96 protein-coding genes, 1 tRNA gene and 3 pseudogenes (2 of these 100 running past the window's edge) are annotated in these 115,343 nt (G+C 60.4%); 52 read left to right on the top strand and 48 right to left on the bottom strand.

Annotation, left to right across the window (positions count from 1 at the left end):
* The 5 genes from CRO59_RS01045 to CRO59_RS01025 form a co-directional block, all read right to left on the bottom strand.
* Positions 1 to 1,124 carry the 5' portion of an RHS repeat-associated core domain-containing protein gene (locus CRO59_RS01045; protein ID WP_097085991.1) on the bottom strand. It extends 1,558 nt beyond the left edge of the window, so the window shows 1,124 of its 2,682 coding nt (coding positions 1-1,124); its start codon is at positions 1,122 to 1,124; the stop codon falls past the left edge of the window.
* A gap of 23 nt (positions 1,125 to 1,147) precedes the next feature.
* Positions 1,148 to 3,871: an RHS repeat domain-containing protein gene (locus CRO59_RS01040; protein ID WP_097085989.1), complete on the bottom strand. Its 2,724-nt coding sequence runs from the start codon at positions 3,869 to 3,871 to the stop codon at positions 1,148 to 1,150.
* A 26-nt stretch (positions 3,872 to 3,897) separates the two neighbouring features.
* Complete coding sequence (locus CRO59_RS01035) at positions 3,898 to 6,675, bottom strand: RHS repeat domain-containing protein (RefSeq protein ID WP_097086282.1); 2,778 nt, start codon at positions 6,673 to 6,675, stop codon at positions 3,898 to 3,900.
* Positions 6,675 to 11,201 carry a SpvB/TcaC N-terminal domain-containing protein gene (locus tag CRO59_RS01030; protein ID WP_097085987.1) on the bottom strand — a complete coding sequence of 1,509 codons (4,527 nt, stop codon included), beginning with the start codon at positions 11,199 to 11,201 and terminating at the stop codon, positions 6,675 to 6,677. The genes CRO59_RS01035 and CRO59_RS01030 overlap by 1 nt, the downstream gene beginning before the upstream one ends.
* Before the next feature lie 191 nt (positions 11,202 to 11,392).
* Positions 11,393 to 12,916: a fumarate hydratase gene (locus CRO59_RS01025; protein ID WP_027612504.1), complete on the bottom strand. Its 1,524-nt coding sequence runs from the start codon at positions 12,914 to 12,916 to the stop codon at positions 11,393 to 11,395.
* A 522-nt stretch (positions 12,917 to 13,438) separates the two neighbouring features.
* On the opposite strand from CRO59_RS01025, the gene CRO59_RS01020 reads away from it, so the two are divergent.
* The 3 genes from CRO59_RS01020 to CRO59_RS01010 all read left to right on the top strand — a co-directional run bounded on the left by CRO59_RS01020 (position 13,439) and on the right by CRO59_RS01010 (position 16,403).
* On the top strand, positions 13,439 to 14,545 hold the full coding sequence (locus tag CRO59_RS01020; protein ID WP_027612505.1) for a GGDEF domain-containing protein: 1,107 nt from the start codon (positions 13,439 to 13,441) through the stop codon (positions 14,543 to 14,545).
* Entirely contained in the window at positions 14,538 to 15,473 is a 936-nt protein-coding gene (locus CRO59_RS01015) for an iron-sulfur-binding ferredoxin reductase (RefSeq protein WP_097085986.1), read from the top strand. Before CRO59_RS01020 ends, CRO59_RS01015 begins: the two co-directional genes overlap by 8 nt.
* Before the next feature lie 180 nt (positions 15,474 to 15,653).
* Positions 15,654 to 16,403, top strand: a complete 750-nt coding sequence (locus CRO59_RS01010) for an enoyl-CoA hydratase-related protein (protein ID WP_097085983.1) — start codon at positions 15,654 to 15,656, stop codon at positions 16,401 to 16,403.
* Positions 16,404 to 16,582: 179 nt separating this feature from the next.
* Here CRO59_RS01010 and pyk read toward each other — a convergent pair whose 3' ends face one another.
* Complete coding sequence (pyk, locus tag CRO59_RS01005) at positions 16,583 to 18,034, bottom strand: pyruvate kinase (RefSeq protein ID WP_003227610.1); 1,452 nt, start codon at positions 18,032 to 18,034, stop codon at positions 16,583 to 16,585.
* Between the two features lie 174 nt (positions 18,035 to 18,208).
* On the opposite strand from pyk, the gene CRO59_RS01000 reads away from it, so the two are divergent.
* Together CRO59_RS01000 and CRO59_RS00995 are read left to right on the top strand one after the other, a co-directional pair.
* Entirely contained in the window at positions 18,209 to 18,595 is a 387-nt protein-coding gene (locus CRO59_RS01000; protein WP_007965893.1) for a tol-pal system YbgF family protein, read from the top strand.
* 230 nt (positions 18,596 to 18,825) lie between these two features.
* Positions 18,826 to 19,185, top strand: coding sequence for a PilZ domain-containing protein (locus tag CRO59_RS00995; protein ID WP_027612508.1), 360 nt, complete (start codon positions 18,826 to 18,828; stop codon positions 19,183 to 19,185).
* Positions 19,186 to 19,280: 95 nt separating this feature from the next.
* On the opposite strand, the gene CRO59_RS00990 is transcribed toward CRO59_RS00995, so the two are convergent.
* The 8 genes from CRO59_RS00990 to CRO59_RS00955 all read right to left on the bottom strand — a co-directional run bounded on the left by CRO59_RS00990 (position 19,281) and on the right by CRO59_RS00955 (position 27,301).
* Positions 19,281 to 19,652: a DUF6124 family protein gene (locus CRO59_RS00990; protein ID WP_007965896.1), complete on the bottom strand. Its 372-nt coding sequence runs from the start codon at positions 19,650 to 19,652 to the stop codon at positions 19,281 to 19,283.
* A 486-nt stretch (positions 19,653 to 20,138) separates the two neighbouring features.
* Positions 20,139 to 20,354, bottom strand: a complete 216-nt coding sequence (locus CRO59_RS00985; RefSeq protein WP_007965898.1) for a hypothetical protein — start codon at positions 20,352 to 20,354, stop codon at positions 20,139 to 20,141.
* Positions 20,355 to 20,581: 227 nt separating this feature from the next.
* Positions 20,582 to 21,913 carry a DUF58 domain-containing protein gene (locus CRO59_RS00980; protein WP_097085982.1) on the bottom strand — a complete coding sequence of 444 codons (1,332 nt, stop codon included), beginning with the start codon at positions 21,911 to 21,913 and terminating at the stop codon, positions 20,582 to 20,584.
* Entirely contained in the window at positions 21,910 to 22,911 is a 1,002-nt protein-coding gene (locus CRO59_RS00975) for a MoxR family ATPase (RefSeq protein ID WP_097085980.1), read from the bottom strand. Before CRO59_RS00975 ends, CRO59_RS00980 begins: the two co-directional genes overlap by 4 nt.
* A complete protein-coding gene (locus CRO59_RS00970; RefSeq protein ID WP_097085978.1) occupies positions 22,908 to 24,071 on the bottom strand; it encodes a DUF4350 domain-containing protein in 1,164 nt (387 codons plus the stop codon). Before CRO59_RS00970 ends, CRO59_RS00975 begins: the two co-directional genes overlap by 4 nt.
* Positions 24,068 to 25,615, bottom strand: a complete 1,548-nt coding sequence (locus CRO59_RS28710; protein ID WP_097085976.1) for a DUF4129 domain-containing protein — start codon at positions 25,613 to 25,615, stop codon at positions 24,068 to 24,070. Before CRO59_RS28710 ends, CRO59_RS00970 begins: the two co-directional genes overlap by 4 nt.
* Positions 25,602 to 26,579, bottom strand: coding sequence for a stage II sporulation protein M (locus CRO59_RS00960; protein ID WP_027612513.1), 978 nt, complete (start codon positions 26,577 to 26,579; stop codon positions 25,602 to 25,604). The genes CRO59_RS28710 and CRO59_RS00960 overlap by 14 nt, the downstream gene beginning before the upstream one ends.
* Positions 26,576 to 27,301 carry an RDD family protein gene (locus CRO59_RS00955; protein ID WP_097085974.1) on the bottom strand — a complete coding sequence of 242 codons (726 nt, stop codon included), beginning with the start codon at positions 27,299 to 27,301 and terminating at the stop codon, positions 26,576 to 26,578. The genes CRO59_RS00960 and CRO59_RS00955 overlap by 4 nt, the downstream gene beginning before the upstream one ends.
* Before the next feature lie 181 nt (positions 27,302 to 27,482).
* Here CRO59_RS00955 and sbcB point away from each other — a divergent pair, with 181 nt between their 5' ends.
* Positions 27,483 to 28,913: an exodeoxyribonuclease I gene (gene sbcB, locus CRO59_RS00950; protein ID WP_097085972.1), complete on the top strand. Its 1,431-nt coding sequence runs from the start codon at positions 27,483 to 27,485 to the stop codon at positions 28,911 to 28,913.
* Between the two features lie 103 nt (positions 28,914 to 29,016).
* Here sbcB and mvaT read toward each other — a convergent pair whose 3' ends face one another.
* Positions 29,017 to 29,394: a histone-like nucleoid-structuring protein MvaT gene (gene mvaT, locus CRO59_RS00945; RefSeq protein WP_003227581.1), complete on the bottom strand. Its 378-nt coding sequence runs from the start codon at positions 29,392 to 29,394 to the stop codon at positions 29,017 to 29,019.
* 338 nt (positions 29,395 to 29,732) lie between these two features.
* Here mvaT and purU point away from each other — a divergent pair, with 338 nt between their 5' ends.
* Positions 29,733 to 30,581 (top strand): formyltetrahydrofolate deformylase, encoded by an 849-nt coding sequence (gene purU / locus CRO59_RS00940; RefSeq protein WP_003227580.1) that lies wholly within the window; start codon positions 29,733 to 29,735, stop codon positions 30,579 to 30,581.
* An 88-nt stretch (positions 30,582 to 30,669) separates the two neighbouring features.
* Positions 30,670 to 30,846 carry a hypothetical protein gene (locus CRO59_RS28705; protein ID WP_167797083.1) on the top strand — a complete coding sequence of 59 codons (177 nt, stop codon included), beginning with the start codon at positions 30,670 to 30,672 and terminating at the stop codon, positions 30,844 to 30,846.
* Here the strand turns inward: CRO59_RS28705 and CRO59_RS00935 are convergent.
* The 5 genes and pseudogenes from CRO59_RS00935 to CRO59_RS29150 form a co-directional block, all read right to left on the bottom strand.
* Positions 30,809 to 31,828: a lysylphosphatidylglycerol synthase transmembrane domain-containing protein gene (locus tag CRO59_RS00935; RefSeq protein WP_027612516.1), complete on the bottom strand. Its 1,020-nt coding sequence runs from the start codon at positions 31,826 to 31,828 to the stop codon at positions 30,809 to 30,811. The genes CRO59_RS28705 and CRO59_RS00935 overlap by 38 nt on opposite strands.
* The gene (locus tag CRO59_RS00930) at positions 31,825 to 32,601 is read right to left on the bottom strand and encodes a DUF2334 domain-containing protein (RefSeq protein ID WP_097085970.1); all 777 of its coding nucleotides are present in this window, start codon (positions 32,599 to 32,601) and stop codon (positions 31,825 to 31,827) included. The genes CRO59_RS00935 and CRO59_RS00930 overlap by 4 nt, the downstream gene beginning before the upstream one ends.
* Positions 32,594 to 33,685 (bottom strand): glycosyltransferase family 1 protein, encoded by a 1,092-nt coding sequence (locus CRO59_RS00925; RefSeq protein WP_177408930.1) that lies wholly within the window; start codon positions 33,683 to 33,685, stop codon positions 32,594 to 32,596. The genes CRO59_RS00930 and CRO59_RS00925 overlap by 8 nt, the downstream gene beginning before the upstream one ends.
* 360 nt (positions 33,686 to 34,045) lie before the next feature.
* Complete coding sequence (locus CRO59_RS29155) at positions 34,046 to 34,810, bottom strand: methyl-accepting chemotaxis protein (protein ID WP_371917795.1); 765 nt, start codon at positions 34,808 to 34,810, stop codon at positions 34,046 to 34,048.
* A gap of 93 nt (positions 34,811 to 34,903) precedes the next feature.
* Positions 34,904 to 35,935, bottom strand: a pseudogene (locus CRO59_RS29150) (cache domain-containing protein); the annotation flags it as partial.
* Between the two features lie 186 nt (positions 35,936 to 36,121).
* On the opposite strand from CRO59_RS29150, the gene CRO59_RS00915 reads away from it, so the two are divergent.
* Entirely contained in the window at positions 36,122 to 37,609 is a 1,488-nt protein-coding gene (locus CRO59_RS00915) for a helicase HerA-like domain-containing protein (RefSeq protein WP_097085966.1), read from the top strand.
* Positions 37,610 to 37,736: 127 nt separating this feature from the next.
* Here CRO59_RS00915 and CRO59_RS00910 read toward each other — a convergent pair whose 3' ends face one another.
* Positions 37,737 to 38,192, bottom strand: a complete 456-nt coding sequence (locus CRO59_RS00910; RefSeq protein WP_096795098.1) for a DUF721 domain-containing protein — start codon at positions 38,190 to 38,192, stop codon at positions 37,737 to 37,739.
* A gap of 307 nt (positions 38,193 to 38,499) precedes the next feature.
* Here CRO59_RS00910 and secA point away from each other — a divergent pair, with 307 nt between their 5' ends.
* The 4 genes from secA to CRO59_RS00890 all read left to right on the top strand — a co-directional run bounded on the left by secA (position 38,500) and on the right by CRO59_RS00890 (position 44,329).
* Entirely contained in the window at positions 38,500 to 41,235 is a 2,736-nt protein-coding gene (gene secA / locus CRO59_RS00905) for a preprotein translocase subunit SecA (RefSeq protein ID WP_027612522.1), read from the top strand.
* Between the two features lie 122 nt (positions 41,236 to 41,357).
* Positions 41,358 to 42,575: a bifunctional glutamate N-acetyltransferase/amino-acid acetyltransferase ArgJ gene (gene argJ / locus CRO59_RS00900; protein WP_097085964.1), complete on the top strand. Its 1,218-nt coding sequence runs from the start codon at positions 41,358 to 41,360 to the stop codon at positions 42,573 to 42,575.
* Positions 42,576 to 42,755: 180 nt separating this feature from the next.
* Positions 42,756 to 43,388, top strand: a complete 633-nt coding sequence (locus tag CRO59_RS00895) for a glutathione S-transferase family protein (RefSeq protein ID WP_097085962.1) — start codon at positions 42,756 to 42,758, stop codon at positions 43,386 to 43,388.
* Positions 43,385 to 44,329 (top strand): Nudix family hydrolase, encoded by a 945-nt coding sequence (locus CRO59_RS00890; protein ID WP_097085960.1) that lies wholly within the window; start codon positions 43,385 to 43,387, stop codon positions 44,327 to 44,329. The genes CRO59_RS00895 and CRO59_RS00890 overlap by 4 nt, the downstream gene beginning before the upstream one ends.
* Before the next feature lie 123 nt (positions 44,330 to 44,452).
* Here CRO59_RS00890 and CRO59_RS00885 read toward each other — a convergent pair whose 3' ends face one another.
* The 3 genes from CRO59_RS00885 to CRO59_RS00875 are packed head-to-tail and all read right to left on the bottom strand — an operon-like array spanning position 44,453 to position 48,040.
* Positions 44,453 to 45,037, bottom strand: coding sequence for a cob(I)yrinic acid a,c-diamide adenosyltransferase (locus tag CRO59_RS00885; protein WP_027612526.1), 585 nt, complete (start codon positions 45,035 to 45,037; stop codon positions 44,453 to 44,455).
* Positions 45,038 to 45,040: 3 nt separating this feature from the next.
* The gene (locus CRO59_RS00880) at positions 45,041 to 47,077 is read right to left on the bottom strand and encodes a HAMP domain-containing sensor histidine kinase (protein ID WP_007962086.1); all 2,037 of its coding nucleotides are present in this window, start codon (positions 47,075 to 47,077) and stop codon (positions 45,041 to 45,043) included.
* A gap of 45 nt (positions 47,078 to 47,122) precedes the next feature.
* Positions 47,123 to 48,040, bottom strand: coding sequence for a putative 2-dehydropantoate 2-reductase (locus CRO59_RS00875; RefSeq protein WP_097085958.1), 918 nt, complete (start codon positions 48,038 to 48,040; stop codon positions 47,123 to 47,125).
* A gap of 140 nt (positions 48,041 to 48,180) precedes the next feature.
* Here CRO59_RS00875 and CRO59_RS00870 point away from each other — a divergent pair, with 140 nt between their 5' ends.
* Entirely contained in the window at positions 48,181 to 48,666 is a 486-nt protein-coding gene (locus CRO59_RS00870; RefSeq protein ID WP_003227548.1) for a YajQ family cyclic di-GMP-binding protein, read from the top strand.
* Between the two features lie 184 nt (positions 48,667 to 48,850).
* Positions 48,851 to 49,693: a mechanosensitive ion channel family protein gene (locus CRO59_RS00865; RefSeq protein WP_027612528.1), complete on the top strand. Its 843-nt coding sequence runs from the start codon at positions 48,851 to 48,853 to the stop codon at positions 49,691 to 49,693.
* Between the two features lie 244 nt (positions 49,694 to 49,937).
* On the opposite strand, the gene CRO59_RS00860 is transcribed toward CRO59_RS00865, so the two are convergent.
* A complete protein-coding gene (locus CRO59_RS00860; protein WP_027612529.1) occupies positions 49,938 to 51,296 on the bottom strand; it encodes an OprD family porin in 1,359 nt (452 codons plus the stop codon).
* A gap of 897 nt (positions 51,297 to 52,193) precedes the next feature.
* Between CRO59_RS00860 and CRO59_RS00855 the strand changes: the two genes are divergently transcribed.
* The gene (locus tag CRO59_RS00855; RefSeq protein WP_027612530.1) at positions 52,194 to 52,619 is read left to right on the top strand and encodes an HIT domain-containing protein; all 426 of its coding nucleotides are present in this window, start codon (positions 52,194 to 52,196) and stop codon (positions 52,617 to 52,619) included.
* A gap of 3 nt (positions 52,620 to 52,622) precedes the next feature.
* Positions 52,623 to 52,829 (top strand): SlyX family protein, encoded by a 207-nt coding sequence (locus CRO59_RS00850; protein WP_007962092.1) that lies wholly within the window; start codon positions 52,623 to 52,625, stop codon positions 52,827 to 52,829.
* Between the two features lie 72 nt (positions 52,830 to 52,901).
* On the opposite strand, the gene CRO59_RS29105 is transcribed toward CRO59_RS00850, so the two are convergent.
* Positions 52,902 to 53,504 (bottom strand): cold-shock protein, encoded by a 603-nt coding sequence (locus CRO59_RS29105; RefSeq protein ID WP_097085957.1) that lies wholly within the window; start codon positions 53,502 to 53,504, stop codon positions 52,902 to 52,904.
* Positions 53,505 to 53,814: 310 nt separating this feature from the next.
* On the opposite strand from CRO59_RS29105, the gene CRO59_RS00840 reads away from it, so the two are divergent.
* From CRO59_RS00840 to nadA, 19 genes are all read left to right on the top strand, one after another.
* Entirely contained in the window at positions 53,815 to 54,285 is a 471-nt protein-coding gene (locus CRO59_RS00840; RefSeq protein ID WP_007912745.1) for a Dps family protein, read from the top strand.
* 187 nt (positions 54,286 to 54,472) lie between these two features.
* On the top strand, positions 54,473 to 54,808 hold the full coding sequence (locus CRO59_RS00835) for a ribbon-helix-helix domain-containing protein (RefSeq protein ID WP_027612532.1): 336 nt from the start codon (positions 54,473 to 54,475) through the stop codon (positions 54,806 to 54,808).
* A gap of 133 nt (positions 54,809 to 54,941) precedes the next feature.
* Complete coding sequence (locus tag CRO59_RS00830; protein ID WP_003227532.1) at positions 54,942 to 55,163, top strand: FmdB family zinc ribbon protein; 222 nt, start codon at positions 54,942 to 54,944, stop codon at positions 55,161 to 55,163.
* A gap of 100 nt (positions 55,164 to 55,263) precedes the next feature.
* On the top strand, positions 55,264 to 57,039 hold the full coding sequence (gene aspS, locus CRO59_RS00825; RefSeq protein ID WP_003227530.1) for an aspartate--tRNA ligase: 1,776 nt from the start codon (positions 55,264 to 55,266) through the stop codon (positions 57,037 to 57,039).
* 127 nt (positions 57,040 to 57,166) lie between these two features.
* The gene (locus CRO59_RS00820) at positions 57,167 to 57,913 is read left to right on the top strand and encodes a YebC/PmpR family DNA-binding transcriptional regulator (protein WP_003227527.1); all 747 of its coding nucleotides are present in this window, start codon (positions 57,167 to 57,169) and stop codon (positions 57,911 to 57,913) included.
* A 158-nt stretch (positions 57,914 to 58,071) separates the two neighbouring features.
* Positions 58,072 to 58,599, top strand: a complete 528-nt coding sequence (gene ruvC / locus CRO59_RS00815) for a crossover junction endodeoxyribonuclease RuvC (RefSeq protein ID WP_007962095.1) — start codon at positions 58,072 to 58,074, stop codon at positions 58,597 to 58,599.
* A gap of 114 nt (positions 58,600 to 58,713) precedes the next feature.
* A complete protein-coding gene (gene ruvA / locus CRO59_RS00810) occupies positions 58,714 to 59,322 on the top strand; it encodes a Holliday junction branch migration protein RuvA (protein ID WP_003227522.1) in 609 nt (202 codons plus the stop codon).
* Positions 59,323 to 60,384 carry a Holliday junction branch migration DNA helicase RuvB gene (ruvB, locus tag CRO59_RS00805; RefSeq protein ID WP_007962024.1) on the top strand — a complete coding sequence of 354 codons (1,062 nt, stop codon included), beginning with the start codon at positions 59,323 to 59,325 and terminating at the stop codon, positions 60,382 to 60,384.
* 127 nt (positions 60,385 to 60,511) lie between these two features.
* Positions 60,512 to 60,979 carry a tol-pal system-associated acyl-CoA thioesterase gene (gene ybgC, locus CRO59_RS00800; RefSeq protein ID WP_027612533.1) on the top strand — a complete coding sequence of 156 codons (468 nt, stop codon included), beginning with the start codon at positions 60,512 to 60,514 and terminating at the stop codon, positions 60,977 to 60,979.
* Complete coding sequence (tolQ, locus tag CRO59_RS00795) at positions 60,969 to 61,664, top strand: protein TolQ (protein WP_007912733.1); 696 nt, start codon at positions 60,969 to 60,971, stop codon at positions 61,662 to 61,664. Before ybgC ends, tolQ begins: the two co-directional genes overlap by 11 nt.
* 23 nt (positions 61,665 to 61,687) lie before the next feature.
* The gene (gene tolR / locus CRO59_RS00790; protein ID WP_161794900.1) at positions 61,688 to 62,140 is read left to right on the top strand and encodes a protein TolR; all 453 of its coding nucleotides are present in this window, start codon (positions 61,688 to 61,690) and stop codon (positions 62,138 to 62,140) included.
* Positions 62,140 to 63,216: a cell envelope integrity protein TolA gene (gene tolA, locus CRO59_RS00785; protein WP_097085954.1), complete on the top strand. Its 1,077-nt coding sequence runs from the start codon at positions 62,140 to 62,142 to the stop codon at positions 63,214 to 63,216. Before tolR ends, tolA begins: the two co-directional genes overlap by 1 nt.
* 17 nt (positions 63,217 to 63,233) lie before the next feature.
* Positions 63,234 to 64,514, top strand: coding sequence for a Tol-Pal system beta propeller repeat protein TolB (gene tolB, locus CRO59_RS00780; RefSeq protein ID WP_164747834.1), 1,281 nt, complete (start codon positions 63,234 to 63,236; stop codon positions 64,512 to 64,514).
* 52 nt (positions 64,515 to 64,566) lie between these two features.
* A complete protein-coding gene (gene pal, locus CRO59_RS00775; protein WP_003178634.1) occupies positions 64,567 to 65,064 on the top strand; it encodes a peptidoglycan-associated lipoprotein Pal in 498 nt (165 codons plus the stop codon).
* A 6-nt stretch (positions 65,065 to 65,070) separates the two neighbouring features.
* Complete coding sequence (gene ybgF / locus CRO59_RS00770) at positions 65,071 to 65,904, top strand: tol-pal system protein YbgF (RefSeq protein ID WP_097085952.1); 834 nt, start codon at positions 65,071 to 65,073, stop codon at positions 65,902 to 65,904.
* Between the two features lie 166 nt (positions 65,905 to 66,070).
* Positions 66,071 to 66,718, top strand: a complete 648-nt coding sequence (gene queE, locus CRO59_RS00765) for a 7-carboxy-7-deazaguanine synthase QueE (RefSeq protein WP_097085950.1) — start codon at positions 66,071 to 66,073, stop codon at positions 66,716 to 66,718.
* A 1-nt stretch (position 66,719) separates the two neighbouring features.
* The gene (queC, locus tag CRO59_RS00760) at positions 66,720 to 67,412 is read left to right on the top strand and encodes a 7-cyano-7-deazaguanine synthase QueC (protein ID WP_097085949.1); all 693 of its coding nucleotides are present in this window, start codon (positions 66,720 to 66,722) and stop codon (positions 67,410 to 67,412) included.
* Positions 67,413 to 67,474: 62 nt separating this feature from the next.
* Positions 67,475 to 67,550, top strand: a tRNA-Lys gene (locus CRO59_RS00755).
* A gap of 271 nt (positions 67,551 to 67,821) precedes the next feature.
* Positions 67,822 to 68,880 (top strand): quinolinate synthase NadA, encoded by a 1,059-nt coding sequence (nadA, locus tag CRO59_RS00750; protein WP_097085947.1) that lies wholly within the window; start codon positions 67,822 to 67,824, stop codon positions 68,878 to 68,880.
* A gap of 136 nt (positions 68,881 to 69,016) precedes the next feature.
* Here the strand turns inward: nadA and CRO59_RS00745 are convergent, their stop codons facing one another.
* The 12 genes from CRO59_RS00745 to arcD (CRO59_RS00690) all read right to left on the bottom strand — a co-directional run bounded on the left by CRO59_RS00745 (position 69,017) and on the right by arcD (CRO59_RS00690) (position 83,810).
* Entirely contained in the window at positions 69,017 to 69,505 is a 489-nt protein-coding gene (locus CRO59_RS00745; protein ID WP_097085944.1) for an RDD family protein, read from the bottom strand.
* A gap of 97 nt (positions 69,506 to 69,602) precedes the next feature.
* Positions 69,603 to 69,815 carry a cold-shock protein gene (locus CRO59_RS00740; RefSeq protein WP_007934683.1) on the bottom strand — a complete coding sequence of 71 codons (213 nt, stop codon included), beginning with the start codon at positions 69,813 to 69,815 and terminating at the stop codon, positions 69,603 to 69,605.
* Positions 69,816 to 70,218: 403 nt separating this feature from the next.
* Positions 70,219 to 71,343, bottom strand: coding sequence for a glycine cleavage system aminomethyltransferase GcvT (gcvT, locus tag CRO59_RS00735; protein WP_097085942.1), 1,125 nt, complete (start codon positions 71,341 to 71,343; stop codon positions 70,219 to 70,221).
* A 135-nt stretch (positions 71,344 to 71,478) separates the two neighbouring features.
* Entirely contained in the window at positions 71,479 to 72,855 is a 1,377-nt protein-coding gene (locus CRO59_RS00730) for an L-serine ammonia-lyase (protein WP_027612541.1), read from the bottom strand.
* A 207-nt stretch (positions 72,856 to 73,062) separates the two neighbouring features.
* A complete protein-coding gene (gene gcvP / locus CRO59_RS00725; protein WP_097085940.1) occupies positions 73,063 to 75,915 on the bottom strand; it encodes an aminomethyl-transferring glycine dehydrogenase in 2,853 nt (950 codons plus the stop codon).
* A gap of 11 nt (positions 75,916 to 75,926) precedes the next feature.
* Positions 75,927 to 76,310 carry a glycine cleavage system protein GcvH gene (gcvH, locus tag CRO59_RS00720; RefSeq protein ID WP_096795081.1) on the bottom strand — a complete coding sequence of 128 codons (384 nt, stop codon included), beginning with the start codon at positions 76,308 to 76,310 and terminating at the stop codon, positions 75,927 to 75,929.
* Between the two features lie 438 nt (positions 76,311 to 76,748).
* Positions 76,749 to 78,257 (bottom strand): sigma-54-dependent transcriptional regulator, encoded by a 1,509-nt coding sequence (locus CRO59_RS00715; protein ID WP_027612544.1) that lies wholly within the window; start codon positions 78,255 to 78,257, stop codon positions 76,749 to 76,751.
* A gap of 212 nt (positions 78,258 to 78,469) precedes the next feature.
* On the bottom strand, positions 78,470 to 78,832 hold the full coding sequence (locus tag CRO59_RS00710; RefSeq protein WP_027612545.1) for a DUF5064 family protein: 363 nt from the start codon (positions 78,830 to 78,832) through the stop codon (positions 78,470 to 78,472).
* Between the two features lie 63 nt (positions 78,833 to 78,895).
* A complete protein-coding gene (gene arcC, locus CRO59_RS00705) occupies positions 78,896 to 79,825 on the bottom strand; it encodes a carbamate kinase (RefSeq protein WP_097085938.1) in 930 nt (309 codons plus the stop codon).
* A 189-nt stretch (positions 79,826 to 80,014) separates the two neighbouring features.
* Positions 80,015 to 81,025, bottom strand: a complete 1,011-nt coding sequence (locus tag CRO59_RS00700) for an ornithine carbamoyltransferase (RefSeq protein WP_003227481.1) — start codon at positions 81,023 to 81,025, stop codon at positions 80,015 to 80,017.
* Between the two features lie 69 nt (positions 81,026 to 81,094).
* Complete coding sequence (gene arcA, locus CRO59_RS00695; protein ID WP_027612548.1) at positions 81,095 to 82,351, bottom strand: arginine deiminase; 1,257 nt, start codon at positions 82,349 to 82,351, stop codon at positions 81,095 to 81,097.
* Positions 82,352 to 82,382: 31 nt separating this feature from the next.
* Positions 82,383 to 83,810: an arginine-ornithine antiporter gene (gene arcD / locus CRO59_RS00690; protein ID WP_097085936.1), complete on the bottom strand. Its 1,428-nt coding sequence runs from the start codon at positions 83,808 to 83,810 to the stop codon at positions 82,383 to 82,385.
* 423 nt (positions 83,811 to 84,233) lie between these two features.
* Here arcD (CRO59_RS00690) and arcD (CRO59_RS00685) point away from each other — a divergent pair, with 423 nt between their 5' ends.
* Positions 84,234 to 85,661, top strand: coding sequence for an arginine-ornithine antiporter (arcD, locus tag CRO59_RS00685; RefSeq protein ID WP_027612550.1), 1,428 nt, complete (start codon positions 84,234 to 84,236; stop codon positions 85,659 to 85,661).
* A 117-nt stretch (positions 85,662 to 85,778) separates the two neighbouring features.
* Here arcD (CRO59_RS00685) and CRO59_RS00680 read toward each other — a convergent pair whose 3' ends face one another.
* The 9 genes and pseudogenes from CRO59_RS00680 to gap all read right to left on the bottom strand — a co-directional run bounded on the left by CRO59_RS00680 (position 85,779) and on the right by gap (position 96,627).
* Entirely contained in the window at positions 85,779 to 87,125 is a 1,347-nt protein-coding gene (locus CRO59_RS00680; protein WP_097085934.1) for a CoA transferase, read from the bottom strand.
* 189 nt (positions 87,126 to 87,314) lie between these two features.
* Positions 87,315 to 87,842 (bottom strand): annotated as a pseudogene (locus CRO59_RS29145) (methyl-accepting chemotaxis protein); the annotation flags it as partial.
* A 378-nt stretch (positions 87,843 to 88,220) separates the two neighbouring features.
* Positions 88,221 to 89,189 (bottom strand): annotated as a pseudogene (locus CRO59_RS29140) (chemotaxis protein); the annotation flags it as partial.
* A gap of 657 nt (positions 89,190 to 89,846) precedes the next feature.
* The gene (locus CRO59_RS00670; RefSeq protein WP_097085930.1) at positions 89,847 to 90,242 is read right to left on the bottom strand and encodes a YbaN family protein; all 396 of its coding nucleotides are present in this window, start codon (positions 90,240 to 90,242) and stop codon (positions 89,847 to 89,849) included.
* A gap of 166 nt (positions 90,243 to 90,408) precedes the next feature.
* On the bottom strand, positions 90,409 to 91,005 hold the full coding sequence (locus CRO59_RS00665) for a biliverdin-producing heme oxygenase (protein ID WP_097085929.1): 597 nt from the start codon (positions 91,003 to 91,005) through the stop codon (positions 90,409 to 90,411).
* A 112-nt stretch (positions 91,006 to 91,117) separates the two neighbouring features.
* Positions 91,118 to 93,703, bottom strand: coding sequence for a TonB-dependent receptor (locus CRO59_RS00660; RefSeq protein WP_097085927.1), 2,586 nt, complete (start codon positions 93,701 to 93,703; stop codon positions 91,118 to 91,120).
* A 122-nt stretch (positions 93,704 to 93,825) separates the two neighbouring features.
* On the bottom strand, positions 93,826 to 94,791 hold the full coding sequence (locus CRO59_RS00655) for a FecR domain-containing protein (protein ID WP_097085925.1): 966 nt from the start codon (positions 94,789 to 94,791) through the stop codon (positions 93,826 to 93,828).
* 124 nt (positions 94,792 to 94,915) lie between these two features.
* A complete protein-coding gene (locus CRO59_RS00650) occupies positions 94,916 to 95,434 on the bottom strand; it encodes an RNA polymerase sigma factor (protein WP_047599555.1) in 519 nt (172 codons plus the stop codon).
* 191 nt (positions 95,435 to 95,625) lie between these two features.
* Positions 95,626 to 96,627, bottom strand: coding sequence for a type I glyceraldehyde-3-phosphate dehydrogenase (gene gap, locus CRO59_RS00645; protein WP_027612558.1), 1,002 nt, complete (start codon positions 96,625 to 96,627; stop codon positions 95,626 to 95,628).
* Positions 96,628 to 96,847: 220 nt separating this feature from the next.
* On the opposite strand from gap, the gene edd reads away from it, so the two are divergent.
* From edd to CRO59_RS00590, 11 genes are all read left to right on the top strand, one after another.
* Positions 96,848 to 98,674, top strand: a complete 1,827-nt coding sequence (gene edd, locus CRO59_RS00640) for a phosphogluconate dehydratase (protein ID WP_097085923.1) — start codon at positions 96,848 to 96,850, stop codon at positions 98,672 to 98,674.
* Entirely contained in the window at positions 98,671 to 99,630 is a 960-nt protein-coding gene (locus CRO59_RS00635) for a glucokinase (protein ID WP_097085921.1), read from the top strand. Before edd ends, CRO59_RS00635 begins: the two co-directional genes overlap by 4 nt.
* Before the next feature lie 178 nt (positions 99,631 to 99,808).
* Positions 99,809 to 100,540, top strand: a complete 732-nt coding sequence (locus CRO59_RS00630; protein WP_007917879.1) for a response regulator — start codon at positions 99,809 to 99,811, stop codon at positions 100,538 to 100,540.
* Positions 100,530 to 101,999: an ATP-binding protein gene (locus CRO59_RS00625; RefSeq protein ID WP_097085919.1), complete on the top strand. Its 1,470-nt coding sequence runs from the start codon at positions 100,530 to 100,532 to the stop codon at positions 101,997 to 101,999. The genes CRO59_RS00630 and CRO59_RS00625 overlap by 11 nt, the downstream gene beginning before the upstream one ends.
* 225 nt (positions 102,000 to 102,224) lie before the next feature.
* Positions 102,225 to 103,484 (top strand): AGE family epimerase/isomerase, encoded by a 1,260-nt coding sequence (locus CRO59_RS00620; protein WP_097085917.1) that lies wholly within the window; start codon positions 102,225 to 102,227, stop codon positions 103,482 to 103,484.
* A gap of 118 nt (positions 103,485 to 103,602) precedes the next feature.
* The gene (locus tag CRO59_RS00615) at positions 103,603 to 104,904 is read left to right on the top strand and encodes an ABC transporter substrate-binding protein (RefSeq protein WP_027612563.1); all 1,302 of its coding nucleotides are present in this window, start codon (positions 103,603 to 103,605) and stop codon (positions 104,902 to 104,904) included.
* A 231-nt stretch (positions 104,905 to 105,135) separates the two neighbouring features.
* A complete protein-coding gene (locus CRO59_RS00610) occupies positions 105,136 to 106,044 on the top strand; it encodes a carbohydrate ABC transporter permease (protein WP_003227452.1) in 909 nt (302 codons plus the stop codon).
* On the top strand, positions 106,037 to 106,882 hold the full coding sequence (locus CRO59_RS00605; RefSeq protein WP_007969317.1) for a carbohydrate ABC transporter permease: 846 nt from the start codon (positions 106,037 to 106,039) through the stop codon (positions 106,880 to 106,882). Before CRO59_RS00610 ends, CRO59_RS00605 begins: the two co-directional genes overlap by 8 nt.
* 2 nt (positions 106,883 to 106,884) lie before the next feature.
* Complete coding sequence (locus tag CRO59_RS00600; RefSeq protein WP_097085915.1) at positions 106,885 to 108,045, top strand: ABC transporter ATP-binding protein; 1,161 nt, start codon at positions 106,885 to 106,887, stop codon at positions 108,043 to 108,045.
* 194 nt (positions 108,046 to 108,239) lie between these two features.
* On the top strand, positions 108,240 to 109,589 hold the full coding sequence (locus CRO59_RS00595) for a carbohydrate porin (protein ID WP_096795066.1): 1,350 nt from the start codon (positions 108,240 to 108,242) through the stop codon (positions 109,587 to 109,589).
* Between the two features lie 284 nt (positions 109,590 to 109,873).
* The gene (locus CRO59_RS00590; protein WP_007969321.1) at positions 109,874 to 110,728 is read left to right on the top strand and encodes a D-hexose-6-phosphate mutarotase; all 855 of its coding nucleotides are present in this window, start codon (positions 109,874 to 109,876) and stop codon (positions 110,726 to 110,728) included.
* A 141-nt stretch (positions 110,729 to 110,869) separates the two neighbouring features.
* Here CRO59_RS00590 and CRO59_RS00585 read toward each other — a convergent pair whose 3' ends face one another.
* Positions 110,870 to 111,730 (bottom strand): MurR/RpiR family transcriptional regulator, encoded by an 861-nt coding sequence (locus tag CRO59_RS00585; RefSeq protein WP_169842436.1) that lies wholly within the window; start codon positions 111,728 to 111,730, stop codon positions 110,870 to 110,872.
* Positions 111,731 to 111,956: 226 nt separating this feature from the next.
* On the opposite strand from CRO59_RS00585, the gene zwf reads away from it, so the two are divergent.
* The 4 genes from zwf to CRO59_RS00565 all read left to right on the top strand — a co-directional run.
* A complete protein-coding gene (gene zwf, locus CRO59_RS00580; protein ID WP_097085913.1) occupies positions 111,957 to 113,423 on the top strand; it encodes a glucose-6-phosphate dehydrogenase in 1,467 nt (488 codons plus the stop codon).
* Complete coding sequence (gene pgl, locus CRO59_RS00575; protein WP_097085911.1) at positions 113,410 to 114,123, top strand: 6-phosphogluconolactonase; 714 nt, start codon at positions 113,410 to 113,412, stop codon at positions 114,121 to 114,123. Before zwf ends, pgl begins: the two co-directional genes overlap by 14 nt.
* A gap of 17 nt (positions 114,124 to 114,140) precedes the next feature.
* Positions 114,141 to 114,806 carry a bifunctional 4-hydroxy-2-oxoglutarate aldolase/2-dehydro-3-deoxy-phosphogluconate aldolase gene (locus tag CRO59_RS00570; RefSeq protein ID WP_003227433.1) on the top strand — a complete coding sequence of 222 codons (666 nt, stop codon included), beginning with the start codon at positions 114,141 to 114,143 and terminating at the stop codon, positions 114,804 to 114,806.
* A gap of 175 nt (positions 114,807 to 114,981) precedes the next feature.
* On the top strand, positions 114,982 to 115,343 hold the 5' portion of the coding sequence (locus CRO59_RS00565) for an intradiol ring-cleavage dioxygenase (RefSeq protein ID WP_027612569.1). It continues 364 nt past the right edge of the window; 362 of the gene's 726 nt are visible here — the first part of the coding sequence; it begins with the start codon at positions 114,982 to 114,984; the stop codon falls past the right edge of the window.

Genomic DNA, 115,343 nt, shown 5'->3' with positions numbered 1-115,343 from the left:
ACCAGTTCAACGAGGTTATTTCCCGCGTCGTAGTGATATTGCTCGCTGTAGTTGAAGCGCCGCCCCGGGTCGATGGGTTCGATCAGTTGCGGCAAACCTGGCGACTGTTGCGGGATCTGGCCTTCGAAGCCGCGACTTTCGCTCAGCCGATACAGCGAGTCGTAGACAAAATGACGATCACCATCGACGCGCTGATTGGCGAAATACACCGTGGCCAGGGTGCGATCCTCGATACGCAGGACATTGCCGACCGGGTCATAGGTGTAGTGCAAGTCCTGCAGCGGTTTTTCCTGATCCTTGCAGGCCAACTGATTCAGCAGGCGACCGTCAGCGGGATCGTACACGCGGCGGCTGCGCACACCATTGCCGGCCCGTTGTTCGAGCAGTTGGCCGGAGGCGTTGTACGTGGCAGCGTCGACCACCGGTTGTGCCGCGTCAGCCCCGGCTATCCACAGCGATACCTGATGTAACTGGCCGGCGACATCGTAGCTCGAGCGTCGCCGGTGACCACCGGCGTCGGTGACTTGCACCACATTGCCGTGCGCGTCGAAATCCGTACGAGTGATGAAAGCCGCCGTCTCGCCAGACAGCGTACGGGTTTCACTCACTGCCTTGCCCTGCAGGCTGTAGCCGTCGACCACCACCGTGGCGCCCGGGTCGGCGCTTTCGCTCAGTTCACCGCGCAGGTTATGCCCGGGGTCGGCATTGTGGTCGGCATAGACATAGCGCTCGACATCAACTTGCGCATTTTCAGTGACGGCGATCACTCGCAGCGACAGGTCGTGTTCATACTGCCAGTGGTTGCCGCGCTGGTCCCAGCGCTGCTGTTCCTCACCCGCGAGACCGGGCAACATCAGTCGCCAGCCAGCGTCCACGCTGTCGATGCGTAGCGGTTGAGTATCCAGCCTGTAGATCGTTTGCAGATTGGGCTGCGATGCATTGTCGAGAAGGCGCGGGTCGCGCTGCGTCACCACCCGCCCAGCAGGATCATACTGATGCTGGCTGATGAGGGCCTGTGCCGGTTCACCTGCGATCTGGCGCAAGTATTCCACCTGGCGCACCAGCAAGAGCCGAGGGTCATGGCTGCGCAGGCTTGGGGTGTGGTGAAACAGCGACGCTGCCATTGTTTACTCCCAGTAGTCCAGCGCTATGCCGCCTGCTGTTTCTGCACCAGATAGGCTGATACCCGGCCCAACAGATTTCTGGCGTGCTTGATGGTGCCGCGAGCAACGGTTATTTGCTGTTGCAGGTGAGCCAGATCGTTGTTGGTGCGCTCCGGCATCTGGGCGATACCGATCAGTTTCACCGGCGTGGGCACTGCATCGGTCAGCGTATCGAAGTGTTCCTGAAGGCTGGCTTGCTGGCTGTCGAGGTAACCGGTCAACTCATCCAGCCGCGCGTTGAGAAGGTCCAGATCTCCCTGCCCCCATGAGCCGTTGAGCGCTTCCGTGAGTTGGGCCATCTGGCGGGCGATGTTCAGGGACTGTTTCAGGTAGGGAATCTTGAGGTGTTTGCCCAGAACCCGAGCGGTGGTTTCCAGACCGATCTTCACCAGACCCCCGGAGGTCTGTGGGTTGAAACTTTCGAGGGTACCTCTGAGCGAGTTCGGTGAAGCTTTGGCTTTGCTTTGCAGGCTTTTCACCGAGAGCGCGGCCTGATCCGGCATGATCGAATAGCCGAGCGTGGTTTCTTCGCCGATCTTGTCCATGATCTTGCCGGACGCCTCTGCGGCAAAAATGGCCCCTACCGCTGACGCTACGGGCACCACAACGGGCGCGGCGGGGCCGCTCAGGCTGCCGATGCCGGCACCGACGGTGCTCCCCAGTGCCCCGGCCTTGATCGCCACGGCAAACGTTGCCACGCTGAACGCGAGTTTTTTTGCGGCGGTCTTGTAGATGTCGCGAGTACGCGTGAGGTTGTAGAGCTGATAGTTGACTTTCTGCAATTCACTGGTCATGTGGGTCAGCACGTTGGAAAACTCGCTGATTTTCTGCAGCGCTTCACTGGGCGTCTGTTCCGTGCCGCCGTTATCGGCGTAGCGCAACGGGTTGTTGCTGACCATCGCGTACAGGTTCAGCCCGTCGACATCGCCTGCCGGATCGGCGCTGATCCAGCGCTGCAGCCACGCGGCGAAGTAACGGGCGCCGTAGTAGTAAAGGCCGCTGACATCCATTTCCTTGCCTGAATAGCGGATGAACCGGTAACTCACTTCGATTTCCGAGCGCGTGGCCATCCATGCCGTGGCGCCAAACGGGTAATAACCTTCGTGGCTGATCACTTGCGCCTGTTGATCAAGCTCCAGCGTGCAGGAACCCAGATGATCGTTGAGGCTGTAGCGGATTTCGTCAGGTTTTTGCTGTGCCCAATGCAGGCACCGGACGTGGCCGATACCGATATCCAGTTGAATGACGTGCAACACTTCACCGTTGTCCTTAGAACGGATTTCCAGCCCGGGCAAGTAGCGGGTCTGCTGGAAATGCTCGCCACGAGGGGTGAAGGTATCGTGGCGCTTGAACACCCGCTCGCCCCGGCTGTAACGGTAGTGCTCGGCATCGTGCCGGCCGTCCTCGCGGTGAATCAGGATAACGCTGGCCAGCTCGTCACGAGCATTCCAGTGCAAGGTTTGCCCCGGTTGCAATGCTTGCAGGTTGCCGTGACGGTCGAACAATTGGTCGAATACCGGATCGGGATCGCCAGGCGTCCAGCGCACGCCACGGTTGCTCTTAGGGTCGATCAGCATCTGGCGCGTCTGGCAGGCACCCGCTCGCATATGTTGCAGTTTGATCAGGCTGCCGCCAGCGTTGTACGCGTAGGTCTGGGTGTAGTTGAGGCGGTTGTTCGGGTCGCTCGGCTGTGGCAGTCCCGGAATGTCGGAGAGGGGCGCGTCGTCATGACCGGTCGCGCGGGTCAAGCGGTATAAGGAGTCATAACCAAAGGTGCGCTGGCCGTCGATCAACTGGTTGGCGAAGTAAACCGGCTGAAAACAATGGTCGTCGATGCGTACGATATTGCCGACGCGGTCGTGGAAATATTCGAAGCTTTGCAGCATCGCACCGGCGTCCTTGCGGCAGATATGGGTGCGTAACCGACCGTCGGCCGGGTCATACGTCCAGAGGCTGCGCACGTGATTGCCGAGTACCTGTTCGATGATCTGACTGGCCGCGTTGTATTGCGCCTCGATCAATACCGATTGCCACTCGGTGTGACCCTTGAGTTGCAGGCGAACCTGCTGGAGTTGTCCGGCCAGACCGTACTGTGACTGCTGTCGATGCTGACCGGCATTCGTCTGCTCCAGCACTGCACCCAGCGGACTGAAAACGCGTTGGCTGGTGAACACCTCGCCGTCGTGAAAGGTGCGTGTTTCAGTCTGTGACTGGCCGGGCAGGGCGTAGCTGTCAGTACGTAGCGTGCCGGCGTGATCCTTGTGTCCGAGCAACTGGCCGCGCAAATTGTGCCCGGCATCGGCCGTGGCGTCGGCGTAGGTCAGTACCTCGATATCGGCCGCGTTTTCCTCGACCGACATCAAGCGTAATTGCGGGTCATAGCTCATGTGCCAGTGGCTGCCTCGGGCGTCCCAGCGCTGCAGAGTTTGACTGCCAGGTCCTGGCAGGCTCAGGCGCCAGCCGGCGTCGACGCTGTCGATTTTCAATGCCTCGCCATTCAGCCGGTAAACAGTGGTCAGACAAGGCACGGGGAGGCGCGGGTCCCATTGTTCGATCAGGCGGCCGTTGGAATCGTGGCGTTGACAGTTGATCTGGCATTCGACTTCGGCGCCCACCACCGCCCGCAGATAAGCAATGTTTCTGACCGGCAGCCCTCTGGGATCGTGAGCCGACAGAGCAGGCGTACGCCAATGCACTGAAGGATTCATGCCCGCACCTCCGTGAAGCGGATCATTCAGGCTGCCTTTTTCCGGGTTCGGCGCTGCGCCAGCAAGAACTGATTGTCGGTAGTCCCCATCTCTTTGTACGACGTCATCATGTCTTGAGAGCGCTTGATGTTGGAAAGAGTAAAATTGGTCAACCGGCGCAAGTCTGAGCGAGAGATGGGGGTCAGGGTCTCTGCCGATGTCATATGGTTGATATTTGGCAGCGAGTCGGCCGGGTACACAATGTCCGTGCCCAGTGCATCGAATGCATTTTCAGCCCAGCCGGCACGTTGTTCTACCGCCGATTTCCAGTCCTCGAGCATTTTGTCTATTTTCTGGATCTTTACCGGATCAAGGCGGTTTTTGATGTCTTCTGCCTCTATTGCCCGGGCAAACATATTCAGTGCTGCGGGAATGATCGATATCCACGAAGCCATGAGCCGGCCCATCATGAAGGAGGGGTTGAGTACCGCATCAAGGCCCGGATGAATCAGCTCATCCTTCATGTCTCGCCAGGAGCTGATTTCCTTGACGGCATCTCTGATGCCCAGCCCATGATCAATCGCGTTGACCGAGATCTGCGAGGTCTGCGGAATCAGTGGACCCATTCCGATGCCGGCGCTGTTGGCTATCGGGTCTATCATGGCCGTGGCGGAGTCGCCGCCAATATTGCCGCCGATCACCCCTCCGGTCGTGGTGTAGGGTGTGGTGTCAGGCATATTGGGAATGACCAGGTCAACCAGATTGCCGCCGGCGGCACCGCCCTCATAGCCGACGACCCCTCTCACGACTTCGCCTACCATGTTCAGTGCCAGATTCATTGCCACACCTTCCTCATGGAGAATGTTGTGAATTTGCCCCACAACCTGCGTGGAGTGGCCCTGGACGCTCGAAAGAAATGCTGAATACAGCATGATCACACTTTCCGCTCTGTTGTTTCCGTCAGGATCCACATAGCGCAGCGGATTGTTGCCGACATACGCATACCGGTTCAGCCCATCGACATCTCCCGCCGGATCCGCACTGACCCAGCGTTGCAACCACGGCGCGTAATACCGCGCACCGTAGTAATACAAACCGCTGACATCCATTTCCTTGCCTGAATAACGCAGTGTCTTGTAGTCAACCTCGACAGCCGAGTCGGCGCTCATCCACGCGGTCGCTCCGAACGGGTAATAGCCTTCGTGACTGATCAGGCGTGCCTGCTGATCCAGTTCCATCACGCATGAACCCAGGTGATCATCGAGGGTGTAACGCAACTGGTTGTCGGCAATGCCCGGCGGTTTGCCGCTCAGCCAATGCAGGCAACTGACATGGCCTGCGCCGGCGGCGAGGCTGATGACGTGCAGCTCCTCACCGTTGTCCTTGCTGCGGATCTCCAGTCCGGGCAGGTAGCGCACCTCGTGGAAATGCCGGTTGGAACCGCTGTAGGTTTCATGGCGTTTGTAGACGCGCGCGCCCTGGCTGTAGTGATAGAACTCGGCGTCATCCAGGCCGTTTTCGCGATGAACCAGGATCACCGAGGCCAGTTGATCGCGGGCGTCCCAGCGCAGTGCCTGTCCCGGTTGCAGGGACATCAGATTGCCGTGGCGGTCGAATAGCTGATCGAAATCCGGTGCGGGATCACCTTGTTTCCAGCGCACACCGCGATTGCTTGCAGGGTCGATACACATCTGACGGGTCTGACAGGCGCCGTCGCGCACATGGCACAGTTGCGTCAGGTTGCCGCCGTGATCGTAGCGGTAGGTCTGCAGGTAATTGCGCCGGTCGTTGGGGTCGCTCGGTTGCGGTCGGCCGGGGAGGTCGCTGGGGGCCGCGTCGTCGTAACCGCTGGCGCTGGTCAGCCGATACAGCGAGTCGTAACGGAACGCACGTTCGCCGTCGACCCGCTGGTTGGCGAAGTGGCTGGGCGTGAACACGTGGTCGAGGATGCGTGTCGGGTTGCCGACCGGATCGTACTCATAGCTCATGTCCTGCAGGGGCGGCTGCGCACCCTTTTGCGCCCATTGCCGCTGCAGGCGCCCAGTGGTTGGTTCGTAGTCCCAGTAGCTGGCAATGCCATTGCCGGTCTGTTGTTCGATGATTTGTCCGACGGCGTTGAAGTGCGAGTCGAGCAACACGTCCTGCCAGTCGTGGTCGCCGGCCAGCTGCAGTTGCAACTGCTTGAGCTGACCGGCGACGTCGTAGCGCGATTGCTGGCGGTGGCCGCCGGCGTCGGTCTGCTCCAGCATCGCGCCCAACGGGTTGAAAATGCGCTGGCTGACAAACACCCGGGCGTCGGCAAAGGTGCGGCTTTCGCGCAGTGGCTGTCCGGCCAGGCTGTAGCTGTCCAGGTGCAGGCTGCCGGACGGGTCGACCTGTTCCAGCAATTGTCCGCGCTGATTGTGATCGGCCGGGGCACTGGCATCGGCATAGGTGAAGGTGTCGCTGAGCGGGTCGACGCTGTTGCTGATCGCCAGCAGGCGCAGCAACTCATCGTAGCGGCTGCTCCAGTGCACACCGCGCGCATCCCAGCGTTGCAAGGTTTGCCCGGCCAGCCCGGGCAGGTTCAGGCGCCAGCCGGCATCGACGCTGCTGACCTTGAGTGGCTGGCCGTTGAGATCATGAATGCTGGTAACGCTCGGAGCGCTCAGGCGTGGATCGAACTGCGCCACCAGACGCCCGGCAATGTCGTGCTGTTGGCGAGTCACCAAGGCTTCGGCAGGGTCTTCGGCCAGTACGCGCAGATAGACAATCTGACGCAGTGGCAAGCCGCGACTGTCGATCACGACGAGCGACGGTGTACGCCGATGGAGGTTGGCGCTCATCAGTGCAGCGTCCATGGTGATGTCGATTCCGGCTCAGCAGATTCATCGGTGTCGTTGAAGTCTTCGCTGGCCTGATACCACGGATGATAGGTCTCGCGGGAAAAATAGCCCTTGGCGTTGATCAGCTTGACCAGGCGCCCGAGCGGGTCATAGAACAGTTGATCGAAGTAGCCGTACCGCCGCAGGGATTGATCATTGACGTAGCCATGGGTGTCGGCAAAAAACGGCCGGAACTGCCGCACCGCCAGACCTTTGTTGTTGTACTCGACCCGTGCACTGACCCGCCAGCGCGACTCGGCATGTTCCTCGCGCAGCTGTCCGCGATCGACGATCAGCGACCCATCGGCAGCCACCGCATAGGCGATTCCTGGCTCGACCCGTTGCAGGGTTTGCAACGCGCGGCCAAAGCCGTCCACGTAGCTGATGATAATCTGCACCAATGCCGCAATCGGATCATTCGGGTAACGGTCGGCACTCAGCGCCACGCTGTGTACCGGTTTGCGTGCAACCGTGCTGATGAGTTCGCGCAGGGCCTGTTCGGCGGGAGTCGGCGACGTCAATTGCGCCAGCCGCCGTCGCGCGCTGGCGCGAATGTGCAGGCTCGGCAACACATCGCCGCTGGCCAGCCATTGCTCAAGCAGCTGCGGTGTTGCGTTGACCGCCGCAGGCAGCTGTCCCATCCAGCTGAACAAATCCTTGCGCAAGGTGCTGGCGGCTTTTTGCACGGCCGCTTGCGGGTCGGCAATGGCCGCGTCCGGGCGTGGATCTGCCGGGCGAAGGTATTCGCTGAGTGGGCGGAAGCCGGCGGCAATGCCATTTTCGGTACCGTGGAAACTGGTCGCCAACGGTTGGCCCGAGGGTTCGTAAAGCGCTTCCTGTATGTTTTCGTTGGCATCGATGATGCACCACGGCGCAAGGGCGCAGTAGTCGTATTCGCAGCGGGTGATGCAGCCATCCGGCAGTTCGACGCTGATGATCAGCAGGTGGTACTCGTCGTACTGCGCCTTGGTCCAGCCGTGGCTCAGGGTTTCGCGGTATTCAAGTACCCGGAAGAAACCCTTGGCATCGGCGTACTTCGCGTAGTTGTAATGCGCGGACCACAGGCTTTCTGCGTCCGCGTTTACTGCCGTGTCTTCGAATAGCAGCGCCATCAGTGTGTAACCGATGTTCGCCAGCTCCTGCAGGATATCGAACGGCGGCGGCAGAATGTCGTAGGCGGCGAGGGCCGTCTTGTCGAAGCTTGCCATTTCCAGCGGCCCTTTCAGTGCTTCGAATTGCGCCGAGCCGTCGGGCAGCAGACTGCCGTCCTCTTTGTTGATATAGCGCTGCACGGTTTGCCCGGTCAGCACCCGCAGGGCATTCCACTCGGTCGAGCGAACATGCTCCTTGAGTAAATCCCATGTCATCTGTTGCGGATTGAGGCCCGACGGCAGATCACCTTTGGGCAGCATCAGGGCATTGCTGCGCTGTTGTGAGGGCAGGCCCAGCCGCCATTGTTGGCAGTCCTTCAGATCAATTGCACGTGCGCGGGTTTCGTTGAGATAAAAAAAACGCTGCGCCATGTCATGCGCGTCCCGCCACCACTGTTGTTCGTCGGGGTCGCTGAACGGCGGAGGATCGCCGGGCAGGCGCCGTCGCGCGTAACTGATGGTCAGGCTGTGAGTGGCGTGGCCGTATTCGCTGCTGGCGAGCAAGACTTCATGGCGGCATAACGGGTCGTCAATGAAACCATCGTACTGATAGCTGATTTTTTCCAGGGTCTGTACCAGCAGCACGCTCGCCGGCTCTCGCAAGTTGGCGGGCCGGACATCACGCACCAGGTAACGAAATTCTTCTACGGCGTAGAGCCGTGCATTGGCTGGCTCGTCAGTGCCGGTCCAGGTTTCGATGCGGGCGACGGCACCGACCAGCGCGCGAGCGATTTTATAGCGTACGTCTTCGTCGTCTGGCGTGACCGGTTCATCGCATTCATCACCGTCGTGATAGCGGCTGAAGACGGTTGGTCGCAAGTCAACGGCCTCACTGTCACCGTTGAAGTAGCCGTGTCTTGGCCGATCCATCGCCTGCCCGGTCAGGTACCAGGTACAGACGCGCACCGGTGCTGTAAAGCCGAGCTCGTCATCGCCCGTGGCACTTTCGCTGTCGGTCTGTTCCCGGTAACCGAAACCCCGAAACTCACGCTCGATGCTGTCGTAGACCCCTTCGCGATAGAAGCATGATTGCGTCAGGCAATTGCCGGTTATTTCATCCAGCTGGCGTTGCCGGGCGACGACTTGAACCGCGAACGGTAGATGGCACACCGGCGTTTCGTCGGGATGATCGGTAAGCCATTGCTGTTTTTCATCCAGCCATTCCTGTGCAGAGCTGCGATAGACCACCTGCGTGGCGCAGCCCATGTTGTTGTTGGTAGCGGTCAGCAAGTAAGGCTTGGCCGCGACAAAGTCGTAGCGCCAGTGCTCGGGGGTCATGTGCGGTACCGTCAGGATCAGGCTGGCACAACCCAGGCCTTGAAGGTCGGCGAAACTGACCTGACACAGGCGGTCGTAGCTCACGCCTTCCGGCCACGGCACGAAGACAGGCGTCTGTTCCAGGCCGTTTCCCCCACGATTGAGGTAGATCTCGAAGCCTGAAGGTTTCAGGCACAGCAAGGCCGGCGCGCCGGAGCCGTCGATATCGGCGATCCGGATGTGCTCTGCGTTGAATTGGTCATACCGGAAGGGCAGGGCACTGATGACCCGACCTTTGCCGAATTTGCCATGCCCCAGATTGGGCCAGCATTTGATTTCGTTGTACCGGATCCGGCACAGCTCGCTCATGTCACTGCCGAGCATGTTGCCCAGAAACACCAGCTCTGTGGGGGCGTTGCCGAACAGCGGCAAACTGTCCTCATCGTCTTTGCGAGGCACGTCTTCGGCGCCGGAAAAACCCTGTTCCCGTTGGTTGGCATACAAGCGCACCGCGCGCGGACCGATCATTGCCAGCGAGTTGAGGCCGTCACCCATCAGGTCGCCGAGCTGCGAAAGAGTGTTGAAAAATTCCAGCGGCATGCCGGTAAACGCGATGAACGGCGCCCAGCTGCGGTCAGCATTCAACGTGCGATACCCGCTGCTGCCCGGTAGGGCCGCGATCCAGTCCAGCCGCCCGTTACCGGTCAGGTCGAGCAAGAACTGCTGGGCGGCGTCGTGCCTGGCCACCGGGATCTGCTCAAGCTCGGTCCAGGAAGCGTAGGTGATGGCGTCTGACCCCGACGTTGCACGCAGCGGTTCGCGGTAATACCAGCATTGATCGTAGCGGCAGAGAAATCCCGGTACACCTTCGCCGTACAGATCGACGCACTGGTAAAACTGTCCGTCCTCAAGGCCCGGCATGGTGTCTTCGGCGAACATCCGTGACGGGGTTTTATTGATCTCGAAGGGTGAGTAATCAAACTCCACCGGCGGTGTCGTCTCCAGCGCGCCGCTGGCATCGAAGGCCTGATAGTGGGCGGCGGTGATCCGGTTGTAAGTCCACGGATCAGAGGGCGACGGGTATTCCAGCAGCAGCCGCCGCACTAACAGCGGATCCTCACCGACAGGCCGCGAGAAGTTGTGGAACATCAGGATTTGCCGGCACAGACGAAGTGTGCCCAGCTCGAAACCCTGACCGAAGGTGGAGAACGGATCCCGGCGTTTATCCCAGTCTTCCAGACTGTCGCCACCGTACACCGGGGCCTCTGTCAGTGAACGGGTGCGCTCGCCGTAATCGAACAGCAGATGGAAATGCCAATCCAGTTCGGCTGGATCATCCACGGTCCAGCTGTACAAATGCTGGCTGGCTGTGACGTTGCCATAGAAAATCGCGCGCAAGTAGCGCTGAGCGCGGTAATCGTGAATCGGGTCGGGGTTCTGATCATCGGTCAGGTAATCGAAGCCGATGTGTTCGCCCTGGGGGTTCATGCTTTCGCACAGCAACCAGCTGCCGACACGCAGTGGATCGTCCGGATCGGCGCGGCGCGAGGCGCTGGTCTTGCCGTATACCTGCAAGGAGCCGTCTGCGCCGTGGATCAGCCAGAAGGGTGGCTCGGCCGCCGTTTTTGTCGCACGTTGCCAGCGCTCGCGGAGCGCAAAGTCACGTTCGACCCGCGACCAGTAACGCACCACGTTGTGATAGCCGATTTCAATTCCGTTGTAGGAATTTTCAAGGCGCGACTTTAGTGTGCCGTCATCGTTGAGTTCCGGCAGCCACACCTCACCATCGTCACCGATGATTTCATCGAGATCGCTATAACGCGGTACCCCTTTTGCGGTACGACGGCTGATCTGAGCAATGCCCAGGCTCCAGCCGATGCCAAACGGCCCGTTGCCGGCCTGATTGCTGTAACTCAGTGACAGCCGTGGATCCCAGCCACGACCGGCGGACAGCGGCAGTGGCAGTTCAAATGAAGCCGCGCCAGTGGCGCCAACCGCCCCCCAGCTTTTGCCGATCGTGGTGATCGAGGCGCTGCTGGCGATGGACGGGGTGATGATGCTCAGCTCTTGATCAGCCATGGTCGGATCCATTTCACACGCGAAGCACGTGCGTGGACAGACGCTACCAACAAGTGGAGATCTCGTAACCTGTCAGATCTGACAGGTGCCAAAGAGCCATTAATGTGCAGGGTGCCCCGCACGGACAGGCGGGCACAAAAAAAGGCCGGCCTGTCGTATGACGGGCCGGCCTTTTTACAGCTGCGAAACGCTTACTGCACTTCTACCGCCAGGCTTTCGGCGATCTTCTGTTGCCAGATCGCCGGGCCGGTGATGTGTACCGACTCACCGTTGCTGTCCACCGCGACGGTGACCGGCATGTCCTTGACCTCGAACTCGTAGATCGCTTCCATGCCCAGCTCGGCGAAGGCCAGCACCTTGGACTTCTTGATGGCCTGGGCCACCAGATAAGCGGCGCCGCCCACGGCCATCAGGTACACGGCCTTGTTGTCCTTGATCGCTTCGATCGCGGTCGGGCCACGCTCGGATTTGCCGATCATGCCCAGCAGGCCGGTCTGCTCAAGGATCTGACGGGTGAACTTGTCCATCCGCGTCGCGGTGGTCGGGCCAGCCGGGCCAACCACTTCGTCACCGACCGGATCAACCGGGCCGACGTAGTAGATGAAGCGGCCTTTCAGATCCACCGGCAGGGTTTCACCCTTGTTCAGCATCTCGACCATGCGCTTGTGCGCCGCGTCGCGACCGGTGAGCATCTTGCCGTTGAGCAGGACGGTTTCGCCCGGCTTCCAGCTCTGCACTTCTTCCGGGGTCAGGGTGTCGAGGTTGACGCGACGGGCCGACGGGCCGGCTTCCCAGACGATTTCCGGGTAGGCATCCAGCGATGGCGCTTCCAGCGATGCCGGGCCAGAACCGTCGAGCACGAAGTGCGCGTGACGGGTGGCGGCGCAGTTCGGGATCATGCACACCGGCAACGAAGCGGCGTGGGTCGGGTAGTCCATGATCTTCACGTCGAGCACGGTGGTCAGGCCACCGAGGCCCTGGGCGCCGATGCCCAGCTGGTTGACCTTCTCGAACAGCTCCAGACGGATCTCTTCGATACGGTTCTGCGGGCCACGGGCTTTCAGTTCGTGGATGTCGATGGATTCCATCAACACTTCCTTGGCCATCACTGCGGCTTTCTCGGCGGTACCGCCGATACCGATGCCCAGCATGCCCGGTGGGCACCAGCCGGCGCCCATGGTCGGAACGGTCTTGAGCACCCAGTCAACGATCGAGTCGGACGGGTTGAGCATGGCCATTTTCGACTTGTTCTCGGAACCGCCGCCCTTGGCCGCCACGTCCACTTCCACGGTGTTGCCCGGGACGATGGAGTAGTGGATGACTGCCGGGGTGTTGTCCTTGGTGTTTTTGCGAGCGCCCGCCGGGTCGGCGAGGATCGAGGCACGCAGGACGTTTTCCGGCAGGTTGTAGGCGCGGCGCACGCCTTCGTTGATCATGTCGTCCAGGCTCATGGTCGCGCCATCCCAACGCACGTCCATGCCCACCCGCACGAACACGGTGACGATGCCGGTGTCCTGGCAGATCGGCCGGTGGCCGGTGGCGCACATGCGCGAGTTGATCAGGATCTGCGCGATCGAGTCACGGGCCGCTGGCGATTCTTCGCGCAGGTAGGCTTCGTGCATCGCCTGGATGAAATCCACGGGGTGGTAGTAGGAAATGAATTGCAGGGCGTCGGCAACGCTCTGAATCAGGTCGTCTTGCTTGATCACGGTCATGAGTCGCGCTCCTCTAAAAGACGGGAACATTCAATAAGGTGCCTGCGGCTTGGGTACATCGGTCGGTCGCAAGCACCTTTCAAGGCACGCCGGGGCTGCTGGCGCGACGCTAAAAAGGCGCGGCAGTATACCGCGCCTCTTCGGGGCATACACGCGTCGGCAGTCATTCGTTGGTCGCATGGTTGGGCGAATATCGAACATCGGATTTGCACTTCAATACCCACCCCCCTCACCCCAGCCCTCTCCCCCAAGGGGGCGAGGGGGGAAGGGAGCCGATTTGTGGCGAATTCAAAACCTGAGTTCGGCATGATGTATCAGGTCGGCGTATCTCAAATAAACAATGCGGTCAGTTCCCTCTCCCTCGGGGAGAGGGCTAGGGTGAGGGGCTTTTGAGGCCACACTTTTGACGTCAATTTTCGAGCCCGAAAATCGGTGGTCATTTATCGACCGCCCCTCTAAAGTGGCACCCGGTCTGTAGAGTAGGACACTCGGTCAGCCTCCTATCGCACGGTGAGTCAACGATTGACCCATAACGCCATTCAACGTCTTTTGCTCAAGCGCTTTGCCCTCGCCGCAGCCACCTATGGATTGGCTTTGCTGCTGCTGTGGCTGGCGTTTTTCACCGGGCATTACCCGCAATCATTGAACAGCGTGGCGATCGGCAGCGCGCTGGTGGTGATCTGCCAGGCGACGTTGTTTACGCTGTTCTGGTCCGGGCGCAACCAGCGCTTTGCCGACCCCAGCCTGACCGAAGCGCAAGTGCTGCTCGGGCTCGGCTGGCAGACCTGGCTGATCGCTCATCTGGACGAAGCACGTGGCGCGTTTCTGGTGTTCTACGTACTGATCCTGCTGTTCGGCCTGTTTCATTTAACCCGGCGCGCGTTCATTCGTTGCGCGCTGCTGGTGTTCTTCAGTTTCTGTGCGATCACCCTCTGGGATGGCTACCACTTCCGTCTGCCGGATCCGGCACTGGCGGCGTTGCAGGTGTGCATTCTGGCGATGGTGCTGGCGTGGCTGGTGATTTACGCACGCTTTGTCCAGGTTTCACGGCAGCGCATGCGCCAGCGCCGGTTTGCCTTGCAGGCGCATCAGGACACCCTGCGCGGGATGATGCGCCAGCTCGAAGATCTGGTGGCCACCGATGAGCTGACCGGCCTGTTCAATCGTCGGCATTTTCTGCGCCTGGCCTCACGGGAGCTGGCGGAGATGGAACCGGGCGTGGTGCATGGTCTGGCGCTGATCGACCTCGACCACTTCAAACGCATCAACGATCTGCACGGCCATGCCGCCGGCGATCAGGTGTTGCAGGCGTTCGCCGGCGTGGCGGGTGCCTGCCTGCGTGACGGCGACGTGCTGGCGCGTTACGGTGGCGAGGAATTCGTGGTGTTGCTGCCCGACTGCGATGCCGAACGCCTGACCGCCTGTTGTGAACGCCTGCGCATTGCTTTCACCGACGTCGAACTGGTGGGCCTGAATGTGCGCAGCCTGAGCCTGTCGGCAGGCATGACCCTGCTGGAACTGGGTGATGATCTGGACGACGCCTTGCAGCGTGCCGATCAGGCGCTGTACCGGGCCAAGCGCGACGGGCGCAATCGTTGTGCAGCGGCATGGGAGAATGTGGATGCCTGAACTTCGCGTCGGTGACCGGCAATGGCCGGTGGCGGCGGGCAGCAATTTGCTCGACGCGCTGAATCAGCACGGCGTCGCGGTGCCTTACAGCTGCCGCGCCGGCAGTTGCCATGCCTGTCTGGTGCAGTGTGTTCAGGGTTCGCCCGTCGACAGTCGCCCGGAGGCCTTGAGCGCCGAACAACGCCAGCAAGGCTGGCGGCTGGCTTGTCAGTGTCAGGTCACGGAAGATTTGCAGGTACACACCTTCGACCCCGTCACCGACGGGCGCCCGGCGGTGGTCGAGGCGCTGGACTGGCTCAGTGATAACGTCCTGCGTTTGCGCCTCGCTCCGCAGCGACCGCTGCGCTACAGCGCGGGGCAGCATCTGGTGTTGTGGATCAATCACATCGCCCGGCCGTATTCGCTGGCGAGCCTGCCGCAGGAAGACCGTTTTCTCGAATTCCACCTCGACTGCCGCCAGCCCGGCGAATTCAGCGATGCGGCGCGGCACCTGCAGATCGGCGACCCGATCCGCCTCGGCGAACTGCGCGGCGGCGCGTTGCATTACGACCCGGACTGGCACTCGCGCCCGCTGTGGCTGCTGGCGGCCGGCACCGGGCTGGGCCCGTTGTTCGGTGTGCTGCGCGAAGCCTTGCGCCAGGATCATCAGGGCGCCATCCGCGTCATTCACCAGGCCCATGACGCGCGCGAGCACTATCTGGCCAAACCCCTGGCGGCGCTTGCCGCGCAGCGCGAAAACCTCAGCGTCGAGCTGTGGACGGCGGCCGAGTCAGCCGCCGCTTTGGCGCAACTGCGCCTTGTTTCCCGGCAAACCCTGGCCTTAGTCTGCGGCTCAAGCGCCAGCGTCGATGCTTTTGCCAAGCGTCTGTACCTGGCCGGACTGCCGCGCAATCAACTGCTGGCCGATGTGTTTTTGTCCCGCGGTTAAGCGCTGAATCTCGTGTGAAGGTGAACTCCTGTGGCGAGGGGATTTATCCCCGATGGGCTGCGCAGCGGCCCCGGGATTTTGTGAGTGCTGCGCACTCAATCGGGGATAAATCCCCTCACCACAGAAGTTTTGCCTCACCAAAAGAACTTTGTCAGCCCTTTTAAATGTTGAGTAACGCTGATGACCGAAGCCATCCTGCTCGAACGCGAACGCGGTTTGCTCACCCTGCGCCTCAATCGCCCGGACAAGAAAAACGCCCTGACCCGTGCGATGTACAGCCGCCTCGCCGAGGCCTTGAGGCTGGCCGACAACGATCCTGACATCAACGCCGTGCTGATCACCGGCAGCGCCGAGTGTTTCACCGCCGGCAACGACATCGCCGACTTCATCCAGCAACCGCCGAGCGACCTCGATAGCCCGGTGTTCCACTTCATGCTCAACCTGCTCGAATGCCGCAAACCGGTGATCGCCGCTGTGGCCGGCGCAGCGGTGGGCATCGGTACCACGTTGTTGCTGCATTGCGATCTGGTCTACGTCAGCCGCGATGCCCGGTTGCGCATGCCGTTCGTCAACCTCGGGCTGTGCCCGGAGTTCGGTTCCAGCCTGATCCTGCCGCGTTTGCTTGGCCAAGCCAAAGCGGCGGAGTTGTTGCTGCTCGGCGAAGGTTTTACCGGTGAACAGGCGGCGCAGTGGGGCATTGCCAGCGAGGCGTTGGGCAGTGGCGAAGCGGCGCTGAACAAGGCGCGGGAGATGGCGTTGCGTTTCGATGAACTGCCAGTAGATGCAGTGCGCATCAGCAAGCAATTGATGAAGGCGCCGGATCGCGAGCTGATCCGTAAAGTAATCGAGGAGGAGGGCGCGTTGTTCACTCAGCGACTGCGCTCGCCGGAGGCGTTGACGGCGTTGACCGGGTTTATCAAACGGCATTGAGTCTTCGGGTGGCTGTACTGCCCTCATCGCGAGCAGGCTCACTCCTACAGGGGAACGCACTTCAAATGTAGGAGTGAGCCTGCTCGCGATAGCATTGGATCAGCCAACACATCTTCAGGATCAGAATACAAAAAGCCCCGGCACTCACATGCCGGGGCTTTGTTTTTTCAGCGAATCACTCAGACCTGCGGGTCACCCACGTGCAGGATCTTCATGCCGTTGGTGCCACCGGTGGTGTGGTAGCTGTCGCCCTTGGTCAGGATGACCCAGTCGCCTTTTTCCACAACGCCACGCTTGACCAGTTCGTCGATCGCCTTCTGGCTGACTTCGTTCGGGGCCAGCGAGGCCGGGTCGAACGGCACGGTGTACACGCCACGGAACATCGCTGCGCGAGCCTGGGCTTCGCGGTGCGGGGTGAACGCGTAGATCGGCACCGAGGAGCGGATGCGCGACATGATCAGCGGGGTGTAACCGCTTTCGGTCAGGGCGATGATCGCTTTCACGCCCGGGAAGTGGTTGGCGGTGTACATGGTCGCCAGGGCGATGCTTTCGTCGCAACGCTCGAATTCCTTGCCGATACGGTGGCTGGACGTCTTGCTGGTCGGGTGCTTTTCAGCGCCGACGCAGATGCGCGCCATCGCCTGCACGGCTTCCAGCGGGTACAGACCGGCAGCGGATTCGGCCGAGAGCATCACGGCGTCGGTGTAGTCGAGCACGGCGTTGGCCACGTCGGACACTTCGGCGCGGGTTGGCATCGGGTTCTGGATCATCGACTCCATCATCTGGGTCGCGACTATCACCGCCTTGTTGTGGCGGCGTGCGTGCAGAATGATCTTCTTCTGAATGCCCACCAGCTCGGCGTCGCCGATTTCCACACCGAGGTCGCCACGGGCAACCATCACTGCGTCGGAAGCCTTGATCAGACCGTCGAGGGTTTCGTCGTCGGCCACGGCTTCGGCGCGTTCGATTTTCGCCACCAGCCAGGCAGTGCCGCCGGCTTCGTCGCGCAGTTGACGGGCGTAGTTCATGTCAGCCGCGTCACGCGGGAAGGACACGGCGAGGTAGTCGACTTCCATTTCGGCGGCGAGCTTGATGTCGGCCTTGTCTTTTTCGGTCAGAGCTGGTGCGGTCAGGCCGCCACCGCGACGGTTGATGCCTTTGTGGTCGGACAGCGGGCCGCCGATGGTCACCACGCAGTGCAGCTCGGTAGCAGTGGCGGTTTCGACGCGCATCACTACGCGGCCGTCGTCGAGCAGCAGCTCGTCGCCCACGCCGCAGTCTTTCACCAGATCCGGGTAGTCGATGCCGACCACTTGCTGGTTGCCTTCGGTCAGCGGATGGCTGGTGGAGAAGGTGAACTTGTCACCGATCTTCAGCTCGATGCGCTTGTTGGCGAATTTGGCGATACGGATTTTCGGGCCTTGCAGGTCACCCAGCAGGGCGACGAAACGGCCGTGCTTGGCCGCCAGGTCACGCACCAGCTTCGCGCGAGCCTTGTGCTCGTCGGGGGTGCCGTGGGAGAAGTTCAGACGGGCAACGTCCAGACCAGCCAGAATCAGCTGTTCGAGAACTTCCGGCGAGTTACTGGCCGGGCCAAGGGTAGCGACGATTTTGGTACGACGGACGGACATGCAAAGACTCCTGAGTTCAAGCGCTAGCAGAGGCTACTATGCTCTTGGGGTGTAGTCATTGTTCGTTTGCACTACTTATTGTTTTCTTTATTGAACGTGGCAACTTTGGGACAAACGCGCCTGAAGATTTACGACCAGGGGTCGATACAGAGCTCAAGACAGGAGAACCTCCCCATGCGATTGTTGCCCATTGCCGCCCTTGCCCTCAGCGTCCTCGCCGTCACGGGCTGCACCCGTTGGTCGATGAACCATCATTTGAACAACGCCTACAGCGCCTACGACCGGGGCAATTGCGAGCAGGTGATGCTCGAACTGTCCAAGGTCGAACGCGCCAGCCGGGCCCGTCCGTATGTGTGGCCGGAAGTGTCGATGATGCGCGGCCAGTGCCTGGAACGGCAAAAAATGTACATCGACGCTGCGCAGACCTACCAGTTCATCATCGCCTCGTACCCCAACAGCGAATACGCCTTCCGCGCCCGCGCCCGCCTGGAAACCCTGCAGAGCCTGGGACATTACCCGACTCGCAGTGCGGCGGCGGTGCCGAGTGCGCAACGCTTCTGATGCCGGATGTCATACAAACGCTGGCTGACTGTACAGGTTGAGCTATAGTCCAGTGATCCGGTTTAGAGTCTGGCCTCTAAACATGGGGCAACACCTGCGACTGGTCGATGTTGAGGCGATGGCGTATTGGCGACCATGCCACCGGAAGCGGGGAGAGCGTGTCTGTGACACAGGCGTGTTCCGAAGCAAAGGTGCGGCTCTGTGATGGGGCCTTGCGTGGCGTACCTCGCATGTTTACCGACCGACGAATCGAACGGCACCAGTTGCCGTACTTCCTCAGGGTGTTCAACAGCGTCACCGACAAACCCATCGGTTTTCTGGGCAATGTGTCCGAAGACGGGCTGATGCTCATCAGCCAGTTACCGATGATGACCGGTGTCGATTTCAGTCTGCGTCTCAAAATTCCGCTCGGCGATGGCTGCCAGCAGGTCATCGACCTGACGGCGTGCTGCCTGTGGTGCCATGAAGACGCGACCCCGATGCACTACGACGCCGGCTTCAGCCTGCAACGCCCGCCGCCGGAATATGCGCAACTGGTGCAGGCGTTGAAGCAGTACTTCAGTTTTCAGCCCCTGCCGGCGTCTGCCTGATACAGCCAAAACCAAAGATCGCCGCCTGCGGCAGCTCCTACAGTGGAAATGCAATTTTCCTGCAGGAGCTGCCGCAGGCGGCGATCTTTTGATCTTCAAGCCTTCAAGGCAATCGCCCGCTCACTGTCCAGTGTCTTCTCCGCCAGCAACAAACCCATCTCGCTCAACTGATAGATCGCCATCGCCAGATGCCGTGGTTTGTCTTCCAGGCTGTCCGCCAGATCCAGCAGCAGAATGCTCACCGACGAGAAGGTTTCGTAGGTCTGGATGGCGATGGCTTCGGGGTTGAGGTCGGGGGCGACAACGAACATCTGCATGCCGCGATCCACGGAATTGCGTGAGGGCGATTTTGGTTTGAGGTAGTGGTCGAGGGCGCGTTCTGCGGCTTCCTGAAACCTCTCTGAATCAGGGGGGAGACAGCTGGAAGTCGCGTCAGATTCTGGAGGATTTGATGTTGCACTGTTCATGGCTTTATATCCTTTTTGCTTGGCTTCCAGTTCGGGTGAACGTGAACGGAAACTGCTATGAAGAGGTTATTCGGCCGGGGGGAGGTGAGCTGTTCGGCTCACCTAGAGACGTCCTGCTAACAGCTAAAATGTTACTAGCCTGACTGAAGCTACTGCCTCGACATTGCCCCGGACAATTAATTTCGACCGCTGATTCAGCGGCCAAGATCAAGTTACGGAGCCTCACCAATGCGTACAAGACAGAGCATTCTGGTGTGTTCGTAGGCAAAGGCGCCACGTCGTGTAGCCTAAATTCCTAGGTTTGGGGAAAGACTTCATTCGGATGACGGATATGTGTACCCGAACGCATCAATCTGTTTCATTTCGATATGAGACGGGGGGATTTTAGGTGGGGTGTTGGAAGGTTTTTGAATCGTCAAATCGCTTCGATAATCACCCTGTGGATAACACCAAAGCGGTCGACAAAATTCATTGAGTTTTTGAGGCCTAGTCCGTTTCCTTTGCTCTGAGTTTCGCCAAGCCCTGCTTGATATAGCCGGCATTTTCTCCAATGACAAAAAGCGCAGAGCGGACGTTTTCTCCGATCTCGGTAAACCCCCTCTCTTCGACCTGGAGTGTTAGCTCCATTAGGGCTGCCTCCAGCCCAAGCTGATTCTGATAAATCCTTTCCAACACATCAGATAATGAATATTTAGTGGGCATTCTTCGACTCCGTTCGAGAGGCTTCGAGCATGGCTGCATGGGAAAATTTAGCGGGCAATCCGATAGCGCGGGATGGGCCGCCTCAAGGAGCGGACTGGCACTCCTTTAAATAAGTGGAGTGAGATACCGATCAATGGAAAAGCCCTTTTAGCAGCGGTATTTCTTATTAAGAAATCTACACCCGCTTGCCAATTTGAAACACCCCGCCGGCGTGAAATCTACAATGTCTATAGGGCTCCAGCTTTCTTCCAGCTTAAGTAAATTGACACTAGTTCAGTGTTTAGCTTACTGGTAGGGACATCCAGCACAGGTGTGCCATGAGCCATCAGGCGCTCATTCAGTTCGGCCCTAGCGTTTAGGTAATCCACTGCGCCGCAATAGGCCAATGCTTCAGGAAGGGTTTGTACCGAGTCTTGGCGCATTTGGTCGAGCGTTTCTTCGCGCAGGCTGACCACTAACACTTGATGCTGGCGGCTCAGGTGTTGGACTGCGTTGGTCAGTTCGCCATGGTCCTCATCCTGCAGGTTGGTCATAAGGATGACCAGTGCCCGTCGTTTCTGACGTGTTAGTAGTTGCCGAATGGCTGCCTGATAGTCTGCCGGACGTTGGCTACTCGCCAGATCGTAGACCGTGTTGAGCAGGACGTTGAGTTGCCCGCTGCCTTTTACCGGAGCTAGATATCGCGGTTGATCGTCTGCAAATGTACTCAATCCCACCGCATCGCCCTGACGCAGCGCGACATGGCTCAGCAGCAGACACGCATTCAGCGCATGGTCGAAATGCGACAGCTCGCCATCCTGGCTGCGCATTTGCCGCCCGCAATCGAGCATGAACATGATCTGTTGATCACGCTCGTCTTCATACTCGCGGGCAATCGGCGTGCGCTGGCGGGCGGTGGCTTTCCAGTCGATCTGGCGCAGGCTGTCGCCTTCGCGAAATTCGCGCAACTGATGAAACTCCTGACCCTGCCCGCGACGCTGGCGCTGGCGCACGCCGAGCTGGCTGAGCCAGTTGTCCACCGCCAGCAACTGCCCACCGTAGAGCTTTGCGAAGTCCGGGTAGACGCGGATCTCGCCGCTCACGGCGAGCAGGCGTTTGCCTGTCCACAGACCGAACGGGCTGGGCAGGTTGATTTCGCAATGCTCGAAGCTGAAGTGCCCGCGCTTGAGCGGGCGCAGGCGATAGCCGACCGCGCTGAATTGCCCGGGTTGCAGTTCAATCGCCAGCGGCAGGTTTTCGAAGCTCAGGCCCTGTGGCACGTGGTCGAAAAGCTCCACCGCGACCGGCGCGATGAAGTCATGGCTGAGCTGCAGCCGCACCTCGCTCCAACGGCCGAGTGCCAGGCTGCCGGGCATCTGCCGCTGGATGCGCGGCGAGGGCAGGTTGTTCAGGCGCAGCGCATCGATGATCGCCAGCACCAGCAGGGCCAGGAGCAAGCCCCAGTTGATCGACAACAGCGTGGCGGGCACGGCGATGTCGAGGGCTTGCAGCGTGCCCAGCAGCGTGCCGACGGCCAGCAGAATCGCGAGCCAGATCAGCAGCAGGCGTGACGGTTTCACAAGCGCGGCGCCGGCACTTGGTCGAGCAATTGTTGCAGCACCTGATCGACCTGCAGACCTTCGATGTCCAGCTCCGGCGCCACTCGCACCCGATGGCGCAGCACCGAGAGCGCGCAACCCTTGATGTCATCGGGAATCACGAACTCGCCGCCGCGCAGCAACGCGCGGGCGCGGGCGCATCGCACCAGCGCAATCGAGGCTCGCGGCCCGGCGCCGAGGGTCAGGCCGGGCCAGGAGCGGGTGCTGCGCGCCAGCCGCACGGCGTAATCGAGCACCTGATCGTCGATCGGCAGGTCACTGGCGATGCGTTGCAAGGCCTGCACGTCCTTGGCTTGCAGGACCGTACGCAACGGCTGCACGTCGAGCATGTCGGCGCGGGTCGAGCGGCTGACCTGACGCACCATGTTCAGCTCTTGCTCGGCCTCCGGGTAGTCCATGCGCACTTTGAGCATGAAGCGGTCAAGTTCGGCCTCCGGCAGTGGATAAGTGCCTTCCTGCTCGATCGGATTCTGGGTGGCGAGCACCATGAACGGCTGGGCGATCGGCAGCGCCCGACCTTCGAGGGTGACCTGGCGCTCCTGCATCGCTTCGAGCAACGCCGCCTGGGTTTTCGCCGGTGCGCGGTTGATCTCGTCGGCCAGCAGCAGGTTGGTGAACAGCGGCCCCTTGCGCAGCTTGAACTGCTCGGTGTGCAGGTCGTACACCGCGTGGCCGGTGACGTCGCTGGGCATCAGGTCCGGGGTGAACTGGATGCGCGCGAACTCGCCGCCGAAGCAGCGCGCCAGCGCCCGCACCAGCAAGGTCTTGCCCAGCCCCGGAACACCCTCAAGCAGCACGTGACCGCCGGCGATCAGCGCGGTCAGCACATCGTCGATCACGCTGTTCTGGCCGATCAGGGCCTTCTGCAATTCTCCGCGCAGCGCTTGCGCCAACTGGCTGGCACGCTGGCGTTGCTGGGCGGTGTGGCTGGCGCTACCGGGCTCGATCTGTTCACTCATAGCGTGTTCCTCAAGGTTTGCAGGTGGGCCACCTGGCGACTGAAATCGGCGCTGCTCATGCGCTGTTTCGGCACCGGGCTGAGGGCCTGACTGATGGCGCGGGTCGGCTGGCGGGTCAGGCGCGACAGCACCAGCCATTGCTCGGCCACGTTCAATTGGTCGAAGCCGGGATAGCGGCGGCGGGCGCGGCGCAGCACGTCCTGTTGCAAAGCTTGCAACAGCGTGTGCTGACCGTTTTGGCGCAGGATGAAGTCGGCACTGGCGCGCAGGTGTTCCTGCAACTGCCGGCGGCCACTCGGGGCGGGTGCCTGCAGTGGTCCATGGCGCGCAGCAACGTGCCACAGGCCGAGGCCGATCAGCGCCAGCAGGGCGACGATGGCTTGCGGGAAGTAACGCCAGAGCAAGGTCAGCAGACCATCGTGCGCCGTGTTGAAAATCAGCGTGACGTCGGTGTCGGCGCTCAGGTACCAGAGCAGCCAGGCGTTGTCGTGCTTGCTGATGGCCGGGGTTTTCCACAGTTCGGCATCGGTGACCACGGTGATCGAACCGAGGCCGTACGGCACTTGCATCATGTGCGTGGCCGTGGCGCTGTTGGCCCAGGCCTGGGCGAGATTGTTCGGATCGTCCAGATGGAACGCGGTGTCGAAACCGGCGTACGCGGGAGCGTCCTCGTCTTCCAGGTAGAGCTTGGTCAGATTCGGGTACGGATCATCCGCCAGCTCCGCCGGCGGCTCCTTGAGGTCCTTGCTCAGGGACTGGTGCAACTGCACCCGATCCAGCAACAGATCATCGCTTTGTCTGGCCTGCTTGTCCCACAGCGCTTCGGCCACGAACACCAGGCGCCCACCGGCGCGGGCCCAGTTCAACACCTGATCGACCTGCCGCGGGGTCATGCGCGAACGTTCGCCGAACAACAGCAGGGTGTGCCGACGCGGATCGATGTCGGGCAGCACCGCCAGCGTTTCGGCGTGGCTGACGTTGAGGCCGCGCTCGCGCAAAAACAGTTCTGCCGCCAGATAAGGATTGGCCTGCGCCTGGGGCGAGGGGCCGTGATCGATCACTTCCTGATAGGGCCGGGCCTTGAGGTACAGATAAACGCTCAACGCCGCGAGCAGGGCGATGATCAGCCCGCCGAGCAGCCACGCGCTGCGCCGGTTCAAGCGCGCGCTCCCGAGCCGAACAGGGCACGCCAGCCGTCACACAGTTCCTGTTGCAGATGTGCCGCCGGCACGCGGTGCCCGTAGGCCATGTTCTGCCAGTGCTGTGTCAGGCTGCGACTGAACGCCAGCAGTTCAGGGCGCTGCAATTGCTCGACCCGCAGCAGCACCTGATGCTCGGTGTCGGCAGGTTTCAAGGTCAGGGCAAAATCGTGCAGCAAACGGCTGAGCAACCCGCTATAGAGCAAGCCCAGCGCCGCGCGCGGCTGGGTCTGCCAGAGTTGTTCGGCACTGGCGGCGATGTCGTCGGGCAAGGATTGCGGGGTCAGGTCCAGGCCAAACGCTTGCTGCGGTGCAGGTGGCCTGATGCGGGCGGGCAGCTTCGGCCGACGGCTGACGAAGGTGCGCAGGAACTCGCGATAGCGCCAGATCAGCCAGCCCACAGCGGCGATCAACGCTCCCCACAGCAACACTTCAATCAGGCCGGCCAGCGCATTGAAGCGCTGACTGTCCAGCCAGCCGAGCAGGGTTTTCAGCCATTGCGGCGCCTCACCGGGTTTGGCTTCGGCCGGGGCTGCCGGATCGTCGCCAAAGCGATAGCGGGTCACGCTTTCCTTGTTCTTGAACGGTGGTTGTTCGAGCAGCGCCTTGATGCTGTCGTGCGCAGCCTGACTGGTCAGCGGTTGGTGCAACAGGCGGGGTGCCTCCGGTGCGCTGGCGGGATCGGCTGCAGCCCATACGGGTGGCACCGCCGGCAGCAAAAGACAGACCGCCAACAGCAAACCCAGAGCGCTGCTGTTCAGGCGTTGGCGCAAACGGCGGAACACCAACTCGATGTCCCACGCTTCCAGTGCGGTGCGCCGGTTCAGATACAGGCTGAAACCGCAGGCGACATAAATCGGTTCCCAGACCACCAGCACCAGCGCGTAGAAGGCGTTGGTCAGGTGCTCCAGCCAACGCCAGTGGTGATCGGCATCGAGGATCAGTGATTGCCAGTCCCAGTCGGTTTCAATCTGTTGTGGCAGCAACATGTAGAACAGCACCATCAGGCCGATCCACAGTGCGGTCTCCAGATGCATGCCGATGATCGTCAGCCATTGCGCGCCGCCGGCATTGCGTTGCAGCAACACCTGCAAGCGTTGCTGACGGGCCGTGCCGTCGAGACCTTCGAGTTGCACCACCGGCAGCAAGAAGCTGCGACTCAGGCTCAACCGGCGCCAGGTCAGGCTGGCCAGCAGTTGCGGCTTGAGCAACCGTGGAAATTCGCGCAGGGCCTGTTTCAGTGTCGGTGTTTCGCCGAACAGGGCTTTGGACAGGATGTACAGCGGCAGGCGTTCGTACGCCGGTTTCAGCCACCAGAAAATGAATACCGCCAGCGACGGCGAATCCCATAGCAACAACGTCAGCACCGCGAACAGCGGCAGGGTGACGATGGCCCAACTAGTCATCAGCAGGCGTCGATGCTGCTGGCTCATGAGCACGCCAAGGTCCATGGCTTCCCAGGTGCTGCGCGGACGGATCGCCACGGTGGCATCACTCAGGCGCATGGCGTGTCCTTCCGGCGAACAGCAGATAGGCCGCTACTGCGAGCCACAATGCGGCACCGACCGCATATTTGATCGGCGGTGTGACCCCGGTCTTCGACGACCAATACGCTTCGATGAATGCTGCGATCAGCAGGAACAGCATGACCCCACACACCAGCAGCACGCTTTTGCGCGCCGCCCGCACCAGCGCTTCACCACGGGTCAGCCGCCCCGGTGCAATCACTGCCCAGCCGAGCTTTAGCCCCGCCGCGCCCGCCAGGGCAATGGCGCTCAGCTCGAAGGCGCCGTGGCCGATCACGAACGACCAGAACGTCTGGCCAAAACCGATTTCGGTCAGGTGCCCGGCCACCGCGCCGATGATCAAGCCGTTATAGAACAGGAAGAACGCGCTACCGACGCCCAGCAGCAAACCGCTGGCGAAAGTCTGAAAGGCGATGCCAATGTTGTGCATCACGTAATAGCCGAACATCACCCAGTCTTCGCTGGCCGCCCGTTCGGCCGAGCGCCCGAGGTGCCCGGCCACCGGGTCGTACATGCTCTGCATGTCGCGCACCTGTTCGGCGGGGATCAGGTTGTAGATCAGTTCGGGAAAGGCATACACCAGCAAGGCAAAGCCGATCAGGCTGCCGAAAAACACCAGACCAGCGGCCAGCACAAACGGCCATTCGGCACGCACCAGTCGAGGAAAGTCAGCGAGGATGAAACCCAGGAGGTTGGCGCCGAATCGACTGCGGTGCCGATACAGCTGCTGGTGGCCGCGCAACACCAGTTGTTGCAGCGAGTCGATCAGAAAACTGCTGTAGCCACGCGCCTGTGCCAGCGCCAGATGCTGGCAGAGGCGTCGATAAGCCTTGGGGAAACTGGCTGCCTGCGAGGTGTCCTTGCCATGTTCGAGGCGTTCGAGGGCCAGGGTGAAGCGCTCCCATTCGGCCTTGTGACGAGCTTCGAAAAGACTCTGCTTCATGTCGGACCCAACAAGCCGCGGGCGATGCCATTGAGTTCGCTGACCGCTTTGGGCGCCGAGATGTGCAGCGGTTGGGCGAGCAGCGCGGCCAGCTCATTGACCCGCGCCGGCGACAGTTCAGCCTGACGTTCGGCGAAGGCGAGCAAGGCGCGTTGTTCGCCGAGGTTGAGCGGCACGGGCGAGCTGCGTGGCTGGGCGTCAGGTAACTGCGGGCGGAGCAGGGCGCGTTCGCTGTAGACCACCAGCGTGCCGGCTGCGATGTCGCCCAGGCGTTTGAAGGTCGGGTGTTGCAGGCAACTGATGGCGCCGAGGAAATAGCCGAACGGCAGCAGATCGACAAAACGCAGCAGGTTACGCAGCAGCGAGGCCGACCAGCCGATCGGTGTGCCGTCATCGTGGATCACCCGCAGGCCCATCCATTGCTTGCCCGGCGAACGGCCCTGACGCAACACTTCGAACAGCACCATGTACCACCAGCTGACGGCAAACAGCAGCAGCGAACCCAGGCCCATGCCGAGCTGGCCGAGAAACGCCAGCAGCAGAAACAGCACGCCGAGGATGGCCCCGCGAATGCCCAGGTCGATGCCGAAAGCGAGGCTGCGCACCATCAGACCGGCCGGGCGCAGCGGCAGGTCGATGCCCTCCGGGGTTTCCACTTGATAGCGGGTATCGAGTGGCGGGTTCAGCGGTGCTTTCCGTGGCAGTGCTGTGTTCTCGAGCATGGGCTACCTGATGGGGCCGGATCGGGATGCGAAGTCCGTCCGATGCTAGCAGCCTCTTGGGGGAAAACGACATAACTATGTATTGCACCGCGTGTGGCGCACGCTGGTTGAATGACACAGCGCTGGCCGCGACCGCGGTTCAACGCCTAGACTTTGCCGATCTTCAGTTCAGGAACCGCCCGTGACTTCAATCTTCTGGTACGACTACGAGACCACCGGCATCAATCCGCGCAACGACCGTCCGCTGCAGGTCGCCGGGATTCGCACCGACCATGACCTCAATGAAATCGACGAACCGGTCAACCTCTACTGCCAGCCCAGCGAAGACATCCTGCCGCACCCGGCGGCGTGCGCCATTACCGGGATCACCCCGAGCTGTCTCGCCGAACAGGGTTTGAGCGAAGCCGACTTCATGACCCGCGTACATGCGCAACTGGCGGCGCCCGGCACTTGCGGTGCGGGTTACAACACCTTGCGTTTCGACGACGAGATGACCCGCTACAGCCTGTACCGCAACTTCTTCGACCCGTATGCCCGCGAGTGGCAGGGCGGCAACAGTCGCTGGGACCTGATCGATGTGGTGCGCGCCGCGTATGCGTTGCGCCCGGATGGCCTGGTCTGGCCGACCGACGACGAAGGCAAGGTCACCCTCAAGCTCGAACGCCTGACGGCGGCCAACCACATCGACCATGGGCATGCGCACGAAGCGCTCTCGGACGTGCGCGCCACCATTGCGCTGGCGCGGTTGATCCGCGAGAAACAGCCGAAGTTGTATGACTGGCTGTTTCAACTGCGCAGCAAACAGAAGGTCATGGATCAGATTCGCCTGCTGCAACCGCTGGTGCATATCTCCGGACGCTTCTCGGCGGCGCGGCACTATGTCGGTGTGGTGCTGCCATTGGCCTGGCATCCGCGTAATCGCAATGCGCTGATCGTCTGTGACCTGCACCTTGATCCGCAAAGCTTGCTGGACCTGGACGCCGAAACCCTGCGCCGGCGCCTGTACACCCGCCGCGACGACCTCGCCGAGGGTGAACTGCCGGTGCCGCTGAAACTGATTCACATCAATCGCTGCCCGGTGGTGGCGCCGTTGTCGGTGTTGCGTGCCGACGATCAGCAGCGTCTGGGCTTGGACATGGCGCTGTATCAGGCACGTGCACTGCGGCTAAGTGACGCACAACAAGTTTGGAAAGATAAAGTCGCGGCGATTTACGCCAGCGAAGACTTCACGCCCAGCGAAGATCCGGAACAGCAGTTGTACGATGGATTTATCGGTGATCGCGATCGGCGTCTATGCGAGCAAGTGAGAACGGCGGATCCGGCGCAATTAGCGCAAGAGCACTGGCCGTTCGATGATGAACGTCTGCCGGAATTACTCTTTCGATATCGCGCACGCAACTTTCCCGACACGTTGAATTTCGAGGAGCAAGAACGCTGGAGAATATTCTGTCAGCAGCGTTTGTCCGAGCCGCAAATGGGCGCGCCTAATACCCTGCAATCTTTTGCCGAGGCCGCGCAGCAATGGGCGCTTAGTGCTGCGCCGATACAGAATCAAGTGCTCAATGAGTGGCAGAATTATGTCCAGGCATTGCGCAAACGTTTGAATCTTTGAAATCGAACATAGTGTGCCCATGAAATGCCGGGCATAAAAAAACGCCAGCGTATGCTGGCGTTTTTCATGGGCCGCAGAATCAGTCTGCGACAGGCGTTGCGGCTTAGCCCAGCAGGGTAGCCCAGCCTTCAACCACGTCACCGCCCCACTTGGCTTTCCACTCTTTCAGAGTCTTGTGGTTGCCACCTTTGGTTTCGATGACTTCGCCGTTATGCGGGTTTTTGTATTGTTTAACTTTGCGCGCGCGCTTGGTGCCGGTAGTTTTTACTGCGGCGCCACGGGTGCCTTTGGTTTTCGATTCCGGATCCAGCAGGGCGATGATGTCGCGCAGGGACTTGGAGTATTCGCCCATCAGGGTGCGCAGTTTGCCTTCGAATTCCAGCTCGGCTTGCAGTTTGTCGTCTTGCGACAGGTTCTTCAAACGCGCTTGCAGCTCTTTGATTGCTTCTTCGGTGGCGCGATATTCGTTGATCAAGGACATGGTAACTACCTTATGCAGATGTGTTGAATGGCAGGGGACAGTGCCGCAATAATAGTCAGGCTGTTTCATCAAGTAAACATTTAACCGGTTTTTTTATTTGAATTAGTTGCAAGGAATAACCGGTAAATTGAATGGTCATTTAAATAATGTGATGCAGTCATCACGAATATTCACAATTATCTGGCCGAACAGCTTCACTGCAGGACTATCGTTTCGCCGCGCGTGGCGTCAGGCGTCGCTAATCGGGCCTGCCTGCGGACATGTGGTCATCAATACTGCAGTTTCCGCGCACAGTCGCTAGAATGGCCGCCTTTGCGAAGTTCTGGAGTTTTCCCCCCATGCGCACCTTTCGGTTGGTGATTTCCTGCCCTGACCGCGTTGGCATCGTTGCCAAAGTCAGTAACTTTCTGGCATCCCACAACGGCTGGATCACCGAAGCGAGCCACCACTCGGATAATCAGAACGGCTGGTTCTTCATGCGTCACGAGATCCGCGCCGATTCGCTGCCGTTCGGTATTGAAGTGCTGCGCGAGAAGTTTGCGCCGATCGCCGAAGAGTTCTCGATGGACTGGCGCATCACCGACACCGAGCAGAAGAAACGCGTGGTGCTGATGGCCAGCCGCGAATCCCACTGCCTGGCCGACTTGCTGCACCGCTGGCACAGCGACGAGCTCGATTGCGAAATCTCCTGCGTGATTTCCAACCACAATGACCTGCGCAGCATGGTCGAGTGGCACGGCATTCCTTATTACCATGTCCCGGTCAATCCGCAGGACAAGGAGCCGGCGTTCGCCGAAGTCTCGCGTCTGGTCAAACAGCACGATGCCGAAGTGGTGGTGCTGGCGCGCTACATGCAGATCCTGCCGCCGGCCCTGTGCCGCGAATACGCGCACAAGGTGATCAACATTCACCACAGCTTCCTGCCGTCGTTCGTCGGCGCCAAGCCGTACCATCAGGCGTCGCTGCGCGGCGTGAAGCTGATCGGCGCGACCTGCCACTATGTCACCGAAGAGCTGGACGCCGGCCCGATCATCGAGCAGGACGTGGTGCGTGTCAGCCACAGCGACAGTATCGAAGACATGGTGCGTTTCGGCCGTGACGTCGAGAAGATGGTGTTGGCCCGAGGCTTGCGTTATCACCTCGAAGACCGTGTGCTGGTGCACGGCAACAAGACCGTGGTGTTCTGATCGAACCTGCGCGTACTTGAATAAAGAAGGGCCTGGGCGTTCAATCGTCCCAGGCCCTTTTTTCGTTTCAGCCCTTGAGGAACTGCCCGTGAGCGACCCATTGGACAAAGCCACTTCGAAAGCGCCTGCCACCCTGGGGGAGGGCTGTTTGAGCCGCTACGACCCGGATGACCTGAGCCCGGAGGACGGCACCGAGTTTCCCGGCGCCGCCGAGCTGTGGGAGCAGCTCAAGGAGCAGGCGGACGAACCTGAGAAGCCTGCCTGATCTTCAACAGCTTCTTGAGCAGCGGCCGCCCGAGCATCAATAGAAACACCGGGCCGCCCACCACCAGATAGAAATAGAACGTCACCACCCGCCAGATCAGAATCGCTGCCGCCGCAGTGGATTTGCCGACCATCGGCGCCAGCAGCGCCGCCGAGGTCAGCTCTGCGGCGCCCGCACCACCGGGCAACAGGCTCATTTGACCAGCCCCCAGCGATAGCATCTGCACCAGAAAACTCCAGGCCCACTGCAGATCCGCGCCCAGTCCGCGCAGGGCCAGATACAACACGCTGTAGCGTAGCAGCCAGTGCATGCAGGTCAGGGCGAACACCTTGACCAGGGTTTGCCACGGCAACTTGAGGGTGTCGATAAACGCGTCGAGAAAATGCAGCAGCTTGCGCGCCCAGCGCCGACGCGTGGCCGGTTGCACGTTGAGGCGGGCAAGCAGGCGTCCGCTCAGAAGGATCAGGCGGCGGTGGTAGCGCGCCAGCAGCACGCAACTGAACAGCCCACCGAACAGTGACACGGCGCTGACCATCAGCAACCACTCCAGGCGGTCACTGAGATGCTGAAACAACGCGTAAATCAGGATGCCGCTCAGGGCGCAGAGAAAGAACAGCAGATCGCTCAACTGATCCATGGCAAACACTGCGCTGCCACGGGCCGGGCGTACGCCGCAGCGCGCCAGCAACGCCATGATCGTCAGCGGTCCGCCACTGCCGCCGGGAGTGGCGCAGTAGGCGAACTCGGCGGCCATGACCACGCCGAGACTTTTCAGCGGCGTTACCTGATCGCGCTGATCACCCAGCAGCAGGCGCAGACGCAGGGTGTTGATGCCCCAGCAGAGCAGAATCATGCCGAACATGATCAGCAGCCAGTGCAGGGGGAAATTTTGCAGGCGCGCACCGATCTCGCCGCCGCCGAGCAACACCGGGATCAGTACAGCAGCGAGCAGGCCGATCAACAACACAATGCCGCGACTCATGCAGCGCGCTCCATTCGCCCGCGTTGCCGGGTGAGCCAGTCGATTTTGTTCATGGGCGTGCGTCCTTCTGCCAGCAGCCGTTCAAGGGTTTGCAGCCAGTAATCACGCGCGAAGGCGTGGCGCATGTCTACCGGGTGCAAGCCTAGACGAATCACCGCGGCGTCGCGCCACTGCTGTTCGCGTTGCTCGCTGACGATTTTTGACAGGCCCCGGCGCCAGGCACTGCGCGCACTCCAGACCAGGCCCGGGGCGTTGACGGCGGTGAAATCCGGCAGTTGATAAAGATGTTGCGGGTCGCTGGTGTAGCTCAATGGCGTTTCGCGAAGGGCCTGGCGCGTGCCCTCGCTCATCAGCCATGCCGGGGCGATGAAGCCGTGCAACGGCCAGTCATTGCGCCGGAACAGTTCGATGCCGTCGCGCAGTCGCGCCAGGGCGGCTTCGCGGGACAGGCGATAAAACTCCCCTTCGTGGGTGTAGATTCGGCGCATGAACCAGTCGCGCGGCGTGGTCGGAGCCGGCTCGCGGTCGTCATGGAAAAAACCGTGCAAGGCCAGTTCATCGCCACGGGCCAGCCGCTCGCCGAGCATTCGGCAAAACGCGGGATGATCCTCAAGCGCGTCGTGGCCATGGAAATCCGGAACGACCAGCCAGGTCATCGGCACGCCGCCCATTGCATCGACCGCCTCGACAAATGGTCGATAATCCGCCCAGGTCGACGGTGCCACGTCGTGCAGCACCAGCAGCACTGCGCGGTCATTCAAGGAATCAGCCATTGGCCACCCTGGGCAGAGAGGGACCGAGCACCGCGTGGTAATGGCCGAGCAGGCTGTCGACCACGCTGTCCCAGGAATAACGCCGTTCAACGTGTTGCCGCGCCTGTTGGCCGAGTTTCACGCAGCCGCGACTGAACAGCTCGCGCACGGCATTGGCCATGGCTTGTGGGTTGTTCGGCGCACAGAGCAAGCCGCAGTCGTCGGCGACGATCTCGTCAAACGCCCCGGCCGCCACCGCGACCACCGGAATCCCGCAGGCCATGGCTTCAAGGATCACCAGGCCAAAGGTTTCCTGGTCACCGGCATGCAGCAGGGCATCGGCGCTGGCCATCAACCGGGCCACGGTGGCGGCGGGACAGAACCCGTCGATCACGCTGACATTGTCCGGAACCACGGCCGGCATCGACGAGCCAACCAGCAGCAGGTGATAGCGTGGGCCGAGGCGCTGCATGCATTTGAGCAGTACTGGCAGGTTCTTCTCTTTGGAACCGCGCCCGGCAAAGATCAGCAGACGAGTGTCTTCGGCAATTCCCAGTTCGGCGCGCAGGCCGTTGTCGCGGGCGTCAGGGTGAAAGGTTTGCAGATCCACGCCCAATGGCTGCACGAATACATTGCGCACCCCCAAACCGGTGAGCTTGTCGGCCATCACCTGGCTGGGCGCCAGCACTCGATCGAAGTTGCCATAGAGCTTGGTGACGTACGCCTCGACGTTCGGCGTGACCCAATGGCCCATGCGATTGCCGACCAGTAGCGGCAGGTCCGAGTGATAAAAGCCGATCACCGGCACGTCCAGTTGCCGTCGCGCGTCCAGCGCCGCCCACGCGGTGAGGTACGGGTCGCCGACTTCGATCAGATCCGGCTGCAAACCCTGCAGGACATTGCGCCATGGCGCGAGGCGCAGCGGGAAGCGATAGCCTTTGCCGAAGGGCAGGGCGGGTGCGGGCACGGTGTAGATACCATCGTTTTCACCGAAATGCGCGCCGGGAATCAGCAGGCTATGACGAATGCCCGTTTTGCCCCCCAACCGGCGATGCTTGGCATCCAGATAGGTGCGTACGCCGCCGCTGGCCGGGGCGTAGAACATGGTGATGTCGGCGATATGCACAGTGATCAACCCTCCGCTGCGTTGCACTCCCTTGGTTGACCTTTATCCAGAATAGATGTTCGGTCGGGATTGCGCGGTGGGAGGGTCAGGGAGGTGTTGCGGTGTTTGTCAGGACGCCTTCGCGAGCAAGCCCGCTCCCACAGGGATCTGTGAACGACACAGATCCAATGTGGGAGCACAGGGGGGGGATGTCGGCGATCTGCGCGGTGGGAGTGTCAGGGAGGTGTTTGGTGTTTGACAGGACGCCTTCGCGAGCAAGCCCGCTCCCACAGGGATCTGTGAACGACACAGATCCCACGTGGGAGCGGGCTTGCTCGCGAAGAGGCCAGTGGCTGCGCTTTAAATCCTGAAACTGCCGACCAGCTGCTTCAGACGCGCAGCCTGCTGTTCCAGATCCGAACAGGCGCGCAAGGTCGCTTGCAGGTTCTCGACGCCTTCCTGGTTCAGCGTATTGATCTCGGTGATGTCGACGTTGATCGACTCGACCACCGCCGTCTGCTCCTCGGTCGCGGTCGCCACCGACTGGTTCATCCCGTCGATTTCGCCGATACGCTGGGTCACGCTGTTGAGGCGTTCGCCGGCGAGGTTGGCGATTTCCACGCTGTCCTGGCTGTGGCGCTGGCTGTCGCTCATGGTGCTCACCGATTCACGGGCGCCGACTTGCAGCTCCTCGATCATGGTTTGCACCTGCTGCGCCGATTCCTGAGTGCGGTGCGCCAGGTTGCGCACTTCGTCGGCGACCACGGCAAAACCGCGTCCGGCCTCACCGGCACGCGCCGCTTCGATGGCGGCATTGAGCGCCAGCAGGTTGGTCTGCTGGGAGATGCTGGTGATCACTTCGAGAATCTGCCCGATGTTCACGGTTTTGCTGTTCAGCGACTCGATGTTGCTGCTGGAGGCGCTGAGCATGCTCGACAGTTGATTCATCGCCTTGATGCTGCGATCCACCACTTGCTGGCCGTCTTCGGCGAGGCCGCGGGCATCACTGGCCTGGTTCGAGGCTTGCGCGGCGTTGCGGGCGATTTCCTGGGCGGCGGCGCCCAGTTGATTGATCGCGGCGGCGACGCTGCTGGTGCGCGAGGCCTGCTGGTCGGAGTTGTACATCGACGAGTTGGACGCCGCGACCACGCGCAGCGCAACCTCGTTGACCTGGCCGGTGGCCGACGACACTTCGCGGATCGAGCCGTGAATACGCTCGACGAAACGGTTGAATGCGGTACCCAGCACGCCAAACTCATCGTTATTGACGATGGTCAGGCGCTTGGTCAGGTCGCCTTCACCGTCGGCGATGTCTTCCATGGCGCGGGTCATGACATGCAGTGGCTGGATCAGCAGGCGAATCAGCATGCCCAGCAACGCGATGATGATCACCACCGCAATCACCGTGGCAATCACCGCCGAGGTGCGGAACTCACTGAGCATCGAGAAGGCTTTGTCCTTGTCCACCGACAGCCCGATGTACCAGTTGACCGACGGCAGGCCTTTGATCGGCGCGAAGCTGACGATGCGCGTCTTGCCATCGACGGTGATTTCACTGAAATCGCTGCTGATGCGCGGGGTGTCCTGCGGATAGGCTTCTTTCAGCGACTTCATCACCAGTGCCTTGTCCGGGTGCACGAGGATCTTGCCGTCGGCGCTGACCAGGAACGCATAGCCCATGCCGGAGAAGTCCCGAGCGGTGAGGGTGTCGACCAGGGTTTGCAGGCTCAGGTCACCGCCGACCACGCCAACGCTCTGGCCGGCCTTTTTCGAGGCGGTGGCGATGGAGATGATCAACTGGCCGGTGGCGGCGTCGATGTACGGTTCGGTCAGGGTCGACGCGCTGCTGCTCTCGGCCCCTTTATACCAAGGGCGCACCCGAGGATCGAAACCGTCCGGCATCTTCACGTCCGGACGGATGGTGAAGTGACCGGTGGCATCGCCCAGGTAAGTGGCCATGAACGTCGAGGTCAGGGATTTCTGTTCCAGCAGGCTGGCGACGTTGGCCGGGTCCGGATTGATGGCGATGTTCTGGGCGGCGTTCTCGACCAGCAGAATGCGCCCGTTGAGCCAGGTCTGGATGTTGTCGGCGGTGACTTCGCCCATCTCGTTGAGATAGTTGTTCAGGTCATCGCGGATCGCGTTGCGTTGCAGCCAGTCGTTGTACAGCGTGAACGAGGCGAAAGCGGCGATGACGATGAGGGCGGCGGCAAGCAAAATTTTATGGCTGAAGCGCAGGTTTTTGTTCATGGCTTGGGGTTCCGCTAAGGTCTTAATGTCCTGGGCGTGCTTTTATAAAGACGCGCAAAATGGGCAAGGGTGAAACAAACTGATATTTCCGACTCTCCTTAGGGAAATGTCCGACCGACTTTTCAGTCAGGTTCTCGCCCTTATCTATCGGCCACAGCGGATTAAAGATTAACCATAGGTGACAAAATGCCTGACACATCGCAACTCGTTATCGGCGCCGATCTGGCGGGGCAACCGATTGCTCAGGCCATGCGCCTGGCCAACCGCCACGGGCTGATCGCCGGTGCGACCGGGACCGGCAAGACCGTGACTTTGCAACGCCTTGCCGAAGCATTCAGTGACGCCGGGGTCGCGGTGTTCGCCGCCGACATCAAGGGCGATCTGTGCGGCCTGGGCGCCGCCGGCAATCCGCAGGGCAAGGTCGCCGAGCGCATCGCCGGGATGCCCTGGCTCAACCACAAGCCGCAGGCTTATCCGGTGACGCTGTGGGACATTCACGGTGAATCCGGTCATCCGTTGCGCACTACCTTGAGTGAAATGGGCCCGTTGCTGATCGGCAGCCTGCTGGAACTGACCGACAGCCAGCAGTCGGCGCTGTACGCGGCGTTTAAAGTCGCGGACCGCGAAGGCCTGTTGCTGCTCGACCTGAAAGACCTCAAGGCGCTGCTCAATCACCTCAAGGACAACCCGCAGCTGCTGGGCGAAGACGCGGCGCTGATGACCACCGGTTCCAGCCAGGCACTGTTGCGTCGGCTGGCGACTCTGGAGCAGCAGGGCGCTGAAGCGTTGTTCGGCGAACCGGCGCTGCAACTGGAAGACATTCTGCAACCGGCCGCCGATGGTCGTGGGCGGATTCATTTGCTCGATGCCAGCCGTCTGGTGCATGAGGCACCGAAGGTCTACGCGACGTTCCTGCTGTGGCTGCTGGCCGAGCTGTTCGAGCAATTGCCGGAGCGCGGCGATGCCGACAAACCGCTGCTGGCGCTGTTCTTCGATGAAGCGCATTTGTTGTTCGGCGATACGCCCAAGGCGTTGCAGGAGCGTCTGGAACAGGTGGTGCGGCTGATCCGCTCGAAAGGTGTCGGCGTGTATTTCGTCACCCAGTCGCCGGGCGACCTGCCGGACGACGTGCTCGCGCAACTTGGCCTGCGGATTCAGCACGGCTTGCGTGCGTTCACCGCGAAGGAACAGAAATCCCTGCGAGCGGTAGCTGATGGCTTCCGGCCAAATCCGGCGTTCGACACCTTGTCGGTACTGACCGAGCTGGGCATCGGTGAAGCACTGGTCGGGACGCTGCAGGAAAAAGGCACGCCGGAGATGGTCCAGCGGGTGCTGGTGGCGCCGCCACAGTCGCGGATCGGGCCGTTGAGCGAAACCGAACGCACGATGCTGATCGCCGGGTCGCCGTTCAAGGGGCGTTATGACAAGCCGATTGATCGTGAGTCGGCATATGAAATCCTGATGGGCCGCAAGGATCTGGCGCCGGAGGCGGATGCGCCAGCGGGTAAGCCGGCAGCCGAAGAGCCGAGCCTGGCTGATCGTGCCGGAGAGTTTCTGGGCACGGCGGCGGGGCAGGCGTTGAAGTCAGCCATGCGTCAGGCGGCCAATAATCTGGGTAAACAACTGGTGCGCGGCTTGATGGGGTCGTTGCTCGGTGGCAGCAAACGGCGTTGATTCAAGCTGTGGGAGCGGGCTTGCTCGCGAAAGCGGTCTGCCAGTTAACAATAATGTTGACTGAAAGGACGCCTTCGCGAGCAAGCCCGCTCCCACATTGGATAAGTGGCAGTTTTCTGGATTGAGATCAGGATTTGTCTTTGGCGTGTGCCGCCAAGCGCTCAAGTGCCGCACGCAGAGCGGGATCGCTGATCCCGTCCGCCGTGGACTGAATGGTCGCCGCCGCATTGCTCGACAGGTCCATCGTGTGCCCGACAGCCCCAGGCTGGACGATCGGTGGTCGCACGCTGAATTTGATTCGCGTCAGGTTGGCGAACTCTTCGAATAGCTGCAGTTGCCGTTGCAGGCGTTTTTGCTGGTAGCGCAGGCGTGTCGCCCAATGGCCGTCGGTGACCACCAGCGACAGTTCGCCTTCACGCCACTTGGCCACATGACAATGTGCGCGGGCGGCAGGTTGCAGCTGGCTTTCAAGCAGGCGTTGCAGATGAGCGAGGCGTTGGGCATGACCAAGAATGGCTTTGAGCGGCTTGGCTTCGCGTAGCAGAACGGCGGGCGCTCTGGCTGTAAGGGGGCGAAATGCCATGATCGAACACCTGAAGTAACAGAAGCGCCATGTTAGCAGAAAGCAACGGAACCACTCGCCCATTGCTTTTGTCCCTGCTTTACCCATTAAATCAACAACTAACTTCTTGCCTTGATGGGTTGAAGTTGAGCAAAACGCCCTTATTTTAAGTGAGCCCCGTCAAAGCGCAGTGCCAGCATCGTGGAATATCGCCACTTTCCTCACCACCGTTTCCGGGTAGAATGCTCGTTCGCATGCGGCCATGAGGGCTGCACGGGCGACTCACGGGGCCGCCCTCCATCCCTTTAGTGTGGAAGATCCTGCCGATATGTTTGCGCCTTTGTTAAAGAAACTTTTTGGAAGCAAGAACGAGCGTGAAGTCAAACGCATGCTCAAGACGGTGCAGCTCGTCAATGCCTTCGAAGAGCAAATGGTGGCCCTTTCGGACGATCAATTGCGCGCCAAGACCAATGAGTTCAAGGCCCGTATCGCCAAAGGGGAATCCCTCGACAAGCTGTTGCCTGAAGCCTTCGCGGTCGCCCGTGAAGCCGGCAAGCGCGTCATGGGCATGCGCCACTTCGACGTCCAGTTGATCGGCGGCATGACCCTGCATGAAGGCATGATTGCCGAAATGCGTACCGGTGAGGGTAAAACCCTCGTGGCAACCCTGGGCGTTTACCTCAACGCGCTGTCCGGCAAGGGCGTGCACGTTGTGACCGTGAACGACTACCTGGCCCGCCGTGACGCCAACTGGATGCGCCCGCTGTATGAATTCCTCGGCCTGACCGTCGGCGTCGTGACGCCGTTCCAGCCGCCGGAAGAGAAGCGCGCCGCCTACGCTGCCGACATCACCTACGGTACCAACAACGAATTCGGGTTCGACTACCTGCGCGACAACATGGCGTTCAGCATGGAAGAGAAATTCCAGCGCGAACTCAATTTTGCCGTGATCGACGAAGTCGACTCCATCCTCATCGACGAAGCCCGTACCCCGCTGATCATTTCCGGTCAGGCCGAGGACAGTTCCAAGCTGTACATGGAGATCAACAAGCTGATCCCGCAGCTGGAACTGCACGTCGAAGAAGTCGAAGGCCAGGTCACCAAGGCCGGTCACTACACCATCGACGAGAAGACCCGTCAGGTCGAACTCAACGAAGCCGGTCACCAGTACATCGAAGAAATGCTCACCGGCGTCGGCTTGCTGGCCGAAGGTGAGAGCCTTTACTCGGCGCATAACCTGGGCCTGCTGACCCACGTCTACTCGGGTCTGCGTGCGCACAAGCTGTTCCACCGCAACGTCGAATACATCGTGCAGGACGGTCAGGTCGTACTGGTCGACGAACACACCGGTCGTACCATGCCGGGTCGTCGTCTGTCCGAAGGCCTGCACCAGGCCATCGAAGCCAAGGAAGGTCTGAACATTCAGGCCGAGAGCCAGACCCTGGCTTCGACCACGTTCCAGAACTACTTCCGTCTGTACACCAAGCTGTCCGGCATGACCGGTACCGCCGACACCGAAGCGTTCGAATTCCACCAGATCTATGGCTTGCAGGTCATGGTGATTCCGCCGAACAAGCCGTTGGCGCGTAAAGATTTCAACGACCTGGTGTTCCTGACCGCCGAAGAGAAATACGCGGCGATCATCAATGACATCAAGGAAGGCATGGCCCAGGGCCGTCCGATCCTGGTGGGCACCGCGACCATCGAAACTTCCGAGCATGTGTCCAACCTGCTCAACAAGGAAGGCATCGAACACAAGGTGCTGAACGCCAAGTTCCACGAAAAAGAAGCCGAGATCATCGCGCAAGCCGGTCGTCCGGGCGCCCTGACCATCGCCACCAACATGGCCGGTCGTGGTACCGACATCCTGCTGGGCGGTAACTGGGAAGTGGAAGTCGCGGCGCTGGAAAACCCGAGCCCCGAGCAGATCGCCCAGATCAAGGCCGACTGGCAGAAGCGTCATCAGCAGGTGCTGGAGTCCGGCGGTCTGCAGGTGATCGCCTCCGAGCGTCACGAATCCCGTCGTATCGACAACCAGTTGCGTGGCCGTGCCGGGCGTCAGGGTGATGCCGGTTCCAGCCGCTTCTACCTGTCGCTGGAAGACAGCCTGATGCGCATCTTCGCCTCTGACCGGGTGAAGAACTTCATGAAAGCCCTGGGCATGCAGCCGGGCGAAGCGATCGAGCACCGCATGGTGACCAACGCGATCGAGAAGGCGCAGCGCAAGGTGGAAGGTCGCAACTTCGACATCCGTAAACAACTGCTCGAGTTCGACGACGTCAACAACGAACAGCGTAAAGTGATCTATCACATGCGTAACACGTTGCTGGCCGCCGACAACATCGGTGAAACCATCGCCGATTTCCGTCAGGACGTGCTCAACGCCACCGTCAGCGCGCACATTCCACCGCAATCGCTGCCAGAGCAGTGGGACGTGGCCGGTCTGGAAGCGTCGATTGCCAGCGACTTCGGGGTGAAACTGCCGATCCAGCAATGGCTCGACGAAGACGATCACCTGTACGAAGAGACCCTGCGCGAGAAGCTGATGGTCGAGCTGATGGCGGCGTACAACGAGAAAGAAGATCAGGCCGGTGCGGAAGCACTGCGTTCGTTCGAGAAACAAATCGTTCTGCGCGTGCTGGACGACCTGTGGAAAGATCACCTGTCGACCATGGATCACCTGCGTCACGGCATCCACCTGCGTGGCTACGCCCAGAAGAACCCGAAGCAGGAATACAAGCGCGAGTCGTTCACGCTGTTCTCCGAGCTGCTGGATTCGATCAAGCGCGACTCGATTCGTGTGCTGTCGCACGTTCAGGTGCGCCGCGAAGATCCGGAAGCCGAAGAGCAACGCCTGCGTGAGGAAGCCGAAGCACTGGCCGCGCGCATGCAGTTCGAACACGCCGAGGCCCCTGGTCTGGAGCAGCCGGAAGTATTGGGTGAAGAGGTCGATGTCGCCCTCGCCACCGCGCCGGTGCGCAACGAGCAGAAGCTGGGTCGCAACGAACTGTGCTACTGCGGTTCGGGCAAGAAATTCAAGCATTGCCACGGGCAGATCCAGTAACCCCCGTTTCAATCGCTGAAATACCCGCGCCGCGACCGGCTCCTGCCGTCGCGGCGTTTTGCCATTTACACCACCGCCATCGCTGTGAGCGGTGCTGACATCATTGAGTAAGGAGCGCATTCATGGCTGTTGGTCTTGGTCCTTTGCCAACGTTGCACCCGGTTGCCGGTTTTGAACTCGGTATTGCCTCGGCCGGCATCAAGCGCCCGGGGCGCAAGGATGTGGTAGTGATGCGCTGCGCCGAAGGTTCGACCGTGGCCGGTGTGTTCACGTTGAACGCCTTTTGCGCCGCGCCAGTAATCCTGGCGAAAAAACGCGTGCACAACGACGTGCGTTACCTGCTGACCAACACCGGCAATGCCAACGCCGGTACCGGTGAGCCGGGTCTGGCGGCTGCCGAGCGCACCACCGCCAAACTGGCCGAGCTGACAGGTGTCGATGCCAGCCAGATCCTGCCGTACTCCACCGGCGTGATCGGTGAGCCGCTGCCGGTCGAGAAGATCGAAGGCGCGCTGCAGGCCGCACTGGATGATCTGTCGGAAAACAACTGGGAAGCTGCCGCCACTGGCATCATGACCACCGACACCCTGCCCAAGGGTGCCAGCCGCCAGTTCGAGCATGATGGCGTGACCATTACTGTCACCGGCATCAGCAAAGGTGCAGGCATGATTCGCCCGAACATGGCGACCATGCTCGGCTACATCGCCACCGATGCCAAAGTCTCCCGCGACGTACTGCACAACCTGATGCTCGACGGCGCGAACAAGTCGTTCAACCGCATCACCATCGACGGCGACACTTCGACCAACGACTGCTGCATGCTGATTGCCACCGGCAAGGCTGCACTGCCGGAAATCACTCGCGCCGAAGGCGAGCTGTTCAACAAGCTGAAACAGGCTGTGTTCGAAGTGTGCATGGACGTGGCCCAGGCCATCGTGCGTGACGGCGAAGGCGCGACCAAGTTCGTGACTGTTGAAGTCAACGGCGGCGGCAATCATCAGGAATGCCTCGACGTCGGTTATACCGTGGCCCACTCGCCGCTGATCAAGACCGCGCTGTTCGCCTCCGACCCGAACTGGGGCCGTATTCTGGCGGCTGTCGGCCGTGCCGGCGTGCCGGATCTGGATGTGAGCAAGATCGACGTGTTCCTCGGCGACGTGTGCATCGCCAGCCGTGGCGCACGCGCAGCGACCTACACTGAGGCACAGGGTTCGGCGGTGATGCAGCAGGAAGAGATCACCATCCGCATCGAACTGGGTCGCGGCGATTGCAGCGAAACCATCTGGACCACCGACCTGTCGCATGAATACGTGAAGATCAACGCCGAGTACCGCACCTGATCCAAAGGGTGAGGGTGGGCTGCCGGCCTCTTCGCGGGCAAGCCCGCTCCCACAGGGTTCTGTGGTGTACACGAGATTTGTGCACGACCGAAACTACTGTGGGAGCGGGCTTGCCCGCGAAAGCGTCGGTCCAGTCACTCTAAGTCTTGAAGCTTTCCACTGACGAAAAGGCGCCACACCATGTCCCTACACCTGATCATCGGCGACAAACTGCTTTCCTCCTGGTCCCTGCGCGCCGCTCTGTCGCTGGAGCTGACCGGCGCTCCCTACAGCGAAGAACTGATCAGGCTCGGCAAGCCCGACACCCGCGAGAAGCTGCTCAAGCATTCGCCGACCGCCAAGGTGCCATTGCTGCAAACCTCTCGTGGCACCATCGCCGACTCTTTGGCGATCGCCGAATACCTGGCCGAGCAGTTCCCGTCCGAACAGCTCTGGCCGAGCGATGTTTACGCTCGTGCTCAGGCCCGTTCTGCGTGTGCGCAGATGCACAGTGGCTTTTTCGCCATGCGCAATCACATGCCGTTCAACCTGAGCCACGACGCACCGCTCAACCCGGTGCCGCCAGAGGTGAGGGTCGATATCGAACGCATGCTCGCGCTGTGGGCTGAATGCCGTGCTGCCGCCACGGAGCCTGGGCCGTATCTGTTTGGCCGGGTGAGCCTGGCTGACGCGTTCTTCGCCCCGATTGCCGTGCGCCTGCGGACTTACCAGGTGCAGTTGCCGACGGTCGATGAAGCCTATGTTGAAACCGTCTACCAATGGCCCGCCTTCAAGGCGTGGCAAAAGGCTGGACTGGAGGAGTTGAATCCGTGAAACGCGTACATGTCGCGGCTGCCGTCATTCGTGACGACAGCAGCAAAATCCTCATCGCCCGTCGTGCCGACACCCAGCATCAGGGCGGCTTGTGGGAATTTCCCGGCGGCAAGGTCGAGGCTGACGAGTCGGTCGAAAGCGCACTGGCTCGCGAGCTGCAGGAAGAGCTGGGCATTGTCGTTGGCGCCGCTCGTCCACTGATCAAGGTGCGCCACGATTACCCGGACAAGCAGGTGTTGCTGGATGTCTGGGAAGTGTCTCAGTTCACCGGTGAGCCACACGGTGCCGAAGGTCAGCCACTGGCCTGGGTGACCGCCAAGGATCTGCTGAACTACGAGTTCCCGGCGGCCAATCAGTCGATCGTGGCCGCGGCGCGCCTGCCCGGCGAATACCTGATCACGCCGGACGATCTGGAAGCCCCGGCCTTGCTGCGCGGCATTCAGAAGGCGATTGCCGGCGGGATCAAACTGATCCAGTTGCGCGCGCCGAACGGCTATGACCCCAAATACCGCGATCTGGCGGTGGATGCAGCCGGTCTGTGTGCCGGCAAGGCGCAGTTGATGATCAAGGGGCCGTTCGAATGGCTCGGCGATTTCCCGTCGGCCGGTTGGCACATCACCGCCGCGCAACTGCGCAAATACGCCGCAGCAGGGCGGCCGCTGCCAACTGAGCGCTGGTTGGCCGCTTCGTGCCATAACGCCGAAGAGCTGGCGCTGGCTGAGCAGATGGGTGTGGATTTCGTCACCTTGTCGCCGGTTCAACCAACCTTGACCCATCCGGATGCGCAGCCGTTGGGCTGGGAGCAGGCTTCGACGTTGATCGAGGGCTTCAGCAAACCGGTGTTTCTGTTGGGTGGGGTTGGCCCGGCGGAACGTGAGAGGGCCTGGGGTGTTGGCGCGCAGGGTGTGGCGGGGATTCGCGCGTTCTGGCCAGAAGCTTGATTATGTTGTGAGGCTGATGGCCTCTTCGCGAGCAAGCCCGCTCCCACATTTGACTGCATTCCAACTGGATGAATGCAATCAACTGTGGGAGCGGGCTTGCTCGCGAAGGCGTCCTTACAGGCGCTAGATATCTGAAGGTTTCGCCGCCGGTTGCCACAAAATCTCCGCAATCCCCTGCCGCCGCGCAATCAACCTTGCGGCCACGAACAACAGATCCGACAGCCGATTGATATACGCCAAACCAACCCCGGCCAACGGCTCGATCGCGTTCAAGTGCTGACAACGGCGCTCGGCACTGCGCGCCAGACTGCGGCAAACGTGAGCCTGGGCAATCAGCATCGAACCACCCGGCAGAATGAAATTCTCCAGCGGCCCCAATTCCTCGTTCCATACATCAATCGCCGCTTCCAGGCGCTCGATTTCTGCCGTGTTCAGCGCCTGATATTCCGGCATCGCCAGCTCTCCGCCGAGGTCAAACAACCGATGCTGACAGGGGGCGAGCACGTCGATCAGTTCATTCAATCCCGGGAACGCCTCGCGCTCGGCGATCAGCCCGGCCAGCAGCACGCCGACCTGACTGTTCAGCGTATCGACTTCGCCAATCGCTTCGATCCGCGGGTGATCCTTGGGGACGCGGCGGCCATCGCCCAGGCCGGTTTCGCCGGTGTCGCCGGTGCGGGTGTAGATCTTCGACAAGCGAAAGCCCATGGGTTACCTCGGTAGTTGATTGGTTTCGGCGGCGATGGCCGCCGGTTGGGTCAGTGGCAGGCGCAACGTGAAGCAGGTGCCCTGGCCCGGCGCCGATTGCACTTCCATCTGGCCTTTGTGGTTGTTGGTGATGATGAAGTACGACACCGACAGCCCCAGCCCTGTGCCCTGGCCGATTTCCTTGGTGGTGAAGAACGGCTCGAAGGTGCGTTTACGCACGTTTTCGCTCATGCCGATGCCGTTGTCCTCGACCTGGATCTCGGCCCATGGCGGGTTCAGTTTGGTGCGCAAAATGATCCGCCCCGGCTCGCTGTCGTCTTCGCGCTGGTGAATGGCTTGCGCGGCGTTTTTCAGCAGGTTGAGCAGCACTTGTTCCAGTTCGTTGGCGGTGCCCGGAACCGGGCCGAGCGCCGGGTCGAACTGGCGGATGATCGCCTGGCCCTTGAAGTCGAAACCGATCGCCAGATCGAAGTCGTTGCCGGCAATTTCCACCGCCTGATCGATCAACGCCGGCAGATCGCACGGGGCCATTTGCCGGGTGCTGCGGCGGCTGAAACTGAGCATGTGCGTGACGATTTTTGCCGCGCGGGCGCCGGCCTGCTGGATGCCGTCGAGCAATTTCGGTACTTCGCGGCTTTGCAGGTAACGGTTGACCGTGTCCAGCTCGATGCCGAGCTGTTCGGCGGTTTCGAGGTTCTTCGGCAGATCCGCCGACAGCCGCCGGCGAATGTTCTGCACGTTGTGCAGGATCGCGCCCAGCGGGTTGTTGATCTCATGGGCCATGCCGGCGGCGAGGCCACCGACCGAGAGCATCTTCTCCGACTGCACCATCATTTCTTCCAGCGACAGGCGCTGGGTGATGTCGTCGATACGAATCACCACACCGCGCCCGGCGCCGCCCATCAGCGGGTAGAAGGTCAGGGCGTAATGCTTGGGTTCGTCATCCTTGAACCAGGTCACCCGTTCGATTTTCGCAACCGTGTGCTCTTCCACGGTCTGCTTGAGTTGCGGCAGAAACGGCTTGAGCGGTTCGAAGGCGAGGAAGATCGGCTGGTTCAGCGCTTCATCCAGGCGCGTGCCGGAGAGGGCGCTGGCCTCCTGGTTCCACTGGGTCACGTAGAGCTGCTCGTCGAGGGCGATCAGCGCTGAGGGCATGGAGTCGATGATGCTGTTGAGGTAGTTCTGGAAGCCGGTGAGCTTCTTCTCGATCTTGCTGCGCACCTGGACTTCCAGTTCCAGCTTGCGGTTGGTGTGGCGGGTTTCCTCGGCCAGCCCCTGAGCCTGATCGTAAGCGGCCTGCGAGTCATCGCGGGCGCGCTTGAGTTGCTGCTCGCGGGCTTCGATGCGCGAGAGCATGGTGTTGAACGCCTCGGCGAGGCTGCCGATTTCATCGTGGTTGCCGCGTGAGGCGCGCAGGGCATAGTTCTCTTCACGGGTGACCTGACGCGAGAGCTCTTCCAGTTCATGGATCGGCCGAGTGATCAGGCGTTTGATCTGCCGCGCAATCACCAGCCACAGCAGCACACTGAAAATCAGGATGCCGAGACTGGCAGTCAGGGTACCGGTGTAGAACGCCATCGGCAGTTCACTGCTGGCGACCAGCAGCAAGTGCCCGGGCGCGGTGCCGGGGCGGGGCAGGGTGATCAACTGATTGCTGCGAAACTCGGTGAGCTGCCAGGCTTCGACGTGTCGATAGCGTTCCGGCAGATTGAGCTTGTCGCCACGTTGCACCTGGGCGATGCGGTCACCCTTGCCGTCATACAACGCGGCGGCGCGCAGTGGCGAATAGCTGTCGAGTTCCTTGAGCAGGCGTTCGGCGCTCTGGGGCGACTCGAGGGCTTGTGCGACCAGGCTCGGGTTGGAGATCAGCCGGCCGATGGTCTGCAAAGCTTGCGGCGCCATGCTTTCCTGGGAGATGTAATAGGCGGCGCTGATAAAGGTCAGGTTGGCGACCAGCAGGACGGTGGTCAACAACACCAGCAGGGCGGCCAGCAGTTTCTGGCCGACCGGCAGGTTTTCAAGGCGCTGGCGCAATGGCATCAGGTTTATCGCAGCAAAGGAACAAGTGGCCAGCGTAGCCGCTGCTCAGTCGCTGGGCAATCCAAGGCTGTGCAGATGAGCGATCAGACGCTGCTGCAATTGATTGAGGTGTGGCAGGTTCAACTGGTGACGGGTGGCGACTTTGCAGGCGTGGCCCAGCAGGTAACTGATTTCGGTGCGGCGCTGGTTGGCCACGTCCTGATACATCGACGAGTAGTTGGCCGCTGTGGCGTGGATCACTCGCTCGACTTCCTGTTGCAGATTGACTGCGGCTGCCGGTTGACCGCAACGCTCCAGCAATTCGGCCAGCTCGCTGCACAGCGTGGCGACTTCGCATTGATGCTGCTCCAGCCCGCCGTTACGGCAATCATGGAGCACGGTCAGCGGATTGATCGCGCAATTGAGCGCCAGTTTGCGCCACAGCCGGGTGAGGATGTCAGTGCTCCATTCGTGGGGTATTTTTGCTGCGTCCAGATCGTCCAGCCAGATTGGCGCTACCGGATGGCTGGCATCGCCCAGCCAGGTAAAACCATGGCCGGCAAACACCACGCGCCAGTCGCCGTCGCGGAACGCGCCTTCGGTGCTGGAGGCGCTGATGCAGCGTGCCTGCGGTACCTGCGCTGCGACCGCGTCCTGACTGCCGAGACCGTTCTGCAGCAGGATCAGCTCGGCATCTGCGCTCAGGCGCGGGGCGAGGCGGGCGACGGCGCTTTCGGCGTCATAGGCTTTGCAGGCGACCAGCAGGCGGCGGATCGGCTCCGGGTCGTCCGCCGTTTGCGCAGGGACGGCATAGGTCGTGGCTGCGCCGTGTTCGACCAGCGTCAGGCCGCCGGCCGCCTGATAACTGCGCAAACGCTCGGCATCACGCACGATCAGCCGCACCGGCAGCCCGGCCCGCGCCAGACGCGTGGCCCACAGAGTGCCGAGGCTGCCGGCGCCGAGAACGTGCCAGGGGGTGGACATCAGTTTTTCACTCGGTAAGGTAATGGCATGCAAGGCTCGCCGTATCGGTGGGAAAAGACTCGTTATAATGAGCCGGATTTTAACCGCAAGCCAAGCGCGCTCCCTCCTGATCGAGCGCGCCTTTTTATTGGAGAGATTACATGCCGTCGTTCGACGTGGTATCCGAACTGGACAAACACGAGCTGACCAACGCGGTCGAGAACGCCGTGAAGGAACTTGATCGTCGCTATGACCTGAAAGGCAAAGGCAGCTTCGAGTTCAAGGAAAAGGACCTGACCGTCAATCTGACCGCTGAAGCCGGGTTCCAGCTGGAAGCGATGATCGAGATCCTCAAGCTGGCTCTGACCAAGCGCAAGATTGATGTGCAGTGCCTTGAAGTCAAAGATGCTTACGCCTCGGGCAAGCTGATGAAGCAGGACGCCATTCTCAAAGAAGGCATCGACAAGGAGCTGGCGAAGAAAATCGTCGCTCACATCAAGGATGCCAAGCTCAAGGTGCAGGCCGCCATCCAGGGCGAGCAGGTGCGGGTGACCGGCAAGAAGCGCGATGACCTGCAGGAAGCCATCGCGGCTCTGCGCGCCAAGGAATTCGGCATGCCACTGCAGTTCAACAACTTCCGCGACTAAGTCCGGTCAGAAGATTTGTGGGAGCGAGCCTGCTCGCGAAGGCGGCGTGTCAGTCAACCTCCTGGCTGAATGACACACCGCCTTCGCGAGCAGGCTCGCTCCCACATTTGATTTATGTGCACCCCGGCGGGTTTCTGCCGCTTATCTTTCGCGTGCCGAATGGCCGGAAATCAGGAGATGGAAGATGGATTTGAATGCTGAGGTAGACAACCTGGTCAAGGCGTCCCAGGCGTGGATTCCGATGATCATGGAATACGGCAGCCGCGTGCTGCTGGCGGTGATTACCCTGGCCATTGGCTGGTGGCTGATCAACAAGGTCACGCAAAAACTCGGCGGTCTGCTGGCCCTGCGTAATGCCGACCTGGCGCTGCAAGGCTTCATCAGCAGTCTGGCGAACATCATTCTCAAGGTGCTGCTGATCGTCAGCGTGGCCTCGATGATCGGCGTGGAAACCACCTCGTTCGTGGCCGCGATTGGTGCTGCCGGCCTGGCCATCGGTCTGGCGTTGCAGGGCAGCCTGGCGAATTTCGCCGGCGGCGTGTTGATTCTGCTGTTCCGTCCGTTCCGTATCGGTGACTGGATCGAAGCGCAAGGTGTGGCGGGTACGGTCGACAGCATCCAGATTTTCCACACCGTGCTGCGTACCGGTGACAACAAGACCATCATCGTCCCGAACGGCAATCTGTCGAACGGCATCATCACCAACACCAACCGTCAACCAACCCGCAAAGTGGTGTTTGACGTGGGTGTGGATTACGAAGCTGATCTGCAAAAGGCCCGTCAGGTGCTGCTGGATCTGGCCAAGGATGAGCGCGTATTGCAGGACCCTGCGCCACAAGCGGTCATTTCGACGTTGGGTGACAGTTCGATCACTGTTTCCCTGCGTGTGTGGGTTAAAACTGCAGACTATTGGGACGTGATGTTCATGTTTAACGAACAGTCCCGTGACCGTTTGAAAACTGCCGGTATTGATATTCCGTTTCCACAGCGGGTTATTCGAGTAGTTCAGGAATCGGCTGTTCAGTAATACCACTGATACTTGGCCTTGCGGTCAGTTAATGAGTGGACTAACCCAAGAGCTGTCCGCACTCTTGGGTTTTTTATGTCTGATCTAGATGTTCGTTGGCTAATAAGTAGCTAGCTACTATTGTTTGTACGGTCAGAAACAGGAAGGCAGGGCAAACTTGATTCATAAAAAAACCGCTCACCTGAGTCAGGTGAGCGGTTCTTGTTAGAGCAAAGCTCTACAGTACGTCAGCTGCATATCCCGATTAGAGGATGTTCAGTGGGTACTCGACGATCAGACGGGTGTCGTTGTTGTCAGACGCGTAGCCGCTGTACGCGCCGTTCGAACGGTACATGGCGTAACGCAGACGGAACGACAGATCCTTGGCTGGACCTTCCTGGATCACGTACTTGGACTCGGCGTTCCACTCGTTTTCTTTACCTTCACCCAGACCGTTGGTCTTGATGTTGTCACCCTTTACGTAGCGGGTCATGAAGCTCAGGCCAGGAACGCCATAAGTCTTCATGTTCAGGTCGTAACGAGCTTGCCAGGAGCGTTCTTCACGGCCCACGAAGTCGGAGATCTGAATGGAGTTGGCAACGAAGATGGTGCTGTTGCCGTCAACGCCATAGTAGTAGGCATTGTCGCCGCTGGAGCGCTGGTGAGCGATGGTGAACTTGTGCGCGCCGAGGCTGTAGGCTGCTGCCAGGGACCACAGTTTGTTGTCTACGCCACGGGTGTCGTTGTCAGGGGTTTCGTCGCCAATGGCGCTGACCAGGTTGCCACGCTTCTCGCCTTCGGTTTTATAACCGTTGAAGTCGAAGTTCAGCGACTGGTCTTCGGCGATAGGCAGGGTGTAGTTCAGATTGATGTATTGCTTCTTGAAGTACTGGTCGGCATCCGAAGCGGCAAATGCACCGGTGAAGTTGTCGGTGAAAGCATAGCTGGCGCCGAAGATGTTGATGCTGGTCAGGCCCTTGCCACCGTTGCCGTTCTCATCAGGCAGACCGCCGATGCTGTCGCGGCCCATGCCGGTTTGCTTGCTCAGGGCGGTGAAGCGACCTGCGCTCAGTTCCAGGCCTTTGATCTCTTTGGAAGTGATCAAGGTACCGGTAGCCACTTCTGGCAACAGACGGCTGTCGTCAGTGGCGAAGACCGGGCTGGCAACGAATTGCTGACCGTATTTCAGCACAGTGTCGGAAACGCGGAATTTGACAGCGCCGCCGATCTTGCCTTGGGATTTCTCTTCGTTGCCGTCGCTATCAATCGCGAACAGGCCGTTACCACGACGACCCGAGCCACCGTCCAGTTTGACCGAACCCATGGCCATGGCATCGAGACCGAAACCTACGGTGCCTTGAGTGAAGCCCGATTCGTAGGTCAGCAGTTGGCTGACACCGGTGTCCTGGCGATAGCCGCTTTCAAAACCCGGGGTGCCGTCTTTCTTTGCAACGTTACCGGCACCATTTTTGTAATCGCGGTTCATGTATTCCATACGAGTCTTCAGTTTCAGACTCTGGTCTTCCAGGAACCCTTTGGCGTCATCCTGCGAAGATGCCATTGCGAACTGCGAGGTGCCTGCTGCAACAGCCAGGGCGATCATGCTCCACTTCATCACGCGCATCGTGATTTGCTCCTTTGGTTTTTAGAAGAGTACTGCCGTCCCACCTGTTTTATTATCTGGGCGGCTCTTTCTTTTTGTGTCGGCGCAAACTTATATCACGCCGACAATGTTGGCGATACTTGCTAATCCAACCTTTCACCTTCTTTACGACGCTGTCGCAGATGGCTTTGTAGATGTCGCAAATTCACAGTACCGATGCAATCGGATCGACAACTTTCTCGCTGTTTTTCTAGCCTTTTGCATCGCTAAAAAAGAGTCCCTGGCAAAACACTTGAATCTCCATCGGGCAACCCTGCCACTGTTTTTGTTGGGCCTAAGGCTCCCACTTCCCGTGGTGCGCTTATAGTCCATATGGGTACGAATGCAACAAGCGTGCACAAACCGCTTTCTCTATGCGGTTATTTTTCTGAACACTCGTCACTCGCTGTAAAAACCTCATAAATACTGGGCCTCAAGCCCTTCTTTATCAGGGCTTGACGCCATCCCTTGCTTGGTGTTGTCGAGCAGGTTCGTGCGCGGGACAACGAAAAACGTTACCGGTTCACCCCGCCGGTGAGTATTCGGCGGATGCCCGACGCACTGAGCGTAGACGCGCTGTGCGGTTTTGGTGCAAAAATTTTTCCAGTTGTTCCGGATTCATACAGTTTGAGCGGGAGCAGGGGATGAACGCTTTGGGCTTTTCTGGTCATTTCATTGTGCTGCACCGCGCAGTCGGTTCCGTCATGGTGCGTGCCGCCCGAAAATGTCGCATGCAGGAGCGTTGAGCAATGTCTGTCCTGGCACGCTCATCGTGAAGCCCGGCGCATTCGCAGGTATGCTGCCTGCCTGTCGCTTGGCGCCATGCCTGTCTGGAGGGCCGCTAAGCTGAATTGTGTAGATCAGCCGGGAGTGCACGCAGTGTTTGCTTTAGATTCACGACTTCAACAGGACACCCTGACCATCGGCGATTTCCCGCTCTGCCGGCTGCTGCTGTCCAACGACGCCAATTACCCGTGGTTCATCCTGGTGCCTCGTCGCGACGATATCAGCGAGTTGTTTCAGTTGGATGTCGCCGACCAGCAGCAGTTGTGGCAGGAAACCACGGCGCTGGCCGAGTTGCTCAAGGACTTGTTCGATGCCGACAAGCTGAACGTCGCGACGCTGGGCAACGTTGTCAGCCAGTTGCATATGCATGTGATCGTGCGCAAGCGTGACGACGCGGCATGGCCGGCGCCGGTCTGGGGCAAACACCCGGCCAAACCCTACAGCGCCGAGCAGGTCGCGAGCATTCGTGAGCGGCTGCGTCTGGTGCTGACCGAACACTTCACGTTTCTGGAGGGTTGAACCATGAACCTTGAAGAACGCGTCACCGATCTGGAAAGCCGTCTGGCTTTTCAGGATGACACCATTCAGGCGTTGAACGACGAACTGGTGGCGCAGCAGCGGGTGATCGAGCGCCTGCAGTTGCAAATGGCGGCGTTGCTCAAGCGTCAGGAGGAGATGGTCGGGCAGTTCGATTCTTTCGAGGAAGAGGCGCCACCACCGCATTACTGATGCCAACACCTTTATGCAGGCGTAAAAAAACCGCGAGCAGCCTGGCTGTTCGCGGTTTTTTATTGCCTTGGATCAGCGACGCGGCAGGGCGGCGATCACGTCCTCGGCTTGCAGGCCTTTATCCCGGTTCATCACCGAGAACTCAACGCGCTGGCCTTCGACCAGTACGCGGTGGCCTTCGCCACGGATTGCACGAAAGTGCACGAAAATATCATCGCCGGAATCCCGGGAGATAAAGCCGAAGCCTTTGGAGGTGTTGAACCACTTGACGGTACCGGTATCGCGGTTGCTCATGTCATAGGTAGTCGGTGCGGCGGCCGGTGAAGACTTGTAGAAGCTGATGGTCAGATGCAGGACCACGGCAACCAGAGCGATCACCAGGCTGAACAACACCGCCGGTTGACCGGCGATGACAGGCATCGGTGCGATCAGGGTCAGGGTTTGCAGGACGACAGTCAGCACGAGAAGAGCGCTGACCAGATTTTGCAGATGCTGGCGCGGGCCTTTGTTCCAGTAAGGAATCACTGGAGCGATGACCAGATTCAGCAGGCCGAAAAAGGCCAGGTAAAGTGCATCGGGTTGTTGCAGGTAAGGAACGGCTTCGGATTTCAAGCTAGGTATGAACGACAGCAGCAAGGCCGCTGCGCCCATTAGCAGGTGGACGATTTTCAACATTTTGATTGGCTCACGTTATGACGGCTCACAAGGAAGAGCTGAAGGCGCACGGTTCGCTTCGGAACAATAAAGAGGCGTTGGACACGTGCCCGGCATCAGCCTATGCGCGACACCCCCGAAAAATGGGGCGTAGCGACACACTGCCTATTTAACAGCAAAGCCTGCAGCTACTCAAATTACCCCGGCCAGCGGCACGTGCCCGGTCGATTTGTCGCATGGCGAGTGAAGATTGTCGGCTGCGAGGTGGCGGCTGCCTTGCTAGAGTGGGTCTGCACCTGTTGGATGAATTCAATCGCCTTAGGGGGTAAACATGGCAATCGATATCGGTATCAGTGAAGAAGATCGCAAGTCCATCGTCGAGGGGCTGTCGCGGCTGCTGTCGGACACCTACGTGCTGTATCTGAAAACCCATAACTTCCACTGGAACGTCACAGGTCCCATGTTCAGGACCCTGCATCTGATGTTCGAAGAGCAATACAACGAGCTGGCGCTGGCGGTGGATCTGATCGCCGAGCGTATCCGCGCTCTGGGTTTTCCTGCGCCGGGTGCCTACGCGACTTACGCGCGTCTCTCCTCTATTAAAGAAGAAGTCGGGGTGCCAAGTGCCGAGGACATGATCAAGCAGTTGGTCGACGGCCAGGAAGCGGTCACTCGCACCGCTCGCGGCATCTTCCCGCTGTTGGACAAGGTCAGCGACGAGCCGACGGCCGACTTGCTGACCCAGCGCATGCAGGTGCATGAGAAGACCGCGTGGATGTTGCGCGCGTTGCTCGAGGCCTGATAGTCCGGTGCGCGGACGTCCGCAGGGTGTGGATGTCCGCATACTGTTTCAAATCTTACTGAAGATGTCGGCTTATCCTACGCTGCTGGGCAACTAGTCATCTGGCGCTGACTTTGCGTCTGCGTTTTTATGAAGGCACAGGATGTTGTCTTTATAAAAGCAGCGATGACAAAGGAGTGTCAGCGATATGGTAGGTGGAGACAGGCGATGCGAGCACGTCGGTTCGCAACGGGAAATGAAGGTCGATCCGTTTGTCAGCGATTTCGATTTTGAGCTGATCCGGCCGCTGGCCAGATCAGTGCGTTTGAACGGCTTTGCCACTTGCTTGAGGCTCGAGCAGGTTTACTGGAACATTCTTGGTGACATGGCCGGGCACAACGGCTGTTCGGTCAGCACGCTGCTGTCCCATGTGGACCGCGAAGTGCACCTGCGCCACGGCGGGGTGAAAAACTTCAGTGGTCTGGTACGGGTGGTGTGCGTGATGAATGGCCTGCGCGATACTCCGGCGGCCGTCATGCCCTGAACGGGCAATACTTGAAATGACGTGGCGGGCTGTGCAGTCTTACGGCTGCACAGCCCGCATTTAATGGATATAATCCCGCTCTTTCGCCGCAAAGCCCTGCGCGCGGTGGCAATCTGATCGCCGAGACACCCCCATGCCGATGTACGATTATCAATGTGCTTCCTGTGGTCATCAGTTGGAAGCCATTCAAAAGATCAGCGAGGCACCGCTGGTCGACTGCCCTGCCTGTCAGGCGCCAGAGCTCAAGAAACAGCTGTCCATGCCGGGTTTTCGCCTCAGCGGCAGCGGTTGGTACGAAACCGATTTCAAGACCGGAGCCAAGAAGAATCTGGCCGGTGGCGACAAATCTGACTAGGGTTCAGGCCCAGGTCGAACGACACGCGTGAGATTTCGCAGTGCTTGAGTGCGACGGGATCTCCACCGAATTTCGAATTACGAGAAGCGAAACCACTACCATGATGCGCAGCCATTATTGCGGCCAACTGAACGAAAGCCTGGAAGGCCAGGAAATTACCCTTTGCGGATGGGTTCACCGTCGTCGCGACCACGGCGGGGTGATTTTCCTCGATATCCGTGATCGTGATGGTCTGGCTCAGGTGGTGTTCGATCCGGATCGCGCCGAGAGCTTCGCCGCCGCCGATCGCGTGCGCAGCGAATACGTCGTGAAAATCACCGGTAAGGTGCGTCTGCGTCCGGCCGGTGCGACCAACGCCAACATGGCGTCGGGCATGATCGAAGTGTTGGGCTACGAGCTGGAAGTGCTGAACGAGTCGGAAACCCCGCCGTTCCCGCTCAACGAATACTCCGACGTCGGCGAAGAAACCCGCCTGCGCTACCGCTTCCTGGACCTGCGTCGTCCGGAAATGGCCGAGAAGCTGCGTCTGCGTTCGCGCATGACCACCAGCATCCGTCGCTTCCTCGACGAGAACGGTTTCCTCGACGTGGAAACGCCGATTCTGACCCGTGCTACCCCGGAAGGCGCCCGCGACTACCTGGTGCCGAGCCGTACTCACGCCGGTTCGTTCTTCGCGCTGCCGCAATCGCCTCAGCTGTTCAAGCAACTGCTGATGGTTGCCGGTTTCGACCGTTACTACCAGATCGCCAAATGCTTCCGCGACGAAGACCTGCGTGCCGACCGTCAGCCTGAGTTCACTCAGATCGACATCGAGACCAGCTTCCTCGACGAAAAAGACATCATGGGCCTGACCGAAGGCATGATCCGCAACCTGTTCAAGGAAGTGCTGGATCTGGAATTCGGCGAATTCCCGCACATGACCTTTGAAGAAGCCATGCGTCGTTACGGTTCCGACAAGCCGGACCTGCGTAACCCGCTGGAACTGGTCGACGTTGCCGACCAACTCAAAGAAGTCGAGTTCAAGGTGTTCAGCGGCCCGGCCAACGATCCGAAATGCCGTATCGCTGCACTGCGCGTTCCAGGCGGGGCGAGCATGCCGCGCAAGCAGATCGACGACTACACCAAGTTCGTCGGCATCTACGGTGCCAAGGGCCTGGCCTACATCAAGGTCAACGAGCGCGCTGCCGGTGTTGAGGGTCTGCAATCGCCGATCGTGAAAAACATCCCTGAAGCCAACCTCAACGTGATCCTCGATCGCGTCGGCGCGGTTGACGGCGACATCGTGTTCTTCGGCGCCGACAAGGCCAAGATCGTCAGCGAAGCCTTGGGCGCGCTGCGTATCAAGCTGGGCCATGACCTCGACCTGCTGACCTGCAAGTGGGCGCCAATGTGGGTCGTCGACTTCCCGATGTTCGAAGAAAACGACGACGGCAGCTTCTCGGCGCTGCACCACCCGTTCACCGCACCGAAGTGCTCCCCTGAAGAGCTGGAAGCCAATCCGGCCGGCGCTCTGTCCCGCGCCTACGACATGGTGCTGAACGGTACCGAGCTGGGTGGCGGTTCGATCCGTATCCACCGCAAGGAAATGCAGCAAGCGGTGTTCCGCCTGCTGGGTATCAATGAAGCGGAACAGGAAGAGAAGTTCGGCTTCCTGCTCGACGCGCTGAAGTACGGTGCACCGCCGCACGGTGGTCTGGCCTTCGGTCTGGACCGTCTGGTGATGCTGATGACCGGCGCCCAGTCGATCCGTGAAGTGATTGCCTTCCCGAAAACCCAGAGTGCTGCGGACGTCATGACGCAAGCGCCGGGTGTGGTGGATGCCAAGGCGCTGCGCGAGCTGCACATTCGTTTGCGCGAAACGCCAAAGGCTGAGTAAGACGGGCCTGAAGGCGCATCTTCGGATGCGCCTTTTTTCTTTCTATAGAGAGCAGGTCGAGATTTTTTGTTTGCTGGCCACTGCGTGAGCAGGGCGGGCAACGTTTCAAGAGAATTCGGAGCGAGTTATGGCAGGTCATTCCAAGTGGGCGAACATCAAGCACCGCAAAGAACGTCAGGATGCCAAGAGAGGCAAGATCTTCACCAAGTGGATCCGTGAGCTGACCGTTGCGGCCCGTCAGGGCGGCGGCGATCCGGGTTCCAACCCGCGTCTGCGCCTGGCCCTGGACAAGGCCCTCGGTGCGAACATGAGCCGCGACATCATCGACCGCGCCGTTGCGCGTGGCGCCGGTGCGACCGAAGCGGACAACGTTGAAGAGCTGACCTATGAAGGTTACGGCCCAGGCGGCGTGGCGGTGATGGTCGAGTGCATGACCGACAACCGCAACCGTACCGCAGCTGCCGTGCGCCATGCGTTCAGCAAATGTGGCGGCAACCTTGGTACCGACGGTTCGGTTGCGTACCTGTTCGAACGCAAAGGGCAGATCAGCTTCGCCCCGGGCGTTGACGAAGACGCCCTGACCGAAGCGGCGCTGGAAGCCGATGCCGACGACGTGGTCAGCCATGAAGACGGCTCGATCGATGTGTTCACCTCGTTCACCAGCTTCTATGCGGTGCGTAACGCGCTGGAAGCGGCGGGTTTCAAGGGAGACGACGCGGAAATCGTCATGCAGCCGACCACCAGTGCCGAACTGGATCTGGAAGGCGCGGAGAAGGTGCTCAAGCTGATCGACATGCTCGAGGATCTGGATGACGTGCAGAACGTTTACTCCAACGCAGACATTCCCGAAGATGTGGCCGCTCAGCTCGGTTAAGAGCGACTAGGCTTCAATGTGGGAGCGGGCTTGCTCGCGAAGGCGGCGTATCAGCAAGCATCAATGCTGAATGACACACCGCCTTCGCGAGCAAGCCCGCTCCCACATTGGTTATTCGCTGTTTTGAATTTCTTGTTTTTACCGACTCCGCAGGCGTTATGACTTTAATTCTGGGTATCGACCCCGGCTCGCGCATCACCGGTTACGGGATTGTTCGCGATACCGGCCGCGGCGGCTGCATCTATGTGGCCTCGGGCTGCATCCGTACCGGCGCCGGTGAGCTGCATGAGCGGCTGCAGATCGTTTATCGCGGCGTGCGTGAAATCATTCAGACCTATGGCCCGGTGACCATGGGCATCGAAAAAGTGTTCATGGCGAAAAACGCCGACTCGGCGCTCAAGCTCGGGCAGGCTCGCGGCGCCGCCATTGTGGCTGGCGCTGAAGAGTGCCTGGAGATTGCCGAATACACCGCCACCCAGGTCAAGCAAGCCGTGGTCGGCACCGGCGCCGCCAATAAAGAACAGGTGCAGATGATGGTCATGCACATGCTCAAGCTGACCAGCAAACCGCAGATCGATGCCTCGGATGCCCTGGCCATCGCGATTTGTCACGCGCACACCCGTTCCAGCCTGCTGCCGCATGGCCTGGGAACCGCACGCAGTCGTGGCGGGCGCCTGCGTCTCTGATAGCATCAGCAATCATTTTTGCGGAATGCGGATTTCGCGCCTGGGTCGTCGGCCCGATTCCCGCCTTCCATCTGTCGCCAGCCCACGGCTGGCCAACGCTCAAGGATCTGAAACGTGATTGGACGCTTGCGCGGCACCCTGGCTGAGAAACAGCCGCCGCACCTGATTCTGGATGTAAACGGCCTCGGGTATGAGTTGGAAGTGCCCATGACCACCCTTTATCGCTTGCCGTCGGTCGGTGAACCGCTGACGCTGCACACCCATTTGGTCGTACGCGAAGACGCGCAGTTACTCTATGGTTTCGCCGGCAAGCGTGAGCGAGACTTTTTTCGCGAGTTGATCCGTCTCAATGGTGTCGGGCCGAAACTGGCCCTGGCCTTGATGTCGAGCCTGGAAGTCGATGAACTGATTCGCTGCGTGCAATCCCAGGACACCTCGGCGCTGACCAAGGTCCCGGGGGTCGGCAAGAAAACCGCTGAGCGCCTGCTGGTTGAACTGAAGGATCGCTTCAAGGCCTGGGAAACCTCGCCGGCCATGTTCGCCCTGGTGCCGAATCAGCCGGACGGCCCGGCGCCGGTCAACACCGCTGAAAACGATGCGGTCAGCGCGCTGATTTCCCTGGGCTACAAGCCGCAGGAAGCGAGCAAGGCGATTACCGCCATCAAGGACAAGAATTTGAGCAGTGAAGACCTGATCCGCCGCGCCCTGAAGGGAATGATTTAAGTGATTGAAGCTGATCGTCTGATCGCCGCCGCGCACAGCCCGCGCGAGCGCGAAGAAGTCCAGGATCGGGCCATTCGCCCGGTCAGTCTGGCCGACTACATTGGCCAGCCGACCGTGCGCGAGCAGATGGAACTGTTCATCCAGGCGGCGCGGGGTCGCAGTGAATCGCTGGATCACACGTTGATCTTCGGCCCGCCGGGTCTGGGTAAAACCACGCTGGCCAACATCATTGCCCAGGAAATGGGCGTGTCGATCAAGAGCACGTCGGGCCCGGTGCTTGAGCGTCCGGGAGATCTGGCGGCACTGCTGACCAATCTTGAGCCACACGACGTGTTGTTCATCGACGAAATCCATCGCCTGTCGCCAATTGTCGAAGAAGTGCTGTACCCGGCCATGGAAGACTTCCAGCTCGACATCATGATCGGTGAAGGGCCGGCAGCGCGCTCGATCAAGCTTGATCTGCCACCGTTCACCCTCGTTGGCGCCACCACCCGTGCCGGCATGCTGACCAACCCGTTGCGTGATCGCTTCGGTATCGTCCAGCGTCTTGAGTTCTACAGCACAGCGGATCTGGCGACGATTGTCAGTCGGTCGGCGGCGATTCTCGGTCTGCCGCTGGATCCGGAGGGTTCCTTCGAAATCGCTCGTCGAGCCCGTGGTACGCCACGGATCGCCAACCGTCTGCTGCGGCGGGTGCGCGATTTTGCCGAAGTCCGGGCCAAGGGCCATATCACCAAGTCGGTTGCCGATCTGGCGTTGAATCTGCTGGATGTCGATGAACACGGCTTCGATCATCAGGACCGGCGCTTGCTGCTGACCATGATCGAGAAGTTCGATGGCGGTCCGGTGGGCATCGACAGCCTTGCGGCTGCCATCAGTGAGGAACGCCATACCATCGAAGACGTGCTGGAGCCGTACCTGATTCAGCAGGGTTACATCATGCGTACGCCACGGGGCAGGGTGGTGACACGGCATGCGTACCTGCATTTCGGTTTAAACATTCCGTCACGAATGGGTGAAATGCCCGTGGCAGACGAGTTTCTCGATGCCGTGGACGATTGATACACATTTTTTGGCGATTTATTCAGCGTTTGTACTGTCACAGGACGGTACTTTTGCGGTAAAGCCTTAAACACTGAAAAAACAGTTGCCTGGCCGGATTGGCAACCCGAGGAGTAAGCACTAGAGTATGCGCGCGCAAAACGGGCTTGAGCCGTTCGCACATCGTTGTCGCGTTTATTACGAGGACACCGATGCGGGCGGCATCGTGTATTACGTTAATTACCTCAAGTTTATGGAACGGGCTCGAACCGAGCGGCTCCGGACGCTGGGCTTTGCCCAGTCGGAACTGGCCGGGGAGGACCTGTTGTTTGTCGTGCATTCCAGCGAAGCGCGTTACCACGCACCGGCGCGACTGGACGACGAACTGCTGGTAAGCGCTGATGTAATCGAATTGAACCGTGCCAGCCTGCGCTTCAAACAGCAGGTCAGGCGGGCCACGGATAATGTGCTGCTCTGTGAAGGGCAGTTTCTGGTGGCCTGCGTGCGCACCGACAGTTTGAAACCCCGGGCCATGCCCGAATCCTTGCGTGCGGCCTTTGCCGACGCGGGCGGCACGGGTACACACTCAAAGCAGGAGATAAAGCGTGGAAGCTAACGTCGTCGACCATTCCTCCATGTGGAGCCTGGTCAGCAATGCCAGCATCGTGGTGCAGTTGGTAATGTTGACCCTGGTGGCCGCATCGGTGACCTCATGGATCATGATCTTTCAGCGCAGCAATCTGCTGCGCGCCGGTCGACGCGCCCTGGAGAGCTTCGAAGAGCGCTTCTGGTCGGGTATCGATCTGTCCAAGCTGTACCGTCAGGCCGGCAGCAACCCTGATCCGGATTCGGGCGTAGAGCAGATCTTCCGTGCCGGTTTCAAGGAATTCTCCCGTCTGCGTCAGCAGCCAGGTGTTGACCCGGAAGCGGTGATGGAAGGTGTGGCGCGGGCCATGCGCGTTGCCATCTCCCGTGAGGAAGAGAAGCTGGAGCAGAGCCTGCCGTTCCTCGCCACCGTTGGTTCGGTCAGCCCGTACATCGGTCTGTTCGGTACCGTGTGGGGCATCATGAACTCCTTCCGCGGTCTGGCCAGCGCCCAGCAGGCGACCCTGGCCACCGTGGCCCCGGGTATTGCCGAAGCCCTGATCGCCACCGCGATCGGCCTGTTCGCCGCGATCCCGGCCGTTATCGCTTACAACCGTTTCTCTGCCCGCAGCGAAACCTTGCTGAGCCGCTACTACACCTTCGCCGATGAGTTCCAGGCGATCCTGCACCGCAAAGTGCACACCAGCGAAGAATAAGCAGGTATTTCCCGATGGCTTTAATCGCTCGAGCCCGAAACAAGCGCAAGCCGGTCGCCGAGATGAACGTGGTGCCATACATCGACGTGATGCTGGTGCTGCTGGTTATCTTCATGGTGACCGCGCCGATGCTCAATCAGGGCGTGAAAGTGGATCTGCCCAAGGTTTCCAGCGAAGCCTTGCCGCAGGACAACAACACTCAGGTGCTGACCATTTCGATCAAGGCTGACAAGACCTACTACTGGAACCTTGGCAGCGAAGTCGATACCGAAAAGCAGCAGGACAGGGCAATGACCCTGCCGCAGATGACTGACGCGGTGACCAAGATCATTCGCGCCGGCACCGAAGGCGGCAAGCGTACCCAGGTCTTTATCCGTGGCGACAAGTCGGTCGACTACGGCGCCGTCATGGGTGCCATGGGCGGGTTGCAGAAAGCCGGGGTCGGTAATGTTGGTTTGATTACCGAGGCCCCCTGATGCAGCAACAGCGAGAGCCGTCCGCCTCGGAAAGCTACTTCTGGCCTAGTGTTCTGGCGATTGTCCTGCACGTGCTGGTGTTCGGCATGCTGTTCGTCAGTTTCGCCTTCACACCCGAGTTGCCGCCGGCCAAGCCGATTGTCCAGGCGACCCTGTACCAGCTGAAATCGAAAAGTCAGGCAACCACCCAGACCAATCAGAAGATTGCGGGTGAGGCGAAGAAATCCGCCGCGCGCCAGACCGAAGTCGAGCAGATGGAACAGAAAAAGGTAGAGCAGGAAGCGGTGAAGGCTGCGGAACAAAAGAAAGAAGAAGCGGCTCAAAAGGCCGAGGAAGCCAAGAAGGCCGATCAGGCGAAGAAAGCGGACGAGGCGAAAAAGGCTGATGAAGCCAAGAAAGCCGACGATGCGAAGAAAGCCGAGGCCAAGAAGGCAGAAGAGAAACAATTGGCTGATATAGCCAAGAAGAAAGCCGAAGAAGAAGCCAAGAAGGCGGCTGAAGAAGAGGCCAAGAAAGCGGCCGCTGAAGAAGCCAAGAAGAAGATCGTCGAAGACGCGAAGAAGAAAGCCGCCGAAGACGCCAAGAAAAAAGCTGAAGCTGAAGAGGCGAAGAAGAAAGTCGCCGACGAAGCGAAGAAGAAAGCTGCTGCCGATGCTGCGAAGAAGAAATCGCAGGAAGCGGCACGTAAATCCGCTGAAGAGAAAAAGGCTCAGGCCCTGGCAGATTTGCTTTCCGACACGCCACAGCGTCAGCAGGCCTTGGCCGATGAACAGGGTGACGAAGTCGCGGGCAGTTTCGATGACCTGATTCGTGCGCGAGCAGCGGAAGGTTGGGCGCGTCCTCCTTCGGCACGCAAAGGCATGACGGTCGTGCTGCAAATCGGCATGTTGCCGGACGGTACGGTGACTTCGGTCAGCGTGGCCAAGTCCAGTGGCGATGGTCCGTTCGATGCGTCGGCAGTTGCGGCAGTGAAGAATATTGGACGTTTGACAGAAATGCAGGGAATGAAGCCGAGCGATTTCGCTCCGTATCGTTCATTCAAGATGACATTCACACCTGAGGATCTAGCCTTGTGAGAAACCTTCTTCGAGGAATGCTGGTCGTGATCTGCTGCATGGCAGGGATCGCGATGGCTGATGAAAAGAACATTCTGGTCACCAGCGGCAGCGATCGGGCCACCCCGATCGCCGTCGTACCGTTCGGTATGCAGGGCGGTGCCGTTCTGCCGGACGACATGGCCGAAATCATTGGTAACGATTTGCGGAACTCGGGCTACTACTCGCCGATTCCAAAGCAAAACATGATCAGCCAGCCAAGCCAGCCGAGCGAAATCATCTTCCGTGACTGGAAGGCGGTGGGTGCTCAATACATGATGGTCGGCAGCATTGCTCCTGCGGGCGGTCGTCTGCAGGTGCAATGGGCACTGTTCAACGTGGCCACCGAGCAGAAAGTGGCTGACGGCAGTGTTTCCGGTACCACCGAGCAACTGCGTGACATGGCGCACTTCATCTCTGACCAGTCGTTCGAAAAACTCACCGGTATCAAAGGTGCGTTTTCGACCCGTCTGCTGTACGTGACAGCCGAGCGTTTTTCCGAGAAGAACACTCGCTACACCCTGCAGCGTTCGGACTACGACGGTGCCCGTGCCGTGACTCTGCTGCAATCGCGCGAGCCGATCCTGTCGCCGCGTTTCGCCCCGGATGGCAAGCGCATCGCCTACGTGTCGTTCGAGCAGAAGCGTCCACGGATCTTCATGCAGAACATCGACACCGGTCGCCGTGAGCAGATCACCAACTTCGAAGGCCTGAACGGCGCACCAGCCTGGTCGCCGGATGGCAATCGTCTGGCTTTCGTACTGTCGAAAGACGGCAACCCGGATATCTATGTGATGAACCTGGGTTCGCGTCAGATCACTCGCGTGACTGCAGGTCCTGGCATCAACACCGAACCGTACTGGGGCAAGGATGGTTCGACCATCTACTTCACCTCGGACCGTGGCGGCAAGCCGCAGATCTACAAAACCAGCGCCAGCGGCGGTGGTGCCGAGCGTGTGACCTTCATTGGCAACTACAACGCCAACCCGAAGCTGTCGGCTGATGAAAAGACGCTGGTGATGATCCATCGCCAGGATGGTTTCACCAATTTCAAGGTGGCGGCCCAGGATTTGCAGCGAGGTAGTGTAAAGATCCTCACTGATAGCACTCTGGACGAGTCACCTACTGTTGCGCCCAACGGCACCATGGTAATCTACGCCACCCGCCAGCAGGGCCGGGGAGTCTTGATGCTCGTGTCCATTAATGGACGCGTGAGGCTCCCGCTTCCTACCGCACAAGGCGAAGTCAGAGAACCGTCCTGGTCCCCTTACCTGAACTGACGCGGCGCTTTACGTTTTACTTAACACACTGGGGTTCATTAGGAGTTTCACGATGGAAATGCTGAAGTTTGGTAAATTTGCTGCGCTGGCTCTGGCCATGGCTGTAGCTGTAGGTTGCTCGTCCAAAGGCGGCGACAACGCCGGTGAAGGCGCTGTTGATCCAAACGCTGGTTACGGCGCAAACACTGGTGCCGTTGACGGTTCCCTGAGCGAAGAAGCTGCTCTGCGCGCAATCACCACCTTCTACTTCGAATACGACAGCTCGGACCTGAAGCCAGAAGCCATGCGCGCTCTGGACGTTCACGCCAAAGACCTGAAAGCAAACGGCGCTCGCGTTGTTCTGGAAGGCAACACCGACGAACGTGGTACTCGTGAGTACAACATGGCACTGGGCGAGCGTCGTGCGAAAGCCGTTCAGCGCTACCTGGTACTGCAAGGTGTTTCCCCAGCTCAGCTGGAACTGGTTTCCTACGGCGAAGAGCGTCCAGTTGCTACCGGCAACGACGAGCAGTCCTGGGCTCAAAACCGTCGCGTCGAACTGCGTAAGTAATTCGATATGCGAACGTGCCGTCGTGCTGTAACTGTTCTGGCTCTCAGCCTCGCGCCGCTTGCGGCGTGGGCTGCGGTTCCTGTGGTCGATGACAACTCCGGTTATAACAATAGCGGGAGCAGTTATCCGCCTGCGGGTTACGGTACGAACGGCGCCTATGCCGGGGGAGCGGCTTCGGCCCCTGCCTCGGCACAGGGCATGCTGTTCAACCAACTGCAACAGATGCAGGATCAGATATCGCGCCAGCAAGGTGTGATCGAAGAACTGCAGAATCAGGTTGCGCGCATGAAACAGGAATCCCTGGAGCGATACCAGGATCTTGATCGGCGCATAGGATCCGGTGTTGCACCTGCCGCGACTCCTGAGAATTCTTCTGCCGGTGGCGATGCAAGTGCTGCTGCCGGTGCTGCCGCGGGCGCCGGGGCTGCTGCCCAGGCACCTGCTGCAAGTAGCGAACCGGGCGATCCGGCCAAGGAAAAGCTGTATTACGATGCCGCTTTCGACCTGATCAAAGCCAAGGATTTCGACAAGGCCAGCCAGGCTTTCTCGGCATTCCTGCGTAAATACCCGAACAGCCAATACGCGGGCAATGCCCAGTACTGGTTGGGCGAAGTGAACCTGGCCAAGGGCGATCTGCAAGGTGCAGGTCAGGCTTTCGCCAAGGTGTCGCAGCTCTATCCCAAGCACGCCAAAGTGCCGGATTCGCTGTACAAGCTGGCTGATGTAGAGCGCCGCCTCGGTCACACCGACAAGGTCAAAGGCATTCTGCAACAGGTGGTTTCCCAATACCCGGGGACCTCCGCTGCTCAGTTGGCCCAACGCGATCTGCAACGCATGTAAGTGTGTTTGACCCGTTTGGAAGAAACCCGCGCTTGTCGCGGGTTTTTTCGTTAGAATTCACGCCCTTTTTCTGAAACACGCTTCTGGTGATCTACGCGTTGGCGGGGTTGCCTGAAGTGCCTGACGGAGGCGGACAGCCTGTTTAGCTGTTACGCCCGTGGCGACTATGCAAGACACATTGAGAATTACCGAAGTTTTCTACTCGTTGCAGGGGGAAACGCGGACTGCCGGGCTGCCCACGGTTTTTGTGCGCCTGACCGGTTGCCCATTGCGTTGCCAATACTGCGACAGCGCCTATGCGTTCAGCGGCGGTACGATCCGCACCCTCGGCGATATCCTCGAACAAGTGGCCGGGTTTCGCCCGCGCTACGTCTGTGTGACCGGCGGTGAACCGCTGGCGCAGCCCAATGCCATCCCGTTGCTCAAGCAATTGTGTGATGCCGGTTTCGAAGTGTCACTGGAAACCAGTGGTGCACTCGATATCTCGGCGGTAGATTCGCGCGTCAGTCGCGTGGTCGACTTGAAGACACCGGACTCCAAAGAGGCGCACCGCAACCGCTACGAAAACATCGAACTGTTGACTCCCAACGATCAGGTGAAGTTTGTCATCTGCTCGCGGGACGACTATGACTGGGCGGTTTCCAAACTGATCCAGTACGGTCTCGATCAACGTGCGGGTGAAGTGCTGTTTTCCCCAAGTCATCATGACCTCAATGCCAGGGATCTGGCGGACTGGGTGGTGGCAGACAACCTGCCGGTGCGTCTGCAATTACAGCTGCACAAGTATCTTTGGAATGACGAGCCGGGGCGCTGAGATGACTGAACAACTGAACACCACCGAACAGCGTGCAGTGATTTTACTGTCGGGCGGTCTGGATTCGGCCACGGTCGTGGCGATGGCCCGAGCCGAAGGTTTCGCCTGCTACACCATGAGTTTCGATTACGGCCAGCGCTCCCATGCAGAGCTGCATGCCGCCGCGCGCGTCGCTCGCGATCTGGGTGTGGTCGAGCACAAAGTGATCGGCCTGAACCTGAATGGCATGGGCGGCTCGGCACTGACCGACACCAGCATCGACATCCCGGAAGAGCTGGGCGAGGGCATCCCGGTGACCTACGTACCGGCGCGCAACACGGTGTTCCTGTCGCTGGCACTGGGCTGGGCTGAAGTGCTCGGCGCGCGTGACATCTTTATCGGGGTCAACGCGGTGGACTATTCCGGTTACCCGGATTGCCGTCCGGAGTTCATCGAGTCGTTCGAGCGCATGGCCAACCTGGCGACCAAGGCGGGTGTGGAAGGCAACGGTTTCCGCATCCAGGCACCGCTGCAGAACCTGAGCAAGGCGCAGATCGTCCAGGCGGGCGTGAAGCTGGGCGTGGATTACGGCCTGACAGTTTCCTGCTATCAGGCGGACGATGAAGGCCGCGCGTGCGGCAAATGCGACAGCTGCCGCCTGCGTGCAGAAGGCTTCGCAGCGGCCGGTGTAAGCGATCCAACACCTTATTTTTGATTTTTTTCAAAAAGGTGTTGAATAGTCCTTAAAAATCAGTATTATACGCGCCACCACACAGCGGGTCGTTAGCTCAGTTGGTAGAGCAGTTGGCTTTTAACCAATTGGTCGTAGGTTCGAATCCCACACGACCCACCATATTTGGCGGTTTAGAAAATCCGGAAGGCCCACGAAAGTGAGGATTTCCGGGTTTTTTTTTGCCTGCGATTCAGGCACCTCTCCCTTGATCGTTGCCTGCGCTGATGCAGGTCAGAATCATCTTTTGTATCAACGGGATATTCTGTAGCCTTGCGCAGCTTCAATGCTGTCCGTGCCTGATAATACTCACTTTCCCGGCGGTACCCTCAAGTGGTCCGGAGCCGGGTGTATACTCGACTTTCGCGCGAAAGCGCCTGCAGGTCTTGCGAACATGACGCAGATTTCCGAACGCCTTCTGGTTCAAGCCCACCTCGATGCCAAACAGCCCAAACAGCTGACTGCCGAGGAAGAGGCCTACTACCGTTCCGCCATCGCCGCCGAGCTCAAGGCTCAGGACGCGGTGCTGGTTGCCCACTTCTATTGCGATCCGGTGATTCAGGCCCTGGCCGAAGAAACCGGCGGCTGTGTGTCCGACTCCCTCGAAATGGCGCGCTTCGGCAACGCTCACCCGGCCAAGACCGTGGTGGTCGCCGGCGTAAAGTTCATGGGCGAGACCGCGAAGATCCTCAACCCGGAAAAACGCGTGCTGATGCCGACCCTGGACGCGACCTGCTCGCTGGACCTCGGTTGCCCGGTGGACGAGTTCTCGGCATTCTGCGATCAGCACCCGGAGCGCACGGTGGTGGTGTACGCCAACACCTCGGCCGCGGTCAAAGCCCGGGCTGACTGGGTGGTAACGTCGAGCTGCGCACTGGAGATCGTCGAAAGCCTGATGGACAACGGCGAGACCATCATCTGGGGGCCGGACAAGCACCTGGGCACTTACATCCAGCGCAAGACCGGCGCTGACATGCTGCTGTGGGACGGTGCCTGCATCGTCCACGAAGAGTTCAAGTCCAAGCAGCTCGAAGACATGAAGGCGCTGTATCCGGACGCCGCGATTCTGGTGCATCCGGAGTCGCCGACCTCGGTGATCGAACTGGCGGATGCAGTAGGTTCCACCAGTCAGTTGATCGCTGCCGCGCAAAGCCTGCCGAACAAGACGCTGATCGTCGCCACCGACCGTGGCATCTTCTACAAGATGCAGCAGCTGTGCCCGGACAAGGTCTTCATCGAGGCGCCAACCGCCGGTAACGGCGCGGCGTGCCGCAGTTGCGCACATTGCCCGTGGATGGCCATGAACACCCTTGAGCGCACGCTCAAGAGCCTGAAGGAAGGGACGAACGAGATCTTTGTCGATCCGGCGCTGATTCCGCAGGCGATCCGTCCGTTGAAGCGCATGCTGGATTTCACCCAGGCGGCGCGGATGAAGCTGGCGGGTAACGCCTGAGGTCCTTCAGAAACAGCGCAAAACCTGTGGGAGCGAGCCTGCTCGCGAAGGCGGTGAATCAGCAAACATAAATGTCGGCTGATACTACGCTTTCGCGAGCAGGCTCGCTCCCACAGTGGTATTCGGTGTCTGGAAACTATTTGGTCTTCTTCGGAATCCGCACCACGCGGGTATCGGAGTAGATGTCGTGCCAGGTGCGCTTTTGCTTGTCGTACAGCGACCAGAGAAACCCTAGCCCTGCGCACAGCCACGAAGCGATCGATACCATGAAGCGCAGCAGCGCCTGCCACAGGCTGATCGCGCTGCCATCGGCGTTCTGTACGCGGATGCCCCATACCTGCATGCCCAGTGTCTGCCCGCCGTGGGTCCAGAACTTGGCGAAGAACGCAAACAGCACCAACAGCAACACTGTGGAATACAGCGGATCGCCATCCATTTTTCCGGCGTCGGTCAGCACACGCAGGCGTTCTTCACCGATGATCGCTGCCTGGATCAACTTGTAGACGAATCCGGTGACGATCAGCAGGGCAGTGCACAACAGGAAGTCATAGAACATCGCGGCCAGGCGCCGGCCGAGGCCAACAGCAGGAAAGTCGCCCTGGGGAGTGAGCAGGTTCTTCGACATGGCAGCCTCTGGACGCAAAATGAAGCGCCATTTTACGGATTCGCGCGCACAAAAAAGCCCCTGATATCAATATCAGGGGCTTTTTCGTTACAGAAGATTAACCTTCTGCTTGTACTTCATCAGCCTGCATGCCTTTCTGGCCTTGCACAGCAACGAAGGTCACTTTCTGGCCTTCTTTCAGGCTCTTGAAGCCGTTGCCCTGAATAGCGCGGAAATGCACGAACAGATCCGGACCGCTTTCTGGAGTGATAAAACCAAAACCTTTCTCGTCGTTAAACCACTTGACGGTACCGCTCTGACGTTGGGACATTTCTTATTTCCTTTGACGCATAAATTGATGACAGCCTCTTTCTCATGAAAGAGTACTGGGGCTGGTTGCAGGAGAGTAAGAAGACGTCGAGCGGGATGTAGCTAACTTGTAGGCTACTGCCCAGGTCACGATTCCAAGCTGACCCATGCAAACACAGTGGACAAACTCTACGCCAACTACGGGAGAAAAAACAAGCCCCGCGAAGGCCCCGGTTTTACTGTCCCTGCTGGCAGTTAGTCAGTCTGCTAGTGCGGCTTGGACGATTAGCTTGTTCAAAAGTTTTCGAACGTTATAAGTAAAGTTCATAATCGAATCAAATGTTAGAAAATGCACTTTTTTGTGGCGATTGCGTTACACATTAGTGCACGCATAACGCAATCGCGTTACTTATAGAAACAGTCAATCAACCACGATAGTAGCGTTGTGGAACAAATGGCATTTTGCTTACAAGCATTTGCACCTTTTTCCCACGAACGATGGCCCAGACTGGCGTATCCAGGGTGACATAAGCGCTGTCGAGGTAACCCATCGCCAACGGCCCGCCCAGGGTCGGGCCGAAGCCGCCGCTGCACACGCTGCCGATGATTTCGCCCGCTTCGTTGACGATTTCTGCGCCTTCACGCACCGGCGTACGTTCCTGTGGCAGCAGACCGACGCGTTTGCGCGCGACGCCATTCTGCTGCTGAGCAAAAACTGTCTCTGCCCCCGGGAAATCACCGGCCCGCGCACCGTCGGCACGGCGTGGCTTGGAGATTGCCCACAACAGGCTGGCTTCGATCGGCGTGGTCTCGGTGTTCATGTCGTGCCCGTACAGGCACAGGCCGGCTTCCAGGCGCAGCGAGTCGCGGGCGCCGAGGCCGATGGCCTGAACTTCCGGTTCGGCCAGCAGGGCGCGGGCGAGTTTTTCTGCATCGGCGGCGGGCACCGAGATTTCGAAACCGTCTTCACCGGTGTAGCCCGAACGGCTGACGAAGCAATCCACGCCCAGCAGTTGCACGCGATTGAACTGCATGAACGTCATCTTCGCCACCTCTGGCGCAAGACGCGCCAGCACGGTGACCGCAGCCGGGCCTTGCAACGCCAGCAGCGCGCGCGCTTCGAACAGCTCCGTAATGGTGCACTGATCGCCAATGTGTTTTTGCAGATGCGCCAGATCCTGATCCTTGCACGCGGCGTTGACCACCAGGAACAGCTCGTCGTTACCGAGATTGGCGACCATCAGGTCGTCGAGGATGCCGCCGTTGTCGTTGGTGAACATTGCGTAGCGCTGCATGCCCACCGGCAGGTCGATGATATCCACCGGCACCAGGGTTTCCAGAGCCTTGGCGGCATTGGCGCCGGTCAGGCGGATCTGGCCCATGTGCGAGACATCGAACAGCCCGGCCTGCTCACGGGTGTGCTGGTGTTCTTTCATCACGCCCGGCGGGTATTGCACCGGCATGTCGTAGCCGGCGAACGGCACCATGCGGGCGCCGAGTTCGATATGCAGAGCGTGCAGCGGGGTTTTCGACAGTTGTTCGGTGGACATGCGTGGCTCCTTGAAAGTTTGAGTTTGGGGGCATGGGGCTAGATTTAGATCAAGATCAAAAGTCCCTCACCCCAGCCCTCTCCCGGAGGGAGAGGGGGCTAAGTGCGGTCCTCTCCCAAAGGGCGAGGACATAAATCAGCATTCGATTATGTTGACCGCGAGACCGCCACGGGCGGTCTCTTTGTATTTGCTTTTCATGTCGGCGCCGGTCTGGCGCATGGTGCGGATGACTTTGTCGAGCGAGACGAAGTGTTGCCCGTCGCCGCGCATGGCCATGCGCACCGCGTTGATCGCTTTCACCGAGCCCATGGCGTTGCGCTCGATGCACGGCACCTGCACCAGCCCGCCAATCGGATCGCAGGTCAGGCCGAGGTTGTGTTCCATGCCGATTTCCGCCGCGTTCTCGACTTGCTGCACGCTGCCGCCGAGCACTTCACACAACGCGCCGGCGGCCATCGAGCAAGCCACGCCGACCTCACCCTGACAGCCGACTTCGGCACCGGAGATCGAAGCGTTTTCCTTGTACAGAATGCCGATGGCGGCGGCGGTCAGCAGAAAGCGCACCACGCCGTCATCGTTCGCACCCGGGATAAAGCGCATGTAGTAATGCAGCACCGCCGGGATGATGCCCGCCGCGCCGTTGGTCGGCGCGGTGACCACGCGGCCGCCGTTGGCGTTTTCTTCGTTGACGGCGAGGGCGTAGAGGTTGACCCAGTCGAGCACCGACAGCGGATCGCGCAGCGCCGATTCCGGGTTCTTGCACAATTGCCGATGCAGCGCCGCCGCCCGGCGTTTGACCTTCAGCCCGCCCGGCAGAATGCCTTCGTTGCGACAGCCAGCGGCAACGCAGTCCTGCATCACTTGCCAGATTTTCAGCAGACCAGCGCGGGTTTCCGCTTCAGGGCGCCAGGCACTTTCATTGGTCAGCATCACCTGGCTGATCGACAGACCGTAGGTGGCGCAATGGCCGAGCAAGTCCTTGGCACTTTTGAACGGGAAGGTCAGCGGTGTCGCGTCTTCGACGATGCGGTCGGCACCGGCGGCATCTTCATCGACCACAAAGCCGCCACCGACCGAGTAGTACTCGCGGCTGCGGATCTGAATACCGGCAGCATCGAAGGCACGAAAGATCATGCCGTTGGGGTGGTAGGCCAACGGCTTGCGGATCATCGCCAGGTGTTCTTTCTCGTTGAACGCAATGCTGTGTTCGCCGAGCAGATTCAGCCGGCCATTGCCGCGAATATCCTGCAGGCGTGCGGCGACGGTTTCGGTATCGACGGTGTCCGGGTGTTCACCTTCAAGGCCGAGCAGCACCGCTTTGTCGCTGCCGTGTCCCTTGCCGGTAGCACCGAGCGAGCCGTACAGCTCGACTTTGACGGTGCTGGTGGCCGACAGCAGGTCATCGCGGCGCAAGCCTTCGGCGAAGCGCGCAGCGGCACGCATCGGGCCGACGGTGTGGGAGCTGGAAGGGCCGATGCCAATCTTGAACAGGTCGAACACGCTTAACGACATGAGTGGTTCTCCGGTTTCTTGTTATAGGAATTGGCGCAAGCTCGAGGCTGGACACAAATCCCCTGTGGGAGCGGGCTTGCTCGCGAATGCGGTTTATCAGTCGCCATCAATGTTGCCTGACACACCGCATTCGCGAGCAAGCCCGCTCCCACATTGGGATCTATGGTGTTGCTGAAAATCGGGGCAGGTGACCTGCCCCTCATCCGCTTAAGCGTAGCTTTCGATCGACGGGCAGGCGCAGACCAGGTTGCGGTCGCCGAACACGTTGTCGACGCGACCGACCGGCGGCCAGTATTTGCCTTCGACCAACGACGCCACCGGGTATACCGCCTGCTCGCGGCTGTACGGGTGGGTCCACTCGCCGACCAGTTCCGCAGCAGTGTGCGGGGCGTTCTTCAGCGGGTTGTCGTCCTTGTCCAGCGTGCCGTTTTCCACTGCGCGGATTTCTTCGCGGATGCGGATCATGGCGTCGCAGAAGCGGTCCAGTTCTTCCTTGGATTCACTTTCGGTCGGCTCGATCATCAGCGTGCCGGCGACCGGGAACGACATGGTCGGGGCGTGGAAGCCGAAGTCGATCAGACGCTTGGCGACGTCATCGACGCTGATGCCGCTGCTGTCTTTCAGCGGCCGCAGGTCGAGGATGCATTCGTGCGCCACCAGCCCGTTGCTGCCGGTGTACAGCACTGGATAGTGCTCTTCGAGGCGACGGGAAATATAGTTGGCATTGAGGATCGCCAGTTGCGAAGCCCGCTTGAGACCGGCGCCGCCCATCATGCGAATGTACATCCAGGTGATCGGCAGAATGCTCGCACTGCCGAATGGCGCTGCGCAGACCGCGCCTTCCTTGCGTGCCATCTGGCCGTGACCCGGCAGGAACGGGGTCAGGTGCGACTTGACGCCAATCGGGCCGACGCCCGGGCCGCCACCGCCGTGCGGAATGCAGAAGGTTTTGTGCAGGTTCAGGTGCGACACGTCGCCGCCGAACTTGCCTGGCGCGCAGAGGCCGACCATCGCGTTCATGTTGGCGCCGTCGATGTACACCTGGCCGCCGTTGTCATGAATGATCCCGCAGATTTCGCGGATGCCTTCTTCGAACACGCCGTGGGTCGACGGGTAGGTGATCATCAGCGCCGCGAGGTGTTCGCGGTGCTCGATGGCTTTGGCGCGCAGGTCTTCGATATCGACGTTGCCGCGCGCATCGCACGCGGTCACCACCACGCGCATGCCGGCCATGTTGGCGGTGGCCGGGTTGGTGCCGTGGGCCGACGACGGGATCAGGCAGATGTCGCGGCGCTCGTCGCCACGGCTCTGGTGGTAGGCGCGAATCGCCAGCAGGCCAGCGTATTCACCTTGCGAACCGGCGTTCGGTTGCAGCGAGATAGCGTCGTAACCGGTGGCGGCGCAGAGCATCGCTTCCAGTTCGTCGGTCAATTGCTGATAACCGGCGCTCTGCGCTGCAGGGGCGAACGGGTGCAGGGCGCCGAATTCGGCCCAGGTCACCGGGATCATTTCGCTGGCGGCGTTGAGTTTCATGGTGCACGAGCCCAACGGGATCATCGTGCGATCCAGTGCCAGGTCCTTGTCCGCCAGTTTGCGCAGGTAGCGCATCAGCTCGGTTTCCGAGTGATAACGGTTGAACACCGGGTGGCTGAGAATCGGCGACTGACGCACCAGCGCCGCCGGGATGGTGCTTTGCACCGAAGCGGCCAGCGCAGCGAAGTCCGGCAGGGCCTTGCCGTCGGCGAACAGGCCCCACAGGGTTTCGATGTCAGCCTGAGTGGTGGTTTCGTCCACTGACAGGCCCAGACGCTGGGCGTCGATGACCCGCAGGTTGATCTGTGCAGCGTGTGCCTTGTCGTGCAGCGCGGCGGTGTGTGCGCCGGTGGCTACGGTCAGGGTGTCGAAGAAGCTTGTCTGCTCGACTTTAGCGCCCAGTGCGCTCAGGCCCTTGGCCAGAATCGCGGTCAGGTGATGCACGCGGTTGGCGATCTGGGTCAGGCCTTTCGGGCCGTGATACACGGCGTACATGCTGGCGATGTTGGCCAACAGCACCTGCGCGGTGCAGATGTTCGACGTGGCCTTCTCGCGGCGGATGTGTTGCTCGCGGGTCTGCATCGCCAGACGCAGGGCCGGCTTGCCGAAACGGTCAACCGAAACACCGACCAGACGGCCCGGCATGTCACGCTTGAACGCATCCTTGGTGGAGAAGTAAGCCGCGTGCGGGCCACCGAAGCCCAGCGGCACGCCGAAGCGTTGCGCGGAACCGATGGCGACGTCGGCGCCGAACTCGCCCGGGGCGGTCAGCAAAGTCAGGGCCAGCAGATCGGCAGCCACGGCCACCAACGCGTTGGCGGCGTGGAAGCGCTCGGTCAGTTCGCGGTAGTCGAACACATCACCGTTGCTCGCCGGGTATTGCAGCAGCGCGCCGAAAAACGGCGTGACGTCGCTCAGTTCACGCTCATCGCCAACCACCACGTCGATGCCCAGCGGCTCGGCACGGGTGCGCAGCACGTCGAGGGTTTGCGGGTGGCTGTGGATCGAGGCGAAGAACTGGTGGCTGCCCTTGTTTTTGCTCAGGCGTTTGCAGAAGGTCATGGCTTCGGCAGCGGCGGTGGCTTCGTCGAGCAGCGAGGCGTTGGCGATTGGCAGGCCGGTGAGGTCGCTGATCAGGGTCTGGAAGTTCAGCAGCGCTTCGAGACGGCCCTGGGAAATTTCCGGCTGGTACGGGGTGTAAGCGGTGTACCAGGCCGGGTTTTCCAACAGGTTGCGCAGGATCGGCGACGGCGTGTGGCAGTTGTAGTAGCCCTGGCCGATGTAGGTCTTGAACAGTTGGTTTTTGCCGGCGATCGATTTGATCATAGCCAGTGCATCGGCTTCGCTCAGGCCGTCGTCCAGGCCGAGCACGCTGGTGCCCTTGATGCTTTCCGGGATGACGCTGGCGCTCAGCGCTTCGAGCGAGTCGAAGCCGAGGCTGTTGAGCATGGCTTGCTCGTCACCGGCGCGTGGGCCGATGTGACGGGCGATGAATTCGTTGGCAGTGCCGAGGTTTACTTGGGTCATGTCGTTACTCCTCAGGCTTCGGCTTGGGCTTTGATCAGGCGGTCGTAGGCGTCTTGATCGAGCAGTTTGCCGACAGCGGCGGCGTCGCTTGGCTGGAAGCGGAAGAACCAGCCTTCGCCCAGCGGATCTTCGTTGACCAGTTCCGGGCTGCCGTCCAGTGCCGGGTTCACTTCCATAACTTCACCGTCGAGCGGCATGTACACGCCGCTGGCGGCTTTCACCGATTCCACGGTGGCGGCTTCAGCGCCTTTTTCGTAAGCCTGCAGCTCAGGCAGTTGCACGAACACCACGTCGCCCAAAGCGTTCTGCGCGAAAGCGGTGATGCCGACAGTAACGCTGCCGTCAGCTTCGGTGCGCAGCCATTCGTGATCTTCAGTAAAACGCAACTCGCTCATGGAAACTCCTAAGGGGCCAGACTCGTCTGGTGGACGCGGTGGAAGGCTTGGGCGGGAAAGCCCTGGTTTTATGAGCGGTTACTTAGCAAGAACGCGGCCAGATTGTATTTATCTATATAAATCAAATGGTTATGTGTTTCTGGTTGTGATGGGTGTGGGGCTTCTGTAGCGAAATCGCTACAGCTTGGGGCGGGGAGAAAAGCTGAAGCGGATCAAAGCCTTGCGCAGCGGTGATCGGAGGAGGGTGTAGCGATATCGTTCCGCTGTAGCGCTTTCAGTACAGATGGAGGTCGGTTTTGAACGGATTTCGAATCCGTCACATGAACCCCCTGTGGGAGCGGGCTTGCTCGCGAAAGCGTCAGGTCAGTCGACATCACTGTTGAATGGCCCACCGCATTCGCGAGCAAGCCCGCTCCCACATTTTTGACCGCGTGCGGCTTACGGTTTATTGGGGATGCCGTACTTGCGCAGGCGATGGGCGATTGCCGTGTGCGAGGTCTGCAGGCGGCTGGCCAGTTGGCGGGTCGAGGGGTAGCTGACGTAGAGTTTTTCCAGCAGCGATTTTTCGAAGGACTCGACGGCCTGTTCGAGGCTGTCGACGTCGCTGTCGGTCTGCCGCGCCACCGAGGTGCCGGCGATGTCGAGATCACCGATATCGACCAGGCTGCTTTCGCAGATCGCCGCGGCGCGGAAGATCACGTTTTGCAGTTGCCGCACGTTGCCCGGCCAGCGGTTGCCGAGCAGCGCTGGATAAGTCCCCGGTGCCAGGCGACACACCGGACGCTGAATCTGCGCACAGGCCTGCTGCATGAAGTAACGCGCCAGCAGCAGAATGTCCTGACCGCGCTCACGCAGCGGCGGCACTTCGACGTTGAGCACGTTGAGACGGTAGAACAGGTCTTCGCGGAACAGGCCTTCGCTGACCATTTTTTCCAGGTCGCGGTGGGTCGCGCTGAGGATCCGCACGTTGACCTTCACTTCGCGATCACCGCCGACCCGACGGAAGCTGCCGTCATTCAGAAAGCGCAATAACTTGGCCTGCAAGTAGGGCGACATCTCGCCGATCTCGTCGAGAAATACCGTGCCCTGGTTGGCCAGTTCCATCAGCCCCGGTTTGCCGCCACGTTGCGCGCCGGTAAAGGCACCGGGGGCGTAGCCGAACAGTTCGCTCTCGGCGAGGTTCTCCGGCAGGGCCGCGCAGTTCAAGGCGAGAAACGGCGCACTGTGCCGCGCACTGATCGCGTGGCAAGCGCGGGCCACCAGTTCTTTACCGGTGCCGGTTTCGCCTTGAATCAGCAGCGGTGCGTCGAGGGCTGCGACTCGTTGCGCGCGGGCCTTCAGTGTGCGGATTGCGGGGGATTCGCCGAGCAGTGCATCGAAACCTTCGGCATGGTCATGGTGCAACGCCGAGAGCTGTTCGCCGATACGGTTTGGCTGATACAGGGTCAGCAGCGCACCGGCGTCGGTGATCGGCGTGGCGTCCAGCAGCAGGGTCTGGCCATTGACGGTGATCTCGCGCAGCGGCAGGCGGAAGCCTTGCTCGAGCAGGGTTTCCAGCAGGCCGGGATCGTTGAACAGTTCCGAGACACTTTCCCCCGCCGGTTCGCGGCCGTACAGGGCGATCAGTGCCGGGTTGGCCAGCAGCACCTTGCCGGCGCTATCGAGGGCCAGTACCGGATCGGTCATCGCCGCGAGCAACGCATCGAGCTGCAGGTGCCGGCGCTGACCAGGGAGGATGTCGACCACCACCACGGCCTCCACACCGCGCACCCGAAACAACGCATCTTTGAGCTCTTCGAGCACTTGCGGGCTCAAGGTCGGTGCATCGATGTAGACGTTGGGCGGAATCATCTCCACCGCATCCAGATTGAGATTGCGCCCACCGAGGATAGCCAGGACTTCCTGGGTGATGCCGACGCGGTCGATGAAGCTGACGTGGATACGCATGGGGGCGGTTCAGTGTTCTGGAATGCGGAGGGGGGCAAGTATGCCTTGGGGCGGGGCAATGGTGAAATCTGCAACGATTGTCAGCGCTACACGGATACCTTGTGGGAGCGGGCTTGCTCGCGAAGGCGTCAGGTCAGACAGCATAAATGGTGACTGACCTGGCGCCTTCGCGAGCAAGCCCGCTCCCACAGTAGGAATGTGCTGGGTTCGGGTTATTCGAGGTGTTCCGGTTTGACCGGATCCCCGGACTTCATATTCAACTGCACCCGCACATCCTCGAACATCAGGTCGTAATGTTTGTGCTGCGAGCCGATGCTGCTGTGAGTTTTGGGAATGCCGTACTTTTCGGCAATCTTGGTCACGTTGCTGGCGAAGTTGTAGGCCTGGTCCTTGGGCAGGAAGAAAGTTTCCTTCATGTCCTTGCCCTGGATATTGCCGTGCAGGGTGAACTGCATCCCTTTGCCTTCTTTGGGATCGGTGAACACTTGGTAGTCGAGGCACAGGTCGTAATCGACATCGTCCTTGGTCAACGCGTGCCGCTCGATGTGCAAATGACCCGGTTCGAATATGGCCATGGGTTTCTCCTTCTCAAGGCATGGGAGAAGGGCAGACCTTGGGCCTGCCCCCGGAGTTTCTAATTATCGATAGCTGATGCCCGGCTTCGCCGTGCTGACGCGTGTGCCGGCAGTGCCCTGGACGATCGCTTCGATGTCCGCGAGCGAACCGATCACCGCGACCTTGCCAGTATGGCGCGCGAATTCGCAGGCTGCCTGCACCTTCGGCCCCATGGAGCCAGCGGCGAAACCGAGGCGTTCGAGTTCATCCGGGTGGGCTTCGGCGATGGCTTTCTGCGACGGCTTGCCATAGTCGACGAACGCCGCGTTGACGTCGGTGGCGATCACCAGCAAGTCAGCTTCCAGCTGCTCGGCGAGCAGCGACGAGCACAGGTCTTTGTCGATCACCGCCTCGATGCCCTTGAGGTTGCGGTGCTCGTCGTACATGGTCGGAATGCCGCCGCCACCCGCACAAATCACGATGCTGCCCTTGTCCAGCAGCCACTTGATCGGACGGATCTCGAAGATGCGTTTCGGCCGTGGACTGGCCACCACACGACGGAACTTGTCGCCGTCCGGAGCGATGGCCCAACCTTTCTCGGCGGCGAGTTTTTCCGCTTCGGCTTTCTCGTAGACCGGGCCGATCGGTTTGGTCGGATTCTGGAAGGCCGGGTCCTTGGCGTCGACTTCAACCTGGGTCAGCAAGGTGGCGAACGGCACTTCGAAGTCCAGCAGGTTGCCCAGTTCCTGTTCGATGATGTAGCCGATCATGCCTTCGGTTTCGGCACCGAGCACGTCCAGCGGGTAAGGGGTGACGGAGGTGTAGGCCGCTGCCTGCAGCGACAGCAGGCCGACTTGCGGGCCATTGCCGTGGGCGATGACCAGTTGATTGCCGGGATGGATCTTGGCGATTTGCTCGGTGGCGATGCGGATGTTGGCGCGCTGGTTGTCAGCGGTCATCGGCTCGCCACGACGGAGCAGGGCGTTACCGCCCAGAGCTACGACGATACGCATGGTGCAATCCTTTCAGCAGAGAAATGGCAAACGACTCGGTTTCCCTGTCGGAACCGGAATCCCCTGTGGGAGGGGGCTTGCTCCCGAAGGCGGCGGATCAGTCGACATGGCTGTTGAATGACACACCGCTTTCGCGAGCAAGCCCGCTCCCACATTTGGAGCCGGTTCTTTCAGTGGGAGCTATTCCGGTTACAGATCAGCCAGGGTCGAGACCAGGATCGCCTTGATCGTGTGCATGCGGTTTTCCGCTTGCTCGAAGGCGATGCAGGCGGGCGACTCGAACACGTCGTCGGTGACTTCGATGCCGTTGGCCAGGTGCGGATACTGTTCGGCGATCTGTTTGCCGACCTTGGTATCGCTGTTGTGAAACGCCGGCAGGCAGTGCATGAACTTGGTGCGCGGGTTGCCGGTGGCTTTCATCAGCTCTTTGTTGACCTGGTACGGCAGCAGTTGCTGGATACGTTCGGCCCAGGCTTCAACCGGCTCGCCCATCGACACCCAGACGTCGGTGTGGATGAAATCGACGCCTTTGACTGCGGCTTTCGGGTCTTCGGTCAGGGTGATGCGCGCGCCGGATTCTTCCGCGTATTTCTTGCAGCGATCGACCAGATCGTCGTGCGGCCACAGGGCTTTCGGCGCGCAGATGCGCACGTCCATGCCGAGCTTGGCGCCGACCAGCAGCAGCGAGTTGCCCATGTTGTTGCGCGCGTCACCGAGGTAGGCGTAGCTGATTTCGTGGATCGGCTTGTCGGCGTGTTCACGCATGGTCAGCACGTCGGCGATCATTTGCGTTGGGTGATATTCGTCGGTCAGGCCGTTGAACACCGGCACCCCGGCGAACTTCGCCAGCTCTTCGACAATTTCCTGTTTGAAACCACGGTATTCGATGGCGTCGTACATGCGACCCAGCACGCGGGCCGTGTCTTTCATGCTTTCCTTGTGGCCGATCTGCGATGAGTTCGGGTCGATGTAGGTGACGTTGGCGCCTTGGTCGTAGGCCGCCACTTCGAACGCGCAACGGGTGCGGGTCGAGGTTTTTTCGAAGATCAGGGCGATGTTGTTGCCCTTGAGGTGTTGCTGCTCGGTGCCGGTGTACTTGGCGCGTTTCAGATCGCGGGACAGGTCGAGCAGATAACGCAGCTCACGTGGGGTGTGGTGTTCCAGGCTGAGCAGGTTACGGTTGTGGATGTTAAAAGCCATGATGGATCTCCTTCGGTGTCGGTTATCCCCCTGGCCGCGCTTTGTAAGTCGCGGCCAAGGCTCAGAGGTTTAGTAATCGATTGGGTCGCGGATGATCGGGCAGGTCATGCAGTGGCCGCCGCCGCGACCACGACCGAGTTCGCCAGCGCTTATGGTGATGACCTCCACGCCTGCCTTGCGCAGCAGGGTGTTGGTGTAGGTGTTGCGGTCGTAGCCGATGACCACGCCCGGTTCCACGGCCACCACGTTATTGCCGTCGTCCCATTGCTCGCGTTCGGCGGCGAAGCTGTTGCCGCCGGTTTCCACCACGCGCAGTTTCGGCAGGTTTAGCGCAGCGGCGACAGTGTCGAGGAAGCTGCCTTCTTCGCGGCGGATGTCGATGCCGCCCTGTTTGCTTTCGTCAGGACGCAGGGTGAAGGCGACGATCTGGTTGACCACTTCCGGGAAAATCGTCACCAGGTCGCGGTCGCAGAAACTGAACACGGTGTCCAGGTGCATCGCGGCGCGGGACTTCGGCAAGCCGGCGACGATGACTTTTTCCACGGCTTTGTTCTTGAACAGGTTCAGTGCCAGTTGGCCGATCGCCTGTCGCGACGAGCGTTCGCCCATGCCGATCAACACCACGCCGTTGCCGATCGGCATCACGTCGCCGCCCTCAAGGGTCGAGCTGCCATGGTCCTTGTCCGGGTCGCCGTACCAGATCTCGAAATCGGCGTTGGTGAACTGCGGGTGGAATTTGTAGATGGCGGTGGTCAGCAGGGTTTCCTGACGTCGCGCCGGCCAGTACATCGGGTTCAGCGTCACGCCACCGTAGATCCAGCAGGTGGTGTCGCGGGTGAACTGGGTGTTCGGCAGCGGCGGCAGGATAAAGCTGGAGTGGCCGAGGAAGTCGCGGAACATCTGGATGGTCTTGCCACCGAAGCTGTCCGGCAGATCATCGGCGGATACGCCACCAATCAGGTATTCGGCGATGTGTCGCGGCTCAAGGCTTTTCAGCCAGGATTTGACTTCGCTGATCAGACCCAGGCCCACCGAGTCGGCGGTTACCTTGCGCTCGAGAATCCAGTCCAGCGCTTCCGGGATGGCGACGATGTCGGTCAGCAGGTTGTGCATTTCCAGCACGTCGATCCCGCGTTCACGCATTTTGGTCACGAAGTCGAAGTGGTCGCGCTTGGCCTGGGCGACCCACAGCACGTCATCGAACAGCAGTTCATCGCAGTTGTTCGGGGTCAGGCGCTGGTGGGCCAGACCTGGGGAGCAAACCATGACTTTGCGCAGTTTGCCGGCTTCGGAATGGACGCCGTACTTAACTTTTTCCGTGGTCATTGCAGTGATCCTCCAGATTACAAATCAAGGGTTACAAGGTCAGGAAGCCGTCGTAGAGACCGTAGGCAGCCACCAGGGCACCCACGACCACTGCGGCGAAAATCAGCTTCTCGACGTTAGTGAAAATCGGTTGTTTGAGTTCCAGCTTGGCCTTGGCGAACAGGATCGCGCCGGGTGCGTAGAGCAGGGCCGAGAGCAGCAGATACTTGACCCCGCCGGCATATAGCAGCCACACCGCGTAGATCAGCGCGATGCCGCCGATAATCAGATCCTTGCGTCGTTCGGCCGCGAAGCCTTCGTAGCTTTCGCCGCGTACCGCCAGCAGCAGGGCATAGGCCGCCGACCACAGGTACGGCACCAGAATCATTGAGGTGGCGAGGTAGATCAGCGACAGATAAGTGCTGGCCGAGAACAGGGTGATGATCAGGAACAGCTGGACCATCGCGTTGGTCAGCCACAGGGCGTTGACCGGTACGTGGTTGGCGTTTTCCTTGCGCAGAAACTCGGGCATGGTGTGGTCTTTGGCGGCGGCGAACATGATCTCCGCACACAGCAGCACCCACGACAGCAGCGCGCCCAGCAGCGAGATGATCAGGCCGACGCTGATCAGCACCGCGCCCCAATGACCGACCACGTGCTCAAGCACGGCGGCCATCGACGGGTTCTGCAGTTTGGCCAGTTCCGGCTGGGTCATGATGCCCAGCGACAGCACGTTGACCAGCACCAGGAACAGCAGCACGGTGATGAAACCGATGACGGTGGCCTTGCCGACGTCCGAGCGTTTTTCCGCCCGCGCCGAGAAGATGCTCGCGCCCTCGATGCCGATGAACACCCACACGGTGACCAGCATCATGTTGCGCACCTGGTTCATCACGCTGCCCAGATCCGGGTTTTTCACACCCCAGATGTCGGCGGTAAAAATGTCCAGTTTGAAGGCGAAAATCGCGATCAGGACGAACAGCAGCAGCGGCACGACTTTGGCGACGGTGGTCACCAGGTTGATGAACGCCGCTTCCTTGATCCCGCGCAGTACCAGAAAGTGCACGGCCCACAGCAGCACCGAGGCGCCGATCACCGCCGCTACCGTGTTGCCTTCGCCGAAAATCGGAAAGAAATACCCGAGGGTGCTGAACAACAGAACAAAGTAGCCAACGTTGCCCAGCCAGGCACTGATCCAGTAACCCCAGGCGGACGAGAAACCCATGTAGTCGCCAAATCCGGCCTTGGCGTAGGCGTAGACACCGCCGTCCAGGTCAGGCTTGCGATTGGCGAGGGTTTGGAAGACAAAAGCGAGGGTGAGCATGCCGACAGCGGTGATGGCCCAACCAATCAATACCGCGCCGACGTCGGCGCTGGCGGCCATGTTTTGTGGCAAAGAGAATATCCCGCCACCAATCATTGAGCCGACTACCAAGGCAACCAGTGCACCGAGTCGTAGTTTTCCGGGAGCTTCAGACATTGCATGACTCCATTGCAGGAGAGAAGAGTTCACAGCGTAGATCTGTTGTCTGTTCAATCAGCTGACATAGATCAGTGCATGGCCACATTCCATTGTTAATGAATGACTTATGAAACAACTGGAGGCATAACGCTATCGCCTGGAAAGCCCGTCCTAGAGGCTTTTGCCTGATGTGGTTGGGAATTGGTCTTATTACTTTAGAGTTATCACGCTAGTTGTTTTTCAGCTTTTGGCAAATTTTCAGCATCTGTTTTCAGTACAGAATTGATTTATTAGGATTCGCGCACAAAACTGTCTTAGCGTGCTAGGCGTTAGCGTCAGTCGCTATATATAAACGAGTGTTTCTCGGTATTACCTGATAAACGTCGTCTGGTATCAGGCGTTTAGTTAATAGTTGTTACAAATGAATGAAGGGAGACAAGAATGTCGCAACCGACGCAAAAGCTGCGACTGGGTGCGTTGATCGCCCTGGTGGTGGGTTCGATGATTGGCGGGGGGATTTTTTCCCTGCCGCAGAACATGGCGGCCCGCGCCGATGCCGGGGCAATCCTGATCGGCTGGGGGATCACCGCCATCGGCATGCTGACCTTGGCCTTCGTGTTCCAGACCCTGGCCAACCGCAAGCCTGAACTGGACTCCGGCGTCTACGCCTACGCCAAGGCCGGGTTTGGCGACTACATGGGGTTTTCATCGGCCTGGGGTTACTGGATCAGCGCGTGGCTGGGCAACGTCGGTTATTTCGTCCTGTTGTTCAGCACGCTCGGTTACTTCTTCCCGGTATTCGGTCAGGGCAATACGCCGATCGCCATCGGCTGCGCGTCGGTGCTGTTGTGGGCGGTGCATTTTCTGGTGATGCGCGGGATCAAGGAGGCGGCGTTCATCAATCAGGTGACCACGGTCGCCAAGATCGTGCCGCTGATCATGTTCATCGTGATTGCCGCCGTGGCGTTCAAGGCCGACATTTTCACCCGCGACATCTGGGGCCGCAGCAACCCGAGCTTCGGCGGGGTGATGGATCAGGTGCGCAACATGATGCTGGTCACGGTGTTCGTGTTCATCGGCATCGAGGGCGCCAGCGTGTATTCGGCACGGGCGGAGAAACGCAGCGACGTCGGGCGCGCAACGGTGATCGGTTTCCTCGGCGTACTGGCGCTGTTGGTGCTGGTCAACGTGCTGTCGCTGGGGATCATGAGCCAGCCCGAACTCGCGACTTTGCAGAACCCGTCGCTGGCGGCGGTGCTGGAGCACATCGTCGGGCCGTGGGGCGCATTGTTGATCAGCCTCGGTCTGGCGGTGTCGCTGCTTGGCGCATTGCTGTCATGGGCGCTGCTGTGCGCGGAAATCCTCTTCGCCACGGCCCGGGACAAGACCATGCCGGCGTTCCTGAAAAAGGAAAACGCCAACCATGTGCCGGTCAATGCGCTGTGGCTGACCAACGTGATGATTCAGATTTTCCTGCTGATCACGCTGTTTTCCGCCGGCACCTACACCAGCCTGATCTACCTCGCTTCGTCGATGATTCTGGTGCCGTACCTGTGGTCGGCGGCGTATGCGGTGCTGCTCAGCGGACGTGGCGAAACCTACGAACATGCCTCGGCCGAACGCACCAAGGATCTGCTGATTGGCGGGATCGCCCTGTGCTACGCGGTGTGGTTGTTGTATGCCGGCGGGGTGAAATACCTGCTGCTGTCGGCGCTGCTGTATGCGCCGGGGGTGGTCCTGTTCGCCAAGGCCAAGCATGAGCAGGGCGAGCCACTGTTCACCCCGGTCGAGAAAGGTATTTTTGCCTGTGTGCTGATCGGCGCAGGGCTGGCGGCGTATGGTTTGTACAGCGGGGTGTTGTCGCTGTAGGTGGATTGATTGTGCATCGGTGGTGTCAGTGCGGGCCTCTTCGCGAGCAAGCCCGCTCCCACAGGGGAATGCATTTCAAATGTGGGAGTGAGCCTGCTCGCGATAGCAATTTCAAATTCACCACAACGGGCGATGTGAACCCAGTTCGGTGGCCGGCAACGCCCACTGCAGCGGCGTCCCGCTGATCGTCATCGGTGCCAGCAAGCGGTGCGCCGGCCCCCACGGGGTCTGCTCCAGATGCGAGTTTTGATCCTGCGCATCTTCAGCCCGCAACGCTTCGCTCGACCCCGGCTCCTGTTCGATCAACAGCTTGGCGGTACGCGCCAGCGACAAGCGCGCCGAACCACCGCGGCCCGTCTTCAATCGCTGCGTCAGAAGCCGTATCGCACTGGCCGCCATCAAATACCCGGTGCCGTGATCCAGCGCCTGCACCGGCAACGGCGTCGGCTTGTCAGCCTGTTTCCAGCGCTGCCCGGCCTCGGCGATGCCGCTGCTCATTTGCACCAGGCTGTCGAAACCCCGCCGGTTGCGCCACGGGCCGCTCCAGCCGTAGGCATTGAGACAGACGTCGATCAGCCCCGGCGCCAGTTGTCGGCGGCGTTCGGCGCCGAAACCGAGGTGTTCCAGGGCATCGGCACGGTAGCCATGTATGAGGATATCGGCGTCCTTCAACAGGTTTTCGAGCACTGCACGATCGCCTGGTTGCTGCAGATTCAGCCGTGCGCAGCGTTTGCCCAGGGTGACTTCCGGCACCACGCCCGGCTCGTTCCAGCTCGGCGGATCGATGCGCAGCACGTTGGCACCGAGGCCCGCGAGAAAACGGCTGGCGGTGGGGCCGGCGAGCACGCGGGTCAGGTCGAGCACCTTGAGCCCGGCCAGCGGTTGCTCCACGGAGCCTTGCCACGCGTTGGCCTTTTCATCCTGCGAATCGATGAAATGCACCAGCGGCTCGGCATTCACTGCCATCCCTTGCGGATGCTGCTGCCATTGCGCCCAACTGCGCATTTCGGCGGCGCAGCCGTTGGCCTCGACCACCGCTTGTTCCAGATCGGCGCTGTTCCACTGCGCGACTTTCGCCGCCATGGCAGCGCGATCGGCGCAGGTACCGAGCACGCTTTCAGCCGCAGCACGGTGATGTGGGGCGTTGGTGTGCAGGCGGATCCAGCCGTCTTCGGTTGCGTAGTCGCCGGCGACCGGATCCCACAGCGGTGGGACTTCCCAGCCGATCGGGCGTAACGAGGTGGCGAACCAGAACGAGGCCAGACGTCGATCGACTTCCACGGCGGGCAAGTGCCCGGTCTGTTGCCGGAGCAGTTCGCTGACGGCCTGACCGGCAGCGCCGATGCTGGCGCAGGCCAGGTCGCTGACGGCGAACGCCGAGGGCAGGGCGCCACTGGCGGTGAACGGAATCGGCGTGTGGGGCAAGCCGAGTGCGGCTTGAATGGACGTGAGTAAATCAGTCATCGAAGGCCCTCCGGGAGAGAGGGCGATGATAGTGCAAAAAAATCTCGGGCCAGATGAAATTCCGGCAGGTGAACACTTACCCCTTTGGGAGCGAGCCTGCTCGCGAAAGCGGTGGATCAGTCACTTTGATGTTGAATGTGCTGCCGTCTTCGCGAGCAGGCTCGCTCCCACAGGGATTTTTGCAGTTTGCTAGACGCGGAACTGATCCATCAGCTTCATCTGCTGGCTCGCCAGGGCATTGAGCTGGCTGCTGATCGCCGCCGACTCGGTGGCCTGCTCGGTCAGGGTTTCAGTCACGGTGCGAATTGCCGAGACGTTGCGGTTGACCTCTTCGGCCACGGCGCTCTGCTGTTCGGCGGCGCTGGCGATCTGCAGGTTCATGTCGCTGATCACGGTGACCGCGTCGCTGATCTTGCCCAGTGCGTCCACGGCCTGGCGGATCTGCCCGGCGTTGTTGTGCGCTTGGGTCTGGCTCGAATGCATGGTCGCGACCACGCCACGGGTGCCGGTCTGGATGCGCTCAATGACGATGCGGATTTCTTCCACCGAATCCTGGGTGCGCTTGGCAAGGTTGCGCACTTCGTCGGCCACCACCGCAAAACCACGACCGCTTTCCCCGGCGCGGGCCGCTTCGATGGCAGCGTTGAGCGCCAGCAGGTTGGTCTGTTCGGCGATGCTGCGGATCACTTCCAGCACCGAACCGATCTGCTCGCTGTTGACCGCCAGTGCTTCGACTTCGGTCACCGCTTTGCTGACTTCATCGGCCAGTTGATTGATGTCGCGGGTGCTGCGCTCGATGATCGACATGCCGTCCTTGGCCGACTGGTCGGCGCCCTTGGCGGCGTTGGCCGCGTTCGACGCGCTGTTGGCGACGTCGTGGGCGGTGGCGCTCATTTCGTTGGAGGCGGTGGCGACCTGATCGATCTCGCGGAACTGCACCTGCATGCCTTCGCTGGTCTGGCGGGCGATTTCCGAAGACTGATCAGCAGTGCCACGCGCTTCGGTGATGCTCTGTTTGATCTGGGCGATGGTCGGTTGCAGCTTGTCGAGGAAGCGGTTGAACCAGTTCACCAGTTCGCCCAGTTCATCCTTCTTGCTGTAGTTCAGGCGCTGGGTCAGATCGCCTTCACCGCTGGCGATGTTCTTCAGCATCTCGGCGACGCTGTTGATCGGCCGGGTCACGCCCGAGGCGGTGAGCCAGATCAGCAGCAGACCGACCAGACCGGCCACCACCGCCACCAGCAACGCAGTGAGCACACCGGTTTCCTGCGCATCGTCGAGTACCGCTTGCAGCTTGACCGAGTCGGCCAGCAGCACCTGTTTCGGCAAGTCGATGACCACGCCCCAGGCCCGCGAGTTGCCAATCGGATCCACCGGGTACACCGCGCGAATCAGCTCGCCCTGTTCAAGAATCTTCGGCGTGCCGCTGCTGACCAGTTGCAGCAGGTCCTTGCCGTCGGCGCCGAGGGTATCGCTGATCTTTTTACCGACCTTGGTCGCATCGGAACTGTCGGCAGCGAGCACGCCGCTGCCCGAAACGATCAGCATGTGCCCGGCGTTGTTGAACAGGTTGCGTTGGGACTCCACCGCCGCCGCTTGCAGGGCATCAAGGGCGATGTCGACACCGACCACGCCGATGGCCTTGCCGTCGACGATCAACGGCACGGAAATGGTGGTCATCAACATTTCCTTGCCGCCCACGGTGTCGGCATACGGATCGAGCAGGCAAGTACGCTTGTTGTCGCGAGGGCAGGTGTACCAGCTGTTGTACGGCGTGCCGCTGACGCTGAGGGTGGTCTTGGTCATGTCTTCTTCGACCATGATCGTGTTCAGCGCCGAGCCGGCAGCGCGGCTCCAGTAGCTCGCAAAACGCCCGGCTTCGTTGGACTGGCGCGCGGCGTCGTTGACGAACTCGCTGTCCTTGCCGTCGAGGCCGTTGGGTTCGAAGGCGAGCCAGATGCCGAGCACCTTGTCGTTGCGCTCGAACGCGGTTTTCAGGCTCTGGTTCAATTCTTCACGCAGGGCCCCGGCGTCCAGTGAACGCTTGGCGGCCAGTGCGCGCATGTCCTTGATCTGATCGGCCAGCGCGGTGATCACCGTCAGGCTTTCGCCAAAGGTCTTCTGCACCCGCACTGCTTGCTCGGCGGCTTTGGCCTGCAACAGGTTCTGCACACTGGCAGTGAGCAACTGGTTGCTGGAGTTGCTGACCAGTTCGTCGTTCTGATTGGTCTGGTAAATGTTCATGCCGACGATCAGCGCAACCACACCCAGCAGGCACAGGCCGGAGAGCAGGACGATTTTCAGGCGAATGGAGAGAGAGTCGAACATGGGGCGATCTCGTGAATGAATGAGCAGGTGGCCACGGGATGAACTACCCGGTTCGCCAAATCCATTCAGCGCCATGCATTGCTCATCGGCGCGCAGCGAGAGGGCATGAGCCGCTTGCCGACGAACGGTCAGCGCTAAACGTTTGCGCAGGGGAATGTGCTGAAAAGGCGATTAATTACAGGGAAGTTTCAGCCTGATGAACACCGGGGAGCTGTTGGTGATGAGGCTTTGTGGTGAGGGGATTTATCCCCGATGGACTGCGCAGCAGGCCCAAAACCTGACAACCAGTTTTAACTGAAACTCTGCGGATGCCTGATTTAGTGGCTGCTGCGCAGTCCATCGGGGATAAATCCCCTCACCACAAAAGCCACATCCACAAAGCATAGTGGGAGGTCAGGAAGAGGAGGGGAGCGCTTCCGGACGCGACCAGATCCACAGATTGCCCAGACTCATCCCGGCAATCGCCAGATACACCGGCCAGCCGTGATCGAGCATTACCAGCATCAACGTCGCGCACAGCAGCATGCTGATGGTGGCGCTGACCTTGGCTTTGCGCGCGATGATCTTGCCGTTGCGCCAGTTGCTCAGGATCGGCCCGAACAGCCGATGGTTTTCCAGCCAGGCGCTCAGGCGCGGCGAGCTGCGAGTCGCGGCCCAGGCGGCGAGCAGGATGAACTCGGTGGTCGGCAGGCCGGGCACGACGATGGCGATCAGGCCAATGCCGAGGCTGACGTAGGCCAGCAGGCCGAACAGCAGACGGGCGAGTTTTGAGGTGGCGGGTTGCGGCATGGGCTCAGCGGTTGCTTCTGAAGCGGGACGGGAATCTTACAGGCTTACACCGTTCCCCTGTAGGAGTGAGCCTGCTCGCGATGGCATCCGGTCATTCAACATTAATGTCGACTGATACACCGCCATCGCGAGCAGGCTCACTCCTACAAGGGGAATTTGCTGTGTATCAGGCCGGTTCGGCCTCGGTGGCGTAAGCCTGTTCCAGCAGCACGGTGAAGCGGTTGAACGCGTCGATTGCGCCTTGCTCGACTTCGGCTTCCTCTTCGGCGGTGAACGGCAGGGAATCGAGGGTGCGCACGAAGCTTTTCCAGCCCTCGGCACGGCCGCCTTCCGGTTCACCCAGGTGGCGGGCACCAAAGGTTTCGCTCAGCTCCAGCGCCACCGCGCGTTTGATCAGGAACGCTGCGCCAAGCTTCGAACCTTCGGAGACGAAGATCCAGCCCAGTGCACGGGCCTTGCTCGGATTTTTCAGCGCACCGGCCACCGGTGGCGGGATGTCGGTGTCGAGATCCGCCAGGTCAGCCTTGGCCGCATCCGCGCGGCAACGGGCCGGCAGATCCGGGACGATGGCAGCCAGTTCGGCATTGTTATAGAGATCGACCAGTTCCGACTGGAACAGGTACTGCGCGACCACGAAACGCGCGAAGTTAGCGCGGGTTTCGAACGGCGCGTGGGCCTTGACCAGGGCGTCGAGCTTGCTGTGCGGCTCGTGGGTGATCTGGTTCAGGCGTTGTGAACGCAGGGCTTTTTCCGAAGTGGTCATGGGGGTGTCCTTGATAAAAGAGGCGCTTGATAACGAGACGAACGGGCAGCTGCCAGACCGTAAAAAAAGCCCCGCGACGCGTTGATCAATGCGCGTCGCAGGGCCGTGCGGTTCAGATGTCCCAGACCAGATTGATCGCGAAGTTGCGGCCCGGCTGGGTCAGGCGATCGAGGTTGGCCGGTTGCGTCACCGAGGCTTCGCCGACGCTGTCGTAACCGCGCACGTCATCCCACAGCCAGTACTTCTTGTCGGTCAGGTTGTAAATGCCGCCGCTGACGGTGACGTCGTCGGTGACTTTGTAATAGCCGGCCAGATCGAGAATGCCGAAGCCCGGGGTCTTGAACTGGCTGCTGACGCCATCCGGCGACTTGAAGTTGCTGTCGTCGACGCGATCCTTTTTCTTCACCACGGTCCAGCTCAGCAGGCCGCCGTAGTTGTCCTGGTCGTAACCCAGACCGAATACGCCGGTCAGCGGATTGACGCTGTTGAGCGGCTCGCCGTTGTCGTTGTTGCGACCGTAGGCATAGGCGATCGAGCCTTGGGTATAGAGGCCCTGCGGCGCGCCGAACGCATCGAGGTTCAGGCGACCTTTGACTTCGGCACCCTTGATGGTCGCGTGCTTGATGTTGCTCGACTGGAAGGTCAGCTCGTCGTAACCGGGAGTGACCGCGTCTTCGTTGATGAAATCGCGGTACTTGTTATAGAACACCGCCACGTCGAACGAGCCTTGTTCGAAGTTGCCGCGCAGACCGGTTTCATAGCTTTTGCTTTTTTCCGGTTCCAGGTTCGGGTTGGGCGCCACGTTGTAGCCGGTGGTGCTGTTTTCGAAGCGCCCGTACAACGCTTTCGCGGTCGGTGTGCGGAAACCTTCGGCGTACTGGCCGTACCAGGTGTAGTTATCGGTCAGGGCATAGGTCAGGCCGAATTTGGGCGAGACTTTGTGCCAGCTCTTGTTCGCGTCGCTGACCGTGCCGTTGCCATCGGCGGCCACGGTGTTGAGGAATTCCTGAGTGATGTGCGGCTTGAGCTGGGTGTGGTCGTAGCGCAGGCCCGGCAGGAAGGTCCACTTGTTCCAACTGATCTGATCCTGGGCGAACAGGCTGTAGGTGTTGATGGTCGGATCCGGGAAGTCGCTGGATTTTTTCAGCACATCCGCCGCGCTGGTGGCGCCGATGGCGGTGCAGCCACGGCCGACTGCCAGGCACTTGCCGTCGCCGCTGCGTGAGCCGGTGACTTTCTGCTGCTTGATTGTGGTGCCGTAGGTCAGCACGTGATCGGTGTCACCGATGGCGAAGGCCTTGTCCAGTTGCGCATCGAATACCCACTGTTTTTCCTCGTAGACCGTGTCGCGGGTGCGCAGCACTTTACGGGTCATCGGATAGTAGAACTCTTCGGTGCTCTGATCGGTTTTGGCGATCTGGTGATTGAGGCTCCACTTCACGTTGTCGGCCAGCAGGCTGTCGAGGGCGAAGCTGTGCTCGAGGCCGAAACGCTCGCGGGTGATGGTGTCGTTGCCGGTGCGCCACTGGTACATGCCGCCAGGGAGCATGCTGTTGGGGATGGTCGGGGCGCCATTGAAGTACGGGCCGCCGTAGGCACTTTTCTGATCGGTGTCGCGATCGTCCTTGTACTTCTCGTAGGTCAGGCCCAGACGGGAATCTTCGTTGTAGTTCCAGCCGATCTTCGCCAGGACGTTGGTGGCTTTGACGTCTTCCGGGTTGGCAGCGGTGCGCGCCAGGCCAGTGCCGTTGTTGCTGCCGTAGGAGTCGGTTTCGTGACCGTCGCGCTGGCTGAGGTGCAGCAAGCCGTCGAACTGCTCGGCACGCCCGGCGACGGTGGCGGATTTCAGCCAGCTCTCATCGGCGGAGCTGTAGCCGGTTTTGAGGCGAGCACCGACGTCTTTGCCGGGCTTGATGATGTCGTCCGGGTCGAGGGTGTAGTAGCTGACGGCGCCGCCGATGGCGTTGCTGCCGTACAGCACCGAGGCCGGGCCACGGAGGATTTCCACGCGTTTGACGATTTCCGGGTCGACATAATTGCGCTGGGTCTTGGCGTACGGGCCGTTGAAGAAACCGTCCGGCACTTCGACGCCGTCAACCTGAGTCAGGATGCGGTCGCCGTCGATGCCGCGAATGTTATAGCCGCTGATCCCGCCGCGCTGGCCGGCGCCGCCGACGGACACGCCCGGCTCGTAACGCACCAGATCCTTGATGGTGTTGACGTTGTTGCGGTCCAGATCCTCGCGGGTCTGCACGGTAACGGTGGCCGGCACGCTGTTGACCGATTGTTCCTGGCGGGTGGCGCTGATGGTCACCTGATCCAGATTGAGTGCGCCGCTGGTGGCGCGCTTCTCCAGCACCACATTGTTATTGCTCAGTTTGCGGAAGCTCAGGTTGGTCCCCACCAACAGGCGCTCCAGGGCTTTCTCCGGCGGCAGCGACCCGCGCACGCCCGGCGACGACACGCCCTGACCCAGTGCTGCCGGTAAACCGACCTGCCAGCCGGTGACGCTGGTGAAGGCATTGAGCGCCGAAACCAGCGGTTGCTGGCCGATCGAGAACGAATAATCACCCATGTTGCGCGCCGGTTGTTCGCTGGCAGCCATCAGCGGTGCAGTGCCGGCCATGAGGATGGCGGCCGTCAGCAGCGACAATACGCGGGAAGGGGTAGCAGTCTGGCGGGTAAGGCGAGAGGACATCGATAGCGCTCCGTGTCGCACGAATCTTTATAGGTGCTGATTCGCCTCCGAAGATGCGAATCAATTGCATTGGCTATAACGAGACGAACGGGCTTTGGCTATCGAGTAAAAATAATTCTCATTTAGTTCAGGATCACCAGCGCGGGGAATTCCTGCAGGCGCGCCGAGGTGATGTGGGCTAGGGAACGCACCACGTCCAGCGGCTGGTCGAGGCGGTAGTTGCCGGTGACGTTGACGTCGGCCAACTGCTCGTTGGTATTGATGATCCAGCCCGGGTAGTAGCGGCGCAATTCGGCCAGCACCTGATTCAACGGGCAGTTCTCGAACACCAGTCGGCCCTGGACCCAGGCCAGATCGGTGGCGGCATCGAGCTTGGCCGGACGATCGAAACCGTTGGGGCCGATGCGAATGCTTTCGCCGGCGCTCAAACGCACTCGTGCGTCGTTGTGCGTGGCGCGCAGATCGACATCACCGCGTTGCACATTGACCTGCGCGACGCCGTCCAGATAGCGCACGGCGAACGCGGTGTCGCGCACGCTGGCCTGCACCGGGCCGGCATCGATTTGCAGCGGCTGGCCACGGTTGGCAGCCACTTCGAAAAACGCTTCGCCCTGATACAGCCGCGCCACGCGCTGCCGGTCATTGATGGTGCTGGAGAATGCCGAGTTGGTGTTGAGCAGCACCTTGGAGCCATCCTCCAGTTGCAGGCGCTGACGCTCGCCGACCACGGTCAGGTGATCGGCCTGCAGGCGCATCGGCAGATTGCTGAAACTGAACAGGCCCAGAATCAGCACCGCAGCAGTCGCCAACGGTTTCCAGTGCGGACGCAACCGCTTGAGGACGGTGACTTTCGTCGGTTTGGCCGCGAGGCTTTGCGCGCACTGGACGACTTGCGGCCCGTCCCAGATCGCCTGCGCCTTGGCGAACGCCTCGGCATTCAACGGATCGGCCGCCAGCCAGGCATGGAACTGCCGGGTCTGTTCCTCGTCCGGGCTGCCGAGCACAATGAGCCAGTCGAGTGCCTGATCCATTGCGTTGGCAGCGTCCTGCGCCGAATCCGGCGAAGGCGAGCGGTGGGTGTCCGTCACGGTGTGTCCTCGGCAGTGTCTGTGCACGGCTGTTTTTTAAGTGAAGCGTAAAAGTCGGCCAAGGGTAGCAAAGCCCGATGATCAGTGCAGGCGATCCTGACACTTACAGAAAAGCCCTACGACTTCAGTCGCCATTCAGACGTTCGGCGACGCCAATACAAATGGTCATGATCAGCTTCAGCTCCTTTTGCACGGTGCTGAGGGAAACATTCAGTTCGTCGGCGATTTCCTGATAGCTGTGCCCGTGCAGGCGGCTGAGGATGAAAATCTGCTGCTGACGCGGGCTGAGTTGACTGAGGCTCACGTTCAGGCGCTCCAGCAATTGTTCGGCGTGGGCGGCGTCTTCGGCGCTGCTGGCGGGGGCGGCGACGCTGTGCACCACGTCCTGTGGCACGTCATCGACCATGGTCCGCGAATGGATCTTGCGCGCACGTAGGTGATCCAGCGCCAGGTTGCGCGCGGTCTGGAACACGAAGGGTTCAAGGTGATCGATGGCGCGCTCGCTCAGCGCCCGCGTGACGCGCAGGTAGGTCTCCTGCAACAGGTCTTCGGCGGTGCTGTGGTTGTTGACCATCCGTTCGATCGTGCGCAGCAGGGACGTGCGCTGAGAGAGGAAGACATGATTGAAGCGCGATTGACTCACGGGGGAACCTGATCCATTTCGAGCGAATGATAATGCTTATCATCCAGCCGAGTGGTCAAGTGTTGATTTCAGATTGAAATCAAAAACCTGTGGGAGCGGGCTTGCTCGCGAATGCGGTGAGTCAGTCGATACATTAATTGCCTGACACGACGCCTTCGCGAGCAAGCCCGCTCCCACATGGGAGGAGGGAATTACTCCGCGTTGCAGAGCGCCAGGCAGTTATCCAGCATGCGGTTGGAGAAGCCCCATTCGTTGTCGTACCAGGCCAGTACCTTCAGCAGTTTGCCGCTGGCTTTGGTGTGGTTGGCGTCGAAGATCGACGACAGCGGGTTGTGGTTGAAGTCGCTGGAAACCAGCGGCAACGTGTTGTAACCCAAAATTTTCGAGTGCTGGCTGGCGGCTTTCATCAGCGCGTTGACCTCATCGGCCGAGGCTTCTTTTTTCAACTGCACTGTCAGGTCCACCAGCGACACATTGATCACCGGCACCCGCACGGCCATGCCGGTCAGTTTGCCCGCCAGTTCCGGCAGCACCAGGCCTACCGCTTCGGCGGCGCCGGTCTTGCTCGGGATCATGTTCTGCGTGGCCGAACGCGCGCGGTACGGGTCGGTGTGGTAGACGTCGGTCAGGTTCTGGTCGTTGGTGTAGGCATGAATCGTGGTCATCAGGCCGCTTTCGATCCCCAGCTCGCGGTGCAACACCTGCGCCACTGGCGCCAGGCAGTTGGTGGTGCACGACGCGTTGGAGATGATCTGGTGCGACTGGCGCAGAATGTCGTGGTTCACGCCGTAAACCACGGTGGCGTCGGCGCCTTTGGCCGGGGCCGAGATAATGACTTTGCGCGCGCCGGCAGTAAGATGCGCGGCGGCTTTGGCACGGTCGGTGAACAGACCGGTGCATTCGAACACCACGTCGATCTTTTCCGCCGCCCATGGCAGCTCGGCCGGGTTGCGAATGGCGCTGACCGCAATACGGTCGCCATTGACCGTCAGGCTCTCGTTGTCATGGGCCACTTCGGCGTCGAATGTGCCGTGAACGGTGTCGTATTTGAGCAGATGGGCATTGATGGCGCTGTCGCCCAGATCGTTGATGGCGACGATCTGCAAATCCTGTCGATAGCCTTGGGTATACAGTGCGCGCAGGACATTACGGCCGATGCGGCCAAAACCATTGATTGCGATTCGAAGAGTCATTGAACAGCGCCGCCGTCGTTTTGTTGTTGGAATTACAAGATTATTCGCATAAAAATAGAAAACAAGCCTTTTTAGTGGCAATATTTTGTTTTATCTACAACGAGTGACCTGAATCAACTGGTCCGAATGGTCAAAAAAGCCGTCTGTCATTCCAACAACAACGGCGTTTGATCAGCATAGACAATCAGGTCGCCACATCCGTTAGCCTGGAGTTCTACACATGCATCCCCGCGTTCTTGAGGTCACCGAACGGCTTATCGCCCGCAGCCGCGCCACGCGTCAGGCTTACCTTGCACTGATTCGCGGTGCCGCTACCGACGGGCCGATGCGCGGCAAGCTGCAATGCGCCAACTTCGCCCATGGCGTGGCCGGGTGCGGCAGCGAAGACAAGCACAGCTTGCGGATGATGAACTCGGCGAACATCGCCATTGTTTCTTCGTATAACGACATGCTCTCGGCGCACCAGCCGTACGAAGTCTTTCCCCAGCAGATCAAAAACGCCTTGCGCGAAATCGGCTCGGTCGGCCAGTTCGCCGGTGGTACGCCGGCGATGTGCGATGGCGTGACCCAGGGCGAGCCGGGCATGGAGCTGAGCCTGCCGAGCCGCGAAGTGATCGCGATGTCCACGGCGGTGGCGCTGTCGCACAACATGTTCGACGGCGCGCTGATGCTCGGCATCTGCGACAAGATCGTGCCGGGCCTGATGATGGGTTCGCTGCGCTTCGGCCATCTGCCGACGATTTTCGTCCCGGGCGGGCCGATGGTCTCGGGGATTTCCAACAAGGAAAAAGCCGACGTGCGGCAGAAGTACGCCGAAGGCAAGGCGACCCGCGAAGAGCTGCTGGAATCGGAGATGAAGTCCTACCACAGCCCGGGTACCTGCACCTTCTACGGCACCGCCAACACCAACCAGTTGCTGATGGAAGTCATGGGCCTGCACTTGCCGGGCGCGTCTTTCGTCAACCCGAACACTCCGCTGCGTGATGCCCTGACCCGCGAAGCCGCGCATCAGGTGACGCGCCTGACCAAGCAGAACGGCAACTTCATGCCGATCGGCGAAATCGTCGACGAGAAGGCGCTGGTCAACTCGATCGTCGCGCTGCACGCCACCGGCGGCTCGACCAACCACACCCTGCACATGCCGGCGATCGCCATGGCTGCGGGCATTCAATTGACCTGGCAGGACATGGCCGACCTCTCCGAAGTCGTGCCGACCCTGAGCCACGTCTACCCGAACGGCAAGGCCGACATCAACCACTTCCAGGCTGCTGGCGGTATGTCGTTCCTGATCCGCGAATTGCTCGAAGCCGGCCTGCTCCACGAAGACGTCAACACCGTGCTCGGCCATGGCTTGAGCCGTTACACCAAAGAGCCGTTCCTCGATAACGGTGAACTGGTGTGGCGCGAAGGGCCGATCGAAAGCCTCGACGAAAACATCCTGCGCCCGGTCGCCCGTGCATTCTCCGCCGAGGGCGGTCTGCGGGTGATGGAGGGCAACCTCGGTCGTGGGGTGATGAAGGTTTCCGCGGTGGCGCTGGAGAACCAGATCGTCGAAGCTCCGGCCATGGTGTTCCAGGATCAACAAGACCTGGCCGATGCGTTCAAGGCCGGTTTGCTGGAAAAGGATTTTGTCGCGGTGATGCGCTTCCAGGGCCCGCGCTCCAATGGCATGCCCGAGCTGCACAAGATGACGCCGTTCCTCGGCGTGCTGCAGGATCGCGGCTTCAAAGTCGCGCTGGTCACCGACGGGCGCATGTCCGGCGCGTCGGGGAAAATCCCGGCGGCGATTCACGTAAGTCCCGAGGCTTATGTCGGTGGTGCTTTGGCGCGGGTGCAAGAGGGCGATATCATCCGCGTCGATGGCGTCAAAGGCACTTTGGAACTCAAGGTCGACGCCGACGAATTTGCAGCGCGTGAACCTGCCAAAGGCCTGTTGGGCAACAACATCGGCAGCGGTCGCGAACTGTTTGGCTTCATGCGTTTGGCCTTCAGCTCGGCGGAGCAGGGCGCCAGCGCCTTCACTTCTGCCCTGGAGACGCTTAATTGAAACTGGCTTTGGTCGGTGATATCGGAGGCACCAACGCGCGGTTCGCGTTGTGGAAAAACCAGCAACTGCAATCGGTTCAGGTGCTGGCGACAGCCGACCACGCCAGCCCGGAAGAGGCGATCAGCCTGTACCTGAGCGGCCTCGGTCTGGCGCCGGGTTCGATCGGTTCGGTGTGCCTGTCGGTAGCAGGGCCGGTGAGTGGTGATGAATTCAAGTTCACCAACAACCACTGGCGCCTGAGCCGCGCGGCGTTCTGCCAGACCTTGCAGGTCGAGCAACTGCTGCTGATCAACGACTTCTCGGCGATGGCGCTGGGCATGACCCGTTTGCAGCCCGGCGAATTCCGTGTGGTCTGCGAAGGCACGCCGGAGCCGTTGCGCCCGGCGGTGGTGATCGGCCCGGGCACTGGCCTGGGCGTCGGCACCTTGCTCGATCTCGGCGAAGGCCGGTTTGCCGCGTTGCCGGGGGAGGGCGGTCACGTTGATCTGCCGCTGAGCAGCCCGCGTGAAACCCAGCTCTGGCAGCACATCCACAACGAGATTGGCCACGTCAGCGCCGAGACTGCGTTGAGCGGCGGCGGCTTGCCTCGTGTGTACCGGGCGATCTGCGCAGTGGACGGACATGAACCAAAGCTTGATACGCCGGAAGCGATCACCGCAGCCGGTCTGGCTGGCGATCCGATCGCGCTGGAAGTGCTGGAACAATTCTGCTGCTGGCTCGGCCGCGTGGCGGGCAACAACGTGCTGACCACCGGTGGTCGTGGCGGCGTGTTCATCGTAGGCGGGGTGATTCCGCGCTTTGCCGACTTCTTCGTCAACAGCGGTTTCGCCCGCAGCTTCGCCGACAAGGGCTGCATGAGCGATTACTTCAAGGGCATTCCGGTGTGGCTGGTGACGGCGCCGTATTCCGGGTTGGTGGGTGCCGGTGTCGCACTGGAGCAAGCAATCCCTGTCTGAAACACGATCCAATTGTGGGAGCGGGCTTGCTCGCGAAAGCGGGGTGTCAGTCACCGTAGATGTCTCTGATACACCGCTTTCGCGAGCAAGCCCGCTCCCACAGTGGTTCTGTGGTGTTTGCAAGTTCGATGCTTAAGGCATAATCCGCCCCAATTCCAACAACAAGGATGCCTTCGAAGTGAGCTCAGTCAACAAGTCGATATTGTTGGTCGATGACGACCAGGAAATACGCGAGTTGCTGGAAACCTACCTGACCCGCGCCGGGTTTCAGGTGCGGGCCACCGCCGATGGCGCCAGTTTCCGCCAGGCCCTCAACGAGGCGCCGAGCGATCTGGTGATCCTCGATGTGATGCTGCCCGATGAAGACGGTTTCAGCCTGTGCCGCTGGGTGCGCCAGCATCCGCGTCAGGCGCAGGTGCCGATCATCATGCTCACCGCCAGTTCCGACGAAGCCGACCGGGTAATCGGGCTGGAGCTCGGCGCTGACGACTACCTCGGCAAACCTTTCAGCCCCCGCGAGCTGCAAGCCCGAATCAAGGCGCTGCTGCGTCGCGCGCAGTTCGGTCAAGAGCGCAGCGGCAGCGACGTACTGGCCTTCGACGAGTGGCGGCTGGACATGGTCAGTCATCGGCTGTTTCACACCGACGGTGAGGAAGTGATTCTCTCCGGTGCCGACTTTGCGCTGCTGAAGTTGTTTCTCGATCATCCGCAGGAAATTCTCGACCGCGACACCATCGGCAACGCCACCCGTGGCCGTGACCTGATGCCGCTCGACCGGATTGTCGACATGGCCGTCAGCCGCTTGCGCCAGCGTCTGCGCGACACGGAAAAACCGCCACGACTGATCCGCACCGTGCGCGGCAGTGGCTACCAACTGGCAGCCAATGTGGTTGCCGGCAATGCTCACTGAGTCGCTGCGCCGGCTCGCCAGCAAAGTGCCGGTGCCGCGTTCGCTGCTCGGGCGGATGCTGCTGCTGACCTTGTTGGCGGTGTTGTTTGCGCAGATGTTGTCGAGCGTGATCTGGGTCTCGCAACTGCGTGCCACCCAGCTTGAAGGCCTGGTCACCAGCGCCCGCAGCCTTGCCCATTCGATGACCGCCAGCGTCAGTTATTTCCGCTCGCTGCCAGTGGCTTACCGGCCTCTGGTGCTCGACCAGTTGCGCAGCATGGGCGGCACCCGTTTCGTGGTGACGCTCAACGACAAACCGCTGGGTATGGACGTGCTGCCGATCACTCCGCGAAAGGCCGCGGTGATTCAAGCGGTGGATGAAGTGCTGCGCCAGTCGCTGGGCCATGACACTGATATTTCGGTGACCTTCGTCAGCCCCGAGGATCTGCGGATCTTCAATGCCGGGCTGAAACTCGATGAGCTGCCGCGCTCGTGGGCGCATTACGCGCTGACGCTGGAACCGGTGAATCCGCCGGTGCTGGTCACGCAGATTCAAATGGCGCCGGGCGAATGGCTGTACATCGCCTCGTTGTTACCCGAACCCTACACCAGTCTTGAAGAGCAAGGCCTGCCGGCGCAGCAGGTGTGGTTCATCGTCCTCACCAGCGGCTTTTTGCTGCTGTTCATCGGCCTGCTGGTGCACTGGCAGAGCCGGCCGCTCAAGCGTCTGGCGCGGGCGGCGCGGGATCTGTCGCTGGGTGCCGATGTCGAGCCGGTGGCCGAGGGCGGCGGCAGTGAAGTGGTGGAAGTGGGCCGTGCGTTCAACACCATGCGCGAACGCATCAGCCGTTACCTGACCGAACGCAGCCAGTTGTTCAGCGCGATTTCCCATGACCTGCGCACGCCGATCACCCGTCTGCGCCTGCGTGTCGAATTGCTGGAAGACGAGAAACTTCAAGCCAAGTTCGGCCGCGATCTGGATGAGCTGGAGCTGCTGGTCAAAGGCGCGCTGCAGTGCGTGAAAGACACCGACATCCACGAGAACATCGAGCCGGTGGATCTCAATCATGTGCTCGATTGTCTGGTGGAGCCGTACCTGGCGCCCAACGGCAATGGCCGCGTGACCCAGCAGGGCAAGGCGCTGGCGGCGTATCCAGGCAAACCTCTGGCGTTGAAGCGCTGCATCGGCAACCTGATCGACAACGCGTTGAAGTACGGGCAGAACGCGCACCTGCACATCGATGACGATGAGCGCGCGTTTGTCCTGCACGTCGACGACGAAGGCCCGGGCGTACCGGAGCAGCGGCTGGAGCAGGTGTTCGAGCCGCACTTTCGCTTGGCCGGCCAGCAGCAGGGTTATGGTCTCGGTTTGGGCATTGCGCGCAACATTGCCCACAGCCATGGCGGTGAGGTGACGTTGCAGAATTTGCGTGAGGGCGGGTTGCGGGTGACGTTGCAGTTGCCGCGCAGTGTTGATTAGTCAGACCGAGTTATCGTTCTTCGCGAGCAGGCTCGCTCCCACAAGTTGATTGCGTTTCAACTGAAGGAACGCAGTCGAATGTGGGAGCGAGCCTGCTCGCGAAGGCGTCGGTCCATCCAACACAAATGTCACGAGCTGGTGACAAAACCCGCCCCCTTCGTTACAAGCCCACCCCGGCCCGTTGTTTAGACTGCCCGCAGTCATAACAACAAAAAAGGGCCACTCATGGACACCTTTCACCCAGACTTCAGCAGTTGGCTGAATGCCCCTGCCCACCAGCAATGGCTCGCCGACGAAGGTCTGCGCCTGCTGGCATTCGCCAAGGCTTCCAGACTGCCCGAGGGTTTCGGCAATCTCGACGAGCGCGGCCGTTTGCCGGCGCACGCGCAAGCCGAAACCATGAACACTGCACGCATGACCCACAGTTTCGCCATGGCTCACATTCAGGGTCTGCCGGGGTTCGCGGAGCTGGTCGATCACGGCATTGCGGCGCTGCGCGGGCCGTTGCGGGATGCGCTGCACGGCGGCTGGTTTGCGGTCGCTGAACACCGCGATGGCAACACCGGCAAGAACGCCTATCTGCATGCTTTTGTCGCGCTCGCGGCCAGCTCGGCGGTGGTCGCGCAGCGTCCCGGCGCCCAGGCGCTGCTGGATGATGCGATCGACATCATCGACACGTATTTCTGGAGCGAAGAAGAGGGCGCCATGCGCGAATTCTTCAATCGCGACTGGCGCGAAGAAGAGGCCTATCGCGGCGCCAACAGCAACATGCACGCCACCGAAGCGTTCCTCGCGCTGGCCGATGTCACTGAAGATCCGCGCTGGCTGGTACGTGCGCAGCGCATCGTCGAGCGGGTGATCCACGGTCACGCCGCCGCCAACGGCTACATGGTCATCGAGCATTTCGACCGCGACTGGCAACCGCTGCGCGAGTACAACCACGACAATCCCGCTGACGGCTTCCGCCCTTACGGCACCACCCCGGGCCACGGTTTCGAGTGGGCGCGGCTGCTGTTGCACCTCGAAGCGGCGCGGGTTCAGGCCGGGATGCTCACGCCGGGCTGGCTGGCGACCGATGCGCAAAAACTCTTCGAACAGAACTGCCGCAACGGCTGGGACGTCGATGGCGCGCCGGGGATCGTTTACACCCTCGACTGGGGCAACAAAGCCGTGGTGCGTCATCGCTTGCACTGGACCCATGCTGAAGCCAGCGCGGCTGCCAGCGCCTTGCTCAAACGCACCGGTGATGCGCAATACGAAACCTGGTACCGGCTGTTCTGGGAATTCTGTGAAGGCCATTTCATCGATCGCAGCGACGGCAGCTGGCATCACGAACTCGATCCGCAAAACCGTCCGAGCGCCGATATCTGGCCGGGCAAACCCGATCTGTATCATGCCTGGCAGGCGGTATTGATCCCTCGTCTACCCTTGTCACCGAGTATGGCGACAGCTCTGGCGCAAATATCCCGGGCTGTTCCTGTGTAACCATGTGGTGACATTTGCGCGTCCCTTCGTTACCTGCGAAGGGAATCGCCCTGTTTAAACTCCTGTGCAGCGCAAGCACCAGACTTGCATGCATAACAACAAGAAAGGTACATCTCAGATGAATGCGATTTCTCGCCTCGCTACTGTCATTTCTGTCGCCTCCCTGTTCCCGCTCGCAATTCTGCCTCTCAGTGTTTCCGCTGCCGAATCCAAAGGTTCGGTCGAAGTCGTGCACTGGTGGACGTCCGGTGGCGAAAAAGCCGCCGTTGATGTGCTCAAGGCGCAAGTCGAAAAAGACGGTTTCACCTGGAAAGACGGCGCTGTCGCCGGCGGTGGCGGTGCCACGGCGATGACCGTGCTGAAAAGCCGCGCCGTTGCCGGCAACCCACCAGGTGTCGCCCAGATCAAGGGCCCGGACATCCAGGAGTGGGCTTCCACCGGTCTGCTCGACACCGACGTCCTGAAGGACGTGGCCAAAGAAGAGAAGTGGGACAGCCTGCTCGACAAGAAAGTCTCCGATACCGTGAAGTACGACGGTGATTACGTGGCCGTACCGGTGAACATTCACCGGGTGAACTGGCTGTGGATCAACCCGGAAGTCTTCAAAAAGGCCGGCATCACCAAGAACCCGACCACCCTCGAAGAATTCTACGCCGCCGGCGACAAGCTCAAGGCTGCGGGCTTCATCCCGCTGGCTCACGGCGGTCAGCCTTGGCAGGACAGCACCGTGTTCGAAGCCGTGGTGCTCTCGGTCATGGGCGTTGATGGCTACAAGAAAGCCCTGGTCGACCTGGACAACAAAGCGCTGACCGGTCCGGAAATGGTCAAGGCGCTGACCGAGCTGAAGAAAGTCGCGACCTACATGGACCAGGACGGCAAGGGTCAGGACTGGAACCTGGAAGCGGCCAAGGTCATCAACGGCAAGGCCGGCATGCAGATCATGGGTGACTGGGCCAAGTCCGAATGGACCGCCGCCAAGAAAGTCGCCGGCAAGGACTACGAGTGCGTAGCGTTCCCTGGCACCGACAAGGCGTTCACCTACAACATCGACTCCCTGGCGGTGTTCAAGCAGAAAGACAAAGGCACTGCGGCCGGTCAGCAGGACATCGCCAAAGTCGTGCTGGGTGAAAACTTCCAGAAAGTCTTCAGCATCAACAAAGGCTCGATCCCGGTACGTAACGACATGTTGAACAACATGGACAAACTCGGTTTCGACTCTTGCGCGCAGACCGCTGCCAAGGACTTCCTGGCAGACGCCAAGTCCGGTGGCCTGCAGCCGAGCATGGCGCACAACATGGCGACCACGCTGGCGGTGCAGGGCGCGTTCTTTGATGTCGTGACCAACTACATCAACGACCCGAAAGCCGACCCGGCCGATGCGGCCAAGAAACTGGGTGCGGCGGTTCAGTCGGCCAAATAACCGTCGGTAGCGCAGGCCCCTCTTTGTGGGAGCGGGCTTTGTGGTGAGGGGATTTATCCCCGATGGGTCGCGCAGCGGCCCCAGAAAGTTGCAGCGGTGGAGTAACAGAAAGACCGCGTGCAAAGCTTTTGCGACTGCTTCGCAGCCGATCGGGGATAAATCCCCTCGCCACAGAGCTCGCTCCCACAAGGGATCTCACTGTAGTTTTTATTCCCTGTACTGGATTTCCCCATGAGTTCTGTTGCTGTGTTCAGCAAAGCCTCGCCGTTCGATGCACTGCAGCGCTGGCTACCGAAACTGGTGCTGGCGCCGAGCATGTTCATCGTGCTGGTGGGCTTTTATGGCTACATCCTGTGGACGTTCGTGCTGTCGTTCACCACCTCGACGTTCCTGCCCAACTACAAGTGGGCCGGCCTGGCGCAATACGCGCGGTTGTTCGACAACGATCGCTGGTGGGTGGCGAGCAAGAACCTCGCGGTGTTCGGTGGCATGTTCATCGGCATCACCCTGGTGATCGGTGTGCTGCTGGCAGTGTTCCTCGACCAGCGCATCCGTCGCGAAGGCTTTATCCGCACCATTTACCTGTACCCGATGGCGCTCTCGATGATCGTCACCGGTACCGCGTGGAAATGGCTGCTCAACCCGGGCATGGGCCTGGACAAATTGTTGCGTGACTGGGGCTGGGAAGGCTTCCGTCTGGACTGGCTGATCGACCCGGATCGCGTGGTCTACTGCCTGGTGATCGCCGCCGTGTGGCAAGCCTCGGGCTTCATCATGGCAATGTTCCTCGCCGGCCTGCGCGGGGTTGATCAGTCGATCATCCGTGCCGCGCAGATCGATGGCGCGAGCATGCCGACCATCTACTGGAAAGTCGTACTGCCAAGCCTGCGTCCGGTGTTCTTCAGTGCGGTGATGATCCTCGCCCACATCGCGATCAAGAGCTTCGACCTGGTCGCGGCGATGACGGCGGGTGGCCCGGGTTATTCCTCCGACCTGCCGGCGATGTTCATGTACTCCTTCACCTTCAGTCGCGGCCAGATGGGCATGGGCTCGGCCAGTGCGATTCTGATGCTCGGTGCGATTCTCGCGATCATCGTGCCTTACCTGTACTCCGAGCTGAGGACCAAGCGTCATGACTAGTCTCGCTGCCAAACCCGCTTTCAGCCTGAGTCGCGTCGCGATCTACGCGGTGCTGATCCTCGCGGTCCTGCTGTACCTGATTCCGCTGGTGGTGATGCTGCTGACCAGTTTCAAGACCCCGGAAGACATCAGCACCGGCAACCTGCTCAGTTGGCCGACCGTGGTCAGCGGCATCGGCTGGGTCAAGGCCTGGGCCACGGTGGACGGCTACTTCTGGAACTCGATCAAGATCACCGTGCCGGCCGTGGTCATTTCCACTGCCATCGGCGCGTTGAACGGCTACGTGCTGTCGTTCTGGCGCTTCCGCGGTTCGCAGCTGTTCTTCGGTCTGCTGCTGTTCGGCTGCTTCCTGCCGTTCCAGACCGTGCTGCTGCCAGCCTCGTTCACCCTCGGCAAGATGGGCCTGGCGAGCACCACCACCGGCCTGGTCTTCGTTCACGTGGTCTATGGTCTGGCGTTTACCACGCTGTTTTTCCGTAACTACTACGTGAGCATTCCCGATGCGCTGATCAAGGCTGCACGGCTGGATGGCGCGGGTTTCTTCACGATCTTCCGGCAGATCATTCTGCCGATGTCGACCCCGATCATCATGGTTTGCCTGATCTGGCAGTTCACCCAGATCTGGAACGACTTCCTGTTCGGTGTGGTGTTCTCCAGCGGTGATTCGCAACCGATCACGGTGGCGCTGAACAACCTGGTCAACACCAGCACCGGGGCCAAGGAATACAACGTGGATATGGCAGCGGCGATGATCGCCGGCCTGCCGACCCTGCTGGTCTATGTGGTCGCAGGCAAGTATTTCGTGCGCGGGCTGACGGCCGGCGCAGTCAAGGGGTAATCATGGCAACGCTCGAACTTCGCAACGTCAACAAGACCTACGGTGCCGGCCTGCCGGACACCCTGAAGAACATCGAACTGTCGATCAAGGACGGTGAGTTCCTGATCCTGGTCGGCCCGTCGGGCTGCGGCAAATCGACCCTGATGAATTGCATCGCCGGCCTCGAGACCATCACCGGTGGCGCGATCATGATCGGCGATCAGGATGTCAGCGGCATGAGCCCGAAGGATCGTGACATCGCCATGGTGTTCCAGTCCTACGCGCTGTACCCGACCATGAGCGTGCGCGAGAACATCGAGTTCGGTCTGAAGATCCGCAAGATGAGCCAGTCGGCGATCGACGAAGAAGTCGCGCGCGTGGCCAAGCTGCTGCAGATCGAACACTTGCTCAACCGCAAGCCGGGCCAGCTCTCCGGTGGTCAGCAACAGCGCGTGGCGATGGGCCGTGCGTTGGCGCGTCGGCCGAAGATCTATCTGTTCGACGAACCGCTGTCCAACCTCGACGCCAAGCTGCGCGTCGAGATGCGCACCGAAATGAAACTGATGCACCAGCGCCTGAAAACCACCACGGTCTACGTGACCCACGACCAGATCGAAGCGATGACCCTGGGTGACAAAGTGGCGGTGATGAAGGACGGGATCATTCAGCAGTTCGGCACGCCGAAAGAGATCTACAACGATCCGGCCAACCTGTTCGTGGCGAGCTTTATCGGTTCGCCGCCGATGAACTTCATTCCGCTGCGTCTGCAACGCAAGGACGGTCGTTTGCTGGCACTGCTCGACAGCGGTCAGGCGCGTTGCGAGTTGCCGATGAGCATGCAGGATGCAGGGCTGGAAGATCGCGAAGTGATCCTCGGCCTGCGCCCGGAACAGATTGTTCTGGCGAACGGCGAGGGCAATGGCCTGCCGAGCATCAAGGCCGAAGTGCAGGTCACCGAGCCGACCGGTCCGGACACGCTGGTGTTCGTCAACCTGAATGAAACCAAGGTCTGCTGCCGCCTGGCGCCGGACGTGGCGCCACAGGTGGGTGAGACCCTGACCCTGCAATTCGATCCGTCGAAAGTGTTGTTGTTCGATGCCAAGACTGGCGAGCGTCTGGGGACTGCGGGGCAACCGAAGACCGAAGCGCACGGCGCCAACGTCGCCCAGTTCAAGGGGCGCTGAAGATCAAAAATGTGGGAGCGGGCTTGCTCGCGAAAACGGAGTGTCAGGCAGCACACATGGCGACTGACATGACGCCTTCGCGAGCAAGCCCGCTCCCACAGGGGAAAAGTGGTGTTCGGCCTGTCGAGCATCGCAATTTATGTAAACCGCGTTGGAAAAAAACAGTTAATAACAATAAAGACGAGGATGTAGGGATGAAAAAGAAACACGTCAATGCCCGGTTGATCTGCCAAGTGTCAGCTGCGGCGGCATTGGTGCTGGCCGGTAACGCCATGGCGGCGGATGCCTTCAGCTCCGACTCGAAATGGATGACCGGTGACTGGGGTGGCGAGCGGACCAAGCTGATCGAGCAGGGTATCGACATCAAGGCTGACTACGTTGGGGAAATGGGCGCCAACCTGCATGGCGGCTACAACGACGACAAGACCGGTCGCTACAGCGATCAGTTCGGTCTGGGCGTGGCGCTGGATCTGCAAAAACTCTGGGGCTGGGACAACACTCAGGCCAAGATCCAGCTGACTAACCGTAACGGGCAAAACATCTCCAACGACCGCGTTGGCGATCCGCGTGCTGGCACTCTGTCGTCTTCGCAGGAAGTCTACGGTCGTGGCCACATGGTACGTCTGACCCAGTTGTGGATTCAGCACCAGTTCTTCGACAACAAGCTGGACGTCAAGGCCGGTTACTTCGGTGAAGGCGAAGACTTCAACACCTTCCCGTGCGACTTCCAGAACCTTGCGTTCTGCGGCTCGCAAGTGGGTAACTGGGCGACCAACATCTGGTACAACTGGCCGGTCAGCCAGGCCGCGATCCGTGTGAAGTACAACATCAACGACGAGCTCTACGCGCAGATCGGTGCTTACAACCAGAACCCGTCGCAACTGGAACACGGCAACGGCTTCAAGCTCAGCGGCAGCGGCACCAAAGGCACCGTTCTGCCAGTCGAACTGGTCTGGTCGCCGAAGGTCAACAGCCTGCCGGGCGAATACCGCGTCGGTTACTACAAGAGCACGGCTGACGCCAATGACGTCCGTGAAGACGTCAACGGCTTCGACGCTGCAACCACTGGCGACGCGTACAAGACCCACAGCAGCAAACACGGCTACTGGTTCGTCGCGCAGCAGCAACTCACCAGCCACAACGGTGATGCTACTCGCGGTCTGAACATCGCCGCCAACGCGACCTTCCACGACAAGGACACCAACTTCATCGACAACTACCAGTCGGTGATGTTTGTCTACAAGGGCCCGTTCGACGCGCGTCCTAAAGATGACGTCGGTATCGGTGCGGCGCGTATTCATGTCAACGATGACGTGAAGAAAAACGCCGAGTTCCTGAATGCGTCCAACGGTGTTTCGGACTACGACAATCCGGTGTTCTCGCCAATTCGTGAAACCGAATACAACTACGAGATCAACTACGGCTTCCACGTCACCAACTGGCTGACCGTACGCCCTAACCTGCAATACATCACTCACCCGGGTGGTGTGGATGAAGTGGACAACGCATTGGTCGCTGGCCTGAAAATTCAGTCTACGTTCTGACGTTGTTGCGATAAGCTCCTCTCTATGTGCGCATATTTGCGGACAGCCAAGGCTGTCCGCTTTTTTTTGCAACTCGTATACAAGGTTTGTGTCGTGCCCATTTGTGGCGAGGGAGCTCGCTCCCGCTCGGCTGCGCAGCAGTCGTAAATCCTGATGATGAGGTTTAAATGACACACCGCAGTGAATGGTTTCAGGGCCGCTTCGCAGCCCAGCGGGAGCAAGCTCCCTCGCCACAAGAGCAATGTGGATTGTTGAGTACCCCATGATTTTCAGGACCGTGGCCAATGCATGAGCATCCGCTGCAACGCTTCTTCAAATCCCTGCGCGAACGACCGGTGTTTGCCTGGGAGCGCTATCAGATGCGCGATGTGCTGGTGATCGATCATCCGCTGTGTCAGGCGGTGTTCAGTCGGCAGGGTGCGCAGTTGTTGCACTTTCAGCCACGCGGGCAGAAACCGTGGTTGTGGTGTGCGGCGAAGTGGCCCCACGTTGGCGCCATTCGTGGTGGCGTGCCGGTGTGCTGGCCGTGGTATGGCCGCCATCCGAGCGAAAACGCCTGGCCGTCCCATGGCTGGGCGCGACTGCTTGACTGGAAGTTGCTCGACAGCAGCAGCGCCGAAGATGGCGTACGTCTGCATTGGCAATTGCAGCTGTGCGACTGGCAGGTTGACCTGCACGCGCACCTGGGTGAACGCATGGAGTTACGCCTGAGCACCGAGCATCAGGACGACATGCCGTGCCAATTGAGCCAGGCTTTGCACGCTTACTGGCGTATTGGTGATGTCGGTGAGATAGCGCTGTCTGGGCTCGAAGGTGCGCAGGGTTATGACCAACTGAGCCGCCAGTCCTGTCAGCAGGAAGGCGAGCTACGCGTCGATGGCGGTTGTCAGCGGGTGTTCCAGCACGACGGCGAATTACAGCTCAAGGATCACGCCTGGCAGCGCGAGTTGTGCATTGATACCGGTGATAGCGGCGATACCGTGGTCTGGCATCCTGGCTCGCGCCCCCTGTTGGGCGTGAGCTGGGATGAAGTGACGGAGTTCGTCTGTGTCGAAGCGGCGGCGGGCGGTACCGACAGCCTGCATCTGGCGCCGGGGGAGAAGGCGCATTTGAGTTTGCAGGCGTGGGCTGCTGCCTAGATTTGCGGTGAGTCGACTGGCGCCTTCGCGAGCAAGCCCGCTCCCACAGTAGATGGCATTCCAATTGAAGGAACCCGATCACCTGTGGGAGCGGGCTTGCTCGCGAAGAGGCCGGATCATTCAATAAAGAACCATCTGGCCTCAGTTGAACTCATCACCCACCGGATACCGGCTGGCATTCAAGCTCTCTTTGATCTTGCGCAGATGCGGCTGGAAGTCCACCCCGCGACGCAGCGTCATGCCGGTCGCCAGCACATCCAGTACCGTCAACTGAATGATCCGCGAGGTCATCGGCATATAGATGTCGGTGTCTTCCGGCAGCGGAATGTTCAGGCTCAGGGTACTGGCCTTGGCCAGAGGCGAATTCTCGGCGGTCAGGCCCAGCACCGAAGCGCCGTTCTCCCGGGCGATGCGCGCCACTTCCACCAGTTCGCGGGTGCGGCCGGTGTAGGAAATGATCACGAACAGTTCACCGGTATGCGCCACCGAAGCAATCATTCGCTGCATCAGCACATCGGCATGGGCGGTGACGGCGAGGTTGAAACGGAAGAATTTGTGTTGCGCATCCAGCGCCACCGGGGCCGAAGCACCGAGGCCGAAGAAGTGGATCTGCCGGGCCTGAATCAACAGGTCGACGGCGCGGCTGATCAGGTTCGGATCGAGCGCCTGACAAGCACTGTCCAGCGAAGCGATGGCGCTGCCGAAAATCTTCTGCGTGTACGCCTCGGGATTGTCATCGGCCTCCACTGCACGGCTGACATACGCTGCGCCACTGGCCAGGCTTTGCGCCAGTTGCAGCTTGAGTTCAGGGTAGCCGCTGACACCGAACGAACGGCAGAAACGGTTGACCGTCGGCTCGCTCACCGATGCGGCCTGGGCGAGGGCGGCGATGCTGAAGCGGGTGGCCTGCTGCGGGTTGAGCAGGATCACCTCGGCGACTTTGCGTTCGGCCTTGTTCAGCTCTTCAAGGCGACTCTGGATCTGTTCCAGTAAATTTCGCACGCGGTCCATATGGAATTCCTAATTCACCTGCGCAAAGGTGCGCCGGGCTATGCAAATTGGGCCTTTGATGTGGCCCGTAACGGTGGCCTATCCTACTGGTGGCTCCGACCGACCACCACTCGGAATCTGTATTTTGCGAAAATGTTGTGGTTATTACTACATTTTCCCTTGAGTGATGCCTTGAAAAAAGGTATTTGTAGCTTAACTTGATAAAAGAACAAACATCATGCCTTCGATTACGGTTGAACCGTGCACCTTTGCCTTGTTCGGCGCTCTGGGCGATCTGGCCCTGCGCAAGCTGTTTCCTGCCCTTTATCACCTCGATGGCGCCGACCTGTTGCACGAGGACACGCGCATCATCGCGCTGGCCCGTGAACCCGGTTCCGAGCAGCAGCACATGGCGTTCATCGCCGCCGAATTGCGCCGTTACGTCGGCAAAGAGCTGGACGAGGCCGTGGCCGAGCGCTTTCTGGCGCGCCTGAGCTACCTGCACGTCGACTTCCTCAAGGCTGAAGACTATGTGGCGCTGGCCGAAGCGGCCGGCAGCGCGCAACGCATGATTGCCTACTTCGCCACACCAGCAGCGGTGTACGGCGCGATCTGCGAGAACCTGGCAAAAGTCGGTCTGGCAGAAAACACCCGCGTGGTGCTGGAAAAGCCGATCGGCTCCGATCTGGAATCCTCGCGCAAAGTCAACGACGCCGTGGCGCAGTTCTTCCCGGAGAACCGCACCTATCGCATCGACCACTACCTGGGCAAAGAGACCGTCCAGAACCTGATCGCGCTGCGTTTCGCCAACAGCCTGTTCGAAACCCAGTGGAACCAGAATTACATCTCCCACGTGGAAATCACCGTGGCCGAGAAGGTCGGCATCGAAGGCCGGTGGGGCTACTTTGACAAGGCCGGCCAGCTGCGCGACATGATCCAGAATCACCTGTTGCAGCTGCTGTGCCTGATTGCGATGGACCCGCCAGCCGACCTGTCCGCTGACAGCATCCGTGACGAAAAGGTGAAAGTGCTCAAGGCCCTGGCGCCGATCAGCCCGGAAGGCCTGACCACCCAAGTGGTGCGCGGTCAGTACATCGCCGGGCACAGCGAAGGCAAGTCCGTGCCGGGCTACCTCGAAGAGCCGAACTCCAACACCCAGAGCGACACCGAAACCTTCGTCGCCCTGCGTGCCGACATCCGCAACTGGCGCTGGGCCGGCGTGCCGTTCTACCTGCGGACCGGCAAGCGCATGCCGCAGAAACTGTCGCAGATCGTCATCCACTTCAAGGAACCGTCGCACTACATCTTTGCGCCGGAACAACGTCTGCAGATCAGCAACAAACTGATCATCCGTCTGCAACCGGACGAAGGCATTTCCTTGCGTGTGATGACCAAGGAGCAAGGCCTGGACAAGGGCATGCAACTGCGCAGCGGCCCGCTGCAACTGAATTTCTCCGACACCTGGCGCAGTGCGCGGATCCCCGACGCCTACGAGCGGTTGTTGCTGGAAGTGATGAACGGCAATCAGAACCTGTTTGTCCGTAAAGATGAAATCGAAGCCGCGTGGAAGTGGTGTGACCAGTTGATCGCCGGCTGGAAGAAGTCCGGTGACGCGCCCAAGCCGTATGCGGCCGGGTCGTGGGGGCCGATGAGCTCGATTGCACTGATCACGCGGGACGGGAGGTCGTGGTATGGCGATATCTGATGTGAAACTGCCCGCGGGCGTGAATGCCCACGAATTCAAGAGCCCGGTGCTGTTGGCCGAAGGTCTGGCGCTGAACGTCGCCAAGCAGTTGAGCGATGCCATCGCTGCACGCGGCAACGCGGTGCTGGTGGTCTCAGGCGGTCGCAGCCCGGTGGCGTTTTTTCAGCACCTGGCCAAGCAGGAGCTGGATTGGTCGAAGGTCGTCGTGACCCTCGCCGACGAACGCTGGGTACCGGTCGAACACGCCGACAGCAACGCCGGCCTGCTCAAGCAGTACCTGCTCAAAGGCCCGGCCGCCAAGGCGCAGCTCCTCAGCCTCTACAGCGCGGCGGCCAACGTCGAGCAGGCTGCGGAACAGGCCGACCGTCTGCTCGCGGAATTGCCGCCGATCGACGTGCTGGTGCTGGGCATGGGCGATGACGGTCACACCGCGTCGCTGTTCCCCGACAGCCCGAACCTGACTGAAGCCTTGCAGGCTGACGGCAGCCGTCGCTGCTGGCCGATGCTGGCGCCGAGTGTGCCGCGTCAACGTCTGACCATGAGCCGTGCGCTGCTGGCTTCGGCGAAGCACAAGATTCTGTCGATTTCCGGTCAGTCGAAACTGACCACTCTGAATGCCGCACTGGCATCCGACGACGTCGCGGCCATGCCGGTGCGCGCGTTTCTGCAACCTACGTTAGAGATTTACTGGTGCCCATGAGCCAAGGATCAGCCGCTATGAAAAATCCATCCCCGACCGTTTCCATGGCGGACAAAGTTGCCCTGATCGACAGCCTCTGCGCCAAGGCGCGGATCCTGCCAGTGATCACCATCGCCCGTGAGCAGGACGTGCTGCCACTGGCCGACGCTCTGGCCGCCGGTGGCCTGACCGCGCTGGAAGTGACCCTGCGTTCGCAGTTCGGTCTCAAGGCGATCCAGATCCTGCGTGAGCAGCGTCCGGAACTGGTGACCGGTGCCGGCACCGTGCTTGATCGCAACATGCTTGCAGCAGCGGAAGCGGCGGGTTCGCAATTCATCGTCACCCCGGGCATCACCCGTGACCTGCTCGAAGCCAGCGTCGACAGCCCGATTCCGCTGCTGCCCGGCATCAGCAATGCCTCCGGCATCATGGAGGGCTATGGCCTGGGCTATCGCCGCTTCAAGCTGTTCCCGGCGGAAGTCAGCGGTGGCGTGGCAGCGATCAAGGCCCTCGGCGGCCCGTTCGGCGAAGTGAAATTCTGCCCGACCGGTGGCGTCGGCCCGGCCAACATCAAGAGCTACATGGCGCTGAAAAACGTCATGTGCGTGGGCGGTAGCTGGATGCTCGATCCCGAATGGATCAAGAACGGCGACTGGGCGCGCATTCAGGAATGCACCGCCGAGGCCCTGGCGCTGCTGGACTAAACGTTTTACCTGACACTTCGTTGTGTGTTCTACGGCTTTACGGTGCGCTTGGTCGGTGCACCGTTTTTTTTTGCCCGGCAAAAATACTCATGGAAACGGCGCGACACATAGTTACCGCACCGCGGGGCTCGTGCGCCGTTAATCTGCGTTCATCTTATGGAAAAGAGAACGCGTCATGGAACGAGACACTTCAACCGCATCGTCATCATCAATCTATCAGTTGGCCCCCGAGCAGATCGCCGGGCCGTACTTTCGCAATCCGAAGTTGCTGCGGCGCAACATCAGCGAAGGCGCTGAAGGCCTGCCCTTGCTGCTGCGCCTGAGCATTGTCGACGCGATGACCGGTCAACCGGTGAGCGGAGCATTGGTGGACATCTGGCACTGCAATGCACGAGGCGCCTATTCGGGGTGGAGCCGGATCAATCCGGATCTGGAGGTCGACTCCGATGCCATCGGCTCGGTGCCGCGCACCGACGATGACACCTATCTGCGCGGCAGCCAGTTCTGCGATCAGCAGGGGCGGGTGCGCTTCACCAC

This window comes from Pseudomonas sp. LAMO17WK12:I5, assembly GCF_900215165.1.
Lineage (GTDB): Bacteria > Pseudomonadota > Gammaproteobacteria > Pseudomonadales > Pseudomonadaceae > Aquipseudomonas > Aquipseudomonas putida_A.
The sequence above is the reverse complement of the archived record's forward strand: the minus strand, read 5'-3'. Positions and strand labels throughout refer to the sequence as shown.

Coding starts and splice junctions, on each gene's coding strand:
- CRO59_RS01040 (WP_097085989.1), bottom strand. CDS start 3,871: ATGAATCCTTCAGTGCATTGGCGTACGCCTGCTCTGTCGGCTCACGAT.
- CRO59_RS00600 (WP_097085915.1), top strand. CDS start 106,885: ATGGCAACGCTCGAACTTCGCAACGTCAACAAGACCTACGGTGCCGGC.
- argJ (WP_097085964.1), top strand. CDS start 41,358: ATGGCTGTTGGTCTTGGTCCTTTGCCAACGTTGCACCCGGTTGCCGGT.
- CRO59_RS29155 (WP_371917795.1), bottom strand. CDS start 34,810: ATGTACAACTCCGACCAGCAGGCCTCGCGCACCAGCAGCGTCGCCGCC.
- ybgC (WP_027612533.1), top strand. CDS start 60,512: ATGCGCGCGCAAAACGGGCTTGAGCCGTTCGCACATCGTTGTCGCGTT.
- aspS (WP_003227530.1), top strand. CDS start 55,264: ATGATGCGCAGCCATTATTGCGGCCAACTGAACGAAAGCCTGGAAGGC.
- mvaT (WP_003227581.1), bottom strand. CDS start 29,394: ATGTCCTTGATCAACGAATATCGCGCCACCGAAGAAGCAATCAAAGAG.
- CRO59_RS01035 (WP_097086282.1), bottom strand. CDS start 6,675: ATGAGCGCCAACCTCCATCGGCGTACACCGTCGCTCGTCGTGATCGAC.
- CRO59_RS00885 (WP_027612526.1), bottom strand. CDS start 45,037: ATGGGCTTTCGCTTGTCGAAGATCTACACCCGCACCGGCGACACCGGC.
- CRO59_RS00730 (WP_027612541.1), bottom strand. CDS start 72,855: ATGTCGTTAAGCGTGTTCGACCTGTTCAAGATTGGCATCGGCCCTTCC.
- CRO59_RS00880 (WP_007962086.1), bottom strand. CDS start 47,077: ATGCCATTGCGCCAGCGCCTTGAAAACCTGCCGGTCGGCCAGAAACTG.
- CRO59_RS00995 (WP_027612508.1), top strand. CDS start 18,826: ATGTTTACCGACCGACGAATCGAACGGCACCAGTTGCCGTACTTCCTC.
- CRO59_RS00975 (WP_097085980.1), bottom strand. CDS start 22,911: ATGAGTGAACAGATCGAGCCCGGTAGCGCCAGCCACACCGCCCAGCAA.
- arcA (WP_027612548.1), bottom strand. CDS start 82,351: ATGACCACGGAAAAAGTTAAGTACGGCGTCCATTCCGAAGCCGGCAAA.
- CRO59_RS01000 (WP_007965893.1), top strand. CDS start 18,209: ATGCGATTGTTGCCCATTGCCGCCCTTGCCCTCAGCGTCCTCGCCGTC.
- pal (WP_003178634.1), top strand. CDS start 64,567: ATGGAAATGCTGAAGTTTGGTAAATTTGCTGCGCTGGCTCTGGCCATG.
- arcC (WP_097085938.1), bottom strand. CDS start 79,825: ATGCGTATCGTCGTAGCTCTGGGCGGTAACGCCCTGCTCCGTCGTGGC.
- CRO59_RS00840 (WP_007912745.1), top strand. CDS start 53,815: ATGGCAATCGATATCGGTATCAGTGAAGAAGATCGCAAGTCCATCGTC.
- CRO59_RS01025 (WP_027612504.1), bottom strand. CDS start 12,916: ATGACCGTGATCAAGCAAGACGACCTGATTCAGAGCGTTGCCGACGCC.
- CRO59_RS00910 (WP_096795098.1), bottom strand. CDS start 38,192: ATGGCATTTCGCCCCCTTACAGCCAGAGCGCCCGCCGTTCTGCTACGC.
- CRO59_RS00745 (WP_097085944.1), bottom strand. CDS start 69,505: ATGTCGAAGAACCTGCTCACTCCCCAGGGCGACTTTCCTGCTGTTGGC.
- CRO59_RS00665 (WP_097085929.1), bottom strand. CDS start 91,005: ATGACCACTTCGGAAAAAGCCCTGCGTTCACAACGCCTGAACCAGATC.
- CRO59_RS00595 (WP_096795066.1), top strand. CDS start 108,240: ATGAAAAAGAAACACGTCAATGCCCGGTTGATCTGCCAAGTGTCAGCT.
- pyk (WP_003227610.1), bottom strand. CDS start 18,034: ATGTCCGTCCGTCGTACCAAAATCGTCGCTACCCTTGGCCCGGCCAGT.
- edd (WP_097085923.1), top strand. CDS start 96,848: ATGCATCCCCGCGTTCTTGAGGTCACCGAACGGCTTATCGCCCGCAGC.
- tolA (WP_097085954.1), top strand. CDS start 62,140: ATGCAGCAACAGCGAGAGCCGTCCGCCTCGGAAAGCTACTTCTGGCCT.
- CRO59_RS29105 (WP_097085957.1), bottom strand. CDS start 53,504: ATGTTGAAAATCGTCCACCTGCTAATGGGCGCAGCGGCCTTGCTGCTG.
- CRO59_RS01015 (WP_097085986.1), top strand. CDS start 14,538: ATGCCTGAACTTCGCGTCGGTGACCGGCAATGGCCGGTGGCGGCGGGC.
- CRO59_RS00700 (WP_003227481.1), bottom strand. CDS start 81,025: ATGGCTTTTAACATCCACAACCGTAACCTGCTCAGCCTGGAACACCAC.
- secA (WP_027612522.1), top strand. CDS start 38,500: ATGTTTGCGCCTTTGTTAAAGAAACTTTTTGGAAGCAAGAACGAGCGT.
- CRO59_RS00670 (WP_097085930.1), bottom strand. CDS start 90,242: ATGCCGCAACCCGCCACCTCAAAACTCGCCCGTCTGCTGTTCGGCCTG.
- CRO59_RS00590 (WP_007969321.1), top strand. CDS start 109,874: ATGCATGAGCATCCGCTGCAACGCTTCTTCAAATCCCTGCGCGAACGA.
- CRO59_RS00960 (WP_027612513.1), bottom strand. CDS start 26,579: ATGAAGCAGAGTCTTTTCGAAGCTCGTCACAAGGCCGAATGGGAGCGC.
- purU (WP_003227580.1), top strand. CDS start 29,733: ATGCGCACCTTTCGGTTGGTGATTTCCTGCCCTGACCGCGTTGGCATC.
- CRO59_RS00835 (WP_027612532.1), top strand. CDS start 54,473: ATGGTAGGTGGAGACAGGCGATGCGAGCACGTCGGTTCGCAACGGGAA.
- CRO59_RS28710 (WP_097085976.1), bottom strand. CDS start 25,615: ATGCGCCTGAGTGATGCCACCGTGGCGATCCGTCCGCGCAGCACCTGG.
- queE (WP_097085950.1), top strand. CDS start 66,071: ATGCAAGACACATTGAGAATTACCGAAGTTTTCTACTCGTTGCAGGGG.
- tolB (WP_164747834.1), top strand. CDS start 63,234: ATGCTGGTCGTGATCTGCTGCATGGCAGGGATCGCGATGGCTGATGAA.
- ybgF (WP_097085952.1), top strand. CDS start 65,071: ATGCGAACGTGCCGTCGTGCTGTAACTGTTCTGGCTCTCAGCCTCGCG.
- arcD (WP_027612550.1), top strand. CDS start 84,234: ATGTCGCAACCGACGCAAAAGCTGCGACTGGGTGCGTTGATCGCCCTG.
- pgl (WP_097085911.1), top strand. CDS start 113,410: ATGGCGATATCTGATGTGAAACTGCCCGCGGGCGTGAATGCCCACGAA.
- CRO59_RS00935 (WP_027612516.1), bottom strand. CDS start 31,828: ATGAGTCGCGGCATTGTGTTGTTGATCGGCCTGCTCGCTGCTGTACTG.
- CRO59_RS00820 (WP_003227527.1), top strand. CDS start 57,167: ATGGCAGGTCATTCCAAGTGGGCGAACATCAAGCACCGCAAAGAACGT.
- CRO59_RS00985 (WP_007965898.1), bottom strand. CDS start 20,354: ATGCCCACTAAATATTCATTATCTGATGTGTTGGAAAGGATTTATCAG.
- CRO59_RS00895 (WP_097085962.1), top strand. CDS start 42,756: ATGTCCCTACACCTGATCATCGGCGACAAACTGCTTTCCTCCTGGTCC.
- CRO59_RS00870 (WP_003227548.1), top strand. CDS start 48,181: ATGCCGTCGTTCGACGTGGTATCCGAACTGGACAAACACGAGCTGACC.
- CRO59_RS00850 (WP_007962092.1), top strand. CDS start 52,623: ATGAACCTTGAAGAACGCGTCACCGATCTGGAAAGCCGTCTGGCTTTT.
- arcD (WP_097085936.1), bottom strand. CDS start 83,810: ATGTCTGAAGCTCCCGGAAAACTACGACTCGGTGCACTGGTTGCCTTG.
- gap (WP_027612558.1), bottom strand. CDS start 96,627: ATGACTCTTCGAATCGCAATCAATGGTTTTGGCCGCATCGGCCGTAAT.
- CRO59_RS00660 (WP_097085927.1), bottom strand. CDS start 93,703: ATGTCCTCTCGCCTTACCCGCCAGACTGCTACCCCTTCCCGCGTATTG.
- queC (WP_097085949.1), top strand. CDS start 66,720: ATGACTGAACAACTGAACACCACCGAACAGCGTGCAGTGATTTTACTG.
- CRO59_RS00610 (WP_003227452.1), top strand. CDS start 105,136: ATGAGTTCTGTTGCTGTGTTCAGCAAAGCCTCGCCGTTCGATGCACTG.
- CRO59_RS00955 (WP_097085974.1), bottom strand. CDS start 27,301: ATGCTCGAGAACACAGCACTGCCACGGAAAGCACCGCTGAACCCGCCA.
- CRO59_RS00680 (WP_097085934.1), bottom strand. CDS start 87,125: ATGACTGATTTACTCACGTCCATTCAAGCCGCACTCGGCTTGCCCCAC.
- nadA (WP_097085947.1), top strand. CDS start 67,822: ATGACGCAGATTTCCGAACGCCTTCTGGTTCAAGCCCACCTCGATGCC.
- CRO59_RS01030 (WP_097085987.1), bottom strand. CDS start 11,201: ATGGCTGATCAAGAGCTGAGCATCATCACCCCGTCCATCGCCAGCAGC.
- gcvT (WP_097085942.1), bottom strand. CDS start 71,343: ATGTCCACCGAACAACTGTCGAAAACCCCGCTGCACGCTCTGCATATC.
- CRO59_RS00875 (WP_097085958.1), bottom strand. CDS start 48,040: ATGTCCACCCCCTGGCACGTTCTCGGCGCCGGCAGCCTCGGCACTCTG.
- zwf (WP_097085913.1), top strand. CDS start 111,957: ATGCCTTCGATTACGGTTGAACCGTGCACCTTTGCCTTGTTCGGCGCT.
- CRO59_RS00625 (WP_097085919.1), top strand. CDS start 100,530: ATGCTCACTGAGTCGCTGCGCCGGCTCGCCAGCAAAGTGCCGGTGCCG.
- ruvC (WP_007962095.1), top strand. CDS start 58,072: ATGACTTTAATTCTGGGTATCGACCCCGGCTCGCGCATCACCGGTTAC.
- CRO59_RS00990 (WP_007965896.1), bottom strand. CDS start 19,652: ATGAACAGTGCAACATCAAATCCTCCAGAATCTGACGCGACTTCCAGC.
- CRO59_RS00710 (WP_027612545.1), bottom strand. CDS start 78,832: ATGGCCATATTCGAACCGGGTCATTTGCACATCGAGCGGCACGCGTTG.
- CRO59_RS00570 (WP_003227433.1), top strand. CDS start 114,141: ATGAAAAATCCATCCCCGACCGTTTCCATGGCGGACAAAGTTGCCCTG.
- gcvH (WP_096795081.1), bottom strand. CDS start 76,310: ATGAGCGAGTTGCGTTTTACTGAAGATCACGAATGGCTGCGCACCGAA.
- CRO59_RS00915 (WP_097085966.1), top strand. CDS start 36,122: ATGCCTGACACATCGCAACTCGTTATCGGCGCCGATCTGGCGGGGCAA.
- CRO59_RS00865 (WP_027612528.1), top strand. CDS start 48,851: ATGGATTTGAATGCTGAGGTAGACAACCTGGTCAAGGCGTCCCAGGCG.
- CRO59_RS00605 (WP_007969317.1), top strand. CDS start 106,037: ATGACTAGTCTCGCTGCCAAACCCGCTTTCAGCCTGAGTCGCGTCGCG.
- CRO59_RS00860 (WP_027612529.1), bottom strand. CDS start 51,296: ATGCGCGTGATGAAGTGGAGCATGATCGCCCTGGCTGTTGCAGCAGGC.
- CRO59_RS00830 (WP_003227532.1), top strand. CDS start 54,942: ATGCCGATGTACGATTATCAATGTGCTTCCTGTGGTCATCAGTTGGAA.
- CRO59_RS00740 (WP_007934683.1), bottom strand. CDS start 69,815: ATGTCCCAACGTCAGAGCGGTACCGTCAAGTGGTTTAACGACGAGAAA.
- CRO59_RS00930 (WP_097085970.1), bottom strand. CDS start 32,601: ATGGCTGATTCCTTGAATGACCGCGCAGTGCTGCTGGTGCTGCACGAC.
- CRO59_RS00715 (WP_027612544.1), bottom strand. CDS start 78,257: ATGCGTATCCACGTCAGCTTCATCGACCGCGTCGGCATCACCCAGGAA.
- gcvP (WP_097085940.1), bottom strand. CDS start 75,915: ATGACCCAAGTAAACCTCGGCACTGCCAACGAATTCATCGCCCGTCAC.
- CRO59_RS00620 (WP_097085917.1), top strand. CDS start 102,225: ATGGACACCTTTCACCCAGACTTCAGCAGTTGGCTGAATGCCCCTGCC.
- CRO59_RS01010 (WP_097085983.1), top strand. CDS start 15,654: ATGACCGAAGCCATCCTGCTCGAACGCGAACGCGGTTTGCTCACCCTG.
- CRO59_RS00615 (WP_027612563.1), top strand. CDS start 103,603: ATGAATGCGATTTCTCGCCTCGCTACTGTCATTTCTGTCGCCTCCCTG.
- CRO59_RS00925 (WP_177408930.1), bottom strand. CDS start 33,685: ATGTTCTACGCCCCGGCCAGCGGCGGCGTACGCACCTATCTGGATGCC.